Annotated in this window: 94 protein-coding genes; 45 read left to right on the top strand and 49 right to left on the bottom strand. The window is 70.0% G+C overall.

All coding sequences use genetic code 11. From position 1 onward, the window contains the following. The 4 genes from ACIQTP_RS34880 to ACIQTP_RS34865 all read left to right on the top strand — a co-directional run. The coding region (locus ACIQTP_RS34880) for an alpha/beta fold hydrolase (RefSeq protein ID WP_403407527.1) at positions 1-1,563 on the top strand (1,563 nt) is incomplete at its 5' end. A 213-nt stretch (positions 1,564-1,776) separates the two neighbouring features. Further along, the gene (gene hppD / locus ACIQTP_RS34875; RefSeq protein WP_403407525.1) at positions 1,777-2,898 is read left to right on the top strand and encodes a 4-hydroxyphenylpyruvate dioxygenase; all 1,122 of its coding nucleotides are present in this window, start codon (positions 1,777-1,779) and stop codon (positions 2,896-2,898) included. A gap of 86 nt (positions 2,899-2,984) precedes the next feature. Next, positions 2,985-4,043, top strand: a complete 1,059-nt coding sequence (locus ACIQTP_RS34870) for an alpha-hydroxy acid oxidase (RefSeq protein WP_403407546.1) — start codon at positions 2,985-2,987, stop codon at positions 4,041-4,043. Positions 4,044-4,215: 172 nt separating this feature from the next. Beyond that, a complete protein-coding gene (locus ACIQTP_RS34865; protein ID WP_403407523.1) occupies positions 4,216-5,517 on the top strand; it encodes a cysteate synthase in 1,302 nt (433 codons plus the stop codon). A 36-nt stretch (positions 5,518-5,553) separates the two neighbouring features. Here the strand turns inward: ACIQTP_RS34865 and ACIQTP_RS34860 are convergent, their stop codons facing one another. The 9 genes from ACIQTP_RS34860 to map all read right to left on the bottom strand — a co-directional run bounded on the left by ACIQTP_RS34860 (position 5,554) and on the right by map (position 14,915). Then, entirely contained in the window at positions 5,554-6,201 is a 648-nt protein-coding gene (locus ACIQTP_RS34860) for a histidine phosphatase family protein (RefSeq protein WP_403407521.1), read from the bottom strand. Between the two features lie 176 nt (positions 6,202-6,377). Beyond that, the gene (gene dpgD / locus ACIQTP_RS34855; protein WP_403407519.1) at positions 6,378-7,094 is read right to left on the bottom strand and encodes an enoyl-CoA-hydratase DpgD; all 717 of its coding nucleotides are present in this window, start codon (positions 7,092-7,094) and stop codon (positions 6,378-6,380) included. Between the two features lie 86 nt (positions 7,095-7,180). After that, complete coding sequence (dpgC, locus tag ACIQTP_RS34850) at positions 7,181-8,539, bottom strand: (3,5-dihydroxyphenyl)acetyl-CoA 1,2-dioxygenase DpgC (protein ID WP_403407517.1); 1,359 nt, start codon at positions 8,537-8,539, stop codon at positions 7,181-7,183. After that, complete coding sequence (gene dpgB / locus ACIQTP_RS34845) at positions 8,536-9,261, bottom strand: enoyl-CoA-hydratase DpgB (RefSeq protein ID WP_403407515.1); 726 nt, start codon at positions 9,259-9,261, stop codon at positions 8,536-8,538. The genes dpgC and dpgB overlap by 4 nt, the downstream gene beginning before the upstream one ends. Continuing rightward, entirely contained in the window at positions 9,255-10,403 is a 1,149-nt protein-coding gene (gene dpgA / locus ACIQTP_RS34840) for a 3,5-dihydroxyphenylacetyl-CoA synthase DpgA (protein WP_403407513.1), read from the bottom strand. The genes dpgB and dpgA overlap by 7 nt, the downstream gene beginning before the upstream one ends. Positions 10,404-10,455: 52 nt before the next feature. Further along, positions 10,456-11,796, bottom strand: a complete 1,341-nt coding sequence (locus tag ACIQTP_RS34835) for a PLP-dependent aminotransferase family protein (RefSeq protein ID WP_403407511.1) — start codon at positions 11,794-11,796, stop codon at positions 10,456-10,458. A gap of 285 nt (positions 11,797-12,081) precedes the next feature. Beyond that, complete coding sequence (gene rfbC / locus ACIQTP_RS34830; RefSeq protein ID WP_403407545.1) at positions 12,082-12,693, bottom strand: dTDP-4-dehydrorhamnose 3,5-epimerase; 612 nt, start codon at positions 12,691-12,693, stop codon at positions 12,082-12,084. Between the two features lie 2 nt (positions 12,694-12,695). Beyond that, complete coding sequence (gene rfbA / locus ACIQTP_RS34825) at positions 12,696-13,619, bottom strand: glucose-1-phosphate thymidylyltransferase RfbA (protein WP_403407509.1); 924 nt, start codon at positions 13,617-13,619, stop codon at positions 12,696-12,698. Positions 13,620-14,147: 528 nt separating this feature from the next. Then, positions 14,148-14,915 carry a type I methionyl aminopeptidase gene (gene map / locus ACIQTP_RS34820; protein ID WP_403407507.1) on the bottom strand — a complete coding sequence of 256 codons (768 nt, stop codon included), beginning with the start codon at positions 14,913-14,915 and terminating at the stop codon, positions 14,148-14,150. Between the two features lie 62 nt (positions 14,916-14,977). Between map and ACIQTP_RS34815 the strand changes: the two genes are divergently transcribed. From ACIQTP_RS34815 to rfbD, 3 genes are all read left to right on the top strand, one after another. Then, entirely contained in the window at positions 14,978-15,253 is a 276-nt protein-coding gene (locus ACIQTP_RS34815) for a helix-turn-helix domain-containing protein (protein ID WP_403407505.1), read from the top strand. Between the two features lie 113 nt (positions 15,254-15,366). Next, positions 15,367-16,353, top strand: coding sequence for a dTDP-glucose 4,6-dehydratase (gene rfbB / locus ACIQTP_RS34810; protein WP_403407502.1), 987 nt, complete (start codon positions 15,367-15,369; stop codon positions 16,351-16,353). Between the two features lie 11 nt (positions 16,354-16,364). Beyond that, positions 16,365-17,279, top strand: coding sequence for a dTDP-4-dehydrorhamnose reductase (rfbD, locus tag ACIQTP_RS34805; RefSeq protein WP_403407499.1), 915 nt, complete (start codon positions 16,365-16,367; stop codon positions 17,277-17,279). 498 nt (positions 17,280-17,777) lie between these two features. Here the strand turns inward: rfbD and ACIQTP_RS34800 are convergent, their stop codons facing one another. The 9 genes from ACIQTP_RS34800 to xylB form a co-directional block, all read right to left on the bottom strand. Beyond that, positions 17,778-18,182 (bottom strand): FKBP-type peptidyl-prolyl cis-trans isomerase, encoded by a 405-nt coding sequence (locus ACIQTP_RS34800; protein ID WP_387687316.1) that lies wholly within the window; start codon positions 18,180-18,182, stop codon positions 17,778-17,780. A 417-nt stretch (positions 18,183-18,599) separates the two neighbouring features. Further along, positions 18,600-19,547: a phosphotransferase family protein gene (locus ACIQTP_RS34795; RefSeq protein WP_403407497.1), complete on the bottom strand. Its 948-nt coding sequence runs from the start codon at positions 19,545-19,547 to the stop codon at positions 18,600-18,602. Positions 19,548-20,472: 925 nt separating this feature from the next. After that, on the bottom strand, positions 20,473-21,996 hold the full coding sequence (locus tag ACIQTP_RS34790) for an aldehyde dehydrogenase family protein (RefSeq protein WP_403407495.1): 1,524 nt from the start codon (positions 21,994-21,996) through the stop codon (positions 20,473-20,475). Between the two features lie 56 nt (positions 21,997-22,052). Continuing rightward, on the bottom strand, positions 22,053-23,405 hold the full coding sequence (locus ACIQTP_RS34785; RefSeq protein WP_403407543.1) for a GAF domain-containing protein: 1,353 nt from the start codon (positions 23,403-23,405) through the stop codon (positions 22,053-22,055). 134 nt (positions 23,406-23,539) lie between these two features. Beyond that, a complete protein-coding gene (locus tag ACIQTP_RS34780) occupies positions 23,540-24,142 on the bottom strand; it encodes an N-acetylmuramoyl-L-alanine amidase (protein ID WP_403407493.1) in 603 nt (200 codons plus the stop codon). 46 nt (positions 24,143-24,188) lie between these two features. Beyond that, positions 24,189-25,202, bottom strand: a complete 1,014-nt coding sequence (locus tag ACIQTP_RS34775) for an acetamidase/formamidase family protein (RefSeq protein WP_403407491.1) — start codon at positions 25,200-25,202, stop codon at positions 24,189-24,191. Continuing rightward, positions 25,199-26,683 carry an APC family permease gene (locus ACIQTP_RS34770; RefSeq protein ID WP_403407490.1) on the bottom strand — a complete coding sequence of 495 codons (1,485 nt, stop codon included), beginning with the start codon at positions 26,681-26,683 and terminating at the stop codon, positions 25,199-25,201. The genes ACIQTP_RS34775 and ACIQTP_RS34770 overlap by 4 nt, the downstream gene beginning before the upstream one ends. Before the next feature lie 204 nt (positions 26,684-26,887). After that, positions 26,888-28,096: an ROK family protein gene (locus ACIQTP_RS34765; protein WP_403407488.1), complete on the bottom strand. Its 1,209-nt coding sequence runs from the start codon at positions 28,094-28,096 to the stop codon at positions 26,888-26,890. 58 nt (positions 28,097-28,154) lie between these two features. Then, positions 28,155-29,600, bottom strand: coding sequence for a xylulokinase (gene xylB, locus ACIQTP_RS34760; RefSeq protein ID WP_403407486.1), 1,446 nt, complete (start codon positions 29,598-29,600; stop codon positions 28,155-28,157). Positions 29,601-29,763: 163 nt separating this feature from the next. Here xylB and xylA point away from each other — a divergent pair, with 163 nt between their 5' ends. Next, positions 29,764-30,930: a xylose isomerase gene (xylA, locus tag ACIQTP_RS34755; RefSeq protein WP_389597617.1), complete on the top strand. Its 1,167-nt coding sequence runs from the start codon at positions 29,764-29,766 to the stop codon at positions 30,928-30,930. A 424-nt stretch (positions 30,931-31,354) separates the two neighbouring features. After that, positions 31,355-31,618, top strand: a complete 264-nt coding sequence (locus tag ACIQTP_RS34750) for a hypothetical protein (protein WP_403407484.1) — start codon at positions 31,355-31,357, stop codon at positions 31,616-31,618. A gap of 78 nt (positions 31,619-31,696) precedes the next feature. Here the strand turns inward: ACIQTP_RS34750 and ACIQTP_RS34745 are convergent, their stop codons facing one another. The 3 genes from ACIQTP_RS34745 to ACIQTP_RS34735 all read right to left on the bottom strand — a co-directional run bounded on the left by ACIQTP_RS34745 (position 31,697) and on the right by ACIQTP_RS34735 (position 37,258). Then, positions 31,697-33,040 carry an esterase-like activity of phytase family protein gene (locus ACIQTP_RS34745; RefSeq protein ID WP_403407482.1) on the bottom strand — a complete coding sequence of 448 codons (1,344 nt, stop codon included), beginning with the start codon at positions 33,038-33,040 and terminating at the stop codon, positions 31,697-31,699. Between the two features lie 88 nt (positions 33,041-33,128). After that, a complete protein-coding gene (locus tag ACIQTP_RS34740; RefSeq protein WP_403407480.1) occupies positions 33,129-34,412 on the bottom strand; it encodes an SWF or SNF family helicase in 1,284 nt (427 codons plus the stop codon). After that, entirely contained in the window at positions 34,409-37,258 is a 2,850-nt protein-coding gene (locus ACIQTP_RS34735) for a DEAD/DEAH box helicase (protein WP_403407479.1), read from the bottom strand. The genes ACIQTP_RS34740 and ACIQTP_RS34735 overlap by 4 nt, the downstream gene beginning before the upstream one ends. A 245-nt stretch (positions 37,259-37,503) precedes the next feature. Between ACIQTP_RS34735 and ACIQTP_RS34730 the strand changes: the two genes are divergently transcribed. Further along, a complete protein-coding gene (locus ACIQTP_RS34730) occupies positions 37,504-38,586 on the top strand; it encodes a fatty acid desaturase family protein (protein ID WP_403407477.1) in 1,083 nt (360 codons plus the stop codon). Positions 38,587-38,715: 129 nt separating this feature from the next. Beyond that, a complete protein-coding gene (locus ACIQTP_RS34725; protein ID WP_148008078.1) occupies positions 38,716-38,898 on the top strand; it encodes a hypothetical protein in 183 nt (60 codons plus the stop codon). Positions 38,899-39,140: 242 nt separating this feature from the next. Here ACIQTP_RS34725 and ACIQTP_RS34720 read toward each other — a convergent pair whose 3' ends face one another. The 3 genes from ACIQTP_RS34720 to ACIQTP_RS34710 all read right to left on the bottom strand — a co-directional run bounded on the left by ACIQTP_RS34720 (position 39,141) and on the right by ACIQTP_RS34710 (position 41,079). After that, entirely contained in the window at positions 39,141-39,989 is an 849-nt protein-coding gene (locus tag ACIQTP_RS34720) for a hypothetical protein (protein ID WP_403407475.1), read from the bottom strand. A 136-nt stretch (positions 39,990-40,125) separates the two neighbouring features. Next, on the bottom strand, positions 40,126-40,440 hold the full coding sequence (locus tag ACIQTP_RS34715; RefSeq protein WP_403407473.1) for a hypothetical protein: 315 nt from the start codon (positions 40,438-40,440) through the stop codon (positions 40,126-40,128). A 54-nt stretch (positions 40,441-40,494) separates the two neighbouring features. Beyond that, on the bottom strand, positions 40,495-41,079 hold the full coding sequence (locus ACIQTP_RS34710; protein WP_403407471.1) for a PadR family transcriptional regulator: 585 nt from the start codon (positions 41,077-41,079) through the stop codon (positions 40,495-40,497). 123 nt (positions 41,080-41,202) lie between these two features. Here ACIQTP_RS34710 and ACIQTP_RS34705 point away from each other — a divergent pair, with 123 nt between their 5' ends. Then, complete coding sequence (locus ACIQTP_RS34705) at positions 41,203-41,961, top strand: alpha/beta fold hydrolase (RefSeq protein ID WP_403407469.1); 759 nt, start codon at positions 41,203-41,205, stop codon at positions 41,959-41,961. 4 nt (positions 41,962-41,965) lie between these two features. Here the strand turns inward: ACIQTP_RS34705 and ACIQTP_RS34700 are convergent, their stop codons facing one another. Further along, on the bottom strand, positions 41,966-42,565 hold the full coding sequence (locus ACIQTP_RS34700; RefSeq protein WP_403407467.1) for a class I SAM-dependent methyltransferase: 600 nt from the start codon (positions 42,563-42,565) through the stop codon (positions 41,966-41,968). A gap of 152 nt (positions 42,566-42,717) precedes the next feature. Between ACIQTP_RS34700 and ACIQTP_RS34695 the strand changes: the two genes are divergently transcribed. From ACIQTP_RS34695 to ACIQTP_RS34675, 5 genes are all read left to right on the top strand, one after another. Further along, on the top strand, positions 42,718-43,491 hold the full coding sequence (locus ACIQTP_RS34695) for an MHYT domain-containing protein (RefSeq protein ID WP_403407465.1): 774 nt from the start codon (positions 42,718-42,720) through the stop codon (positions 43,489-43,491). Between the two features lie 62 nt (positions 43,492-43,553). Then, positions 43,554-46,136 carry a nitrate- and nitrite sensing domain-containing protein gene (locus ACIQTP_RS34690; RefSeq protein WP_403407463.1) on the top strand — a complete coding sequence of 861 codons (2,583 nt, stop codon included), beginning with the start codon at positions 43,554-43,556 and terminating at the stop codon, positions 46,134-46,136. Beyond that, positions 46,133-46,570 carry a roadblock/LC7 domain-containing protein gene (locus tag ACIQTP_RS34685; RefSeq protein WP_403407461.1) on the top strand — a complete coding sequence of 146 codons (438 nt, stop codon included), beginning with the start codon at positions 46,133-46,135 and terminating at the stop codon, positions 46,568-46,570. Before ACIQTP_RS34690 ends, ACIQTP_RS34685 begins: the two co-directional genes overlap by 4 nt. 19 nt (positions 46,571-46,589) lie before the next feature. After that, positions 46,590-46,985 (top strand): DUF742 domain-containing protein, encoded by a 396-nt coding sequence (locus ACIQTP_RS34680; protein ID WP_403407459.1) that lies wholly within the window; start codon positions 46,590-46,592, stop codon positions 46,983-46,985. Between the two features lie 100 nt (positions 46,986-47,085). Next, positions 47,086-47,691 carry a GTP-binding protein gene (locus tag ACIQTP_RS34675; protein ID WP_402039449.1) on the top strand — a complete coding sequence of 202 codons (606 nt, stop codon included), beginning with the start codon at positions 47,086-47,088 and terminating at the stop codon, positions 47,689-47,691. Positions 47,692-47,731: 40 nt separating this feature from the next. On the opposite strand, the gene ACIQTP_RS34670 is transcribed toward ACIQTP_RS34675, so the two are convergent. Continuing rightward, on the bottom strand, positions 47,732-48,160 hold the full coding sequence (locus ACIQTP_RS34670) for a PPOX class F420-dependent oxidoreductase (RefSeq protein ID WP_403407457.1): 429 nt from the start codon (positions 48,158-48,160) through the stop codon (positions 47,732-47,734). Between the two features lie 93 nt (positions 48,161-48,253). Here ACIQTP_RS34670 and ACIQTP_RS34665 point away from each other — a divergent pair, with 93 nt between their 5' ends. Together ACIQTP_RS34665 and ACIQTP_RS34660 are read left to right on the top strand one after the other, a co-directional pair. Continuing rightward, on the top strand, positions 48,254-48,667 hold the full coding sequence (locus ACIQTP_RS34665; RefSeq protein WP_403407455.1) for a roadblock/LC7 domain-containing protein: 414 nt from the start codon (positions 48,254-48,256) through the stop codon (positions 48,665-48,667). A 128-nt stretch (positions 48,668-48,795) separates the two neighbouring features. Next, entirely contained in the window at positions 48,796-49,788 is a 993-nt protein-coding gene (locus ACIQTP_RS34660; protein WP_403407453.1) for a DUF6397 family protein, read from the top strand. 77 nt (positions 49,789-49,865) lie between these two features. Here the strand turns inward: ACIQTP_RS34660 and ACIQTP_RS34655 are convergent, their stop codons facing one another. Next, on the bottom strand, positions 49,866-50,732 hold the full coding sequence (locus ACIQTP_RS34655; protein ID WP_403407451.1) for an acyl-CoA thioesterase: 867 nt from the start codon (positions 50,730-50,732) through the stop codon (positions 49,866-49,868). A gap of 19 nt (positions 50,733-50,751) precedes the next feature. Continuing rightward, positions 50,752-53,265 (bottom strand): DEAD/DEAH box helicase, encoded by a 2,514-nt coding sequence (locus tag ACIQTP_RS34650; protein WP_403407450.1) that lies wholly within the window; start codon positions 53,263-53,265, stop codon positions 50,752-50,754. A gap of 145 nt (positions 53,266-53,410) precedes the next feature. Between ACIQTP_RS34650 and ACIQTP_RS34645 the strand changes: the two genes are divergently transcribed. Continuing rightward, complete coding sequence (locus ACIQTP_RS34645) at positions 53,411-54,205, top strand: metal-dependent hydrolase (protein WP_403407448.1); 795 nt, start codon at positions 53,411-53,413, stop codon at positions 54,203-54,205. Between the two features lie 72 nt (positions 54,206-54,277). Here the strand turns inward: ACIQTP_RS34645 and ACIQTP_RS34640 are convergent, their stop codons facing one another. The 4 genes from ACIQTP_RS34640 to ACIQTP_RS34625 form a co-directional block, all read right to left on the bottom strand. Continuing rightward, positions 54,278-54,553 carry a type B 50S ribosomal protein L31 gene (locus ACIQTP_RS34640; RefSeq protein WP_402039456.1) on the bottom strand — a complete coding sequence of 92 codons (276 nt, stop codon included), beginning with the start codon at positions 54,551-54,553 and terminating at the stop codon, positions 54,278-54,280. Between the two features lie 33 nt (positions 54,554-54,586). Next, positions 54,587-55,057 carry a DUF5709 domain-containing protein gene (locus ACIQTP_RS34635; RefSeq protein WP_403407446.1) on the bottom strand — a complete coding sequence of 157 codons (471 nt, stop codon included), beginning with the start codon at positions 55,055-55,057 and terminating at the stop codon, positions 54,587-54,589. A 267-nt stretch (positions 55,058-55,324) separates the two neighbouring features. Then, complete coding sequence (locus tag ACIQTP_RS34630; protein WP_403407444.1) at positions 55,325-57,106, bottom strand: ABC transporter ATP-binding protein; 1,782 nt, start codon at positions 57,104-57,106, stop codon at positions 55,325-55,327. Further along, positions 57,103-58,956 (bottom strand): ABC transporter transmembrane domain-containing protein, encoded by a 1,854-nt coding sequence (locus tag ACIQTP_RS34625; RefSeq protein WP_403407442.1) that lies wholly within the window; start codon positions 58,954-58,956, stop codon positions 57,103-57,105. The genes ACIQTP_RS34630 and ACIQTP_RS34625 overlap by 4 nt, the downstream gene beginning before the upstream one ends. Before the next feature lie 338 nt (positions 58,957-59,294). On the opposite strand from ACIQTP_RS34625, the gene ACIQTP_RS34620 reads away from it, so the two are divergent. The 3 genes from ACIQTP_RS34620 to ACIQTP_RS34610 all read left to right on the top strand — a co-directional run bounded on the left by ACIQTP_RS34620 (position 59,295) and on the right by ACIQTP_RS34610 (position 63,510). Further along, complete coding sequence (locus tag ACIQTP_RS34620; protein WP_403407440.1) at positions 59,295-60,041, top strand: hypothetical protein; 747 nt, start codon at positions 59,295-59,297, stop codon at positions 60,039-60,041. 86 nt (positions 60,042-60,127) lie between these two features. Beyond that, positions 60,128-61,867: a peptide-N4-asparagine amidase gene (locus ACIQTP_RS34615; RefSeq protein WP_403407438.1), complete on the top strand. Its 1,740-nt coding sequence runs from the start codon at positions 60,128-60,130 to the stop codon at positions 61,865-61,867. Positions 61,868-62,019: 152 nt separating this feature from the next. Next, positions 62,020-63,510 (top strand): cation:dicarboxylate symporter family transporter, encoded by a 1,491-nt coding sequence (locus ACIQTP_RS34610; RefSeq protein WP_403407436.1) that lies wholly within the window; start codon positions 62,020-62,022, stop codon positions 63,508-63,510. Positions 63,511-63,638: 128 nt separating this feature from the next. Here the strand turns inward: ACIQTP_RS34610 and ACIQTP_RS34605 are convergent, their stop codons facing one another. Further along, positions 63,639-64,094 (bottom strand): MarR family winged helix-turn-helix transcriptional regulator, encoded by a 456-nt coding sequence (locus ACIQTP_RS34605; RefSeq protein WP_067372629.1) that lies wholly within the window; start codon positions 64,092-64,094, stop codon positions 63,639-63,641. 115 nt (positions 64,095-64,209) lie between these two features. Between ACIQTP_RS34605 and ACIQTP_RS34600 the strand changes: the two genes are divergently transcribed. Next, on the top strand, positions 64,210-66,009 hold the full coding sequence (locus ACIQTP_RS34600) for an ABC transporter ATP-binding protein (RefSeq protein ID WP_403407433.1): 1,800 nt from the start codon (positions 64,210-64,212) through the stop codon (positions 66,007-66,009). 43 nt (positions 66,010-66,052) lie between these two features. Beyond that, the gene (mltG, locus tag ACIQTP_RS34595) at positions 66,053-66,955 is read left to right on the top strand and encodes an endolytic transglycosylase MltG (RefSeq protein WP_403407431.1); all 903 of its coding nucleotides are present in this window, start codon (positions 66,053-66,055) and stop codon (positions 66,953-66,955) included. Positions 66,956-67,016: 61 nt separating this feature from the next. Here mltG and ACIQTP_RS34590 read toward each other — a convergent pair whose 3' ends face one another. From ACIQTP_RS34590 to ACIQTP_RS34570, 5 genes are all read right to left on the bottom strand, one after another. Next, on the bottom strand, positions 67,017-68,114 hold the full coding sequence (locus tag ACIQTP_RS34590) for an NAD(P)-binding domain-containing protein (protein WP_403407429.1): 1,098 nt from the start codon (positions 68,112-68,114) through the stop codon (positions 67,017-67,019). 105 nt (positions 68,115-68,219) lie between these two features. Beyond that, the gene (locus ACIQTP_RS34585; protein ID WP_403407427.1) at positions 68,220-69,248 is read right to left on the bottom strand and encodes an ABC transporter substrate-binding protein; all 1,029 of its coding nucleotides are present in this window, start codon (positions 69,246-69,248) and stop codon (positions 68,220-68,222) included. An 84-nt stretch (positions 69,249-69,332) separates the two neighbouring features. Then, positions 69,333-70,124, bottom strand: coding sequence for an ABC transporter ATP-binding protein (locus ACIQTP_RS34580; protein ID WP_403407425.1), 792 nt, complete (start codon positions 70,122-70,124; stop codon positions 69,333-69,335). Then, positions 70,097-70,984, bottom strand: coding sequence for an ABC transporter permease (locus ACIQTP_RS34575; RefSeq protein WP_403407423.1), 888 nt, complete (start codon positions 70,982-70,984; stop codon positions 70,097-70,099). Before ACIQTP_RS34575 ends, ACIQTP_RS34580 begins: the two co-directional genes overlap by 28 nt. Positions 70,985-71,200: 216 nt before the next feature. Next, complete coding sequence (locus ACIQTP_RS34570; RefSeq protein WP_351695690.1) at positions 71,201-71,284, bottom strand: putative leader peptide; 84 nt, start codon at positions 71,282-71,284, stop codon at positions 71,201-71,203. A gap of 121 nt (positions 71,285-71,405) precedes the next feature. Here ACIQTP_RS34570 and ACIQTP_RS34565 point away from each other — a divergent pair, with 121 nt between their 5' ends. From ACIQTP_RS34565 to ACIQTP_RS34555, 3 genes are all read left to right on the top strand, one after another. After that, on the top strand, positions 71,406-71,834 hold the full coding sequence (locus tag ACIQTP_RS34565; RefSeq protein ID WP_403407421.1) for a YjbQ family protein: 429 nt from the start codon (positions 71,406-71,408) through the stop codon (positions 71,832-71,834). Positions 71,835-72,183: 349 nt separating this feature from the next. Further along, positions 72,184-73,359 (top strand): N(5)-(carboxyethyl)ornithine synthase, encoded by a 1,176-nt coding sequence (locus tag ACIQTP_RS34560; RefSeq protein WP_403407419.1) that lies wholly within the window; start codon positions 72,184-72,186, stop codon positions 73,357-73,359. Between the two features lie 297 nt (positions 73,360-73,656). After that, complete coding sequence (locus ACIQTP_RS34555) at positions 73,657-75,147, top strand: DEAD/DEAH box helicase (protein WP_403407418.1); 1,491 nt, start codon at positions 73,657-73,659, stop codon at positions 75,145-75,147. 81 nt (positions 75,148-75,228) lie between these two features. On the opposite strand, the gene ACIQTP_RS34550 is transcribed toward ACIQTP_RS34555, so the two are convergent. Next, on the bottom strand, positions 75,229-75,546 hold the full coding sequence (locus ACIQTP_RS34550; RefSeq protein ID WP_403407416.1) for a hypothetical protein: 318 nt from the start codon (positions 75,544-75,546) through the stop codon (positions 75,229-75,231). Positions 75,547-75,732: 186 nt separating this feature from the next. Between ACIQTP_RS34550 and ACIQTP_RS34545 the strand changes: the two genes are divergently transcribed. The 3 genes from ACIQTP_RS34545 to ACIQTP_RS34535 all read left to right on the top strand — a co-directional run bounded on the left by ACIQTP_RS34545 (position 75,733) and on the right by ACIQTP_RS34535 (position 77,042). Continuing rightward, a complete protein-coding gene (locus ACIQTP_RS34545) occupies positions 75,733-75,915 on the top strand; it encodes a hypothetical protein (RefSeq protein ID WP_403407414.1) in 183 nt (60 codons plus the stop codon). Then, the gene (locus tag ACIQTP_RS34540; RefSeq protein ID WP_403407412.1) at positions 75,912-76,088 is read left to right on the top strand and encodes a hypothetical protein; all 177 of its coding nucleotides are present in this window, start codon (positions 75,912-75,914) and stop codon (positions 76,086-76,088) included. Before ACIQTP_RS34545 ends, ACIQTP_RS34540 begins: the two co-directional genes overlap by 4 nt. 324 nt (positions 76,089-76,412) lie before the next feature. Beyond that, positions 76,413-77,042 (top strand): BlaI/MecI/CopY family transcriptional regulator, encoded by a 630-nt coding sequence (locus tag ACIQTP_RS34535; RefSeq protein ID WP_403407411.1) that lies wholly within the window; start codon positions 76,413-76,415, stop codon positions 77,040-77,042. A gap of 76 nt (positions 77,043-77,118) precedes the next feature. On the opposite strand, the gene ACIQTP_RS34530 is transcribed toward ACIQTP_RS34535, so the two are convergent. Beyond that, positions 77,119-77,280: a hypothetical protein gene (locus ACIQTP_RS34530; RefSeq protein WP_403407410.1), complete on the bottom strand. Its 162-nt coding sequence runs from the start codon at positions 77,278-77,280 to the stop codon at positions 77,119-77,121. Positions 77,281-77,864: 584 nt separating this feature from the next. Between ACIQTP_RS34530 and ACIQTP_RS34525 the strand changes: the two genes are divergently transcribed. Further along, entirely contained in the window at positions 77,865-78,659 is a 795-nt protein-coding gene (locus ACIQTP_RS34525; RefSeq protein ID WP_403407409.1) for a hypothetical protein, read from the top strand. 49 nt (positions 78,660-78,708) lie between these two features. Here the strand turns inward: ACIQTP_RS34525 and ACIQTP_RS34520 are convergent, their stop codons facing one another. Then, positions 78,709-79,473 (bottom strand): dienelactone hydrolase family protein, encoded by a 765-nt coding sequence (locus tag ACIQTP_RS34520; protein ID WP_403407407.1) that lies wholly within the window; start codon positions 79,471-79,473, stop codon positions 78,709-78,711. Between the two features lie 285 nt (positions 79,474-79,758). Here ACIQTP_RS34520 and ACIQTP_RS34515 point away from each other — a divergent pair, with 285 nt between their 5' ends. The 6 genes from ACIQTP_RS34515 (at position 79,759) to ACIQTP_RS34490 (ending at position 86,559) form a co-directional block, all read left to right on the top strand. Beyond that, the gene (locus tag ACIQTP_RS34515) at positions 79,759-80,466 is read left to right on the top strand and encodes an SDR family NAD(P)-dependent oxidoreductase (protein ID WP_403407405.1); all 708 of its coding nucleotides are present in this window, start codon (positions 79,759-79,761) and stop codon (positions 80,464-80,466) included. A gap of 97 nt (positions 80,467-80,563) precedes the next feature. Continuing rightward, the gene (locus tag ACIQTP_RS34510; RefSeq protein WP_403407403.1) at positions 80,564-81,433 is read left to right on the top strand and encodes an aldo/keto reductase family oxidoreductase; all 870 of its coding nucleotides are present in this window, start codon (positions 80,564-80,566) and stop codon (positions 81,431-81,433) included. A 127-nt stretch (positions 81,434-81,560) separates the two neighbouring features. Beyond that, on the top strand, positions 81,561-82,268 hold the full coding sequence (locus ACIQTP_RS34505) for a TetR/AcrR family transcriptional regulator (RefSeq protein ID WP_403407401.1): 708 nt from the start codon (positions 81,561-81,563) through the stop codon (positions 82,266-82,268). Positions 82,269-82,713: 445 nt separating this feature from the next. Further along, a complete protein-coding gene (locus tag ACIQTP_RS34500; RefSeq protein WP_403407400.1) occupies positions 82,714-83,850 on the top strand; it encodes a hypothetical protein in 1,137 nt (378 codons plus the stop codon). Between the two features lie 207 nt (positions 83,851-84,057). After that, a complete protein-coding gene (locus ACIQTP_RS34495; RefSeq protein WP_403407541.1) occupies positions 84,058-84,954 on the top strand; it encodes a serine hydrolase in 897 nt (298 codons plus the stop codon). 240 nt (positions 84,955-85,194) lie between these two features. Then, on the top strand, positions 85,195-86,559 hold the full coding sequence (locus ACIQTP_RS34490) for an MFS transporter (RefSeq protein WP_403407398.1): 1,365 nt from the start codon (positions 85,195-85,197) through the stop codon (positions 86,557-86,559). A 36-nt stretch (positions 86,560-86,595) separates the two neighbouring features. Here ACIQTP_RS34490 and ACIQTP_RS34485 read toward each other — a convergent pair whose 3' ends face one another. Next, positions 86,596-87,105, bottom strand: a complete 510-nt coding sequence (locus ACIQTP_RS34485; protein WP_402039484.1) for a winged helix-turn-helix transcriptional regulator — start codon at positions 87,103-87,105, stop codon at positions 86,596-86,598. A 98-nt stretch (positions 87,106-87,203) separates the two neighbouring features. On the opposite strand from ACIQTP_RS34485, the gene ACIQTP_RS34480 reads away from it, so the two are divergent. Both ACIQTP_RS34480 and ACIQTP_RS34475 read left to right on the top strand, forming a co-directional pair. After that, positions 87,204-87,989: an SDR family oxidoreductase gene (locus ACIQTP_RS34480; protein ID WP_402039485.1), complete on the top strand. Its 786-nt coding sequence runs from the start codon at positions 87,204-87,206 to the stop codon at positions 87,987-87,989. Positions 87,990-88,039: 50 nt separating this feature from the next. Beyond that, positions 88,040-88,399 (top strand): nuclear transport factor 2 family protein, encoded by a 360-nt coding sequence (locus ACIQTP_RS34475; RefSeq protein ID WP_403407396.1) that lies wholly within the window; start codon positions 88,040-88,042, stop codon positions 88,397-88,399. A gap of 11 nt (positions 88,400-88,410) precedes the next feature. On the opposite strand, the gene ACIQTP_RS34470 is transcribed toward ACIQTP_RS34475, so the two are convergent. From ACIQTP_RS34470 to ACIQTP_RS34455, 4 genes are all read right to left on the bottom strand, one after another. Beyond that, entirely contained in the window at positions 88,411-89,184 is a 774-nt protein-coding gene (locus ACIQTP_RS34470; protein ID WP_403407394.1) for an SDR family NAD(P)-dependent oxidoreductase, read from the bottom strand. Between the two features lie 28 nt (positions 89,185-89,212). Continuing rightward, entirely contained in the window at positions 89,213-90,445 is a 1,233-nt protein-coding gene (locus ACIQTP_RS34465) for an amino acid deaminase/aldolase (RefSeq protein ID WP_403407392.1), read from the bottom strand. Beyond that, entirely contained in the window at positions 90,442-91,263 is an 822-nt protein-coding gene (locus ACIQTP_RS34460) for an SDR family NAD(P)-dependent oxidoreductase (protein ID WP_403407390.1), read from the bottom strand. Before ACIQTP_RS34460 ends, ACIQTP_RS34465 begins: the two co-directional genes overlap by 4 nt. Before the next feature lie 186 nt (positions 91,264-91,449). Further along, positions 91,450-92,424 (bottom strand): SMP-30/gluconolactonase/LRE family protein, encoded by a 975-nt coding sequence (locus ACIQTP_RS34455; RefSeq protein ID WP_403407388.1) that lies wholly within the window; start codon positions 92,422-92,424, stop codon positions 91,450-91,452. A 280-nt stretch (positions 92,425-92,704) separates the two neighbouring features. On the opposite strand from ACIQTP_RS34455, the gene ACIQTP_RS34450 reads away from it, so the two are divergent. Further along, the gene (locus ACIQTP_RS34450; protein WP_403407539.1) at positions 92,705-93,298 is read left to right on the top strand and encodes a TetR/AcrR family transcriptional regulator; all 594 of its coding nucleotides are present in this window, start codon (positions 92,705-92,707) and stop codon (positions 93,296-93,298) included. A 439-nt stretch (positions 93,299-93,737) separates the two neighbouring features. Here the strand turns inward: ACIQTP_RS34450 and ACIQTP_RS34445 are convergent, their stop codons facing one another. Beyond that, a complete protein-coding gene (locus tag ACIQTP_RS34445) occupies positions 93,738-94,124 on the bottom strand; it encodes an ArsR/SmtB family transcription factor (protein WP_403407387.1) in 387 nt (128 codons plus the stop codon). 180 nt (positions 94,125-94,304) lie between these two features. Between ACIQTP_RS34445 and ACIQTP_RS34440 the strand changes: the two genes are divergently transcribed. The 4 genes from ACIQTP_RS34440 to ACIQTP_RS34425 all read left to right on the top strand — a co-directional run bounded on the left by ACIQTP_RS34440 (position 94,305) and on the right by ACIQTP_RS34425 (position 97,950). Continuing rightward, on the top strand, positions 94,305-95,801 hold the full coding sequence (locus ACIQTP_RS34440; RefSeq protein ID WP_403407386.1) for an MFS transporter: 1,497 nt from the start codon (positions 94,305-94,307) through the stop codon (positions 95,799-95,801). A 138-nt stretch (positions 95,802-95,939) separates the two neighbouring features. Then, complete coding sequence (locus ACIQTP_RS34435) at positions 95,940-96,842, top strand: SGNH/GDSL hydrolase family protein (protein WP_403407537.1); 903 nt, start codon at positions 95,940-95,942, stop codon at positions 96,840-96,842. A 154-nt stretch (positions 96,843-96,996) separates the two neighbouring features. Then, positions 96,997-97,170, top strand: coding sequence for a CsbD family protein (locus ACIQTP_RS34430; RefSeq protein WP_381938701.1), 174 nt, complete (start codon positions 96,997-96,999; stop codon positions 97,168-97,170). A gap of 174 nt (positions 97,171-97,344) precedes the next feature. Then, positions 97,345-97,950: a GPP34 family phosphoprotein gene (locus ACIQTP_RS34425; RefSeq protein ID WP_403407384.1), complete on the top strand. Its 606-nt coding sequence runs from the start codon at positions 97,345-97,347 to the stop codon at positions 97,948-97,950. A 74-nt stretch (positions 97,951-98,024) separates the two neighbouring features. Here ACIQTP_RS34425 and ACIQTP_RS34420 read toward each other — a convergent pair whose 3' ends face one another. Both ACIQTP_RS34420 and ACIQTP_RS34415 read right to left on the bottom strand, forming a co-directional pair. After that, entirely contained in the window at positions 98,025-99,203 is a 1,179-nt protein-coding gene (locus ACIQTP_RS34420) for a hypothetical protein (protein ID WP_403407382.1), read from the bottom strand. A gap of 235 nt (positions 99,204-99,438) precedes the next feature. Beyond that, a partial coding sequence (locus tag ACIQTP_RS34415) for a C40 family peptidase (RefSeq protein ID WP_403407381.1) occupies positions 99,439-100,063 on the bottom strand: 625 nt, incomplete at its 5' end.

Genomic DNA, 100,063 nt, shown 5'->3' with positions numbered 1-100,063 from the left:
GCCGGTGAGTTGTATGTCGCCGGTGCGCAGTTGGCGCGTGGTTATCTGGGGCGTGCTGGTCTGACGGCTGAGCGGTTCGTGGCGGATCCGTTCGCGGGGGTGTCCGGTTCGCGGATGTATCGGACCGGGGATGTGGTGCGCTGGTCCGCGGATGGTGTGCTGGAGTTCGTGGGGCGTGCGGACGCGCAGGTGAAGGTGCGTGGTTTCCGTATCGAGCCGGGTGAGATCGAAGCGGTCCTGGCGGGCCACGGGCAGGTGGCTCAGACGGCAGTGGTGGTGCGGGAGGACCAGCCGGGCGACAAACGGCTCGTGGCCTACCTCGTAGCCGCGTGCGAGGAGGGTGTCGTCGACACCGCCGCACTGCGCGATTTCGCGGCGGAACGGCTGCCGGACTACATGGTTCCGTCGGCGTACGTCACGCTCGACTCCCTGCCGTTGACGCCGAACGGCAAGCTGGACCGGCGCGCCCTCCCGGCGCCGGAGTACACGTCGAACGCGTCCGGGCGGGCTCCCCGGACACCGCGGGAAGAGATCCTCTGCGGTCTCTTCGCCGAAATCCTCGGCGCCGGCGCCGTCTCCATCGACGACAGTTTCTTCGACCTGGGCGGTCATTCGCTGCTGGCGACCCGTCTCGTCAGCCGCATCCGGTCGGTGCTCGGCGCGGAGGTGAGCATCCGGTCGCTCTTCGAGGCGCCGACCGTCGCCGGACTCGCCGACCGCCTCGACGAAGCCGACGTCACGGATCCCTTCGACGCCCTGTTCCCGCTGCGCCGCCAGGGCACGGATAGCCCCCTCTTCTGCGTGCACCCCGTGGCGGGCCTGAGCTGGTGCTATTCGGGCCTGATCAAGGAACTGCCGGCCGAAGTGCCCATCTACGGACTTCAGTCCAGGGGAGCGGGCGGCGGAGAGCCCGCCGCCAGCGTCGAGGAGATGGCCGCCGAGTACGCGCAGCTCATCCGCTCCGTCCAGCCCGCGGGGCCGTACCGCCTCCTGGGATGGTCCTTCGGCGGACTCGTCGCGCACGCGGTGGCCGAGGAACTCCAGAGGCAGCAGCAGGAGGTCGGCCTCCTCGCGGTCGTCGATGCCTACCCGTCATCGCAGGCGCCCGACATGGAGGACGACCGGCAGGGCCTCATCCGGGCCCTCGCCGAGGCCGCCGGCCTGATCCTGCCCGACGACGCTGCCGGAGGCGACGACACCGAAGGAGTCTCCAGCCTGCTGGAGGCCTATGCCGCGGACCAGATCGGTGAAGTGGCCCGGAGTCTCGACGTCGATGCCGATCAGGCCGCGGGCCTGATCGCGGTGATCGAGAACAACCGCAAGCTCGCCCGTTCCGTCACCCCGGGAGCGGTGGAGGGGGACCTCCTCTTCTTCCGTGCGGGCGTTGACAACCCGATGCCGATGTCGGGTAGCGAGGCGTGGACTCCCCATGTCTCAGGCGGAGTTGACGAACACGTGATTGAATGTGATCACGTCGCCATGATGCGGCCCGAGCCGCTCGCGCACATCGGCCGGGTACTCCGGGACCGCCTGCAGCCCGGCAGAGAACCCGACGCCTTCTGATCAGCCGGAAGGGACAGGGCGGCCACACGTCCCTCGCGTGACGCCGCCCTGTCCCTCGCAGGGCCTTTCCGGCGTGGGCCGCACCACGCACCCCAGCGCCCTTTCCCCGACCCTGCCTGTCCTCGTGCGGGAGTCGACCTGAAATCGAGAGTGCTTTTGTCCTTTCTGCTTCTTTTCAATGCTGTCTCGCCACGCAAGAGAACTGGAGTGTCCGTGACTTCTTCCAAGGTGAACACGGTTGTCGACGACTTCGAGCTGGACTACGTGGAGATGTACGTCCGCGACCTGGACGCGCAGATCGCCCTGTGGCGTGACTCCTACGGGTTCGTGGAGGTCGCGGCGGGCGGTTCCCCGGAGCAGGGATTCCGGGCCGCGGTGATGGGCCAGGGTGCGATGAGGCTCGTACTGACGCAGGCGACGGCCGAGCAGCATCCAGCCTCCGACTACGTGCTCGCCCACGGTGACGGCATCGCGAACATCGCCCTGCGCACCGGGGACGTGCGCACGGCGTTCGGCCAGGCCGTGGAGAACGGCGCCCGGGCACTCGCGGAACCCGTCGAACACGCGGGGGACGACGTCGCGGTCAGCGCGACGGTCTCCGGATTCGGTGATGTGGTGCACACCCTGGTGCAGCGGCGTACGGGCAAGGGCGCCGGGCTGCCCGCCGAGTTCCGGCCGATTCCCGGGGCCGGCCGGCCCACGGAGTCGGAAGCGGTTGCCGCGGACGGGCTCCGCCTCCTGGAGATCGACCACTTCGCCGTGTGCGTGAACGTCGGCGAGCTGGAACCGATGGTGGAGCTGTACCGGAAGTCGTTCGGGTTCAGCGAGATCTTCGCGGAGCGGATCGTCGTGGGTACCCAGGCGATGCTGTCCAAGGTGGTCCAGAGCCGGTCGGGTGAGGTGACCTTCACGATCCTTCAGCCCGACCCCGCGGCCGACCCCGGTCAGATCGACGAGTTCCTCAAGAACCACGTCGGATCCGGGGTGCAGCACGTGGCGTTCGCTGCGGACGACGTGGTCCGCTCCGTCGGTGCGCTCGCCGGCCGCGGAGTGGAGTTCCTGACCACCCCGGACGCGTACTACACCCTCCTGAAGCAGCGCATCACCCTGAGCAAGCACTCCCTGGAGAGCTTGCACGCACTGAACGTCCTCGTCGACGAGGACCATGCCGGACAGCTGTTCCAGATATTCGCGCGCTCCACCCATCCGCGGCGCACCCTCTTCTTCGAGGTGATCGAGCGGTGCGGGGCGCAGACCTTCGGAAGCTCCAACATCAAGGCTCTCTACGAGGCAGTGGAGATGGAGCGCATCGCGAAACAGGGTCAGCCGCTGTGAACCGTACCGGGGAGGCCGCCGCAGGTCCGCGGGCATCGGCCGGTGCGCCGTGGGACGTCGAGCGGGACGTGCACTGCATCGAGGACATGGAGCGGGCGGCACGGCACGCCCTGCCCGCCGACGTGTGGGACTTCGTCTCCGGCGGCAGCGGCGCCGAGGAGACGCTGGCCGCCAATCGCGCGGCAGTGCGGCGGATCGCCCTCGTCCCGCGCGTCCTGCGGGACGTGGCGCACTGCGCCCTGGAGACCACGCTGTTCGGAGCGCCGCAGGCCATGCCGGTGGCCACCGCCCCCATCGCGTACCACAGCCTGGTCCACCCCGAGGGAGAGCTGGCCGGTGCGCGAGCGGCCAAGGCGGCGGGAGTCCCCTTCACCGCGAGCACCCTGAGCAGCTGCCCGATCGAAGACATCGCCGCGATCGGCGGCACCGTCTGGTTCCAGCTGTACTGGCTGCGCGACCGGAAGGCGACCTTCGAGCTGGTCGAGAGGGCGGAGGCCGCCGGATGCGCGGCGCTGGTGCTCACCGTCGACGTGCCGTGGATGGGACGCCGGCTGCGGGACGTCCGGAACCGGTTCGTCCTGCCCCCCGGGGTCGAGGCCGCCAACCTGGCATGGGGATCGGCCTCCGAGGCGCACCGGGTGCAGACGTCCGGATCCGCGGTGGCAACCCACACCCAGGCCGCCTTCACCCCCTCGCTGACCTGGGCGGACGTGGAGGAACTGCGGAGGCGCACCAGGCTGCCGCTCATCCTGAAGGGCGTACTCGACCCACAGGACGCGCGGCGCGCCGCCGACACCGGAGTGGACGGAGTCGTGGTGTCCAACCACGGCGGCCGTCAGCTGGACGGCGCCGTCGCCGCCATCGACGCGCTCGGGGCGGTCGCCGAGGAGGCGGGCGGCGACTGCCGGGTCCTCCTCGACAGCGGGATCCGGAGCGGAACCGACGTACTGCGCGCCCTCGCGCTGGGAGCCGACGCCGTACTCGTGGGGCGCCCGGTGCTGTGGGGGCTCGCCGCGGCGGGGGAGCCGGGCGTGGCACATGTCCTGCACCTCTTGGCGGCGGAACTCCGCGACGCCCTCGGCCTCGCGGGCTGCGACGGGGTGGCGGCCGCCAGGGAGATCCGCACGGTCAGGGGGGCCGGCTGACCCCCGGCCGCCACGGCGGACAGGCGCCGGTGGCCGGCACGGGCACAAGCGTGCCGGCCACCAGGCGTCCGCCGCGCCACCGCGCTCGGCGGCAACCGGGGGCGGATCCCGGGACGGACCTACACGTCTCCGGATGACATGTCAGCGCGGACCCTGAGAAAGGAATGCGGAAATGGAGAAAAGGGTGAGCCGCCACTACGCGGTGTTCTGTCCGATATGCGGACGGCGCAGTCAGGATGACGGACTGACACTGTCGTGCAGCCGTGATCACGGGCCGGCGCTGCTCCGGTCCGACTACTTGGTGAAGGAGTTCGCGCCGAAGGCCGATTCCGAGGGTCTCTTCCGCTACCGGGACTGGCTTCCGGTCACCCGGACGTTCCCGACGCGGGCCCGGACGGTCGTGTTCCAGAGCGAGGAACTCTCCGCCCAGCTCGGTCTGCCGAACCTCTGGATTGCCTTCAACGGCTACTGGCCCGAGCGCGGGGCCTCCATCGAAACCGCGACGTTCAAGGAACTGGAGGCGTACGCGGTCCTGGGGCGCCTGCCGAGCGACCCCCCGGTGCTGGTGGTGGCCTCCGCGGGCAACACCGCCGCGGCCTTCGCCGCTGTCTGCTCGCGGTACCGCCGGCCGTGTCTCCTCATCGTGCCGAGGCGCGGACTGGCGAAGATGAGATTCCGGATGCCACTGGACCCGGCAGTGAAGCTCGTCGTGCTGGACGGCGCCGACTACTCCGATGCCATCGCCCTCGCCGAGTCGGTGGCCGCCCTCCCCGGCTTTCAGGCCGAAGGCGGTGTGCGCAACATCGGCAGGCGCGACGGCCTTGCCACGGTCCTGTACGCGAGCGTGGAAGCCATGGGACAGATGCCTGACCACTACGTCCAGGCCGTCGGCAGCGGAGCCGGCGCCATCGCCGTCCACGAGGCGGCGACCAGGCTCCTCGGCACGGGTGCCTACGGCCGTGACCTGCCGCGGCTGATGCTCTGTCAGAACGCGGCCTTCGCGCCGCTCGCCGACTCCTGGAAGTCCGGGACGCGAGAGCTCGCCACGTTCAGTGCCGATGCTTCGCGGGCCGTGACGCAGCAGGTCTTCGCCGATGAGCTGACCAATCGCTTCCCTCCGTACGCCGTTCATTCCGGCGTGTTCGACGTGCTCACCGAAAGCTCGGGCGACATGCTGACCGTTGAACAAGCTGCGGCGGAGTACGAGAGGGACGTCTTCAGCAAGGTCGAGTCCGTCGACATCGAGCCGGCCTCCGCCGTGGCCCTCGCAGGCCTCCGGAACGCGGTGCTCGACGAGCGGATACCCAAGGAGGCATGCGTCCTCCTGAATATCACGGGCGGGGGCCGGGCCCGGCTGGCGCAAGACCACCAGCTGTACGACGCGGAGGCCGCCCTGGTCGTCGACCTGCGGGAGGAGAGCGCACAAAGCCTTGTGCCGCGGATCGCCGGACTGTTCCCGGACCGTGCCCGATAGGTTGGCCGCACAATGCGTCGCCGGGAGACGGCAGCGTCACCCCTCGCCGAACTCCGCCTCCTGCGGCGCCCCCGCGTTGCGCACCGAGAGCCGCCAACCCGAGGACTCCTGGCTGAGCACGTGCCAACGGCAGTTGGACAGACCGCCCAGCGAAAGCCACTTGCTCGGACGCAGCCCCAGCAAACGGCCAACCGTCGCCCGAATGGTCCCGCCGTGGCTGACCACGACCAACGTCCCGTGCTCGGGAAGCCGTTCGGCGTACCGCTCCACGATGGGCACCGCGCGCTCGGCCACCTCGGTGTCCAGCTCGCCACCCCCTCGCCGGACGGGCTCGCCCCGTTTCCAGGCGGCGTACTCCTCGCCGTACCTGTTCACGATCTCCTGGTGAGTGAGCCCCTGCCACCGGCCGGTGTACGCCTCGCGTAGACCGGTCTTGGGCACGGCGGGAAGTCGCATCAGCGCGGAAAGCCTTTCCGCCGTGGCGGCAGCGCGCCTCAGGTCCGATGTGATGATGGCATCCGGGGTGAGGGCTGCCAGTGCCGTCGCCGCACGGCGGGCCTCCTCGACTCCCGCGGCGTTGAGCCCGATGTCGGTGGTTCCCTGGAAGCGCTGCTCCCGGTTCCAGGCAGTCTGACCGTGACGCCACAGCACGATCCTGCGGCCTCGCGAGCTTTCCCCATGCATGTTTCGTTGAGTTCCTTACCCATGGGCCCGGATCGGGGCCTGTGACGGCGGAAGCGACCGACTGCTCGAGTCATGTGGCGACGACCGCACCGTGACCACGCGGATGGCGCCCGGTGGTGAGGACAACCATCCGCGCGGGGTTCATCCGGTGATGCGCCGCGCCTCGAGTGGACCCGTCAGCGCCCCTGCCAGACAGGTGGGCGTTTCTCTGCGAAGGCCCGTGGCCCTTCCACCGCGTCCACACTGTGCCGGCGACGTTGCTCCCACGGGAAGGACGTACTGAACGCGTCCTCCAGAGGCATGTCCACAGAACGCATGACTGCTTCCTTGACGGCGCGCACGGCCAATGGGGCACTGCGCAACACCGCTTTCGTCCATGCGGCGACCGTCTCGTCGAGCTTTTCGCTCGTGACGACTTCGTTGACCAGTCCGAAGCGCAGCGCCTCCTGCGCCGTCATACGGGCGCCGGTCAGGAGGTAGCCCATGGCGACCTTCAAGGGAAGCTGGCGCGCCAGTCTGAAGGCTCCTCCAGCGCCGGGCACCAGCCCGAGGGTCGCCTCGGGCAGGGCGAAGACCGCCCGGTCCGAGGCGATGATGAGGTCACAGGCCAGCGCCAGCTCGAACCCGCCGCCCAACGCGTATCCGTCGACCCGCGCCATGACCGGTTTGGAGAGGGTGAAGCGTTCGGTCAGCCGGGGCCAGCCGGGCTGACCCCGGCTGCCGAACGTCGAAGGGGGTACCCCCTCCCGGTCGAGAAGGGCCCGCTCGCGCAGGTCCTGCCCCACTGAGAAAGCACGGTCTCCCGCGCCGGTCAGTATCGCGAGCCGCACGTCGTCGTCAGCCTCGACGTCGTCCCAGACCGCCGCCAGTTCCTGGTGCATGCGCAGGTCCATCGCGTTGAGTACGTCGGGTCGGTCGAGGGTCACGTACGCGACGTGCTCCTTCTTCTCGTACCGAACCCCGCTCCGGTCGGTGCCGGTCATCGGGCCGTTCCGGCCTTTGTGGCCGCAGCCACCGAGAAGCGGCTGACTTTGTCGAGCACGTCCGCGTCGTACAACCGCAGGGCCTGATTCAACGCGAACTCGGCCATGTAGGAGCGAAACTGGTCGATCGGTTCCTCGGCGAAGTTCAACATGCGCCGGTTCGCGAGAACGGCCGATCCGCGGAGGCGTTCGGCACTCTTCTCGACGGCCGCGTCGAGCACGGCCGGTTCGTGAACCTCGTCGATGAGCAGCCGGGCCGACGGCTCGCTCGCGTGGATGCGCCGGCCCTCCAGAATGATCTGCCGAGCCAGCCGCGGACCTACCGAGCGAGTCAGCCGGAAGTTGGCCACTCCCGGGATGATGCCCTCCTGCGCCGCGGGCAGACTCACATAGGCGTCCGATGCGGCGAGGACATGGTCGAAGAGCAGGAGCAGCTGTGCGCCACCGCCGATCGCGAAGCTGTCCACGGCGGCCACCCAGGGCTTGTCGACGGTGGACCGGCGCCAGTCGGCGGCTCCTTTCCACACGACACCGCGGACGAGCTTGTGGAGGTACCCCAGCTCGCGCCTGAGCAGGAAGTCGACGAGCGAGATCTCGCCGCCGTGCAGGGACTTGAGGTTAATTCCAGCGCTGAAGACCCGTCGGCCGCGGTACCGGGGATGCGACATGACACCGCCCCGCAGCACGCCGACCTCGGTGGCCGTGTCGAGGAGGACCAGGTCAACCGCTGTCTCCATGTCACTGACCTGCTGGTTGTCCTCGGCGTTCAGTGAGTCGTCGCGACACATGGTCAGGTGGGTGACGGCGCCGATGCGCTCCAGCGTCACCGACCGCAGCTCCGCTTTGCCGGTCTCGGTGAATTCCGGCAGCAGATCGAGAGCATCCGGAGTGGGGCGCAGCATCGCGTCGAGCAGATGGGATCCTGCTGACGGGGAACGCAGCACGCGGCTGAAGAAGACGCCCTGGTCGATCTCATGGCCTTCTTTGTGCGCCTGGGGTCTGTCGCGCTCGCTCGCCAGCTGCTTCTCGGTGGGCACAAGCCCGGGGAAGTGAGAGGCAGCGGCCCGAGCGAGCTCGTCCAGCCGCAGCAGCCGGGTTCTGTTGTCCGTGAGTTCTGCGTAGACCGCTTCGGCGTGCGTGTCCATGAACGCGACGCGTAGTGCCCTGGTGGCGTCGATCGCCGCCGCGGCTTCGGCTCGCTGCCGAGGTGACCGAGCCGACGGCTCGCCCAGCCGGGTCAGCAAGTCGTCGGTGGCCGCTGCCGCCGCCGTCAGTGAATGGCGTGCGCTCTCCAGGTTGGCGGTCACCGCGTGCACATCGCCGGACGCTCCGGGCCGGTTCTCGTGGATGGTCATGCCACCGCCTCGGCAGAGGCCTTCAGCAGCGCCCGGTCGCATGCGGCGAGGTGCGCACCGAGCGCCTCCTCGAAACTGGTGTTGGCGGCATCGAAGAACAGTTGGCGGCGGATGGCCAGCTCGGTTCTCCGTACGGAGGAGGTGGACGCCACGGCTGTTGCGAGGGCGCTCTCGACGTCGTCCGTCAGCACGTCGATCAGCTGAAGTTCCAGTGCCTGCTGCGCGTTGACGGGGGTGCCGAAGAGCACGGCACGGCGGACCGCGGCGGCGCCGGCGTGGGACCTGCCAAGCCGGTAAAGAGCCATTCCGGGCCAGGTCGCTCCGTTGTCGACCGATACGGAAAGACTCGCGGTCTCGTTGCCGATGCGGTAGTCGGCGCTCAGCAGGACGTCCAGGGCGAGACCGCTGCAAGGCCCCTCGACAACGGCGATGGTGGGCACAGGCAGACGTTCCAGCCGGCGCAGGGCGCGCTCCCACTTGCTGACCAGAGAGATGGTCACGCCGTGGGCCCGGGATGCGTCGGACAGGCCCGATGCCCGGATGATCAGCTGGGGTATGCGGCTGTCCTCGGCCTTGTCGCAGGCAGTGTTGACTGCGTCGACCATCGTGGCGGTCAGCGGCAGTCGCCCGTCGATCCTCAAGGTTCGCGATTCCTGATCGAACTCCGCGGCGGTCTGCCTCGCTGCGGTAGTGGTTTCCTTCACCTGGTCCTCTTTCACCATTGGATCAGCGCGGTTTCGATGGTGGAGCCTGGGCCCATGGTCATCAGGACGCCGTACTCGCCTGTCGTGGCAACTTCCTCCTGGAGCAGCCGCTCGTAGGAGAACAGGAACGAACCGCTGGAGAGGTTTCCGTAGTCGCGCAGCACGCCGGTGGTGTGCCGCACATCGTGGCGAGTGAGGCCGAGGTTGATGCGTACGGCGTCGATGACCTTCTTGCCGCCGGAATGCACAAGCCAGTGACTGATGTCGGAGCGGCGAAGGCCCGCTCCGGAGAGCAGACGGTCGACGACCTGTTCCGCGTGAGCGCCCACCACGTAGGGAACGTGTGGGTCGAGGTAGAAGCTGAACTTGTTCTGCGCGTCATCCCACTCGTATCGCATCGCGTCGATTGCGTCGGTGATGAGATGACTTGTGAATCCAAGGATCCGCGGACCGTCGAAACGGGTCGGCGTACCGCGAGGGGCGGAGGATCCGGACGGGTCGGCGACCAGTGCGACAGCTGCGGCGCCGTCACCGAAAAGGCTGTTGACGACCGCGGTCCGCAGAGTGGAGTCGATGACGTAGGCGGCGGAGCAGGCTTCGACGCACAGCATGACGGCGACCTGACCCGGATGCGCGGTGGCCCAGCCAGCAGCCGCCTGAAGGGCGTTGAGCCCGGCGTTGCAGCCCATGCCTACGACATCCACCCGGCTCGTTTGGGGGAGAAGCCCCATGGAGCGGATCAACAAGGCGCTCAACCCGGGAGTGAGGAAGCCCGTGGTGGTCGTCACGCACAGGTAGGCAATGTCGTCCACGTCGATGCCCGCGTTGGCCAGGCACGTGCGGATCGCCCGGGCTCCCATGTCGAGGGCGAGCTCTTTGTGCTTGTCGAGCAGCTCTCCCTGTGCCTCGGGGAGAATGGTGCCTTCCTCGTCGCGGGGAGGAAGGGAGAGGTAGCGCCTTTCGATCGCACTGTTGAGGAACACGGATCGGACTTTCGGGTCCGATATCTCGAATATGTCGAGCAGTTCCCGCTGTGTGTACGAACTTCCGGTCACGGCTGTAGCGACACCCATGATGCGGGCTGAGGTCAGCAACTGGCCGGGGGATATTTTCGACGGTTCGATCACGTCGGTACTCGGAGGGTTCGCCACGGTGGTCATCGGAAGGTCCACCCCCACATCCGCGGTTTACTGCGAATGAGCGTGTGCGCGGTCAGCAACTTGTCGACTTCCTTGTGGGTCGTAACGGGGTCTGGGCCGCGATCTCACTCCTGATGAAACCTGCCAGACGCTTGACTCCGTCCGAGATCTCGGAACGTGTGAGATAGCTGATGGACAGTCGGATGCTGTTGGCTCCGCCGCCCTGAGGATAGAAGTAGGACATGGGCGTCCATATGACGCCGTGTTCTTCCGCCGAGCGTTCCAGCGCGGAATCGTCCGCGCGGAACGGAACGTCCATGGTGAGGAAAAAGCCGCCGCTGGGCTGATTCCATCGCAGGCCGAGTTCCGTTCGCTCCGGTTCGGGGAAGGCCCCGTCGAGCTCTTGGAGGATGGCCCGCATCGCATCTCCGTAGTACCGGGAGGTGTCGACGTTGATGTCGGCGGTGCGCCCGTCGGCTGCCAGGAGCATGCCGCCCACTACTGCTTGGCCGAGCGCGGACGTGTTCACCGTCACCATGCTCTTCAGCTTGGTGATCTCGTCCACCAACAGGCCTTCGTTGCCGTCTCGGTCGACGACGACCTGATCGGCGACGGCGAAGCCCACTCGCGCGCCGGGGAAGAGGGTCTTCGAGTACGAGCCGAGATGGACGACACGGCGCTCGCGATCGAGGGACTTGAGAGTGGGCACCTGGGGACCGGGGCTGACAATCCGGTAGGGGCTGTCCTCCAGCAGGAGAATGTCCTCACGGCTGGCGAGCTCGAGCAGTTCCCTGCGAGCGTCCAAGGTCAATGTGACACCGGACGGATTGGAATGATCCGGAACCACGTAAAGCGCTCGGGGGCGGCGACCGCGCGCCCGCTCGGACCGGATCGCGGCCTCGACGTCGGCGCACTGAAGACCGTCGGCCCGTTCTTCGACGGCGGTGAGCTCGATGTCGAGCAGCCGAGCGGCGCCTGTGATGCCCACGTAACAGGGGCTGGCCACCAGCAGCACATCGTCGCGGTTCGCGATGAGTGCGCGCAGCGTCAGGAGCATGGCCTCCTGGCAGCCGACCGTGACGACGATGGCTTCAGGAGCTACATCGATGTCCTCGTCCTTGCGAAGCGAGTCGGCGATCAACTCTCGGATCTGGCCGCTGGTCGGCCCGTACTGGAACATCGCGTCACGTATCTCGCCGGGCGTGTGCCCGCTCTCCGCGAGGTGGTCGAGATAGCGGCGAATATGGCTGAATATCTCTTGTACGTCGAAGAATCCGTCGTACGGGCGGCCCGGAGCGAACGAGATGGCCTCCGGGTAGCGGTGCGTGATCCCGTTGAGGAAGTTCATCGTGTCGAGCACTGGATCGGAGACGCTGGCGTGCAGCTCCTCCTTTAACAGGTGGTTGGCTGCCACCGAGGCACCTCCCGTAAGGCGGCAACCGCCGCCTGCCTCTGAACTTATGGGAACAAGATCTTTTGTGCAGGCTACCAGGACCCTCGTGTGGCGGTATAGAGATTTCTGATCTTGTTTGCGTCGCGCCGAATCACCCGAGAGGTGTCTCGACGTTCATGATCTTCACTGGCTGCGCCGGTCATCCGATCCCCGGCGCATCAGGTCGCGAGGACGCGAGCATGGCATGGGCCCGGCCGGTATCCTGGGGGGAATGCGTGGTTCCCTTTCGGGTTTTGCGAGCCGTCGTCACCTGGCGCGGCGGGCGTATGCACTGGTGTTGTCGGCAGTGAACTCACGGCAGGCTCGATGATCCGGGAGCAGACCGGCCGCGTGAGCCTCGGCGAGTGAGGGGGCGGTCTCGTCCCGGCTGGAGAGGATCGGCGTCTCGACTGGCCATTCGATCGCCAGATCCGGGTCGAAAGGCTGGATCGAGTGTTCGCGCAGGGGTGCGTACGCTTCCGAACACAGATATGCGACGGTGGCTCCATCGGTGAGGGCGCAGAACCCGTGCCCCAGTCCTTCGGAGATGTAGACCGACTTGCGATCGATGTCGTCGAGACGAACAGCGTCCCACGTGCCGAAGGTCGGGGAGCCGACGCGCAGATCGACGACGACATCCAACACGGCCCCACGCACGCAGCTCACGTACTTGCCCTGACCCGGAGGAACATCCGCGAAGTGGATGCCCCGCACCACTCCCTGGGCCGATGTCGAGAAGTTCGCCTGGGCCAACCGCAGTGGATGGCCGACCGTCTCCGCCAGCCGGTCGAACCGGTACCACTCCATGAACACGCCACGCTCATCACCACGTTGTAGCGGCGTCACTTCCCAAGCGCCCTCAATGGACAGGGCCGTGATCTTCACTTCAGGTCTCCTCGTTCCTCAACGTTCTCGACAGTCCGTAATGGCGAGGGCCTCTCATCGGCGTCGAGCAACGTCAACAGGTAGCGGCCGTAGCCGCTGTGCATGAGAGGTGCGGCGAGGCGGTGAAGCTGTTCCGCGTCGAGGAATCCGGCCCGCCACGCGGCCTCTTCCACGCAGCCGACCTTCAGGCCCTGCCGCTGTTCCAGCACGCGGACGAACTCGGCGGCCTGAACCAGTGAGTCGAACGTACCCGTGTCCAGCCACGCTGTGCCGCGTTCCAACGGCGTCACCTGGAGCCGGCCCAGCTCCAGATAGGCGTTGTTCACTTCGGTGATCTCCAACTCACCACGGGCGCTGGGCCTGAGAGTCTTCGCAAGCTCCACGACCTCGTTGTCGTAGAAGTACAGGCCGGGCACCGCATACCGTGACTTCGGACGTGCAGGCTTCTCTTCGATGGACAGGGCCACACCGTCCGGGTCGAACTCCACGACGCCGTAGGCGCTCGGGTCGGCGACCTGGTACGCGAAGATGCGACCGCCCTTGGGGTCGGTGTGACTGCGCAGTTGTCGGCCCAGGCCCACGCCGTGGAAGATGTTGTCACCCAACGCCAACGCCACCGCATCGTCGCCTATGAATTCCTCACCGAGCAGCAAGGCTTGCGCGATGCCCTCGGGCCGGGGCTGGACTGCGTACCTCAGCTCGATCCCCCACTGGCTGCCGTCTCCCAGGAGACGGTGGAACTGGGGCTGGTCCTGAGGGGTGGTGATGATCAGGATTTCTCGTATCCCCGCCATGATCAGCGTGGAGAGCGGGTAGTAGATCATCGGCTTGTCGAACACGGGTAACAGCTGTTTGGAGATCGCTTTGGTGACCGGCCAGAGCCGGGAGCCGGTTCCACCGGCGAGAACGATGCCACGCATGGGGCACCACTGTATGGTTCTAGATCGTCTTTTAGAAGACCCTCCTCGGCGGGCTCCGCGAGTGCCAGGCTCACGGCACGGTGCGCCCGAGGTCTGCCTGGAGGCGGGCGCGGCGGACGATCGACGCGCCAGGATTCGAAGATCTCGGCTCAGTGACCCTTCCTGCCGATCGAGTGTGTGTCGGTCGAGCCGGACCGGCGGTTCGACCAGGTCGGATGCGGTGAACCTCCACTGGAACGGCTGTGCCGCGGCGTTGTGGCGGTCTTCGATCCGAGAAGAAGATCCAGCCGTCGTCGACGATCCGGAAGGCCCGTCCGGCACCGGCGTAGGGCTCGGTGGTCATGACCTGGGTGACCAGGTTCATGAAGGGCACGATGCCGCGCGACAGCGAGGTGCCGGTCTCGGTGGGTAACTGGCAGGCCGGCGCCTTGACTTCGGTGACCTGGAACGCGGTGGACGAGGCCGGCCGACCTGACCGCTCGCGGTCGGCGAGGGCGGCCAGGCCGCCAGGTGTGGGCGGATCCGGGGTCAGGAAAGGGTGAGGATGCGGGGGCCGTCCTTGGTGATGGCGATGGTGTGTTCGATGTGGGCGGCTCGGCTGCCGTCGATCGTGCGGAGGGTCCATCCGTCGGGGTCGGTGTGGTAGTGGTCGCGTCCTCCTGCCATGAGCATGGGTTCGATGGCGAGGGTGAGGCCGTGGCGCAGGGGGAAGCCGCGGCCAGGTCGTCCGTGGTTGGGGACGTGGGGGTCTTCGTGCATCTGGCGGCCGATGCCGTGGCCGCCGAAGTCGGCCGGCATGCCGCAGTCCGCCTTGCGGGCGACCGTGCTGATGGCATGGGAGATGTCTCCGATGCGATGGCCGACGGTGGCGGCGGCGATGCCGGCGTCCAGGGCCTGCTGGGTGGCGGCGATGAGTTCGAGGTCGGCGGGGCGAGGGGTGCCGACAGTGAAGCTGATCGCGGCGTCGCCGGTCCAGCCGTTGAGTTCGGCTCCGCAGTCGACGCTGACCAGGTCGCCGTCGAGCAGGCGGTAGTCGTCGGGGATGCCGTGCGCGACGGCGTCGTTCACGGAGGCGCAGATCACGGCGGGGAAGGGGATGGGGGCGAAGGAGGGCTGGTAGCCCAGGAACGGAGAGCGTGCTCCGGCCTTGGCGAGAACGGCGCGGGCGGCTTCGTCGAGCTCCCGCAGCCGAACTCCCACGGCTGCCGCAGCACGGGCGGCCGCGAGTGCGTGCGCCACGACGCGCCCGGCTTCTCGCATCGTCTCCAGTGCCGTGTCGGTCTTGATCTCCACCATGTGTCGTGACTCCCTGCGATGCGACGCTGTCCAATACTTATACCGGTATTAGTATCACGGGCATGGTGAGAGTTCCTTTGAGTCCGCAAGAGCGGCAACGTGGAGAGCGCTTCGGGATCCTGCTTCGCCAGGCCCGCGGTGACCGCAGCATGGTCGACGTGGCGGCAGCCGCCGGGGTGTCCGCTGAAACCCTCCGCAAGATCGAGACCGGCCGGGCCCCGACCCCGGCCTTCTTCACCGTGGCAGCCCTGGCCCACACGCTGCGCCTGTCCTTGGACGACCTGGCCGCGGCCTGTGCGGAAGGCGCCGAAGACGGCGAGCAGGCCATGTCGGCGTGACCGTCAGGCGCGCGCCATCCGGCGGAGAATCGGATCTTGCTGACGTGGCGTGATTCGGACACTAACGTCAACCCCCGAAGGGCTTCGAGCGCCGACCACTTAGGCTTCGAGCCATGAGGATCTTGGTTACTGGCGGAGCCGGCTTCATCGGTTCCCACTTCGTCCGGACCCTGCTCTCCGACGATCCGACAGGGGCCGACGCCACCTCGGTCACGGTACTGGACAAGCTCACGTACTGCGGTAATCCGGCCAACGTCGCGCCGGTGGAGGACGATCCGCGCTACCGGTTCGTGCACGGCGACATAGCCGACGCCGAACTGGTGGATCAGCTCCTGGCCGAGCACGACGTGGTCGTGCACTTTGCGGCCGAGTCGCACGTCGACCGGTCCATCGCGAATGCGACTCCCTTCGTCACCACCAATGTCCTCGGCACCCATACGCTGCTGGGCGCCGCGCTGAAGCACGGCATCGACCGATTCCTGCACGTCTCCACGGACGAGGTCTACGGATCGATCGCCCAAGGCGCCTGGCCCGAGGACTGGCCGTTGGCTCCCAACTCGCCCTATGCCGCTTCCAAGGCGTCAGCCGACCTGTTGGCTCTTTCGTACCACCGCACCTACGGCTTGGATGTGGTGGTCACTCGCTGCTCGAACAACTACGGCCCCTACCACTTCCCGGAGAAGATGATCCCTCTGTTCATCACCAACCTGTTGGACGGCCGGAAGGTCCCGCTGTACGGAGACGGCGGCAACATCCGGGAATGGCTGCATGTCTCCGATCACTGCCGGGGCATTGGCTTGGTCCTGGCTCAGGGCCGGGCCGGCGGCGTCTACAACATCGGGGGCGGAGAGGAACTGACCAACAAGGAACTGGCTTCCCGGCTGCTGGAGCTCTGCGGTGTGGGGTGGGACATGGTCGAGTACGTCGAGGACCGCCAAGGCCACGACCTGCGGTACGCGCTGGACACGAGCAAGATCTCCAAGGAACTGGGTTATGCCGCCCGAATACCGTTCGACGAGGGCTTGGCCAGTACTGTGCAGTGGTATCGGGACAATCGCGCATGGTGGGAGCCGCTGACGCGCAAGGCGGCCCTGTCCTGATGTGCCGCTGGATGATCACAGGCGCCGCGGGCATGTTGGGCAGGGAGTTGGCCCACGTTCTTGCCATGGACCCGTCGGCCGAGGTGACCACGCTGGCCCGCGCCGATCTCGACATCACCGACGCTGAGGCATGCGTCCGGACCGTCGCTGGGCACGACATCGTGGTCAACGCCGCCGGCTACACGCAGGTCGATCGCGCGGAACAGGAGGAGGCGGCGGCAACCGCGGTGAACGGGAACGGGCCACGGAACCTTGCCGACGCGTGCGCCGTTCATGGCGCTGTCATGGTTCATGTCTCCACCGACTACGTGTTCTCCGGTGAAGCCTCGCAGCCATACGCCGAGGACGATCCCACGGCACCGGCAAACGCGTACGGGCGCAGCAAACTGGTCGGCGAGGAGGCGGTACTGCGTCGGTTGCCCCGCAGCGGTTATGTGGTGCGCACGGCATGGCTCTACGGTGAGCACGGCCCCAATTTCGTCGCGACCATGCTGCGCCTGGCCGCCGAGACGGAGACCGTGGACGTCGTCGACGACGAGTACGGGCAACCCACCTGGGCGTACACGCTGGCCCAGCAGGTGACGACGCTTGGACGAGCCGCACTGGCCGGGCAAGCTCCCCCCGGCCGGTATCACTGCACCGCCTCGGGGCAGGCCACGTGGTACGAACTGGCCTCAGCCGTCTTCGAGTTGTCCGGGCTCGATGCCGGGCGCGTCAGACCGACCACCACGGAGAAGTTCCCACGGCCGGCCAGGCGTCCGTCCTACAGTGTGCTCGGACACGAGCGCTGGATCGCTGCGGGACTGCCCGCATCCGACCATTGGCGCGTACAGCTTGCCGATGCCCTGGCGAGACCTGGTTTCCGGGCCTTGCAGCCGCTGTCATCCGGGGGTGATCCCTTCGTGCGTCGAGGGGCCACGGGATGATGAGGGGCCACGGGATGATCATGAGGGCCTGAGGGGCCCGTTCTCCAAACAGGGCTTCCCGGCGAAATACAGAAGTCCGGCCGGCGTACCAACCCGGCTCGGACACCCCGGCTGTTTGCCGCTGTCAAGCAGCCAAGGCAACGCGGCCGGTGCCCATCCCTTCGGCAGTAGGGGTCCGGATCTTGGTCCGTATCGGCTTGCGCGATGTGTGGGCGGGGCCTCCTCGGACCGGCGCTGTGATCGGCAGTGCGACGAGCTGGATTCCGCCGGGGACCTCCCCCGTTTGCCGAGCACGGCCGGCGGGTTCAGACGTCCGGGCGGCGGTGCCGGGTAGGCCATTGAGGAAGTCGGTCGCCTCGTGGCTTTCGGCGGTCAACGAGTCGCGGCGGAACCGTTCGGACGCTGCGGAGGCGGAAGCAGGAGCGACAGCGAGGAGCACGGCGGTGCCCACCCCGGCGGACGACGCAGCACGCCGCAGGGGAGGAGCGGCCAGGGTCACTAGGCGTTGCTCCACCCGGTTGTGCTGGAATACGAGTCCAGCAGGTCCACCACGAAGACCAGGGTCGAGCCCGCCGGGATCAACGGCGAAGGCGACTGATTGCCGTAGCCGAGACGCGGGGGAACGATGATCTCGCGCCGACCGCCGACCTTCATCCCCCTCACCCCCCGGTCCCAGCCCTTGATGACCTTGCCACTGCCCAGGGCGAACTTGAACGGCTGACCGCGGTCCCAGGAGGCATCGAACTCCTTCCCGGACTCGAAGGTCACCCCGACATAGTGGACCCTGACCACCATGCCCGGCTTCACCTCGGCCCCGTCCCCGACGACCAGTTCCCGGATGGTCAGCTCGGTAGGAGCGTCACCCTCCGGAACGTCGACCTCGGGCTTCGTCAGTTCACTCATTGCAGCCTCATCACTATCAGCCGGAAGCCGTCGCACGGACCAGTCGGACACATGGATACTCCGTGCAGCAGATGGTCACGCTACCGAGAACGCCCGTCCCCGGAGCACACCAGATCCGGTGGCCACACTTGATGATCTCTCGCACGAAGCTCAGGTTCGCCGTTTTGGCCGTCGCCCCGGGTTCTGGCGATCACCGTGTGACCTGTGGACCCTGCCGAGGCCGGCGAGACTGACTGTGCGCCGTGACCGATGGGGGTCGAAGGTGTCGATGCTGGTCATGGCGGGGTCCGACACGCCGGCAGCCACCACGACGCGGTCCTGCCGCTCGATCCCCAGGGCCATGCGCCCCCGGATCCGCTCGGGATCGTAGGGCACCGCGCACACCGTCACCGGAACTTCCCGGCTGCCCACGGTGCGTCACCGGTGCAGGGACTCGGCGACGGCCGGGTCCTCGAGCACGGTGACGCACCAGGCGAAGTGCTCGTCACCGCCGCCCGGCGCGAAGGCGTCGCTCGTGGCCATCGCATAGGCGGCCCGGTACAGCAGGAGGTCGTCGACCGCGTAGCCGAACTCGTCGGCGAACCGCGTGGTGAGCTGCCGGGTGATCTCCGGGGCGTGCTCGGTGCCCGCCGGGAAGATGGCCGCGGCCACGGCGGCGTCGAACCGGGGGTCCCCGCCCGTGGACAGGAAGCCGTAGTCCACGAGGGCGAGCGGCCGCAGGTCGTCGTCCACCAGCACGGTCTCCGGGAAGACGTCACCGTGGACGACCGCCTCGTCGGTACGGGGCAGCGAGCGCAGCTTCCGAAGCAGCCGGGCGCGCGTGTCGTCGAAGTCGCGGACATGCGTGGAGAGCCGGTCCGCGCACCGGCTGACCCGCCGGTCCACCAGGTCCGCCAGGGCGGATCCGAAAGTGGCGTGGCCTTCCCACAGCGGGCGTTCCTCGTCCAGCACAGGAAGGTGCTTGACCTCGTCGACGTCACGGGCGTCCGCGAGGGCGCGCAGCACGCCGACCAGGCAGTCGACCGCTTCGGGTAGCACCTCGTCCGGGTCGTCGGTGCGGATCCTGCCCGCCAAGGGCGCGCCGGTCAGCTCCCGCTCCACGGTCATCGGGACACCGTCGATATCCTCGACGGCGAGGATCTCCGGGGCGCCGAACGGCAGGTGCGCCGCGGCATCGGCGTAGAAACGCTGCATCCGCCGCAGTTCGGATCCCCGCCGGCGCTCCCACACCTTGGCCACCGTTCCGTCCCCGAGTCGGTAGACGGCTCCCTCCACCGCCGCCTCGACGGGCCCGGCGTCGGGATATCCGGCGTCGACGAAATGTCGTACGCGCCGGGCCGTGGTGTCCCGTATCGCATCGGACATCTCGTGCCTCCTTCCGCCCCCGGCGTGAACGACCGGCCGGTCGGCGGGGCCGACGCCGGGACCATCTCCCACGGTAGGCCCCTCGCCCGCGCGACACCCGGTGACGGAGCGCTGCCGGGCGCCGTGCGGTCCGCCACGCGTATACGGCGCAACAGTGCCGGCGGATCCTGCGTATCCGGAGCCGACAGTGGCTGTTCCTTCGTACACTGGCGGCCGTCGCCCGCCGACGGCCGCGTCCGGCCACTGCGCGGGGACCCGCCGACGGGCACCATGCACTGCGGCGTCCGTCGACCGCAGCCCCCTACCGCTAATCCGGCCGTGCCCCGCCCGGGACGCAGGCCGAACTCGACCTTGCAGGATCGTGGGCGGAGCGGGAGGCGGCCCTTGACCAGGGCGCACGGCGAAGGGCCGCCCGGAGCCCGCAGTCCTGTCGTAGCAGGGCGTTCCCACCTCGGAGTCGAAGCTGCGATTCAGCGCTACCGACTAGTACTCCAGCCGGACTTCTGTATTTTGTCTGGTCAACGGCCTGGCGGTGGGGAGTGTAGCGGGGGTGCGGTATGGGTGGGACGGTCTTGGGTTGGTCGTCCACCCAACGTGTGCCCGCGCCGCATGTAATGACAGCGTCGGGCGCGTGCTTGGTGGCGGCGTCGCCATCGGGACCAGTTCACCGCGTGGTCGCAGTGTGCAGGAGGGTGGCGGGGCTCGGTTGCCAGCAGTTGACAGGCCGAAGAGACAGACTTTAGCGGTGCCAGTGGCGGGGGCCGGCTAGATCTTGGAGCGTCGAACTTCTGGTCCGCGGCCGGACCGGGATGAAGTCACCTGGAGGTCATACGGTGGCGCTAAGTGTTGAATTGGGTTGCTGGGCGTGTTTGTCGTACTGGGTTGCCTGGAGGCAACAGTGCCTCCAGGCAACCCACTTGAGGCTCTAGAAGAAGCCCAGCTTCCTCGGCGAGTAAGACACCAGCAGGTTCTTCGTCTGCTGGTAGTGCTCCAGCATCATCTTGTGCGTCTCGCGGCCGATGCCGGACTGCTTGTAGCCGCCGAACGCCGCGTGCGCGGGGTAGGCGTGGTAGCAGTTCGTCCACACCCGGCCCGCCTGGATCGCACGGCCCGCGCGGTACGCGGTGTTGATGTCGCGGGTCCATACGCCGGCCCCGAGGCCGTACAGCGTGTCGTTGGCGGTCTTGATGGCGTCGTCGAAGTCGTCGAACGACGTGACCGAGACGACCGGGCCGAAGATCTCCTCCTGGAAGATCCGCATCCGGTTGTCACCCTCGAAGATCGTCGGCTGGACGTAGTAGCCGCCCTTCAACTCCCCGTCGTGCTCGACACGTTCGCCACCGGTGAGGATCCTGGCGCCCTCCTGACGGCCGATGTCCAGGTAGGAGAGGATCTTCTCCAACTGGTCGTTGGACGCCTGCGCGCCGATCATCGTGTCGGTGTCGAGCGGGTGGCCCGGCTTGATCAGCTCGGTGCGGGCGACCGCGGCCTCCATGAACTCGCCGTAGTGACCGCGCTGGACGAGCGCCCGTGACGGACAGGTGCAGACCTCGCCCTGGTTGAGGGCGAACATCGTGAAGCCCTCGAGCGCCTTGTCCCGGAAGTCGTCGTTCTGCGCCCAGACGTCGTCGAAGAAGATGTTCGGGGACTTGCCGCCGAGCTCCAGCGTGACCGGCTTGATGTTCTCCGAGGCGTACTGCATGATCAGCCGCCCGGTCGTGGTCTCACCCGTGAACGCCACCTTCGCCACCCGCGGGCTGGACGCGAGCGGCTTGCCCGCCTCCACGCCGAAGCCGTTGACGATGTTGACGACGCCCGGCGGCAGCAGGTCCGCGATCAGGCTCATCCAGTAGTGAATGGACGCCGGAGTCTGCTCGGCGGGCTTGATGACGACCGCGTTGCCCGCCGCCAGCGCGGGGGCGAGCTTCCAGACCGCCATCAGGATCGGGAAGTTCCAGGGAATGATCTGCGCGACGACCCCGAGCGGCTCGTGGAAGTGGTACGCGACGGTGTCGTCGTCGACCTCGCCGAGCGAACCCTCCTGGGCGCGGATCGCCCCCGCGAAGTAGCGGAAGTGGTCGATGGCCAGCGGGATGTCGGCGGCCAGGGTCTCGCGCACCGGCTTGCCGTTCTCCCAGCTCTCGGCGACCGCCAGCTTCTCCAGGTTCGCCTCCATCCGGTCGGCGATCTTGAGCAGGATGTCGCCGCGCGCGGTGACGGAGGTGCGGCCCCAGCCGGGCGCGGCCGCGTGCGCCGCGTCCAGCGCGCGCTCCACGTCCTCGGCGGTGCCCCGCGCGACCTCCGTGAACGGCTGCCCGTTCACCGGGCTCGGGTTCTCGAAATACTGCCCACGAGCCGGCGCCACGTACTCGCCGCCGATGAAGTGGTCGTAACGCGCCTGGTAGGAGACGATCGCGCCCTCGGTGCCGGGCGCCGCGTAACGGGTCATGCTGGTCTGCCTCCCGGAGAAGCGCTGCCCGCCGTTGGACAGCTCTCACCGCGAGGCTAGGAGCGCGGACGTTGCAACGACGTTGCGGACGCGGCAGGGCGGCCCTGCCCGACAACCGACCGATGCCGCGCCGCGAGCGCTGCGGGGTGCGGTCGGCCCGGTGGCGCGGCCTGTTCGCGCTCCAGCTCCTCCAGCCGGGCCCGCACCGTCGCCGTCGGGCGTACGGCGGCCAGCGCCCGCCATACGTCGAGGTCGTCCTCGCCCCACGGGGCGCGCGCCCAGTCCGCCAACAGGTCGGGGTCACGACGGGCGATCAGCGCCGTACGCAGCCCGTCGGCCAGGCGGCGCCGCAACCGCACCACGGCCGGGGCCCCCGAACCCGGCAGCAGCGGGCCCGCGTACGCCGCCGCGGCCGCCGTGACCGCGCCCGTACCGAGCCGCCGTTCGACGACCGCCACGTCGGACTCGACCGGCGCCATGAGCCGGTAGGGCCGCGAGCCCAGCAGGCCGGGGCCGAGCAGGCGGCGCAGCCGGGTCAGCTCGGCGCGCAGAGTCACCGGCGTCACCGACTCGTCCTCGTACAGCGCGCACAGCAACTCGTCGCCCGACAGCCCCTCCGGGTGTCTTGCCAGCAGCACCAGGATCTCGCTGTGCCTGCGGCTGAGCCTGACCTTCCGGCCGCCCGCGACCAGTTGGGCCTCGTCGCGGCCGAGCGCGGTCAGCTCGAGCGTGTCCGCCGCCGATTCCGCCGGTGCGAGCAGCGCCAACTGGGACTCGGCGGCCCGCGCCACCGCCTGCACGAAACCGAGACTGTGCGGATGCGCGAGCCCGTCCCCGCCCGTGATGTCCACCGCGCCGAGCACCCGCCCCGTGCGCGGATCGTGCACCGGCGCCGCGGCGCACGTCCAGGGCTGGACCCGGCGGATGAAGTGCTCGGCCGCGAACACCTGCACCGGTCGGTCCACGGCGACCGCCGTTCCCGGCGCGTTGGTGCCGACCGAGGTCTCCGACCACCGTGCGCCCGGTACGAAGTTCATCCGCCCCGCCTGCCGCCGCGTCGCCGGATGTCCCTCCACCCACAACAGCCGGCCCTGCGCGTCGCACACCGCGAGAAGGTGCTCGCCGTCCGCCGCGAACGTCCCCAGGAGCTCCCGGAAGAGCGGCATCACCCGGGCCAGCGGATGCTCCGCCCGGTAGGAGCCCAGGTCGCCGTCCGTCAGCTCCACCCGCGCCGTGCCGTCCGGTGCGACACCGGCCCGTGCCGATCGCCGCCATGAATCGGCCACCACGGAGCGCACCGGTCGCGGCACCGTGCCCGCCTCGGTGAACGCCTGGTGCGCGCGGCGCAGTATCCGCACCCGCTCGACGGGATCGGTTCCTGGTTCGAGGGCCACCCACGGTTCGGTCAACTCGGCCTCCCGGTAGGCGATGCGGCTGGAACCATCGTCACTCCCGGTGCGGGCGCGGACAAGCACCGTGACGAAGCTCCTCATGTGGCGCTCGCATCGGCGTGGGCCGCCGGGAAGCCGCGGCGGGGGCTCCGTCAAGCGAAGTTGACGAGCCTTATGTACCGCGTCCAGTCCCAGTTCGGCCCAGGATCCGTGTGGGTGGTGCCCGGTACCTCGTAGTGGCCGATGATGTGGGCCCGGTCCTTGGGGATGCCGTACTTCGCGCAGATCGCGGCGGTCAGTTTTGCCGATTCCTCGTAGAGCGCGTTGGTGAAATAGGCGGGCAGGTCCACCCAGCCCTCGTGTTCGATGCCGATACTGCGGGTGTTGTAGTCCCAGTTCCCCGCGTGCCAGGCGATGTCGCGCTCCCTGACGCACTGGGCGACATGCCCGTCGGCCGATCGCACGAGGTAGTGCGCGGACACCTTCTTCTCGGGGTTCTGGAAGATGGCCACGGTCCTGGGATAGGTCTCCTGCGTGACGTGAATGACCACGTAGTCGAGCGGATAGGCCGTCGGCCGACTGGACGCCGTGTAGTTGGAGGTGCTCGCCGGTGCCCATTCGGCGAGCGGATAGTCGACGGCCGCCGTCTCCGCAGTCGCCTGTGGGCCGGGCAGTAACGCGTAGGGGAGGGCGGCGAGGGCGGCGCCGCCCTTGAGCAGGCGTCGCCGGCTCGGGAACGATCTGGCCCGTTCCATGGGGGAGTTGCCTTTCCGGGATGGGGGGGACGAGGGCCAGCCGCGTTCAGCGGCGCAGCGTCGCGGCGGTGTCGCGCAGTTGCGCGTGCAGGCCGCGATGTGTCTCGCGCGCGGGCAGCCACTCCTTGCGGATCTTGGCCACGCATGTGTAGTTGGTGTCGCAGACGTTGGCGAGCGGCGATTCGACCGCCTGGGTCGCGAACTGGTAGGCGTCCAGCTCGCTGAACCCGTAGTCGCGCACCAACCACTGCACCAGGTCGAGCTGTGATATGCGGAACGCGTCCTCCAGCGGGCGTGCCGAGCCGGTCGAGATGATGTGCGTGTCGGACTCGATGCGCGGCCAAGGGGTGGCGACTCCCTTGAGCAACTCGACGATCACCACCGTGTTCATCGCGCACTCGACGGCCACCCCACACGTCTCGCCCTCGCCCTGCCGCGCGTGCCCGTCACCGAGGCTCAACAGGGCGCCCTCGACGTTCACCCCGAGGTAGCAGGTGACGCCGGCCCGCATCTCCGGAGTGTCCATGTTTCCGCCGTGCGCGTCGGGCACCAGCGCGGAGCGCACCTCGAGGTTCGCGGGCGCCACTCCGACGGTGCCGTGCATCGGGTCCATGGGCAACTCGATCCGGATGTCGCTGTCCCGGGCGCTGAAAAGGGCGGTACGCCGCTCCCGGTCGAGCTGCCAGATCCACACGGTCTCCGGCAGCGGAGGCTGCAGCGTGGCCGTGGTGTGCGTGGAGGTGAGAGCGCCGAACAGCGGGACCGTCGTCGAGGCCGCCCAGTCTCGAGCAGGCTCGATCGACACGAAGTGCACCGCCACGGTGTCGCCCGGCTCCGCGCCCTCCACATGGAAGGGGCCGGTCTGCGGATTGAGGAACGGGAACTCGCACACCTCGGACACCAGGTCCTTCTCCGAGCGCACCCGCCCGGCGAAGCAGTCCTCCGTGTACAGATCGAGGACGGTGCCGGGCGCGATGCGTGCCACGGGCGGCGCGCCGCCGAACGTCCAGGCGTACTCGCCGGGTTCGGGGCGCACGGTCAGGATGCGGGGGTCACTCATGGCTGCACGGCTCCGCTCTGCCGAAGGTCGGGGGACGAGGTCTCGTCGAGGTGGACACGGGCGGTCTCGGCTATGCGCCCGGGGTGGCGGCGCGACAGGACGATCAATACCACGGCCCCAGCCGCCATCCAGACTCCGACAACCGGTCCCGCGTACGAAACGGGTGTGGTGAGTTCGGAAACGAAGTCGAAGACGGGCAGGCCCGCGGCCGTCAGCAGCGCGGGGACGAAGGCGACGATGCCCAGCAGGGGGAAGAGCAGATGCCGCACCGGTTTGAGCAGCTCGCGTCTGCGGCGCAGGAAATAGCCCGCACAGGCGAGGTTCACCACGATGTACACGCCGATGACGACCGTGACGATCACCGTCGCGAGCAGCAGGAACGCCGTGACGGGGTCGTAGTACAGACCGAGGCCCAGCACAGCCGCGACCGCCACGGCGCACTGCGCGGCGACGCCGGCGACGGGGGAGCGGTGCCGCGGATGTACGTGCGCGAAGAGATGCGGGAACACCTTGATCCGGGCCAGGGCGAAGGCCGTGCGGGTGGAGACCGTGGCGCAGGCGTTGGCGTTGGCGATCGTGGAGTTGACCACCGCCAGGAACACCAGCACCCAGAACACTCCGAAGGAAGCGCGGGCCACGCCTTCCCAGGACGCCGCGCCGGAGGCTCCGAAGCCCCCGAAGCGGTCGGGGCCGAAGTACACCGACATGGCGTACGTGGTGAGGACGTAGAAGAGACCGATCCCCAGTGCCGCGCCGAGGACCGCGCGGTGCATCGTCCGGCGGGGGTCCTTCGTCTCCTCGGCGAGCGGTGCCGCCGCCTCGAAGCCGGCGAAGGCCAGCACCGTGTAGACCGATCCCGCGAACACGCCGCTGACGCCTTCGTATCCCTTGGCCGTGTGAGAGGTCCCGAACACCGACAGCGTGTTGTCGCCCCCGGCCTTGGCGATCAGCCATACCGCGAAGACGAGGAAGACCAGTACCTCGAAGACGCCGAGGATGGTGCCGAAGCGAGCCGAGGCGCGGACCCCGAAGTATCCGGCGACGGCGATGATCGCCGCGCCCGCGAGCGACCAGGGCCACCACAGGTCGTCCGGGTAGGAGGACCACTCCTGGTGCAGTGTGCCCGCCGTGGTGAACCCGAGTTGCAGGAGCAGGAGCGGTGGCACCAGCGCCTCGACGAACACATAGCCCCAGCCGACGAGAAACCCCACGGCCGGGTGCAGCCCCTGAGCCGCGTACGTGGCCACCGAGCCCGCGCTGGGCAACTGTCGTGCCAGCTCGGCCACGCAGGACGCGGTGAAGAGGCAGGCGACGAGGGCTATCAGTACGGCAAGGGGCAGACTGCCGCCCGCGAAGGCCGCGCCCGCCGGAATGGACGCGGCGACCGCCGCGGCCGGCGCCATGGCCGTGATGCTCTGGAACAGGACCTCCCGCAGCCCAACAGCCTCACGCCGCAGTCCTGGAACCGTCTCCCCCGGCATCCGAACCCCCCGATCCCCCGATTCGCCCTGACAGCGGCCATCGGTTCGACGGCTGCGCCTTGCGTGAATTACGGTACGGCGCTTGCCGGTTGGGCGGGAGGGCATGGCGTTCGTCGGTGGACAACTTCGGGACTGTGGACAACTCGGTCGCCCGTGAGGGGGAAAGGGACCCTGAGTACCGCGCTGTCGACCGCGATGACCGCGCTAGGCCCGCCGCGCGTACCCGGCCGGATCGTCGAGCACCGCCCGCACCACCGAGTGGGCGGCCCCCAGCAGCGGCCCCTCGGACCCCAGCGGTGACACGGAGACGGCACAGGCGGGGCCCGCCGTGCGCCGCGACAACTCGCCCTCCAGCGAAGGCAGCAGCCACGGTGCGAGACCGGACAGCGCTCCACCCAGCACGACCGTCTCAGGATCGAGGAGGTTCACCGCGCCCGTGAGCGCGATACCGAGCGCGGTCCCGGCGTCGCGCAGGGCACGCCGTACCTCCGTATCGCCCTGGGCGGCACGCTCGGCCAGCAGCCCGACACGGTCCTCACGCGGCTCCAGACCGGCCGCGCGCAGCACGGCCTCCTCACCCGCGTACTGCTCGAGGCAGCCCCGTCCGCCGCACGGGCAAGGAGGGCCGTCCGGCCACACCGGTACATGCCCCAGCTCGCCCGCGAAACCGCGGGTTCCGCGCAGCAACCGTCCGTCCACGACCACGGCCGCACCGATACCGATCTCCGCGGACACATGCAGGAAGTCACGTGGGGTGGCATCGCCGAGCCAGAGTTCCGCAAGACCGCCGAAGTTGGCCTCGTTGTCCACGGTCAGCGGGAGGTCCCGGGGCAGCAGCGCGCCTAGATCCGTGTCGTGCCAGTCGAGGTTGGGGGCACGAACCACGGTCCGGGCGTCGCGGGCCACCAGGCCGGGCACCGCGACCGCGAGGCCCGCGGGCCACAACCCCTCCCGTTCGGCCTCGGCGACGACCTGCCGCACCAGCGCGGTCAGCTCCTGGAGCACCGGCTCGGGCGGCCGGCCGCGGTTCGTGCCGTGCCGCACCGCCCGCGCCCGTATGTCACCGCGTAGATCGACGGCGCACACCGCCAAATGGTCGACGCCCACCTCCGCGCCCATCCCGGCGGGGCCTCGCCCGCTGGCGGCGAGTGCCGAGCCCGGTCGCCCCACTCGTCCGGGCCGCTCGGGGCCCAGCTCTTCGAGGAGTCCCGAGCGGATCAGCTCGTCCACCAGTGTCGAGACCGCCGCCCGCGTCAGACCGATGCGCGAGGCGACGGCGGCCCGCGACAGCGGCCCCTCAGCGCTCACGGCGTGCATGACACGGGAGAGGTTTCGGCGGCGCATGCCCTGTTGGGTGTCGGGCAGTCGACGGCCGGAACCGGGCGGGTGGGCCTCGTGCAGTGGTGTGGTCATGCCTCCGTCAGTCCTCGTCCGGCGGGTCCCCCCAGGGGCCGTCCTCGTCCGTGCTCCCTCAGTCCTTGTTCGGTTCCCGTTCCAGGAGCGGGGCCGCGTCGGAGAGTACCCCGGCGATCCTGGCGAGCGTCTCCTCGTCCCGGTCCACGGCGTCGAGCACCGGTCCGTGGGCCGTTCCCCAGCGGCGGGCCACCGCGGCCGGGTCCTCGCCGGTCAGCAGGCCGGCGGCCTGCGCGGCGGCGCCCAGCGCGACCAGTTCCCTGGCCTCGGGCACCTGAACCGGACGTCCCGACAGCCGGCGTACGGTCTCCTGCCAGGCCGTTCCCCGGGCGCCCCCGCCGATGAGCAGCAGCGGCGCGGAGCGGTCCGCGTCCGGGTCGAGCACCAGGTCGAGGGCGCCGAGGAGCGAGTGGACCGCGCCGTCGTACGCCGCCTGCAGCAACTGCCCGCCCGTCGTGTCGTGCCTGAGGCCGTGCAGCAGCCCCGAGGCATGGGGCAGGTTCGGGGTGCGCTCGCCGTCCAGGTAGGGGAGCAGCGTCACGCCGGCACCCGGTTCGACGGCCTCGCGGTCTAGGCCCAGCAGCGTGGCGACACGATCGACGGCGAGCGTGCAGTTCAGGGTGCAGGCCAGCGGAAGCCAGTCGCCGCGTGCGTCGGCGAAGCCGGCGACGGTGCCGGTCGGGTCGGCGGGGCGCCGTGTGGAGACGGCGTACACGGTGCCGGAAGTGCCGAGGCTCAGTACGGCGGTGCCGGGGCGCAGGCCGAGGCCGAGCGCGGCGGCGGCGTTGTCGCCGGTGCCGACGGCGACCAGCGTGCCCTTGGAGAAGGGCAGCTCATCGCGGGCGTGCACGGTTCCGGCCACCTCGCCGGGCCGGGCGATGCGGGGGAGCAGCGCCGGGTCGAGTCCGACGTGCGCGAGGACTTCTTCGTCGTACCTCTCCGTAACGGACGCCCACCAGCCCGTACCGGAGGCATCGCCGCGGTCGGTCGTGCCCTCTCCCGTGAGGCGTTCGGTGAGGTAGTCGTGGGGCAGCCGTACGGCCGCGGTCGCGCGGACGGCGTCGGGTTCGTGCTCGGCCAGCCAGGCCCACTTCGTGACCGTGAAGGAGGGGCCGGGCACGCTGCCGGTGCGTTCGGCCCAGGCCTTCGGGCCGCCCAGTTCGTCGACCAGCCGCCGGGCCTGCGGCGCCGAGCGCACGTCGTTCCACAGCAGGGCCGGGCGTACGGGATCGCCCTGGGCGTCGAGGGTGACGAGTCCGTGCTGCTGGCCGCCGATCGACACCGCGGCGGCCTCGTGGGCCGCCGCGCCGCACTGGTGCAGCGCCTCGCGGAGCGCGTCCCACCACTGCCGCGGGTCGCTCTCGCGGGCCGCCCCGGTGGAGACGGTGTGCGGCGCCTGCCCGCTCGCCACCACCTGTCCGGTCGACGCGTCGACGACCAGGGCCTTGGTGGACTGGGTGGATGTGTCCACCCCGACGACGAGCGGACCCTCGGCTGCTGACATCGGGCTCTCCCTCTTCCGCGGCTTTGCGGGATCTGTCCTGGTGGTGGGGCTTGCGGACCGGTGTGGCCCAGGTTTCGCACTTCGTCTCTTCCCAGAGATGCCTTCGCATACTAATTTGTTAACCGCCATGACGAAATAGTCGGAGCTAGCAAGGAGCCGCGGCATGAACTACCAGCCCACCCCCGAGGACAGGTTCACCTTCGGCCTGTGGACCGTCGGCTGGCAGGGAAGGGACCCGTTCGGCGACGCCACCCGGCGAGCCCTCGACCCGGTCGAGTCGGTGCAGCGCCTGGCCGAGCTCGGCGCCTACGGTGTGACCTTCCACGACGACGACCTGATTCCCTTCGGGTCCTCGGACAGCGAGCGCGAGTCGCACGTCAAGCGCTTCCGCCAGGCCCTGGACGCCACCGGCATGCGGGTGCCGATGGCCACCACCAACCTGTTCACGCATCCCGTCTTCAAGGACGGCGCGTTCACCGCGAACGACAGGGACGTGCGTCGCTACGCGCTGCGCAAGACGATCCGCAACATCGACCTCGCGGTCGAACTCGGCGCGCAGACGTATGTCGCCTGGGGCGGCCGTGAGGGCGCCGAGTCCGGCGCCGCCAAGGACGTGCGCGTGGCCCTCGACCGCATGAAGGAGGCCTTCGACCTCCTCGGCGAGTACGTGACCTCCCAGGGCTACGACCTGAAGTTCGCGATCGAGCCCAAGCCGAACGAGCCGCGCGGCGACATCCTGCTCCCGACCGTCGGCCACGCTCTCGCCTTCATCGAGCGTCTGGAGCGCCCGGAACTGTACGGCGTCAATCCCGAGGTGGGCCACGAGCAGATGGCCGGGCTGAACTTCCCGCACGGCATCGCGCAGGCCCTGTGGGCGGGCAAGCTCTTCCACATCGACCTCAACGGCCAGTCCGGCATCAAGTACGACCAGGACCTGCGCTTCGGTGCCGGTGACCTGCGCTCCGCGTTCTGGCTGGTCGACCTCCTGGAGAGCGCCGGGTACGCGGGGCCGAAGCACTTCGACTTCAAGCCCCCGAGGACCGAGGACTTCGACGGGGTGTGGGCGTCGGCGGCGGGCTGCATGCGCAACTACCTGATCCTGCGGGAGCGCACGGCCGCCTTCCGTGCCGACCCCGAGGTCCAGGAGGCGCTGCGCGCGTCGCGCCTCGACGAGCTGGCGCAGCCCACCGCGGCGGACGGACTGACGGGGCTGCTCGCGGACCGTGCGGCCTTCGAGGAGTTCGACGTGGAGGCGGCCGCCGCGCGCGGGATGGCCTTCGAGCAGCTGGACCAGCTCGCCATGGACCACCTGCTGGGCGCGCGGGGCTGATCGTGTCCCGGTGAGGCCTGGCCCGTCTTGCGGGCCAGGCCTCACATCTCGCTGCGTGGGGCCGCCGTGGAATGCTCCGGAATCATGCGATCCACGGCATGAGTCCGTATCAACTTCGGCACAGGGGTCGCCCCATGACCGGTTCGAGGCGAGTCTTGACGGTATGGCCACCCCGCCCTTACCGCCTCAGCCTCCCCGGCCGCCGGGAGACACGCCCCCTTCGGGAAACGGTGGCTTCGGACCGCCGCCCGGAGGCTACGGGCCTCCTTCGGGAGGCCAAGGTCCCCCTTTCGAGGGCTACGGTCCCCCTCCCGGGGGTGATGGTCCCGAGCCTCCCGCTGGATTTCCCGGCGGTCCGGGAGGCCATGGTGGAGGGCGGCGCCGCACGCCGCTGTTCCTCGCGCTCGCCGCGCTCGTGGCCGTCGTGGCTGTCGTCGCCGTGGTGTTGTTGGTCCGCGGCGGCAGCAACACGCCCGACAAGAAGGGGCCCACCGCGAGTGGCGGCACTCAGGGGTCGTCTTCCCCGTCGCTGAGCATTCCGTCCGGGCTGCCCAGCGAGCTGCCTTCGTCGCTGCCCTCGTCCCTGCCTTCGTCTTTGCCCTCGGAGCTGCCGAGCGATCTGCGCAGCGTCCTGCCGAGTGACCTGCAGTCGCTCCTTCCGAGCTTGGGGAACGGCGCGCTGCCGTAAGCCACTGAGGTGACGGGCACGCGCGGGTGGACGCCGTTTCGCGACTCACGCACGCGTGCCCGACGAAAAGTCCTGCGGTCAGATCCCGTGCGGCAGTCGTACGTACGTGACCGTCGTCTCGATACCGCTGTCCACCAGGCGGCCCTGCGCGTCGAACGCGCCTGCCCCGTCGGTCATCCCGAAGTCGTTGTCGTTGATCAGCGCGAGTGTGTCGTGGTCCACGCGCGCGATGCCCTCGATCTTTCCGGGTACCCCCGCGACCGTTCCCAGGTCCACGACCAGACGCTTGGCGAGCACCGGGACGCCGGAGGCGGCCGGATCATTGAGCTGTTCCAGAGACGGGGATGTCGTGTCGCTGTCCCAGGGACCACCGAGGATGTTCGCGCCACGCGTGAGGTCCACCACCTGCAACCGCGCCGCCTTGTCCGTGCGTTCCTCCACCAGCAGCCGCTCGCGACCGACGGCCACCACGGAGGAGATCTTCAGCTCCGACGTGTCGTCCTCGCTGGGGTCGACCACGTTCACCGGGTCGAAGCGGTAGGCGTACTCGGCGGTGACGGCCCGCTTCTTCGGGGAGAAGCGCAGCAGCCGCGTCGTGCGCGAGGCGTCCCCCGCGTCGCCGTCCGGCAGGGAGAGCGGGCTCTGCACCGCCATCACCAGGTCGCCGCCGGGGAGCTGGGCGAGCCCTTCGAAGCCGCGATTGATCTTCCGGTGCAGCAGGACGGCGGGCAGCGCCTCGACCACCGGGTAGTCGGTGCCGGTCAGGTTCAGTCCCTTGGGCACATACCGCGTGAGGACCTTCCCGCGCGCGGAGACATGGATCAACGAGGGACCGTACTCGTCCACGAGCCAGAAACCGCCGTCCGCGGAACGGACGATGCCTTCGGTGTCCAAGCCGTTGGGGTTGTACGTGAGGGGGGTCTGCGCGTCATAGGAGTACGGCGCCTCGTCGCGCCCCGCCTGGTTGGACAGCCCCGTCACGGGCTTCCCGGAGGACGTGGTGATCGGGAGCGCGTCCAGCACCTTCACGGTGTCACCGGACACCCTGATCTTCACGATCGCCGGGTCGAAGCCGGGAACCGGGAACGTGCGGCGCTTCTTGCCGTCCGCCTTGATCTGCCCGTTGGGGCCGCGGTCGGTGACCGTCCAGAACTCGCCCCGGCGCCCGGCCGGGTAGATGTCGCTGCCGATCCCACCGAGGTCCACGCCCCGGTCGTCGCCCACCGTGCCGGGCAGCAGCGCGTTGCTGAACGAGCCCAGGGGAAGGTCGCCGAGGGTCGCGGTGCGCGTGACCCTCGGCTGCGACGGGTAGCCCTGAGCGCTCGCGGTGCCGACCGCCACGAGGGCGGCCAGCATCGCGAGCGGTACACCCGCGGCGACGGTTCGCTGGACATGGCGCCGGCCGACGGCGTGCGGGGACATCGGGCCTCCTGAGGCACAAGTTCGTTGACAGCGGCCAGAGTTGGCCGCCGCGCCGAACTTCGTACGACTTCGAGGTGAACGTGGGGCGTCAACCACTCATCGGGTCGTCGCCCGGGTCCCCCTGAGCCATCGCGAAGGCGGTGGCCGGATCCCCTGTCGCCGGCCCCGCGGGCGTCCAACGGCCCCGCTCCTTGCGGTACGGCCACCATCGACCGTCACGCCCCAGACGCAGCTGGGCAGGTGCGCCGACGGCGGTCCAGCGGTTGCGGGTGGCACGCAGTCGAGGCCGCTCGTCCTCGTCCCAGGCCGCGTCCAGGGCGGCACGCGCGCGTGCGAGTGCCTCCGCCTCCACGGCCCACTCGTCCTCCAGCACGGCCAGCGCCACCACACCCCCGTGGTGCCAGGCGCGTACGGCGAGCGCCAGTTCCTGCCGGTCGCGCCCCGATCCGGCGGCCAGCCGCCCGACGATCGCACCTTCAGCGGCGGACGCCGCAAGCCGTACCGCGTCCTGCCCGACCGTCAACTCCGCCGCCGGTGCTTCCTGCGCGTGAGTCGGCCTGAGCGCCTCGGCGAGCAGCCGGTGCGCCTCGGCAGCGGTCGCGGCGGCGAGGAACTCTAGGGCGGGCGGGTCGACGCCGGGTGCGGGCGCGGCCTCGGTGTCCAGGGAGGGCGGCCGGCCGGGCACCTCGGGCAGATCCGGCGGAGCGGGCAGGGACGGCAGGATGTCCCCGGCCGCATACGCCTCGCCGGCGTCCACGCCCTGCTGAGCGGGCTCCGGGGAGCCCGGCCGATTCTTCGCGCTCGCGCTGTCGCGCGACTGAAGCTCGTCCAGCAAGGTGCGTTCGGCGCGGCCTCGCATCAGCAGCAGGGCGAACGGATCCTGGTCGAGCAGCCGCGCCATCTGATAACAGAGCGCCGCGGTGTGGCCACAGTGGTCCCAGGCCCCGCAGTCGCACTCGGCCTCCAAGTCACCCAACCCCGGAAGAAGTTCGACTCCCGAGGCCGCCGCGTCCTCCACCAGATGTGGGGGCATCTCACGGTCGAGCAGCGCCGCGACATGCCCGGCCCGTTCGACGGCCATGTCCAGGAAACGGTCCCACCGCTCCGCGGACAGTTCCTGAAGCAGCACGTCCGAGCGGTGCGCGGTGCCGTCCCGGTCCCGAACGACGGCGGTGATGCGCCCAGGCCGCACCGACACGGCTCCCACGGCCCCCGCACGCGCGAGTCTGCGGCCGGTCTTCACGCCCTCCGAGTCCAGCGCCGCGTCCTCCAGCGCCCTCAGCCAGGCCCGGCCCCACCACGTCTGCGCGAAGCCCCGCCCCTGTGCGGGCGGCAGCGCCGCGAACGTACGCTCCTCGTTCCGATCCGTCATCGTGCGTCTCCTCGCAGCTCCACCAGGTCGGCAAGTTCGGCGTCGGTGAGCTCCGTGAGCGCTGCCTCTCCGGCGCCGAGGACCGCGTCGGCCAACTGCTGCTTGCGCCGGAGCATCTCGGCGATGCGGTCCTCGATGGTCCCCTCGGCGATCAGTCGGTGCACCTGCACGGGCCGCGTCTGGCCGATGCGGTACGCGCGGTCCGTGGCCTGCGCCTCCACGGCCGGGTTCCACCAGCGGTCGTAGTGCACGACGTGCTCGGCCCGCGTCAGGTTCAGGCCCGTGCCCGCGGCCTTCAACGACAACAAGAAGACAGGGATTTCGCCCTCCTGGAAGCGTTCCACCATCGCCTCGCGCTCATGAATGGGTGTCCCGCCGTGCAGGAACTGCGTCGCGACGCCGCGCACCGCGAGATGGCGCTCGATGAGGCGCGCCATCCGCACGTACTGCGTGAAGACCAGAACGCTCGCTCCCTCGGAGAGGATGGTGTCGAGCAGTTCGTCCAGCAGCTCCAGCTTCCCGGACCTGCCCGGGATCTTCGGCCGGTCCTCCTTGAGGAACTGCGCCGGGTGGTTGCAGATCTGCTTCAGCCCGGTGAGCAGCTTCACGATCAGACCGCGCCGCGCCATGCTGTCCGCGCCCGAGATCTCCGCGAGGGTCTCACGCACCACCGCCTCGTACAGACCCGCCTGCTCCTTGGTGAGCGAGACGGCACGGTCGGTCTCGGTCTTCGGCGGCAGCTCTGGCGCGATACCGGGGTCCGACTTGCGCCGCCGCAGCAGGAACGGCCGGACCAACTGGGTGAGCCGCTCGGCAGCCGCGGGATCCTGAGCGCCTTCGACGGCCTGCGCGTAACGCGTCCGGAAGGAGCCGAGACTCCCGAGCAGGCCCGGTGTCGTCCAGTCGAGGATCGCCCACAGCTCCGACAGGTTGTTCTCCACCGGCGTGCCGGTGAGCGCCACGCGCGCGCGGGCGCCGATGGAGCGCAGCGCCCGCGCCGTCGCCGAGTAGGGGTTCTTCACGTGCTGCGCCTCGTCCGCGACGACCATGTCCCATGGCACCTCGGCCAGTCGCGGCGCGTCGAGCCGCATCGTGCCGTACGTGGTGAGCACGAACTCGCCGTCCGCCAGGCCTTCCAGACTGCGCCGCGAGCCGTGGAAACGGCGCACCGGCGTGCCGGGCGCGAACTTCTCGATCTCGCGCTGCCAGTTGCCCATCAAGGAGGCCGGACAGACCACGAGGGTGGGGCCCGCCGATGTGTCGGTCTGCCGGTGCAGATGCAGGGCGATCAGCGTGATCGTCTTGCCCAGGCCCATGTCGTCGGCCAGACAACCGCCCAGTCCCAAGGAGGTCATCCGGGCGAGCCAGTTGAGGCCCCGCATCTGGTAGTCCCGCAGCGTCGCGGTGAGCGCGGCGGGCTGCCCGACCGGTTCCTGCCCCTCCGGGTCCGAGAGCCGCTCCCGCAGCGTCGCCAGCCACCCCGTGGATCGTACGTCGACCCTGCGGCCGTCGACCTCCGTGGAGCCCGTCAGAGCGGCGCTCAGCGCTTCGACGGGCGTGAGCTTGCGGTCCTGTTGCGCCCGGGCGCGGCGCACCTCCTGCGGGTCGACGAGGACCCACTGGTCGCGCAGCCGCACCATGGGGCGGTTCGCCTCGGCGAGGTGGTCCAGCTCCTGTCGTGTGAGTTGCTGATCGCCCAGCGCGAACCACCAGTTGAAGGCCAGCAGCGCGTCCGCGGACAGGAAGGAGGGGGTGGCCGACGCGATCTTGTCCGGACTCCGCTCGTCGTCCGGCGGGCCGATGACGGCGCGGGCGGTCAGCTTGCGAGCCAACTCCTTGGGCCAGTGCACGTCGACGCCGGCGGACGCCAGCATGCGGGCGCCCTCGCCGAGGAGTTCGGTGACCTCCTCGTCGGCGAGTTCGACGGCGTCCGGCACCGTCGCCGAGAGCAACGGGGTGAGCGGGGGCCAGGCACGGGCCGCACGGCGCAGGGCGAGCAGGACGTCCATCCGCGCGCGTGGGCCGAAGGCCGCCGATCCGGCCCAGACGGCGAGGGCGTCCGCGACGAGACCCGGGTCGTTCACGCTGTGCACCTGCAGCACCCCGCGGAAGGGGAGTCGCGACTCGTCCGCCCCGGCCGACGCCAGCCCAGGGACCTCGACACGCAGCGAGACGCGTACGCCCGCGTCGTGCCCAGCGGCCACGTCGGCGGCCCAGGCGCGCTGCTCCGGCACATGCTGCGGCTCCGGCGCCGCGAAGGCCGCTCCTCCCGCGGCCGGCGACGCGGCGGGAGAGCGGGGCAGCGCGTCCGCCACCGCGTCGAGGAAGGCTCGCAGCAGCCGCTCCGGGTCGGGCAGCCGCACCGGCTCACGGCCGTCCACCGGTACGGCGTGCGCGTCGGGCGGCATCGCCGCGGCGAGTTCGCGGACGCGCTCCAGGTCGTCGGCCCGCAGTGGACCGGCACGCCACGCGTCGTGGTCGCTCGCCGTCAGCCCCGGCAGCAGCAGACCCCGTGCGGCGAGTTGGAGGGCGAGCACGGCGGCCGCGCCCCAGAACGTGGTCGCCCGGTGTGCGTGTGCGGTGGCACGCGCGCGCGTGAGAACCGGGAGCGCGGCGCGCACCGGGAGCAGGACGGCGGGCACGGTCACGAGCTCGACACCGTCGTCTCCGGGCAGTGCGACGGTCAGGTCCTCGAAGGCGCCGGAGGTCACCACTGGTGGGACGCCACCCTCGGGCCGCCAGAAAGCGACGCTTCCGGTACGGGACGGATCGGCGGGCATGAACACGGCACAGCATTGGGCCAGTTCGGAGATCTCAGCGGGCGTTGCCGCAGGAATTCTCTGCACAGCGATGGCGCATTCCTCAAATTTGACTACTGGGTCGGAGTCGCCGAGGGTACAGCACCGCGTACACAGGGCGGGGATGCCGGACCGTGAGGTGGCTCTCCCTGGGCCGGGGGTGTACGTAACCCCCCTCGATGGACGGGGAAAGCCTCAGTACGTACACGGGTGGTGGCGTCATGGTCGCCGAGGGTCACTGATTCGTACGTTTCATCAGGTCAGCCCCTTCCCTCAGAAACCGGAGACCCGCCATGCCTCAGACCGCCACAGCCGTCATGGAAGACCTTCCAGGGGGTGGCGTCGGGCAGAGCCCCGGAAGTGACTTCGCGCCCCTCCTGCGCACCGTCAGGGCTCGGGGTCTCCTGGACCGGCGCCACGGCTGGTACGCACGCGCGATAACGGCGAACGCGCTGGCCCTGGCCGCGGTGGTGACGGGTGTCGCCCTGATCGGCAACTCCTGGTGGGCGCTTGTCCTCGCCCCGCTGCTCGCCGTGTTCTCGGCCCGCACGGCCTTCATAGGCCACGACGCGGGCCACACGCAGATCACCGCCAACAAGGGGGTCGGCCGTGCGATCGGCCTGGTCCACGGCAACCTGCTCCTCGGACTGAGCTATTCCTGGTGGAACCACAAGCACAACCGCCACCACGCCAACCCGAACCACGTCGACAAGGATCCCGACGTCGTCGCAGACGTCCTTGTCTTCACCGGTGTGCAGGCCGAGGTCCGGGTCGGCTTCCGGCGCTGGCTCACCCGCAACCAGGCCTGGCTCTTCTTCCCGCTCACCCTCCTGGAAGGCGTCGCCCTGAAGGTCCACGGTTTCCAGGACCTGCGCCGGCAGCCGCCGCGCGAGCGGGTGGTGGAGGCACTGTTGCTGGTGACCCACGTCGTGGCGTACGCGACCTTGTTGCTCACCTCCATGTCCCTCGGCAAGGCCCTGGCCTTCGCAGCGCTGCACCAGGCACTGTTCGGCCTGCACCTGGGCATGGCCTTCGCGCCCAACCACAAGGGCATGGAGATGCCCGACCCGGACGGCGAGCGCTGGGGCCATCTGCGCCGCCAGGTGCTCACCTCCCGCAATGTCCGCGGCGCCGCCCTGACCGACTGGTTCCTCGGCGGCCTCAACTACCAGATCGAGCACCACTTGTTCCCCAGCATGCCCCGACCCCACTTGCGGCTCGCCCAGCCGTTGGTGCGCGCACACTGTCGGGAATTGGGTATCCCCTACGCGGAAACCGGGCTCGTCGACTCCTACCGGCAGGCCCTGCGTCACATGCACGAGGTCGGCGAACCCCTCAGGACCGAGCAGCCGCGGAAGGCCTCGGCGGGTGAGTGAGCGCGGAGGGTCTCAGGGCTGAGTCAGGGGAGCGCCTCAGGGATGTCTCAGGGTCGCGCACTGGAACCGTGAGAGGCGTGGACCCGTTTTCAGGACAGAGAGCGGCAGCAGCCGCGAAGGAGGCGACACATGTCGAAGAACGCGAAGATCGCCGCAGGAGGTGTGGCGGTCGGCCTCATCCTGCTGATCTGGTTGCCCTGGTGGGCCGCCTTCTTGATCGTGGTGGGAGTTCCGGCGGCCGCGTACCTGACGCTGGATCCCTCGCAGCGGCGCAGGCTGCGCCGCATCACCCGCAAGGAACTCGGCCGCTGAGGCGCTGCCGATCGAGTGCGTCTCCCGGCAGGTGGGGGGCGGCTCCGTCGCCGCTCGCGGACCGTGCCGCCGGCAGGGTCCGCGAGCGGACGCGTTGTCCCGCCAAGTCCGCGGCGACGGGCGATCCACGGCCCGCGGCCGTCGGCCGCGGGCCGCTCGGTCAGGGATCTTCAGCCAGGGATCGGGAGTGTTCCCGGGGGTGTGCGACGTTGCTCGCCCCGACGCGGACACCGCGCGACCGCTCAGCTGGGGCGTACGGCCATCTTGTCGAGGGCCTCCAGGAGACCGGGCAGTTCCGGGCCCCGGCCGACGGGCAGGACCTCTCCGGGCTCCTCGTCGAGGAGGACGAAGGCGATGTCGTCGGTCCGGGCGACCATGGACCAGCCGGGGCCGTCCGCGCGCAGGGTCCGGGCGTCGCCGGTGGCGAAGGACGAGCGGACGCGGCCCAGGGGCGGCGGGGTGTCCACATAGGAGCGCGCCTCCGCGAGCACCCGGCGGACACCGTTGCGGCTCTCGCCGCTGCCGCTGTCGCCGTCGGCGCTCTCGGTCTCGTCCTCGGGCTGGGCGGTGTCCTCCGACGTGACGAAGTCGCCGTCGTCGATCTGCTCCCGCCAGATCGCCCACTGGAGGGCGATCTCGTCCGCTCCTAGGCGCCGTTGGGCCGGTCCCCAGACGGCGGTGTCCGGTGGAGTGAGCGCGGGCCGCTCCGTGAGCTCGGGCGCGGGGTCGTGCGGGGCCGGCACCCCGGGGGCCGCGACCGCGACCTCCAGGGGCCAGCCGGGCAGCGCGGAGACGACCGTGCGCTCGTCGGGCGACAGCTCGTGCTCCATCCCGCAGTCCCAGGACGCGATGGCGACGGCGACCAGCGAGACGTCGTCGATGACGACCGTCCACCGTGCACCCTCGCCATCCTGGCCGAGCACGAGACCGTACCCGTCGGCCAGCGGTGCCAGGTCGAGCGCCGCGCAGGCCTCCGGGTAGTCGTCCCCCAGCACGCTGGGGAACTTCGCGGGCGTCAACAGCACCGCCGTCAGTACATACAGCGCGTCGTCGTCCGCGGTGGCGACGGCGCCATCGTCCGTCCCGGCCATCCCAGCCTCCCGATCGCTACGTTCGTCGGCGCACCATAATGCGATTCGAAGGCGCTTGTCACGAGCCCGAAACAGACGCGGAGCTGCAGTTATCCGGCTGGACGGGGGCGAAACGCCCGGCCCGCGCCCACCGCGGTCAGGCGGCGGGGAGTCCCAGCAGTGTCCGCGCCACCGTCCGAGGCGACTCGTCGCGCTCCCGCGCCAGAGCGATGACGGCGCGGCAGGCCAGCTCGTTCACCCCGAACGACAGCGCCTCGGGCGACACCCAGGCCGCGGCCTCGTCGATCTGCTCCTGGTCGTCCTCCGCACAGGCCGACACATAGGCAGCGGCTGCCTCGAAAAGATTGTGTGTACGTTTCTCCGGTCGCCGCTTGGCGGCCCGTTGCGCCTCGGCCTCGTCGGCCGCTTTCCGGCGCCATATCTCGCGGAGTCTGCCGAACATTCCGGTCATCGGGCCACCTTCCCCCTGCGCGGTTGCCATCGCTGATCGTTCATCTGCTGCTACTCAACGTAGAGTTGAAGGCCCGGCGGCAGAAGAGGGACGGTCCGGTGAAGCGTCGCGAACCTTCCCTTCGAGTGAGTCGATCGTGGCCCGCAGCCAGGTGAGTTCGGCACGGCTCGTGGCCCGGGCGATGGTGAGAATGCCCTGCCGGAAGGGATCGTCGAGCTCTTCGGCGCGCAACGGCCGGTCGCCTTCGTAGAAGAAGCTCGCGGGCTCCTCCAGGAAGGTGAGCCTGCGGCGCAGTACCGCGGCCTGCGCCGCGGGGTGGGCCAGGTGTCTGAGGAAGGCGAGCACCGTGAACCAGCGGTTCTCGTCGGTGATGTCGCGCTGTGCGGGCTCCGCGAGCCGGCGGCGCAACTCGCTTCTCCCCTCCTCGGTGAGCGTCAGGACATGGCGCGGGGCAGCCACGGAGCCGGGCTGCGTAGCCCGCGCCAGCAACCCCGCCTTCTCCAGCCGCTTGATCGCGGGATACAGCGTGCTCTCCGCGACGGGCTTCACATGGCCGGTCAGCGCGGTGATGCGCTTGCGCAGCTCGTAGCCGTGCAGTGGGGCGTCGTACAGAAAACCGAGGATGGCCAGCTCAAGCATGCCCTGCATTCTGCCGCACCAGCGGTGTACATCCTCTCCTTCATACATCGCTTCCTATATACATCGGCTCCGATGTATTCTCCTGGAGCGCGAGAAACGATGAGGCAGACGCGAGGGAGAGCAATGAGGCAGGCCGAGTTCGACGGCAAGGGAAGCCGCATCCGCTGGACGGAGGCGACGGGTGCTGAACCGGCCCGGGTGTACGTGCACGGACTGGGGTCGGCCTCGACGGTCTACCACGCCCACATCGCGGCCCGGCCCGAACTGGCAGGGCGCCGGACCCTGTTCGTCGACCTGCCCGGCCACGGCATCAGTGATCGGCCCGCGGACTTCGGCTACAGCCTGGAGGACCACGCGGACGCGCTGGCGGCCGCCCTGGACGAGGCCGGTGTCACGGCGGCGGAACTGGTCGCGCACAGCATGGGCGGCGCGGTGGCCATCGTGCTCGCCCATCGGCGTCCCGAGCTCGTGTCCAGGCTGGTTCTCACGGAGGCGAACCTCGACCCGCACCCCCCGGTCAAGGCGGGCAGCAGTGGCATCGCCTCGTACACGGAGGAGGAGTACGTCGAAAACGGCGGCCACGCGCGCGTGCTCGACCGGGTCGGCCCGTCCTGGGCGGCGACCATGCGGCTCGCCGATCCGCGCGCGCTGCACCGCACCGCGATCGGCCTCGTGCGTGGCACGGTCCCCACGATGCGCCACCTGCTCGTAGAGCTGACGGCGGACCGTGTCTACCTCCAGGGGGCGCTGAGCGGTGAACTGGAGGACAGGGAGGGGCTGGAGGCCGCCGGAGTCCGGGTGGTGACCGTTCCCGGTGCGGGGCACAACGTCATGTTCGACAACCCCGACGCCTTCGTGGCCGAGGTCGCCGGACAGGTCTGAGGCCTCAGCCCCGCCGTGTGGCCAGCGCCAGGAAGCGGGCGTCCTCGTCGGCGTACGAGGTCATGTCCCAGCCGGAAGCGGCCAGCAGGGGGCGGAGATTGGCCTCCGCCCTCAGGTCGCCCGGTGTGATCCGGCGCCCCTGGCGCGCCGCGAGCGCAGCCCGGCCGATCGGATGGAACAGCGCCAGCGTGCCACCGGGCCGCACCACCCGCGCCAACTCCCTCAGATTCTCGTCAGGGTTGGGCAGATGCGCGATCAGACCCGCACCGAAGACGGCGTCCAGTGACTCGGTGCGCAACGGCAGCGCGGTGACGTCGGTGAGCAGCAACTGCCCGTCGCGGTGCCGTCCGGCCCGTACCGCCGCCGCGAGCATGGCCGGGGTCAGATCGGCCGCGACGACCACGCCGGAGGGCCCCACGGCCGCGCGCAGCGGCGGCAGCGCCCGTCCGGTGCCGCAGCCCGCGTCGAGCACGCGGTCTCCCTCGCGCAGGCCGAGTTCGCCGACCGCCGCCGCATAGGCCGGCCCGTCGTCGGGGAACCGCGCGTCCCAGTCGGCCGCGCGCGCCGTGAAGAACTCCTGGACATGTGTGTGGTCCTCGCTCATGTCCCGCATGATCTCTCACTGACACGAAGTACGACTCTGCGCACACGTTCGAGCGTCACGCGATCGGTCACGTACCTGTCTGTGTCATATTTCAACACCTTTCGAAATGCGCCCCCTTTGTACGCCCCTGCGGGGACTAGCGTCCCTGAGCCATGGGACACCTGGACCACGCCGCCTTCGGCTGGCTGACCCCCGTGCTGTCGTACGCGATGGCCTCTATAGGCGCCGCCCTGGGGCTGCGCTGCACGGTCCGCGCGCTCGGCGCCACCGGGCGCTCGCGCCGCAACTGGCTCCTCACCGCGGCCTCCGCGATCGGCACCGGCATCTGGACGATGCACTTCGTGGCGATGCTCGGCTTCAGTGTGAGCGGTACGGAAATTCGCTACAACGTGCCGCTGACCATCCTCAGTCTGCTCGTCGCGATGGTCGTCGTCGGCGCGGGCGTCTTCGCCGTCGGCTACGGCCGCGACCGGGGCCGTGCGCTCGTCCTCGGCGGACTCACCACCGGACTCGGCGTCGCGAGCATGCACTACCTGGGCATGGCGGCGCTTCGGCTGCACGGCGTCGTGCGCTACGACCCGGTGCTCGTCGGGCTCTCCGTGGTGATCGCCGTGGTCGCGGCCACCGCGGCCCTGTGGGCGGCACTCAACATCAGGTCGCCCGTCGCGGTCGCCGTCGCCTCCCTCGTCATGGGTGGGGCGGTGAGCAGCATGCACTACACCGGAATGATGGCGGTGAGCGTGCGTGTCAGCCCCTCAGGGGAGGCCCTTCCCGGGGCCACGGCGATGCAGTTCATCTTCCCCCTCGCCGTCGGCCTCGGGTCCTATCTCTTCCTGACCTCTGCATTCGTCGCGCTGTCCCCGACGGCCCGCGAGCGCGAGGCATCCGCGTCGGCCCAGCGGCCGGTCGAGAGCGTCGCCCGCTAGTGGCGGGCCCGAGTCACGACGGCTCGGACGACACGCCCCGAACCACTCCGAGCGAGGAGGCCATGCGTCCACCCCGTAGGACCCCTGCAGCCGGCGCCGAGCCGTCGGCCCCACCCCCGCAGCGCGGCCGCCGCGCCCACGCGGGACCGCCCGCCGACGAGTACACCGACCCCGACGAGGACGCCACAGGGACGCAGCCAGAGGCATCCGCGCGCGCCGGACGATGGCGCATGCGTCCTCGCACCGTGCGGGCCAAGATCGTCTGTCTGCTCATGGTGCCGGTGGTCTCGTTGCTCGCCCTGTGGGCGTACGCCACGGTGAGTACCGCCCAGGATGTCGCGCGGCTGCGGCAGTTGCAGCGTGTGGACTCCACCGTCCGAGCGCCGGTCGACGACGCCGTCGCCGCGCTCCAGGCCGAGCGCGCGGCCGCCGTCCGCCATGCGACCGACCCGTCCTCCGAGCCACAGAGCGATCTCAAGACGCTGGCGGAGCGCACCGACCGCGCGGTGGCGAAGCTGCGACTGGGCGACCACAACACCGTCGCCGACGGCGCCGACCTGCCCGCCGGAGTGGCCGGACGGCTCGACACCTTCGTCAACGGGGCCGAGAGCCTGGGGCCCCTGCGCACCGCCGTACTGGAGCGACGTACCGGATGGGACGAGGCGTACGGGCAGTACACCAGGACCATTTCGGCCGCCTTCGCGGTCGGGGGCGCCCTCACCGGCATCCAGGACGCCGACCTGGGCTCCGACGCGCGCGTACTCCTAGAATTCTCCCGGGCCGGCGAGGCGCTGGCCCAGGAGGACACCGTGCTGTCCGGTGCCCGGCTCGCCCACACCCTGGACGGTGAACGACTGCGGCTGTTCACCGGGGCGGTCGCCACCCGCCGCACCCTGACCGACGCCGCCGTCGCGGATCTGCGCGGACCCGAACAGGCCTCCTGGCGCGACCTCGTGACGGGGAACGCGTACACCGAGGTACGCGCAGTCGAGGACAAGGTGCTTGCGTCAAGGCCCGGCGGAAACGCCGTCGACGCCGCGCCGGAAGCCGACTGGAACACCGCCCACGCGCGTGTGCAGAACGCCATGCGCGCCATCGAGGCGAAGGCGGGCCGGGGTGTCGCGGACCGGGCCGACCCCTTGACCCGCGGTCTGCTGACACCCGCCGGCGCCGCTGTCGTATTCGGCCTCGCCGCCGTCGCCGCGTCGCTCGTGATCTCCGTACGCATCGGACGCGGCCTCGTCGTCGAGCTGGTGCTCCTGCGCAACAGCGCCCTCGAGATCGCTCGACGCAAACTGCCCGAGGCGATGCGCAAGCTGCGCGCGGGGGAGGAGATCGACGTCCGCGCAGAGGCTCCGCCAGGACCACCCTCGGAGGACGAGACCGGACAGGTCGCGGAGGCCCTGGGCACCGTGCACCGGGCCGCCCTGCGCGCCGCCGTCGAACGCGCGGAACTGGCCAGCGGGATCTCGGGGGTCTTCGTCAATCTCGCCCGGCGCAGCCAGGTCCTCGTGCACCGCCAGCTGAGCCTGCTGGACAGCATGGAGCGCAGGTCCGAGGACCCGAACGAACTGAGTGACCTCTTCCGGCTCGACCACCTCACCACCCGGATGCGGCGCCACGCGGAGAGCCTGATCATCCTTTCCGGCGCCGCACCCGGCCGGGCCTGGCGCATGCCGGTCTCGCTGACGAACGTGGTCCGCGCGGCCGTGTCCGAAGTCGAGGACTACGCGCGCGTGGAGGTACGACAGCTGCCCGAGGCATCGGTCGGCGGCGCCGCCGTGGCCGACCTCACCCACCTCCTGGCGGAAATCGTCGAGAACGCCGCCCAGTTCTCCCCGCCGCACACCCGCGTCCGCATCACCGGCGAACCGGTCGGCAACGGCTACGCCGTGGAGGTCGAGGACCGAGGACTCGGCATGGGCAAGGAGACGCTCGACGAAGCCAATCGGCGCATCGAACAGTCCGAGGCGCTGGACCTGTTCGACAGCGACCGGCTCGGTCTCTTCGTGGTCAGCAGGCTCGCGGCCCGGCACGGCATCAAGGTGCATCTGCGCACCTCGCCCTACGGGGGCACCACCGCCGTCGTCCTGCTACCGACCGCGCTGGTGCACGCAGGCGCGGCGGAACGTTCCCCCCGCAAGGCGGACGACGGAAGGCCCGACGAACGCGAGTACGCGCGTGTGGCGGCCGCCCCGGAGCACGGCTCCGTCGAGGCGCCCATCGAGCGGCCCGCACTCGTGCCCCTCGTGCAGACCGCTGCCGAACCCCCTGCGCACGGCTCGCCGGAAGCCCCCGTGAACGTGTCGTCCGAAACCCCTGTGAACGGCTCGCCGGAAACCCCACCACCTGGAGTCACCACTTTGCGGCTGCACCGCCCTCCGGACGACTCCGAAGGGTCCGAAGACCTCCCACGGCGCGTACGGCAGGCGAGCCTCGCGCCCCAACTACGCGCACAGCGAACCGAGGAGCCGACTCAAGTGGCGGCCCACCAGCACGACGACACACGCACCCCCGAACTCGTACGGGACCGTATGGCGGCCTACCGCGACGGCTGGGCGCGTGGCGGTGGCAGAACACCCGGTCGCGACGCCACTCCAGACCCCGATGCGGGCAGCGACAGCAGTGAAGGAGACCCCGCGTGATCCAGGACTCGAGCATGAGGGCCGCCCAGCGATCCGGCGAACTCGACTGGCTGCTGGACGACTTGGTGCTGCGTGTCGCCGAAGTGCGGCATGCGGTGGTGCTGTCGAACGACGGACTGGCGGTGGGTTCTTCCACCGGTCTCAGGCGCGAGGACGCCGAACACCTGGCCGCCGTCGCCTCGGGCTTTCACAGTCTGGCCAAGGGCGCGGGACGCCACTTCGGCGCCGGGGGCGTACGCCAGACGATGGTGGAGATGGACGACGGCTTTCTGTTCGTCGCGGCAGCGGGCGACGGTTCGTGCCTCGCCGTCCTCACCTCGGTCACGGCCGACATCGGTCTGGTGGCCTATGAGATGGCGCGGCTGGTCAAGCGCGTCGGCGAGCACCTCTACACGCCGCCGCGGGTCGCCGCGCAGCCGCCCGCCGCCGGATGACCGAGGACGGGCGGCGCAGATGACCGAGGACCTCGCGGGCAGCCAGTGGTACGACAGCGAAGCGGGACCGCTCGTCCGTCCCTACGCGATGACGGGCGGCCGCACCAAACCGGGCCCCACCGGAGTGCGCTTCGATCTGATCGCCCTGGTCACCCTCGACAAGGGCGCGTCCGGAGTCGACGAGGACTCCCTGCTCGGGCCGGAACACCGGGCCCTCATCGACCTGTGCCGCACGGAGACACAATCCGTGGCCGAACTCGCCGCGGGCGCGGACCTGCCGGTGGGCGTGGTCAGAGTGCTGCTCGGCGACCTGATGGAACTGGGCTGCGTCACTATCAGCCGCCCGGTGCCGCCCGCACAACTGCCCGACGAGCGGATCCTCCGCGAGGTGATCGAGGGGCTGAGGGCGCTCTAGATGAACGACACGACTCCACACACGCACATACGCACCGATGCATACCCGGCATCGTTCGGCCGGCGCCGACCGCTGCCGCCACTCCCGAGAGAAGTGATCGATGGTCTCCGAGAACTCCGACGCCTCGGCCGACGAAACGACCGCCCTGGCGTTGAAGATACTGGTAGCCGGCGGGTTCGGCGTGGGCAAGACCACCCTGGTGGGGGCGGTCAGCGAGATCAGGCCGCTGCGCACCGAGGAACTGCTCAGCGAGGCGGGTCAGTCGGTGGACGACACCGGCGGCGTGGACCAGAAGGTCACGACGACCGTCGCCATGGACTTCGGACGCATCACCATCCGGTCCGGCCTCTCCCTCTACCTCTTCGGCACACCGGGCCAGGACCGGTTCTGGTTCCTGTGGGACGAGCTGTCGCAGGGCGCGCTGGGGGCCGTCGTCCTCGCGGACACCCGCCGGCTCGAGGACTGCTTTCCAGCGGTGGACTACTTCGAGCACCGGCACATCCCGTTCGTGGTGGCCGTCAACTGCTTCGTGGGCGCCCGCGCCTACGGCGCCCAGGACGTGTCCCGCGCCCTCGACCTCGACCGGGGTACGCCCGTGGTGCTCTGCGACGCCAGGGACCGCGACTCCGGTAAGGAGGTACTCATCCGGCTCGTGGAGTACGCCGGGCGGGTGCACACCGCCCGGCTGCTCGACTCCGTCGGTTGAGGCCACGGAAAAAAACGGCCTGGGCCTCCGAAGGGGAGACCTAGGCCGCGATCGAGGTCCAAGCCACGACCTTCTCGATCCTCACGCGGACGAGGAGTTCACCCGGGACGCCGTTGCGCTTCCCGAGCTCCTCGGCCCGATCCTCACCCATGTAGCGTGCGCCGATCCGAGCTGCCCAGTGACGCAGCTCGTCCAGCTCCTCCGACAACTCGGCACGACCCTCCAGAACCACGAAATCGAACGGCGGCCGGTCGTCGTCCACGCAGAGGGCGGCTCGCCCGTCGCGGGCCAGATTCCGTCCCTTCACACTGTCCTTCGCGGTGTTGAAGAGCACGTGGTCGCCGTCCAGGAGAAACCAGATCGGCGCCACGTGCGGACTTCCGTCGGCGCGGACGGTCGACAGCTTTCCGGTGCGGGTGCCCTGGGAGACGAAGGCCCGCCATTGCTCATCGGTCATCTTCTGTGCCATGCGCCCATCCTCCTTGCCCGGAGGGCGGCCGTGGGGAAGGCTGGCTGGTCGGATCCTCCAGCCAGGGGGAAAAGCATCACGGGGAGATGGAGCATGGCGCAGAACACGGGGCTCGGCTGGCTGCTCGACGACCTGACCGAGCGCGTCGAACACGTACGGCACGCGTTGGTGCTGTCCAACGACGGGCTGGTGACCGGCGCGAGCACAGGGCTTCGACGTGAGGACGCCGAGCACCTCGCGGCGGTCTCGTCGGGCCTGCACAGCCTGGCGAAGGGCTCAGGTCGGTACTTCGGCGCCGGTCAGGTGCGCCAGACGATGATCGAGTTCGACGACGCGGTCCTTTTCGTCACCGCGGCGGGCGCGGGCAGCTGTCTGTGTGTACTCAGCGCCGCGGAAGCCGACATCGGCCAGGTCGCCTACGAGATGACACTGCTTGTCAACCGTGTCGGCGAACACCTCGGCGTGGATGAACGCCAACCGGAACGTCCGTCTTCCGTAGACCTCTGACCTGCGGATACGTCATCGCGGGGAGAGTTATCCACAGGCTCGCCGCGAGATCCGCCGAACCGGCTACGGTTTTTCTCGAAGCAAGCGCCCGACGGCGCGAGCACCTCACTCCACGGGGGAGAACCGTCATGTCCGGAAACACCATCACGCAGTCCACCACCTTGCCGTCCACCACCTCGCAGTCCGCCACCTTGCCGTCCACCGCATCGAGGTCCGCCACATCGTCGCTCGGACGCGCCGCGCGAGAACTGGAGCTCAAGCGCGGCGAGTTCGACCTCGCCCTGCATCTCGGACGCGTCCGCACCATTCCCGACGAGGGAGGAGGCGGACGCCGCGTCACCCGGGCGGAGATCGAGCGGGTGCGCTCCGAGGACGGCTTCCCCGAGGCATTGCGGGAACGCGTCAAGGCTGTCGGCACCACGGAGGGCGCGGCGCTCATGGGCGTGACGGCCGCCAGGTTCACGCGCTTCGCGCGCCTGGGCCTGGTGGTGCCCGTGAAGTTCTACCTGAACCGGTACAGGGCTGTGGTCTGGCTGTACCTGGCCGAAGAACTGCGCCACTTCGGGGCGGACGAGCGTAACGCCCCGCTGCTCAAGGGCCGTACCCCCGAGGGACTCCGCGATCAGCTGGAAGCCGGCCTGGACCTCCGCCCCCGCAACTGGCGGGGACGGCACATGGGATTCCTGCTGCGGCAGACCGAGGACCCCTGGGCGCGGGCCGCGATCGTGGCCTCGCTGCTCGACCCCGTTCAGGTGGCCGAGATCGTCAGGGACCCGTACGAGCGCGCGTATCTGAACCGCTTCCGGCCCGAGCGGGCCGCCCACGCCGCCGCGCCGGACACTCCCGCCGCGCACCTCGTCTCGCGCATCATGACGGCAGAGGATCCCGACGAGGTCAGCTGGCTCCGTGCCGACCTGGGCCAGGCACTCGTCGAGGCCCGAGAGCTCCGCCCCGCACCCCGCCCGACCCCGAAGGCCTCGCCGGCGCCGGTCTCCCCCTTGGTCGCGGCGGCTCCGGCGGCCTCGCGACCGCGGGAGGCCGCCCTCGAGGGCAGGGCCCCGAGCGTGGAGCCCGAGCGGCCACGGAGGCTCCTCGGCTGGCTGCGCCGCAGAAACCCCTGACGGGGCGCTCCTGTCCGCGACGCACGGACCAGCCCTCCCCGGACGGCTCCTTCCCGGGCCCTGTCCGTCCTGCATCCTTACAGCGTCCGAAAAAGCCCCTCCTGGACGACCGAGACGAGCAGGCGTCCCTCCAGGTCGTAGATGCGCCCGCGGGCCAACCCGCGACCGCCCGTCGCGATCGGCGACTCCTGGTCGTACAGGAACCACTCGTCCGCGCGGAACGGCCGGTGGAACCACATCGCGTGGTCGAGCGAGGCCATGTCGAAGCCGCGCGGACCCCACAGCGGCTCCACCGGGATGCGGACGGCGTCCAGGAGGGTCATGTCGCTCGCGTAGGTGAGGGCGCAGGTGTGCACGAGCGGGTCGTCGCCCAGCGGCCCGACGGCACGCATCCACACCGCGCTGCGGGGCTCCGCGTCCTTGATCTCCTCAGGGGTCCAGCGCAGTCCGTCCACATACCGGATGTCGAACGGCTGACGGCGCGCCATGCGCTCCAGCGACTCGGGAAGCGCGCCCAGATGCTCGGTTATCTCCTGCGTGACCGTCGGCAGCGACTCCGGGTGCGGGATCTCACGGGCCGGCGGCAGCTGGTGCTCGAAGCTCCCTTCCTCAGGCTTGTGAAAGGAGGCGGTCAGATTGAAGATCGTGCGGCCCTGCTGCACGGCGGTGACGCGACGGGTGGTGAACGACCGCCCGTCCCTGACCCGTTCGACCTGGTACACGATCGGTACGCCCGGCCGGCCGGGGCGCAGGAAGTACGCGTGCAGTGAGTGCACCGGCCGGTCGGCCTCGGCGGTGCGCCCGGCCGCCACCAGGGCCTGGCCCGCCACCTGGCCGCCGAAGACCCGCTGCAGTGATTCGTCCGGGCTGCGGCCACGGAAGATGTTGACCTCGATCTGCTCCAGGTCGAGCAGGTCGACGAGCCTCTCGGCCGGGTTCGTCATGTGTGGGATTCTCCTGTGCTCACAACTGGCCGACGTCGGTGACCTTGACGACCGCGCGACCCTCCGCGTCGGAGGCCACGAGGTCGACCTCCGCGCTGATGCCCCAGTCGTGGTCACCATTCGGGTCGGCGAAGGTCTGACGGACGCGCCACAGGCCGTTCTGCGGTTCCTCCACGATCGACAGCAGCTTGGGGCCACGGGCGTCGGGCCCTGTGCCGAGGTCCTCGTACTCGTCCCAGTACTTGTCCATCGCCTCGCCCCAGGCATCGGCGTCCCAGCCGGCTTCGCCGTCCATCTCGCCGAGCTCGTCGACGTTGTCGAGTGCGGCGAGTTCGACACGGCGGAACATCGCGTTGCGGACGAGGACACGGAAGGCGCGCGCGTTCGACGTGACCGGCTTGACCTGGTCGGCCCTCTCCTGGGCCTCCTCGGCCGTCATCTCCTCGGGGTTGGCGAGCTGCTCCCACTCGTCGAGGAGGCTCGAGTCGACCTGGCGCACCAGCTCGCCCAGCCAGGCGATCAGATCCTCCAGGTCGTCGGACTTGAGGTCGTCCGGGACGGTGTGTTCAAGCGCCTTGTAGGCACTCGCGAGGTAGCGCAGGACAATGCCCTCAGTACGGGCGAGCTCGTAGTGGGAGACGAACTCCGTGAAGGACATGGCCCGTTCGTACATGTCACGGATGACGGACTTCGGCGACAACGGATGGTCACCGACCCACGGGTGGCTCTTGCGGTAGGTGTTGTAGGCGTGGAAGAGCAGCTCCTCCATCGGCTTGGGGTACGACACGTCCTGGAGCCGCTCCATGCGCTCCTCGTACTCGACGCCGTCCGCCTTCATCGCCGCCACGGCCTCGCCGCGCGCCTTGTTCTGCTGGGCCGCGAGGATCTGCCGCGGGTCGTCCAGGGTGGACTCCACGACGGACACCATGTCCAGGGCGTAGGAGGGGGACTCGGGGTCCAGCAGCTCGAACGCGGCGAGCGCGAAGGTCGACAGCGGCTGGTTGAGCGCGAAGTCCTGTTGCAGATCCACGGTGAGGCGCACGATGCGGCCCGTGGCGTCAGGCTCGTCGAGCTTCTCGACGATGCCGCCGTCGAGGAGCGAGCGGTAGATCGCGATCGCCCGCCGGATGTGCCGCAGCTGCTGCTTGCGCGGCTCGTGGTTGTCCTCCAGCAGATGCCGCATCGCCTCGAAGGCGTTCCCGGGCCGGGCGATCACCGACAGGAGCATGGTGTGGGTGACCCGGAAGCGGGAGGTGAGCGGTTCGGGCTCGGAAGCGATGAGCTTCTCGAAGGTGTTGTCCGTCCAGCCGACGAAGCCCTCGGGAGCCTTCTTGCGGACCACCTTGCGGCGCTTCTTCGGGTCGTCGCCCGCCTTGGCGAGCGCCTTCTCGTTCTCGATGACGTGCTCGGGCGCCTGCGCCACCACGAAGCCCGCCGTGTCGAATCCGGCGCGCCCGGCACGGCCGGCGATCTGGTGGAACTCGCGGGCACGGAGCGTGCGCACACGGTTGCCGTCGTACTTCGTCAGCGCCGTGAACAGCACGGTGCGGATCGGGACGTTGACGCCGACACCGAGGGTGTCCGTGCCGCAGATGACCTTCAGCAGACCGGCCTGGGCCAGCTTCTCCACCAGCCGCCGGTACTTGGGCAGCATGCCCGCGTGGTGCACGCCGATGCCGTGGCGTACGTACCGGGAGAGGTTGCGGCCGAACTTGGTGGTGAAGCGGAAGTTGCCGATCAGCTCGGCGATCTGGTCCTTCTCCTCGCGTGTGCACATGTTGATGCTCATCAGTGCCTGCGCCCGCTCCACGGCCTGCGCCTGGGTGAAGTGGACGATGTAGACCGGGGCCTGCTTGGTCGCGAGCAGCTCGGTGAGCGTCTCCGTCAGCGGAGTCAGCACGTATTCGTAGGAGAGCGGCACGGGCCGGGTCGCCGAGCGGACCACCGACGTGGGCCGTCCGGTGCGCCGGGTGAGGTCCTTCTCGAACATCGAGACGTCGCCGAGCGTCGCCGACATCAGGATGAACTGCGCCTGTGGCAGTTCCAGGATCGGGATCTGCCATGCCCAGCCGCGGTCGGCCTCCGCGTAGAAGTGGAACTCGTCCATGACGACCTGGCCGACGTCGGCGTGCTTGCCGTCCCGCAGCGCGATGGACGCCAGCACCTCGGCGGTGCAGCAGATGATGGGGGCGTCGGAGTTCACGGAGGCGTCGCCGGTCAGCATGCCGACGTTCTCGGTGCCGAAGATCTTGCACAGCTCGAAGAACTTCTCCGAGACCAGTGCCTTGATCGGCGCCGTGTAGAAGGTGACCTCGTCGCGGGCGAGCGCGGCGAAGTGGGCGCCCGCGGCGATCATGCTCTTGCCCGAGCCGGTGGGCGTCGAGACGATCACGTTCGCACCCGAGACCACCTCGATCAGCGCCTCCTCCTGATGGGGGTAGAGCGTGAGACCGCGTTCTCCGGCCCACGACTCGAAGGCTTCGTAGAGGGCGTCGGGATCTGCGGTCTGCGGCAGCTGATCGATAAGGGTCACGCCCCCATCTTGCCTGTCAACCCGCTCGATGGGGGAATCGGATGCTGGTCCGAAGATCACGACCGTTACGCTGTGGCGCCGACGAAGCGTCAGCGTATGCGGGCAACTGGACAGCGGCGAAAGAAGAATGGGGCGGGGAACGGCCATGATGGGACCAGCACACTCACTCTCGGGAGCCGCGGCCTGGCTCGGCGTCGGAGCGGCGGCGGCCGCCGCCGGTCACTCGATGCCCTGGCCGGTCCTCCTCGTCGGCGCCCTGATCTGCGCGGGTGCCGCGCTCGCCCCCGACCTGGACCACAAGGCGGCGACGATCTCGCGAGCCTTCGGGCCCCTCTCACGGACCCTGTGCGAGATCGTCGACAAGCTCTCGTACGCCGTCTACAAATCGACCCGCAAGCCGGGCGACCCGCGGCGCAACGGCGGCCACCGCACGCTGACGCACACCTGGCTGTGGGCGGTGCTGATCGGCGCGGGCAGCGCGGTCCTTGCGATCACAGGTGGCCGCTGGGCGGTCCTGGCCATCCTCTTCGTGCACATGGTGCTCGCGATCGAGGGACTGCTGTGGCGGGCCGCCCGCGGCTCCAGCAGCGACGTCCTGGTCTGGCTGCTGGCGGCCACCAGCGCCTGGATCCTCGCCGGAGTCCTGGACAAGCCTGGCAACGGCTCGGACTGGCTGTTCACCGCACCGGGCCAGCAGTACCTGTGGCTCGGACTGCCGATCGTCCTGGGAGCCCTGGTGCACGACATCGGGGACGCGCTGACCGTGTCCGGCTGTCCGATCCTGTGGCCCATCCCGCTCGGCCGCAAGCGCTGGTACCCCATCGGCCCGCCCAAGGTCATGCGCTTCCGGGCCGGCAGCTGGGTCGAGCTCAAGGTGCTCATGCCGGTCTTCATGCTGCTCGGCGGAGTGGGCTGCGCGGCGGCGCTCAACGTCATCTGAGCGAGAGCGTCAGCCCCGCACGCCCGAGGAGGAGTGCCGGCATTACGCGCCCGAGCGCGGGGGGGCGACCTCTCACGCCGTCCCGTCCTTGCCCGCTCCCTGCCCCGCACCGCCGTACCGCCGCTCGAACTGTGCGATCCGGCCCTCCGAGTCCACGGTCCGGGCCTTGCCCGTGTAGAACGGGTGGCTCTCCGAGGAGATCTCGACGTCGACGACCGGGTAGGTCTCGCCGTCGTCCCACTCGATGGTCTGGTCGCTCGTCGCGGTGGACCGGGTGAGGAACGCGTACCCGGCGGCGCGGTCGCGGAAGACGACGGCGTGGTAGTCGGGCTGCTTGTCCTGCTGCATGGGTGCTCCTTGGGGGAGAGGGACGGGGGCCGGTCAGCCGGACGGGGTTTCCTCGTCGACGATGTGCATCGCGGCCTCCTCGGCCGAGGCCGCGGCGCCGTCGATGCCGACGTCGGTGGCGATCAGCCCGCTCTCGTCGTCCTCGTGCGCTCCTTCGTTGGGGGCGACGAGACGACCGGAGCGGCTGTCGCCCACTTCGTTGTCCCAGGGTTCGCCGTCGGTGCCCTGGCAGTCGCCGATGCCGTCCCCGTCCGGTTCGGCGACGTCGGGCATCTCCTCCGCGAGGCGCTGGTCCAGAGTCTCGCCCTGTCGGCGCTCCGCGGCGGTCACCCCGGAGTGCTCCACCGCCCACGGCCGCTCCGGCGGGGACCAGCCCCGGTCGAGCGGGTCCCCGACACCGTCGGAGAGCAGGGTGTCCTCGGAGTCGAGCAGCCCCGCGTCGTCCTGTACCTCGGATCCGTCGGGCTGGTAGACGTCGTCTCCCCATCCGTCGACGCTGTTCACGGGTACCTCCAGGTGATGCGGGCGAGCCCGATCCCACCGCGCTCGACGGCGGGCGCGCGGGCCACTCGACACAGGCTTCGCCCTTCGCGAACCGGGTGGTTCCCGGGCGTTCCCCGAGCCGGTGCCGTTATCCAGCCTTCCACTCCGGTTCGGCACTGCGCAACGCCACACGGTCCTAGGCGGTACGGGCCCGCCCGCGGAGGCAGGTCCCGGGCGCCGGTGCGACCGCTGCCGCACACGAGCGCGGACCGCACCGGCAGGGCACCCTCACCCGTGCCAGGACCGCCACAGCGCCGCGTAGGCGCCGTCCGCCGCGACCAGCTCGTCGTGACTGCCCAGCTCACTGATCCGGCCGTTCTCCACGACGGCGATGACGTCCGCGTCGTGGGCGGTGTGCAGCCGGTGGGCGATGGCGACCACGGTGCGTCCGTCGAGGACGCGGGCCAGCGAGCGTTCCAGGTGACGGGCCGCGCGCGGGTCGAGCAGCGAGGTCGCTTCGTCCAGGACCAGGGTGTGCGGATCGGCGAGGACCAGCCGGGCCAGGGCGATCTGCTGGGCCTGGGCCGGGGTGAGCGCGAGCCCGCCCGAGCCGACCTCGGTGTCCAGACCGTCGTCCAGCGCCCGCGCCCAGCCGTCCGCGTCGACCGCCCCGAGCGCCGCCCACAGCTCGGCGTCGATCGCTCCCGTCCTGGCGAGCAGCAGGTTGTCGCGCAGGGAGCCCACGAAGACGTGGTGCTCCTGGTTGACCAGGGCCACATGGGAGCGGACCGCCTCGGCGGGCATCCGGGACAGTTCGGCGCCGCCGAGCGTGACGCGGCCGTCCCGGGGTGCGTAGATCCCGGCGAGCAGCCTGCCCAGCGTGGACTTGCCCGCGCCGGACGGTCCGACCAGCGCGAGCCGGGTGCCCGGGGCGACCTCCAGGGAGACCTCACGCAGCACGTCCACCCCGGCTCGGTAGCCGAAGCGCACCTCGTCCGCGCGTACGTCCCGCCCGTCCGGGATCGTCTCCGGGTCGCCCGCGTCCGGCTCGATGTCCCGGACGCCGACCAGCCGGCCCAGCGACACCTGGGCGACCTGCAGCTCGTCGTACCAGCGCAGGATCAGGCCCACCGGATCGACGAGCATCTGCGCGATGAGCGCGCCCGTCGTCAGCTGACCCACTCCGATCCAGCCCTGAAGGACGAAGACCCCGCCGATCATCAGGACCGAGCAGAGGATCACCACGTGTGTGACACCGATGACCGGGAAGAGCACCGTGCGCAGCCAGAGCGTGTAGCGCTCCCAGGCCGTCCACTCCTTGATCCGGCGCTCCGACAGCTCGATGCGGCGCTCGCCCAGGCGGTGCGCCTCGACGGTGCGACCCGCGTCCACGGTCTCGGCGAGGGCGGCGGCGACGGCGGCGTAACCGGCGGCCTCGGAGCGGTAGGCGGACGGTGCGCGTCTGAAGTACCAGCGGCAGCCGATCAACAGGATGGGCACGGCGACCAGTACGGCGGGGGCGAGCGGCGGCGCGGTCACGGCGAGCCCGCCGAGCAGCAGGGCCACCCAGACCACGCCGATCGCGAGCTGCGGAACGGCTTCGCGCATCGCGTTGGCGAGCCGGTCGATGTCCGTGGTGATACGGGACAGCAGGTCACCCGTGCCGGCCCGCTCGAGGACGCCGGGCGGCAGCCCGACCGACCGTACGAGGAAGTCCTCGCGCAGATCGGCCAGCATCCGCTCGCCGAGCACGGCCCCGCGCAGCCGAACCTCACGTACGAACACGGCCTGTACGACGAGTGCGACGGCGAACAGCGCGGCGGTGCGCTCCAGATGGAGTTCACGTGCGTGGTCCGAGACCCGCTCGACGATCGAGCCCAACAGGTAGGGCCCGGCCATCGAGGCCACCACGGCCACCGTGTTGGCTGCGATGAGCGACAAGAAGGCCCGGCGGTGCCGCCGGAAGAGTTCGGTCACGTAGGCGCGTACGGTCGCGGGGGCACCGACGGGCAGGGTGTGCGCCGTCGTCGGGGCCGCCGGGTCGTAGGCCGGTGGCGCCAGGCCGATCATGCGGTCTCCTCGATTTCTTCCAGTTCCTTCAGTACGCGGCCCAGGTCGGCCTTGTCGTCTTCCCTCACGTGGCCGCGAGCGGTCCTGTCTTCTTCCCGCACACTGCTCCGCGCGGCCTCGTCATCGGTCTCCCGGGTCACCACAGCCCGGTACCGCGGCTCACCGCGTACCAGCTCGCGGTGTACGCCGACCGCGACGACCTCGCCCTCGTGCACCAGAACGACGCGGTCCGCGTGGTCCAGGAGCAGCGGCGAGGAGGTGAGGACGACCGTCGTGCGCCCGGTGCGCAGGGCGCGCACGCCGTCGGCGATCCGGGCCTCGGTGTGCGAGTCGACGGCGGAGGTCGGCTCGTCGAGGACCAGCACCTCGGGGTCCGTGATCAGCGACCGGGCCAGGGCCAGGCGCTGGCGCTGCCCGCCGGAGAGGGAGCGTCCGCGTTCGGTGATGCGGGCCTCCATCGGGTCCCCGGCGTCCAACGACCCCTGGGTGAGCGCGTCCAGGACGTCGTCGCACTGCGCGGCGGTCAGTGCGGCCTCGGCGCTGACGAGACCCGAGGAAGGCACGTCGAGCAGCTCGCGCAGCGAGCCGGACAGCAGCACCGGGTCCTTGTCCTGGACGAGGACGGCCGTACGGGCGGAATCGAGCGGCAAGTCGTCGAGGGGTACGCCTCCGAGGAGCACCGAGGTGCCACCCTCCGTGGGGTGGCCCCCCAGCCGCGCGGCGAGCACGCCCGCCGCGTCCGGGTCGCCGCACACCACGGCGGTGAGCCGTCCGGCGGGTGCGAGCAGCCCGGTCGCGGGGTCGTACAGATCGCCGGCCGGCACCTCGGGCGAGCGCGATCCACCGCTGTCCATGGCCCGTTCCAGGGACAGCACCCGGGCCGCGCGCTTGGCGGACGGGCGGGAGAACGAGTAGGCCATCGCGATCTCCTCGAAGTGTCGCAATGGGTACGTGAGCAGCATGACCGCGCTGTACACGGTGACGAGTTCGCCGACCGTGATCCGGCCGTCGCGGGCCAGGTGAACGCCGCGCCAGATGACGGCGATCATCAGCAGGCCGGGCAGCAGCACCTGGATGGCCGAGATCAGCGACCACATCCGGGCGCTGCGCACGGCCGCGTGGCGGACCTCCTGGGAGGCGCGGCGGTAGCGGTCGAGGAACAGTTCCTCGCCGCCGATGCCGCGCAGCACCCGCAGGCCCGCGACGGTGTCCGAGGCCAGCTCGGTGGCGCGTCCGGCCTTCTCGCGCTGGAAGTCCGCGCGCCGGGTGGCACGGGGCAGCAACGGCAGTACGGCGAGCGCGAGGACGGGCACACCCACCGCGACGAGTACGCCGAGCGCGGGCTGGTAGACGACCAGGCCGAGACAGACCAGCACGACGGTCAGGGCGGCCGCCGCGAACCGGGACAGGGCCTCCACGAACCAGCCGATCTTCTCGACGTCGCCCGTCGAGACCGCGACGACCTCGCCGGCCGCGACACGTCGTGTCAGAGCGGAGCCCAACTGGGCGGTCTTGTGGGCCAGCAGCTGCTGGACGCGCGCGGCGGCGGTGATCCAGTTGGTGACCGCGGCCCGGTGCAGCATGGTGTCGCCCAGCGCGATGCAGGCGCCGCACAGCCCCAGCAGCCCACCGGTCAGGGCGAGTCGGGTGCCGGAGCGGTCGACGACGGCCTGGACGGCGAGGCCGACGCAGAACGGCAGCCCGGAGACCGCCACGAAGTGCAGCAGTCCCCAGGCAAGGGCCTTGAACTGCCCGCCCAGCTGATTCCGGCCGAGCCACCACAGGAATCGGGGACCCGAGCGCGCGTCCGGCACACCCGGGTCGGGATAGGGAAGGCCTTGAATCTGCATGACGTCCCAGTGGCTCGTGTAAGGGGTGGGGTCAGGAAATGGGGCCGGGCCCAAGCCGTGGAGTTCCGGCGACCGACCGACCGTGGGGGTCGGCAGCAAACCGTGAAAGGTTCGCGTCATGGCGCGACCGGAGGCAAACGATTTTTCATCCCAGGACATGGATTCAGGACAGGGAATCGGGACACGCGTTCGGGAGACAGGGGTTGGCGGCAGGGACTCCGAGACAAGGCTGGGACCACCTCCGGCCCATCGAAAGCGTGCCCGGAAAGACAACACCTCACCGAGGAGTCTGGGGGGTAGGGATTATTCGTCCGATACGTGATGCAACGATGGGTCGCATGCGAAAAGACAGTGCGAGGCGTACGGGGTTCACCGCTGTGACGTGCGGTGTCCTCGCTGTGTTCCTGTCGGCCTGCGGTGGTTCGGAAGGGGGGAGCGGTGCGGTGAAGGGGCGCGGCGGAGCCGGTGCCAAGGGCGAACACGCACCCGCGCGCACCGTCGATCCGACCCGGATACCGGAGGTCGGCAATCGCCTGCAGGCCCGGATCCCGTCCGACTCCCACCAGGTGGTGGCGGTCTACGGCGAGGGCAGGGACTCCGCCGACTCCACGGTCGTGCTGTACACGAAGTCCGGTTCCACCTGGGAGGTGCGGCGTTCCTGGCACGCGCACAACGGGACGAAGGGCTGGACCACCGACCATCACGAGGGCGACAAGCGCAGCCCCGTCGGGGTGTTCTCGCTCACCGACGCGGGCGGAGTGCTCGACGATCCGGGCGCCCTGCTCCCGTACGACCACTCGGCGGCTTATCAGGCTCCCCGCGACTGGGCCAGGTCGCACTGGCACGACTTCGACTACGTCGTCGCCATCAACTACAACCGCCGCGTGGGTACCCCGCCCAACGACCCGGACCGCCCCCTGGGTCAGACGAAGGGCGGCAGCATCTGGCTGCACATGGACCACGGCAGCGGTACGTCCGCGTGTGTCAGCGTGCCCAAGCCGGCCATGGAATATCTGCTGCGGACGCTCGACCCGCATCAGCACCCTGTCATCGTGATGGGGGACAAGGCCGATCTGAAGGTGTAGCGGCCGTGGCCGACCGGGCTGCCCCCGTGGTGCGGTCACCGAGTGCCCATTGCGGGGCGGGCCGACTCCCCCGTAGAACACCGCACATGAGAAGACGGATCGTCATGTCCATGCTCGTCGGAGTGATCCTCTCGGCGAGTGCCTTCCTGGGAGCGGGCCCGGCCTCGGCGGCACCGCAGGCGGACGCTGCCCGGCCGGCCGCCTCCGTCGCCCGGTCGGCGGACCAGGTCGCCGATACGCCCCACGACGCGCCCTCCGGGACCGCCGCTTCCGGGACTGCCGCTTCCGGGACGCCCACCGGGACTGTCGCCGATACGCCCGCCGAGTTCGGCACCGACTGGCACGACCCCCTGACCGCCGCCCCGCCGGTGGCGACACCCGCCACCAAGTCCTGCGCGGTGACGGTCGCCGAGGCGCAGTTCCGTGACTTCACGCCGTATCGGGGCACGTACACACCGCCGAGCGGCTGCGGCGACCGCTGGAGCAAGGTCGTCCTGCGGCTCGACGGCAAGGTCAAGGGACGCCAGTTCGACCGGCTCGGCTATCTGCACATCGGCGGCGTGGAGATCCTCCGCACCTCCACCCCGGAGCCTTCACCCGACGGCATCGAGTGGTCCGTCGAGAAGGACGTGACCAGGTACGGCGACACGTTCCGGCACGGCGGCGACGTCGAGATGCTCATCGGGAACGTCGTCGACGACACGTACACCGGAGTCCTCGACGTGAAGGTGACCCTGACCTTCTACGCGGAGGGCGGCGCCGTGAAGTCCGCCGCGACCCCCGACCGTGTCCTCATCCTCCAGGACGGCACCCTCACCACCCCGCGCAACAGCGAGCGCATCGTCGCCGAGGTGTACGCGACCGGCTCCGGCGGCGGCTGCGAGGAGTACTGGTACCTGACGGTGCCCGACCCCGCCCCGTACTCCTGCAAGGCGGACAAGGGCCCCTACCGCGAGGTGCAGATCAAGGTGGACGGCCAACTCGCGGGCATCGCCGAGCCGTTCCCGACCGTGTGGACCGGCGGCTGGTCCAACCCCTTCCTCTGGTACGTGATCCCGGGGCCGCGCGCCTTCGACATCAAGCCGATCGAATACGACCTCACGCCCTACGCCGGTCTCCTCGACGACGGGCGTCCGCACCGGATCGACGTCTCCGTCGTGGGCGTCCCCGCGGGCCAGACCGGCTGGAGCGCCCCGGTCAATGTCCTCGTCTGGCAGGACGCGAAGCGCGCGTACGTGAGTGGCGCGCTCACCGACGTCAGGGCCGGCGACCTCGCCAACTCCTCGACGTACACGCCCGGTTCGGAAGAACGGCTCGACACCGTGGGCGGACACCGGCTGACGACCGCCGGATACGTCGACACCTCGCACGGCCGGGTGTGGACCACCGTGCGCCGCACGCTCGCCAACACTTCCACGCACCGCTGGACCGACGGCGAGAACACGGACGCGCTCAAGGCCACCTGGATTGACGACGAGACGGTCACCGTCGACGGGCGCGGACCGGTCGGCGTGACGCGCACCCACCGCACGTACACCATGGACGGCACCACGACGCTCGCCGCGGACGACCGGTTGCGGACCGTCCTGACGCTCGGCGAGCGGGCCGCGGTCGACGGGACGCGCGGCGGCCGGCGCACCACGTGGTCCCGGCTCGACGACACGTACGCGGGAGACGCGACGTATACCGCGAACGTGCCCCGCGACCAACGGCATGCGGTCGGTACGACGAGTGAGCGCTACCGGCTGTACGGCTCGGACGGCTGCTACGACCGCGTACTGGTCACCGCGCAGGGAGTGTTGACGCGGGACCGCAGCGACTGCTGACACCGGTGAGGCCCCGGGTGGGGGACGGCACGTCCGTTCCAGGATTTACCTGGACGTGACACAGAGGTATCCGGCGGCACCGGCAACTCCTCAATAGTGATCACTGCGGAAGGAAGTTTCCGCATGCCAGAAGTCCCCTCGGGGGAGTGCCCGTGCCGCCGTCTGTACCGTCCCCGCGACGCGTCGCACGCATACTGCGTACCTCACTGTTCGCGCAGGTCGCCTGCGCGCTCGTACTCGGCATCGTCGTCGGAAGGTTGTGGCCGGACACGGCCACGACCTTCCAGCCGCTCGGCGACGGTTTCGTACGCCTCATCAAGGCGGTCATCTCACCGCTCGTGTTCTGTGTGGTGGTCGTCGGCATCACCAAGGCCGGTGATCTGAAGGCCTTCGGCCGGATCGGGCTCAAGGCCCTGATCTGGTTCGAGGTCGCGTCCACCGCCGCGCTGTTCCTCGGGCTGATCGCGGCGAACGTCTTCGGCCCGGGCTCGGGCATGCACGCCGACCCCTCGAAGCTCGACGCCTCGGCCGTCGACGGCAAGACCGGTGGCGGCTCGCTCCCGTCGACCGGCGAGTTCATCCTGGACGCGCTGCCGCAGAGCGCCGTCGGGGCCTTCGCCGAGAACTCCCTGCTCCAAGTCCTCGTCCTCGCCTGCCTGGTGGGCGCGGCACTGCTCCACCTCGGCAACGCCAAGGTACCCAAGGTGCTGCCCGCCATCGAGCAGGTCCAGGACGTCGTCTTCGCGATCGTCGGCTTCATCATGAAGCTGGCCCCGCTCGCGGTGTTCGGCGCGATGGTCCACCTGGTGGGGGAGTACGGGCTCGGCGTCATCAAGACGTACGGCAAGCTGATCGTCCTGTGCTACGCGGTCGCGTTGCTGTTCCTCGCGCTGCTCGCCGTCGCCCTGAAGGCGGTCACCGGGCTCAGCCTCTGGAAGTTCGTCCGTTACACCCGCGAGGAGATGCTGCTCGCGCTCGGTACCGCCTCCAGTGAGACGGTCATGCCGCGCATGATGCAGAAGCTGCGGCAGGTGGGCTGCCGTGACGACGCCGTGGGCCTGGTCCTGCCCACCGGCTACTCCTTCAACCTCGACGGCGCCTCGATCTACCTGTCCATCGGTACGTTGTTCATCGCGCAGGCGGTGGGTGTGGAGCTGAGCCTGGGTCAGCAGATCACCGTCGTCCTGGTCCTCATGCTGACCAGCAAGGGCATGGCGGGCGTACCCGGGTCCGCCTTCCTCGCCCTGTCGGCGACGGCCTCCTCGCTCGGGGTCGTCCCCGCCGGAGCCGTCGCCCTCCTCCTCGGCGTGGACCGCGTCATGGACTCGATGCGCGTCGCCACGAACCTGCTCGGCAACTGCGTCGCCGTCTTCGCGGTGTCCCGCTGGGATGGCGCGCTCGACACGGAGCGGGCGAAGAAGGTACTGGAGGGCGAGATCGCGTTCGTGGAGGAGGACGACGCGCCACCGCGGGAGTCGCCGACGGAAGTACTGGAGCCCGAGTCGACCAAGGCGGAAGTCCCCGTCCATTCGACCAAGGCGGAAGTCCCCGTCCATTCGACCAAGGTGGAAGTCCCCGCCCACTCGGGCAAGGCGGAAGTCCCCGCCCAGTCGACCAAGGAACCTGCCCCCGAGGTCGGTTGACCGACCCGGGACGGGTCACCGCCCCGATGCCCCGGAACAGGCCGTGTGTTCCCACTCCAGTCGTACGGAGTGGGGGCCGCGGCCCGGCGCGTCGTACGTCGCGCCACGGGCCCGCCGATGGCACACCCTCAGCAGCGGTGCTCAAGCCTGGGCATGCCGTCCACCAGCGTGTCCAGCAGCCCCCCGAGTACCTCGCGTTGCTCGTCCGTCAACGGCGCCAGGATCTCCTCCGCGGCCGACCGGCGCGCGCCACGCAGCTCCCGCAGTGCCTCGCGCCCCTCGTCCGTGACCTCGATCCGGATCACCCTCCGATTGGTGGGATCGGGGACCCGGCGCACCTTCCCGCTCGCCTCCAGGCCGTCGACCAGCGTGGTCACGGCCCGGGGCACCACCTCCAGGCGCTCGGCGAGATCGGCCATGCGCGGTGGCGAGCTGTAGTGCGCGAGCGTGCGCAGCAGCCGGGACTGGGCCGGGGTGATGCCCAGCTCGCGCTGCTCCAGATGCCGCTTCTGGATGCGGTGCACACGTCGGGTCAGCCGCAGCAACTGCTCGGCGAGCAGGCCGTCGGCATCGGGGGTGGTCATACGGGAACAATATCAGGATGCGGTTCATTGTGAGTATAGGTAACAATGAGCTAAGCTCCGCCAGTCATTGTTTTCCTGGCCCGCGTAATCGTCGTCTCACCTCCCGTAGGAGCCCATGCGTCCCGAACAATCCACCTGGACCCCGTCACCCGCCGAGGGCGAACAGCCACGGCAGGTGCGCCGCATCCTGAAGCTGTTCCGGCCCTACCGCGGCCGCCTCGCGATCGTCGGCCTGCTGGTCGGCGCGTCGTCCCTCGTCACCGTCGCGACCCCCTTCCTGCTGAAGGAGACCCTGGACGTCGCGATTCCCCAGGGCCGCACCGGTCTGCTGAGCCTGCTCGCGCTCGGCATGATTCTCAGCGCGGTCGTCACCGGCATCTTCGGCGTCCTGCAGACCCTGATCTCCACGACCGTCGGCCAGCGCGTCATGCACGACCTGCGCACCGCCGTCTACGGCCGGCTGCAGCGCATGTCGCTCGCCTTCTTCACCCGGACCCGCACCGGCGAGGTCCAGTCCCGCATCGCCAACGACATCGGCGGCATGCAGGCGACCGTGACCTCCACCGCCACCTCGCTGGTCTCCAACCTCACCAGCGTGGTCGCCACGATCGTCGCGATGGTCGCCCTGGACTGGCGGCTCACCGTGGTCTCGCTGCTCCTGCTGCCGGTCTTCGTGTGGATCAGCCGGCGCGTCGGCAACGAACGCAAGAGGATAGCGACCCAGCGTCAGAAGCAGATGGCCGCGATGGCCGCCACCGTGACCGAGTCGCTCTCCGTTAGCGGCATCCTGCTCGGCCGCACCATGGGCCGCGGCGATTCGCTCACCAAGGCGTTCGAGGACGAGTCCGACAGCCTGGTCGACCTCGAGGTGAAGTCGAACATGGCGGGTCGCTGGCGCATGTCCGTCATCGGCATCGTCATGGCCGCCATGCCGGCCGTCATCTACTGGGCCGCGGGCATGGCCCTCCAGTTCGGCGGCCCGTCCGTGTCGATCGGCACGCTCGTCGCCTTCGTCTCGCTCCAGCAGGGCCTGTTCCGGCCGACGGTCAGCCTGCTGTCCACCGGCGTCCAGATCCAGACCTCGCTCGCGCTCTTCCAGCGCATCTTCGAGTACCTCGACCTGCCCATCGACATCACCGAGCCGGAGCACCCGGTCCACCTCGACCAGGTCAAGGGCGAGATCCGCTTCGAGGGCGTCGAGTTCCGCTACGACGACAAGAGCGGCCCGATCCTCGAGGGCATCGACATCACCGTCCCCGCGGGCGGCAGTCTCGCCGTCGTCGGCCCGACCGGCTCCGGCAAGTCCACGCTCAGCTATCTGGTGCCACGGCTGTACGACGTCACGGGCGGCCGCGTCACGCTGGACGGCGTCGACGTACGGGACCTCGACTTCGACACGCTCGCCCGCGGAATCGGCGTCGTCTCCCAGGAGACCTACCTTTTCCACGCCTCGGTCGCGGACAACCTGCGCTTCGCCAGGCCCGACGCCACCGACGAGGAGCTGCAGGCGGCGGCCAGGGCGGCCCAGATCCACGATCACATCGCGTCACTGCCCGACGGGTACGACACGGTCGTGGGTGAACGCGGCCACCGGTTCTCGGGCGGTGAGAAGCAGCGCCTCGCCATCGCCCGCACGATCCTGCGGGACCCGCCGGTCCTCATTCTCGACGAGGCGACCAGCGCCCTGGACACCCGCACGGAGTACGCCGTGCAGGAGGCCATCGACGCCCTGTCGGCCAACCGGACCACGCTCACCATCGCGCACCGGCTCTCCACCATCCGTGGCGCCGACCAGATCGTCGTCCTGGACTCCGGCCGCGCGGTCGAACGCGGCACGCACGAGGAGCTGTTGGAGCGGGAGGGGCGCTATGCGGCGCTGGTCCACCGGGACGCCCAACTGGAGCCGACAAGATGACGATATGCCGGGTTTGTAGGCTTTAGCGGGTTACCGTGCCCGCATGCAGATGAACACTCCGCCACGGAGCACGATTCGACTGACGCGCCGGGGCCGGGTCGCCCTCATCGCGACCGGAGCCGTCGTGGCGGCCACCGCCGTGGCGGTGCCGCTGCTCACCCTGAACACGGAGAACGAGGAGACGCGGCCCACGTCCCTCGTCATCCCGGCGGGCTGGCGCACCGGCCAGGTCTACGAGGCTGTCGACAAGGCCCTCGCGCTGCCCCTGGGATCCACCAAGAAGGCCCTGGCCAAGGCCAACCTCAAGTTGCCCAACGACGCGGAGGGCAACCCCGAGGGCTACCTCTACCCGGCGACGTACCCCCTCGACAAGACGGCGACCCCCGAGTCCCTGCTGGCGCTCATGGTCAACACCGCGAACAAGAAGTTCAGTGGCAGCCCCATCACCGCGGGCGCCCAGCGCAACGCGATGAACCTCTATCAGGCGATCACCATCGCGAGCATCGTCCAGGCCGAGTCCGCCACCAAGGCCGACATGGCCAAGGTGGCCCGGGTCATCTTCAACCGCCTGGAACGCGGCATGCCGCTGCAGATGGACGCGACCCTCAACTACGCGCTGAACCGCTTCACGCCGACCACGACCACGAACGACACGAAGCTCGAGAGTCCCTACAACTCGTACCAGCGCATGGGGCTGCCGCCCACACCGATCTCCAACCCCGGCGAAGCCGCGATGCGTGCCGCGATCAACCCCGCCCCGGGCGACTGGCTGTACTTCGTCACGGTCAAGCCGGGCGACACCCGGTTCACGGCCAGCTACGAGGAACAGCAGAGGAACGTCGCCGAATTCAACCAGCTCCGGAGGAGAGCCTCCCCCTCGCCCTCGCACTCACCGTCGAACTCGAACTCGACCCCGGGCTCGCCATCCGCCTCGGCCCCGCGCTGAAGCTCGCTGCCCGGTGCCCGGTCCACCCTGCCCACGAGGTCTCCGAGCCGGCCACGGGGCATCAGGCGCCGACGGTCACTCCCGCCAGCAGCCGCCTGATGTCCCGTACCGCCGCGCGCCCGGCCCGGTTGGCGCCGATCGTGCTGGCGGAAGGCCCGTACCCGACCAGATGGATCCGGGGATCGGCGAGCGCGCGCGTCCCCTCGACGCGGATGCCGCCGCCCGGCTCACGCAGCCGCAGCGGCGTCAGATGGTCGAGGGCGGCACGAAAACCGGTCGCCCACAGGATGACGTCCGCGTCGACGTGACGGCCGTCGGCCCAGTCGACGCCGGATGGCGTGATCCGGTCGAACATCGGCTGCCGGTCCAGCACGCCGTCGGCCAGCGCCTGCCGGATCGCGTCGTTCAGCGGCAGCCCCGTCACCGAGACGACACTCTTGGGAGGCAGCCCCTGCCGGACCCGTTCCTCCACGAGTGCGACGGCCGCGCGCCCCACGTCCTCGGTGAAGGGCCCCTCACGGAAGACGGGCGGCCGCCGTGTCACCCAGGTCGTCGCGGCGGCGTACGGGGCGATCTCCATCAGATGCTGGGTGCCGGACGCGCCGCCGCCCACGACGACCACCCGCTGCCCGGCGAACTCCTCGGGCCCCGGGTACTGGGCCGTGTGCAACTGCCGCCCCCGGAACGTCTCCTGGCCGGGATAGCGCGGCCAGAACGGCCGATCCCAGGTCCCCGTGGCATTGATCAGCGCCCGCGTCGACCACGTACCGTCGGAGGACTCGACCAGCAGCCGTCCGCCGGCGCCCTCCCGCACGGCCCGCACGTCCACCGGCCGCCGTACCCGCAGGTCGAAGGTGCGCTCGTAGGTGTCGAAGTACTCCGCGATCACCTCGGAGGACGGCCGCGCCGGGTCCGCGCCCTCCAGCTCCATACCGGGCAGGGAGTGCATGCCGTGCACCTTGCCGTACGTCAGCGACGGCCACCGGAACTGCCAGGCACCACCCGGACGCGGTGCGTGATCCAGCACCGCGAAGTCCCGCTCCGGCTCGAAACCGCCCCGCCGCAGGTGATAGGCGCTGGACAGTCCCGCCTGCCCAGCGCCTATGACGACGACATCGACCTCGCGGACTTCGCGCGCCTGCACCCCGGTGTTGTTCACGCTTCCACTAACTCGACCGGGGTGCGGGATCTTCCCGAACGGCGACGCCTGTGAGCCACCCGACGCGCGACCCGGCGGGCGGGAAGCAGCGCGGACGGACGGTCTTCAGGAGTCCTTGTAGACGCGGGGCGTGGTGGTGGAGGGCGGCAGGCCGCCGTTGAATCGCGTGTCGACGAAGGCGGCGAAGTCGACCTTGCCCGGGATCAGCTTCAGCTCGGTGAAGGTGTCCGCGATCTGCTGCTCCGACGCGATGAGCGGCTTGTCGACGGCGACCGCGATCCGGCTGGCGTTGGTGCGCTTCACCGAGGCGAGCGCCACCTCGTACGGCAGGCCGGTGTCCTTCGCCCACACCTTGGCCCAGGCGTCCGGATGCCGGTACACCCAGTCCTGGGCACGCCGCAGCCGCTCCAGATAGTCCTTGATGGCAGCGGCCTTCTTGGTGTCCTTCAGCGCGCTCGGCGCCGCCACCTGGAAGCTGAGCCCGTTGACGACACCGTCCCCGTCGGCCAGGATCCGACCCTGCTTGGTCTCGAGGACCTGCGAGGTGTACGGGTCCCACACCGCCCACGCGTCCACCTTGCCGCCGGTGAACGCGGCGAGCGCGTCGGCGGGCTGCAGATACTTGACCTTCACATCGCTCAGCTTCAGACCGGCCTCCTTGAGCGAGGCGATCAGCTGGAAGTGCGCGGACGAACCTTGCGCCACGGCGATGGAACTGCCCTTGAGCTCCTCGGGCCTGCGCAGCGACGAGTCCTTCGGCACGAGAATGGCCTCGCCCTTGGACGTGCCGTGCCAGGCGGCCACCACCGAGACCTTCGAGCCCGCGCCGGCCGCGAAGACGGGCGGGGTGTTGCCGACGCCGCCGATGTCGACGGCCTTGGCGTTGACGGCCTCCAGGAGGGGCGGCCCGGATGTGAACGTCGACCACTTGATCTTGTAGTTGAGGTTCTTGAGTTCTCCCGCGGCCCGCAGCACCGCCTCGGAACCACCCTTCTGGTCACCGACGTTGAGCGTGAGGGAACCCTTGCCATCGGTTCCGGCACCGGCGGTGTCGGCGGCCGAGTTCCCGCCGCAGGCGGCGAGGAGCAGGGTCAGGGGGAGGAGCAGGGCGGCGGGGACGAGGTGTCGGCGCATGGCGATTCCGTTCGATTGGTTCAGGTGAGGTGAGGTGATGTTGAGGTGACGGCGAAGGGCGGCTGATGGGCGGGGAGAGGGAGCTCAGGCGACGGTGTCCACGCCCAGGCGCTCCAGGAGGCCGGCACGCAGTTCGGCGAAGCGGGGGTCGGCGATGTCGCGCGGCCGGTCCAGGTCGACCCGGGTCTCGTACGCGATGACACCGCCGTCCATGACGAGGACCCGGTCGGCGAGCAGCACGGCCTCCTCGACGTCGTGCGTGACCAGCAGCACGGCACAGCCGCGCCGTCGCCACAGTTCGCCGACGAGCCGCTGTGCCTTGATGCGGGTGAGGGCGTCCAGCGCGCCGAACGGCTCGTCGAGCAGCAGCAGATCGGGTTCGCGGACCAACGCACGGGCCAGCGAGGCACGTTGGGCCTCACCGCCGGAGAGTGTCTTGGGCCAGGCGTTCGCGCGGTGGGTGAGTCCGACCTCGGTCAACGCCTGCTCGGCGACGGCGCGTTCGGGCTTTCCGGGCAGACCCAGCAGGACGTTGCGCCACACCTTCTTCCACGGCATGAGCCGGGGCGCCTGGAACGCGACGGCCTTGCGCCGCGGGACGAGCACAGTGCCCTCGATGTCACGGTCGAGCCCGGCGAGGATGCGCAGCAGAGTGGACTTGCCGCAGCCGCTGCGGCCGAGGAGGGCCACGAACTCGCCTGTACGCACGTCGAGTTGGAGGTCGTCGATGACGGCGCGCCCGTCGAAGGAGCGGGTCAGTCCCTGCACGCGTACGGCGGAGGCCTGAGTGGTCGGGTCCTGCCGACCGGTCGCGGTCTTCTGCTGGGCGATGGCGCCCTTCTGGAGGGTCACCGGCCCGTGAACGTCGGTCGCCATTGCAGCAGCAGCCTTTCGAGGGAGCGGACGATGAAGTCGGCGAGCAGGCCGAGGAAGGCGTAGACGATCAGGCAGACCACGATCACATCGGTCCGCAGGAAGTCACGTGCCTGCACCATGAGGAAACCGATCCCGGCGTCCGCGTTGATCTGCTCGGCGAAGACGAGCGCGAGCCAGGCGATACCGAGGGAGTAGCGAAGCCCGGTCATCGCCCCGGGCAGCGCGCCCGGCAGTACGACATGCCGGACGAGCCCCCACCGGGAGAGGCCGAGGGACTCCCCGGCCTCGATGAGCTGGGAATCGACGCCGCGGATACCGGCGTACACGTTCAGATAGAGGGGGAAGGACACCCCCAGCGTGATGATCGCGATCTTCGGGGCCTCGCCGATGCCGAACCAGATGATGAACAGCGGGATCAGTCCCACGAAGGGCACCGTCCGCAGCATCTGGACGCTGGCGTCCACGAGGTCTTCGCCGATCCGGAAGAGTCCGGAGACGAGGGCGAGTCCGGTGCCGACGAGGGTTCCGAGCAACAGCCCCACCGCGACGCGCTGCAAGGAGACGCCCATCGCGTTCGGCAGCGAACCGTCGGCGATCAGATTGCCGCCGACCCGCGCGATGGTGCCCGGCGAGGCGAGGATGTCGGGGGTCAACACCCCTGTACTGCTGAGAACTTGCCACAGCGCGAGCAGCAGGAGCGGGCCGGAGGTGCGGCGCAGCCAGCGGGGCACGCGGGTGCGGCGGGTGGAGAGGGGGACGATCGGAACGAGTTCGGGTGGCGCCGGCTGGGCCGCACCGTTCTTGGCTATGTCCGATATATCGGGCTCGGAGGGGGTGGGCGGGGCGTGGCTGATGCTCATGAGTGCTCCACGGGGAGGAGAGCGGCCGGAGAGGAATACGCCATGGCTCCGCCGCGTCAGCGGCTCAGGTCTGAGGCCTGTCGTTCGGATCAGGTCCGGGCCGCGGGACTGATCAGGCGCCGCACCGTGAGGCGACCTGTCCGAAAGGCAGGCCCCAGCCGCGACGTGCGGGTGGAGCGGAGCGAGGGCGCGGTGGAACGAGGGAGTGAGGGGGCGTCAGAGGCCGCGGCGACACGCGGCGGAGGCCACCCGCAGCAGGTCGATGTGACCGCGCGTGGTGAGCAAGGCTGAACGCAACATGCGGGTGAAAGTAGCCAGGTGGTCCATGCCCGGTCAATGGTGTCTCGCGGATTGGAACGCGTGTATCAGAGAGCGGCTGTCGGTCGTGTGCGGAACGCCGAGGACGGGTGAGAATCGGGTCATGCCCGATGCCTTCACCACCCGAGTCCTGAACGTCGCCACCGGTTCGGCGGAGACGGTCATCGACCTCACCCGCGACTGCGAGGCCTTCCTTCGTGAGGTGGCGGCGGGCCGCGACGGCCTGCTGAATGTCTTCGTGCCCCATGCCACCGCCGGTGTCGCGATCATCGAAACCGGCGCCGGAAGCGACGACGATCTCCTCGCCGCGCTGCACTCCCTGCTCCCCGCGGACGACCGCTGGCAGCACCGCCACGGCAGCCCCGGGCACGGCCGTGACCACGTACTCCCCGCCGTCGTCCCGCCGCACGCGACGCTTCCGGTGCTGGGCGGGCGGCTGGAACTGGGGACGTGGCAGTCGGTGTGTCTGGTGGACACGAACAGGGACAATCCCGTGCGAAAGGTGCGTTTGAGTTTTCTTGGGGGTTCGTGAGCCGGCGGTGGCCGCGCTCGTGGGGGGCGGGAGTACGGTGGTGCTACCGAGCGCACCTCGCATGCCGTCATCCATTTCGGCGTCGTTCTCGGGGAACGGCAAGGCCTGAGCCCATGTGGCCCGGCCGGAAATGAGCCGCCCCATGCCTCCTGGCCAGCGCAATCGCGCCGCCTTCCGCATCCCGTCCCGCCACCCGCGGTAGCGGATTTCCTGGTTCTCACGGTGTTTCGGAGGCCTTCCGGCACCTCGCGCGCACCTGGACCGATTCTCACCCCCGGCGTATGCCGCCGGGACGCAGTCGGCGCTTCACGCACCCGCGATGAACAAGAGCGAAATGACAAGGAAGCGCATGAGTCTGATGAGCCTCGGAGTGCTCGCGTCCTCCCGCAAGGAGAACGAGTTCCGGTTGCCGCTGCACCCTGGCCACCTCGACCGGATCGCCCCGGACGTACGCGAAAGGATCTTCCTCGAAGAAGGCTACGGCCACCGGTTCGGCGTCGGTGACGACGCTCTGCGACCACTCGTGGGAGGCCTGCGTTCCCGAGAGCGGCTCCTCGCCGAGTGCGATGTGCTGCTGCTGCCCAAACCGATGCACGACGACATCGCCGAGCTGCACGAGGGTCAAGTGCTGTGGGGATGGCCGCATTGTGTGCAGGACCAGAAGATGACCCAGATCGGCATCGACCGAAAACTGACCCTCGTCGCCTGGGAGGCCATGAACCACTGGACGTCCACTGGTGCCTTCAGCGTCCATGTGTTCCACAAGAACAACGAACTCGCGGGCTACTGCTCGGTGCTGCACGCCCTGCAACTCGGTGGGCTGACAGGTAGTTATGGCCGCCGCCTGCGTGCCGTGGTCATCAGCTTCGGCGCCACGGCGCGCGGAGCGGTCACCGGCCTCGGTGCCATGGGAGTCTCCGACGTCACGGTGCTCACCCAACGCGCCGCGGCGGCCGTGGCCTCGCCGATGCCGTCGGTCGTGATGGGCCACTTCGAGGAGCAGGAGGACGACCCGTCACGCCTGCGGGCATTCACCGCCGGCGGTTCCGTGCCGCTCGCGGAGTATCTGGCCGGGTTCGACATCATCGTCAACTGCGTCCTGCAGGACACCGACGCGCCGCTGACGTTCGTCACCGAAGAGGAACTCGCCCTGTTCCGGCCGGGCACCTTCTTCATCGACGTCGCCTGTGACGCGGGCATGGGCTTCGAATGGGCCCGTCCGACCACCTTCGGCGAGCCCATGCCCTCGGTGGGGCCGGGCTGCCACTACTACGCGGTGGATCACAGTCCGTCCCACCTGTGGAACTCGGCCACGTGGGAGATCAGCGAGGCGCTCCTTCCCTATCTCCGCAAGGTCATGAGCGGCCCCGCGGCCTGGGAGGCCGACGCCACGGTCAGAAACGCCATCGAGATGCGCGACGGCGTGGTCCAGAACCCGAAGATCCTCTCCTTCCAGCACCGGTCGGCCGAGTATCCCCACGCCCCCGAGGTCCCGGCGCTGCGCTCCGCCGCACAGGTGGCCTGACGACGCCTGGGGGAGTCCGCGCAGCAGCTCTGCGTGGGCTCGCCCGGCCGGTCCGCCGGTCGACAAGGGTACTTTTCGTCCCCGGAATGTGCGTGCCGTGCTAAAGTTGACGTCAGTTGTGGTTCGCGTAAAATCCAAGTGCCTTTGATGACTTTATGTCGTCGGGCATTTTTGCATTTCGCAGAACGTGGACCCCTGGGTACCGCCCGGAAGTCGGATTCGGTTCGTTCTTGCAATTCATTCGGTTCATCGCTGCCGAGAATTCCTCGATACGTGCCATATCGAGGAAGGTTCTCCATGAACCGCTCAGCTCGTACGAGCGACCGTTTTGCCAAGACCCGTCGGCAGGGTGGCCAGGGGCGCCCCGGCGCCCGTCCAGGCGGCGACGGACGCCGTCCCTCCGCACCGCAGGGCGAGTTCGCGCTGCCGGAGACCATCACCCCCGCCCTCCCTCCGGTCGCGGCCTTCGATGAGCTGGACCTCCCCGGCGAGTTGCTGAAGAAGCTCACCAGCCTCGGCGTGAACGAGCCGTTCCCGATCCAGGCCGCCACGCTGCCCAACTCCCTCGCGGGACGCGACGTCCTGGGCCGCGGGCGCACCGGATCCGGCAAGACGCTCGCCTTCGGCCTCGCGCTCCTCGTGCGCACGGCAGGGCAGCGGGCCGAGGCCCGGAAACCGCGCGCCCTGATCCTCGTTCCCACCCGCGAGCTGGCCCAGCAGGTCTCCGATGCGCTCACCCCGTACGCCCAGCTGCTTAAGGTGCGGCTGGCCACGGTGGTCGGTGGTATGTCGATCGGGCGTCAGGCCGCCGCGCTGCGGGCCGGGGCCGAGGTCGTCGTCGCGACCCCGGGCCGCCTCACCGATCTCGTCGAGCGCAATGACTGCCGCCTCGACCGGGTGAGCATCACCGTCCTGGACGAGGCCGACCAGATGGCCGACATGGGTTTCATGCCCCAGGTCACCGAGCTGCTGGACCAGGTGCGCCCCGACGGTCAGCGCCTGTTGTTCTCCGCCACGCTGGACCGCAACATCGACCTCCTCGTCCGTCGATACCTCCATGACCCGGTGGTCCACTCGGTCGACCCCTCGGCGGGCGCGGTGACCACGATGGAGCATCACGTACTGCAGGTGCACGGCGCCGACAAGTACGCCGCCGCCACCGAGATCGCCGCCCGCGACGGGCGCGTGCTCATGTTCCTGGACACCAAGCACGCCGTCGACCAGTTCACCAGGCACCTGCTGGGCAGTGGTGTGAAGGCCGCGGCGCTGCACAGCGGCAAGTCGCAGCCCCAGCGCACGCGTACGCTCGCGCAGTTCAAGACCGGTCATGTCACGGTCCTGGTGGCGACCAACGTCGCGGCCCGCGGTATCCATGTCGACGATCTCGACCTCGTCGTCAACGTCGACCCGCCCAGTGACCACAAGGACTACCTGCACCGAGGCGGCCGTACCGCCCGCGCCGGTGAGTCAGGCAGTGTCGTCACGCTCGTTCTGCCCGGCCAGCGCCGCGACATGATCCGTCTCATGTCCGACGCGGGCATCCGTCCTCACGTCACCCAGGTCCGTTCCGGTGAGGCGGAGTTGAGCCGGATCACCGGCGCACAGGCTCCCTCCGGTGTTCCCATCGGCGGCAGTCGGCCGGTCGCGGAGCGACCCGAACGTGGCGGTGCCCCCTTCCGGGGCCTGGGCACCCGCCCGGGACGCGCCGGTGGCGAGTCCCGCCGGGCCGCCGAGGCCCGTCAGACGGCCGAGGCCCGCAAGGCCGCTCGGGTTCGTCGTGGCGCGTAGTCCGAGCGCCTGACACCGAACGATCCACGACCCCGCCCGTGCGACCCGCTCCGACTCACCCACCCCACACCCCCGACATGATCACGGCTGTCTGCCGCGGTCCGTCCATGCCTCCGGAGGGCCGTCGGCGGGACCTTCTCCTGACCCGTCGATCAGGAGGTCGTGGCGGGCGGAGCCGTGGGAACGGAGCCTGTCCCTGACGACCCGTCGGGCACGCCGTCCGGCACCAGGTCGCGGCCCGGCCAGGCTGCCGTCCAGCCGGCCCGCGGCCAGCTCCACGACGCTCCGCCGCCGCGCCATGTGGCCGAGTGTCGTAAGGGTGGCGCGCCCGATCCCCAGCGCCTGCGCGATGCGCGAGGTCTCCGCCAGCCGCCGTTCGGAGTCGTCGCCGATCTCCACCGGACACAGGCGGCAGAGCAGGCCCAGGTACGTGTCCCTCCGTTGGCATATCAACGGAGTGCGGCAACGGCGCTGTCCACGTCACCGTGCACCAGGCCATGGCCCCCGAGCAACGCCTCGCGTGTCATGGGGGAACCCACTTCCTCCGCCGAGGTTCACACGGAAGGGGGACACACGGGTGACGCGGTGACCTGCCTGGAACGCCTCGAACGCATCTCCGACCGGATGGGCGGCGGAAGGGCTCGGCCGAGGTATCTGCTCGCTTCGGCCCGAGTCCTGCGGCAGGACGCTTCCGGCACCGCCCAGGAGAACCTGCGCGAAGCGGTGGGCCTGACGCGCTCGCGCAGTCGGCCCTTCGAGACGGGGTGACGGACACCGGCGCCGCACTGTCGCGCTTCCGCACCAGGGCCGCCATGTGCGAGGCGGGGATCACCGTCCCCGGACGCAAGCAGGCCGCCACCGAGAACGAGGAGCAGCTCGCGATACTGATCGCCGACGCGCTGACCTGCCGTCAGATCGCCACGGGTGCCGCGGCTCAGTGAGGATGTGGTCGCCAACCGGCTGTCCCGGCTGTTCGCACGCACCGGGCCCCGGTCCCGCACCGAAGTGGTCACGGCCGTGCTCACCGGTCACCGCACCCGGAGCCAAGGCTCATGAGGACGGCGGCCGCAGGCGACGAGAGCGGCCAACTTCCCAGGATCGAAGGCAACATGGCGGTTCGGCCGGCAGTAGCACATGAGTCGGCCCGGGAAGCACATGTGTCGCACATACCGGCGCGACAGGACCATCCGGTTCCATTCGTGCGTACTATCTCTACACTGCTGCAGGCCGTGGCAGTTGTGTCCTGCGAGTGATTGGCCCATGTCATGTCTGAAGTCAGCTCCAACTCCCATTCCACAGAACTCACGTCGCAGTACATCGCCCAGGTGACGGGTGACCTTGAGCGCAATGCCAAGGAGCAGGAGCGTATCGGGGCGGAGATCGAAGCCTTGCAGGAGCAGTTGCGTGGCCTGCAGCACGACCACACCGTGCTGGTGAACATGCAGGACGCGCTCGGTGGTCCCAGCCCGGCCCCCGGGGTGGAGGCCGCGGCTGTGGCGTCGGTGCCTCACCAGGCCACCGCCGAACCCAAGCAGAGCAAGGGGAAGAAGGCGGCCGCCACGGGCGCGAAGAAGTCGGCGTCCAAGAAGCCCGCCGCCAAGGCCTCATCCGAGAAGGCGTCCACGGCAGCGGCCAAGCCGACCCTCGTCGAGCTGATCCGAGGGCACCTGGAGAAGCAGAACGAGCCGCGTTCCGCCGCCGAGATCACCACCGCGCTCACGCAGGCCCACCCCGACCGGAGCGTGAAGACCACGGTCGTGCGCACCACCCTCGAAGGACTGGTCGCCAAGAGCCACGCTCACCGCACCAAGCAGGGTTCGTCGGTCTTCTACACCGCGGCAGTCACCTCGGAGCCCGCGCCGGCCGAGCCGCAGCAGGAGGCGGTGTCCGACTGAGCATCCGCAGGAGCCCCTGGCACCGGCATCGACGTGGGGTCGCGGTCCGGACCGGTCCACGAGCAGGGCGGTGCCGTCAGGAGAATTCGTGCTGTACGACCCAGTAGTAGTCGTCCTCCTCGGCTGAGGCGGCGCGCAGGTGGTGGCCGGCCATCGAAACGGCGAGGAACTCGGGGGAGCCCGTCACCGCGGCGATGCGTGACGGCAGGTGCTCGCCGACCGGGTCCGTGACTCCCACCCAGCCGATCTCACTTCCGCCCGACAGGGGCGTAAGGATGAGGAACTGGCCCTTGCACCAGCACCGAAGTGCGGCGGAACTCCCCGAGCAGTGCGGCGCATTCGCGTCGGCGAGGCGCCACCTCGTCCGGCGCGGACACTGGTGCCCACTCCTGTTCGGGCAGGTGCCGTGTCGGCTCCGGACGCTCCCGCGAAGATGTCACGTGCTCCGGCACGGCCGGGCGGCCCGCCATTTCCGCGTAGTCCGAAAGCCGTGACCTGGGAATTCGCGGCTCTCCTGCCCCGCCCCCCTGCTCAGGCCTGCGTCCCCTCATCACGACTGCACACAACACGTCGCAACGGCGCCCGCGTCAGACCCCTGTCACAGCGGAACACGGATCGGAGAGACAGGGAGCAGGCACTGGCCGGGGGCTCCGTGATGCGGACTTTGTCGCTCTATACGATGAGGCGTCCTATGGGGGATTGGGGGAGAGACCATTGGGTTGGGCGGTCGACGAGCGTCGCGGTGATGACGGGAACGGTCATGCGCACTGCGACGGGTTCGGCGACGACCGGTTACCGTCCGCCGCGAGTGACGATGCGGGCGTGCGGCCGCGCGGCCCGCTGCGCCGGTTCGCGTTGTTCGTCGGGCGCACCCTGTACGGCGAGTGGCACGGCATCGTCGTGGATCCGGTACGGCAACTCGTGCGCCGTGGGCTGTCCGGACTCCTGTTGGCGTTCGTGGCCGTCTTCGGGGTCATCTTCTTCCACGCGCTCGCCCAACATCCCACCGGTGCGGTGATCGTGCGGCTGGCCGGCGGAGTGAAGGCCTGCCTGCCGCTGCCCCTGGCCCTGCTGCGTACTCCGGTGTCGCTGTACGTGCCCGCCCTCGACCTTCCCGTGTGGGCGGGCATCACCCAGCTGTTCTTCGCCTTCGCTCTCGCGGAACTCGCCCTCGGCCGGGCCCGGACACTGGGCATCGCCTACGCCACCACCTTGGCCGGCACCCTCACGGTCCGTGTGATGATCGCGCTCGGCCCGGGCTGGTGGGGGCTCGGCCTGCCGCCCGAGATCGGCCAGGTGCTCGACACCGGACCCTCCGCCGCGGTGGTGGGACTGTTCACCTACCTCTCGGTCCTCCGGCGCGCTCCCGTCGTGTTCGCGCTCACCGGCGGCTCGATGGTGTGGGAGTCGGTCGTCAAACCCAATCTGGCAGGCCGTGAGCACCTGATCGCCGTGGGCGCCGCGATTGTCCTGGCGGTGCTGCACGGGCGCTGCCGAAGACTGTGGGACTCCCTCGGCGCCCTGCTTTTCTCGGCATGGTCACGAAGCGGCCTGGAGCGGCTGTTCCCGTCGCGTGGTGAGGGGCGTACGCAGGGCACCAATAGTCAACCGCGCTGAGGGTCCCCGACCGGAGACGGCTGTACCCGTGACCGGTGGAGCGGCGTGTTCAGAGGGCGCGGTCGAGGAGGTCGAGCAGGGCTGCCCAGTGGCGTTCGGTGGCCTTGGCGTCGTACGCGGCGGTGTCGGCCATGGTGTAGCCGTGGTGCGCGCCGGCGTAGACCTCGCTGTGGTGGCGGACACCCGCCTCGGTGAACGCCTTGTCGAGGCGCTCGATCTGCTCGGGAGGCAGGGAGGCGTCCTGGTCGGCGTGGCCGAAGTACAGCTCCGCGGTGACCCGGCCGGCGAGCAGGTGCGGGCTGTCGGGGGCGTCGGTCGCCAGCCGGCCGCCGTGGAAGCCCGCCGCGGCCGCGACCCGCTCGGGGTAGGTGCCGGCGGTGCGCAGGGCCAGTCCGGCGCCCATGCAGTAGCCGGTGATGCCGACCGGTCCGTCGGCGGCCTGCGGGCAGGCGGCCAGCCAGGACAGATAGGCGTCGGCGTCGCGCATGGCCAGGTCTGGGGTCAACTCCCGGATGATCGGGATGAGTTGCTCGAACAGCGCCGGACGGTGGGCCGCGTCGATGACGTCGGGCAGCTCCAGTACCGGTGCCGGCCCGTGGCGATAGAGGAGGTTGGGAACCAGCACGGTGTAGCCGGCACCGGCGAGCCGGTCGGCCATCTCCTTCAGCCGGGGGCGCAGTCCGAAGGCGTCCATGTAGAACAGCACCGCGGGGTGGGCGGCGTTGTCGTCGGGGTGGGCCAGATAGGCGTCGGCCGAGCCGTCCTGGGTGGGGATGTTCACGGAGGTTCCCCGTACTTCACGTACCTCGGTCATGGGCGTCCCTCTTCTTCTCTCGCGTGTGCCTAGGGCGTCTTTCGGGCGTTTCGGGGTGCCGCGGGGATCGCCGACAGCCACCTGATCGCGGAGGTCCCGACGTGCAGTCTGGCACTCGTGGTGCGGTCGGTTCGGCAGGGCCTCGCTGTCGCCCGTGCGGCCGGAGCCGCCATCATGCGCGGACGGCTTCCCGGCGCGTCGCCGGACGCGTACGAGCCTGGTACCGACAGTCCCAGGAAGGCCGGGCTACTGGCTGCGCGCATCGTCCGGTCGCAGGGTGGAGTCATGACGACAACACTCATCACCGGAGCGAACAAGGGACTCGGCTACGAGACCGCCCGCCGGCTCGTCGCCGCGGGCCACACGGTCTACGTCGGCAGCCGGGACGCCGAACGCGGACGCCGGGCCGCCGAGCGGCTGGGCGCCCGGTCCGTCCAGCTCGATGTCACCGACGACGCGTCGGTGCGGGCCGCCGTGAAGGCCATCGAGGCCGAGGGCGGCCTTGACGTACTGATCAACAACGCGGGCATCGAGTCGAGGGGCGAGGGCAACTCCGTGATCGGCGCCGCGGACGTGACCGCCGACGTGATGCGGGAGACGTTCGAGACGAACGTCTTCGGCATCGTGCGCGTCACCCACGCCTTCCTTCCGCTGCTCCAGGCCTCGGCCGCCCCGGTGGTGGTCAACGTCAGCAGCGGGCTGGCCTCGCTGGCCCGGGTGAGCGATGCGGGCACCCCGGCGTACGCCTACCCGGGCGTCGCCTACCCGGCTTCGAAGACCACCGTCAACATGATCACCGTGCAGTACGCGAAGGCGTTCCCGAACATGCGGATCAACGCGGTGGAGCCCGGCTTCACCAAGACCGACCTGAACGGGAACACCGGCATCCAGACCGTCGAGCAGGGCGCCGAGATCATCGTACGGACGGCGCAGATCGGCCCCGACGGTCCCACCGGGGGCTTCTTCGACGCCGAAGGCACCCTTCCCTGGTAGTCCGAGCCGGCACGTCACCACGTACGCGCGCCAGACCCAGCGACCGACCTTCCGCCCCACCGCCTCACCGCCTCACCGATCCAACAGGAGCATCGTCATGACCGCGCAGTCACTTCCCGGCGGAACGTTCACCATGGCCAAGGACCTGACGGTCACCCGCATGGGCTACGGCGCCATGCAGCTCGCCGGTCCGCACGTGTTCGGGCCGCCGGCCGACCGGGACGCCGCCGTGGCCGTTCTGCGCGAGGCGGTCGAGCGGGGGATCACCCACATCGACACCTCCGACTTCTACGGCCCGTACGTCACCAACCAGATCATCAAGGAAGCGCTGCACCCCTACCCGGCCGGCCTGCACATCGTGACCAAGGTCGGAGCACGGCGGGACGCCGAGGGAGGCTGGCCGAAGGCGCTGTCGCGCGACGAGCTGCGTCAGGCCGTGCACAGCAACCTCGACAACCTCGGCCTGGACGCGCTCGACGTCGTCAACCTGCGGGTCGGAGGGTTCGACGCCCCCGAGCCGGGTTCGCTCGCCGAGCCGTTCACCGTGCTCGCGGAGCTCCAGCAGGAGGGGCTGATCAGGCATCTCGGTGTCAGTACCGTCTCCGCCGAGCAGATCAAGGAAGCCCAGTCCATCGCGCCCGTCGTGTGTGTGCAGAACCTCTACAACCTCGCGAACCGCGCCGACGACGCGCTGATCGACTCCCTGTCCGAGCAGGGCATCGCCTACGTGCCCTACTTCCCCATCGGCGGTTTCTCCCCGCTGCAGTCGGACACCCTGCACGCGGTCGCCAACCGGCTGGGGACCACTCCGGTCGCCGTCGCCCTGGCCTGGCTGTCGCAGCGTTCCCCGAACATCCTGCTCATCCCCGGCACCTCCTCGGTGGCACACCTGCGCGACAACATCGCCGCCGCCGCCCTGGTCCTTCCCGAGAAGGAGCTGGCCGAGCTGAACGGGGTCGCGGTGTGAGGAATGTGGGGTCGTTGCGCCGTGAGGAAGGGGCGTAGCGGCCCCGCGGGGTGTCGGGCGCGCCGTGCGCCCGCATCGTACGGTACGAACTTGTTTTTCACGAACGCGTTCGTTAAGATGGTGCGGTATGACGCCTGAGAAGTCCGCTCCGATCAGCCGACGGGAACGCCCGGCGAAGCCCGCCCTGACCAGGCAGGGAATCATCGACGCCGCGCTGGCGATCCTTCGTGACGAGGGGCTGGGCAAGGTGACGATGCGCCGCATCGCCGCGGCCCTCGACACCGGGCCCGCGTCGCTCTACGTCTACGTCCGCAACACGGGGGACCTGCACGCGCAGATCCTCGACTCCCTGTTGGGGCCGGTGAAGGTGCCCGCGCCGGGGGCCGGGACCTGGCGGGACCGGTTGAAGGCGCTGCTGGCCAGCTATGGAGAGGTGCTCTTCCGGCACCCGGAGATCGCCGGGATGGCGATGTCCACGCAGCCGAGCGGCCCGAACTACCTGGCGCTGGCCGACGCGATCCTCGGCCTCCTCGACGAGGGCGGGGTGTCGGGGCGGGAAGCGGCCTGGGCCATGGACCTGCTGCTGCTGTATCCCACCGCCGTGGCCGTCGAACACAGCTCCCCGAAGTCCGCCACGCAGGAGTCCGAAGAGTTCTCCGCCCTGGCCGCGAAGATCGCCACGGCGGACCCGGCGCGCTACCCCCACATCGCCCGGCTCGGCGACACGCTCGTGTCGGGAGACGGCCCGAGCCGCTCCGACTGGGCTCTGGACGTCATCCTGGACGGAGTCCTCGCCGCGGCCTCTCGTGCGTCGGCCGAACAGCGCGCCTGGTGAGAGTGGGGTGTGTGTTTCCCCTGCGTTGCGAGTCGCGCCCGAATGTATGTCTAGGGTTGATCCGTAAGCGCGGGAAAGCGGCGAGGGCCATGACCAGGCCCTCGGAACATATCTCCGGCGGTACGGGCAACGCGAGTTGAGTGCCTCGTACCTGAGCGTGGTTGTCGTGGCGGCAGGCGCTTGAGTGCCGGAGCCCGCGGGGAACCGCCCGCGGTCTGTGCCGCGGGTGAGGGAACGACAAGGGGTGTTGATGGAAGGCGCGGATCTTCCAGTGGGGGACCGGTGCGCGCCGGTCGGTGACGTCGCAGATCAGTTGGCGCGGTAGGCGCCTGTGCGGTGGGACGAGGGCCGGAAGGACGCGGGGGGATCGACACAGGCGCAGGACCCGGAGCGAGGTCACCGCGAAACGGGTGGCCGCGCCGCGGGACGGGCCGTCCCCTGGGTCATGCGACAGAAGAGCAAGGGCATACGACCCCATATCGTCGTCCTGGCGGCGTGGACGTTGCTCTGGTTCCTGTTGGTGCAGAGACACGGGGGGATCTCCTGGCACTACCTGCGAACCGGAGGCCAGCTGCTTTTCGCCGCCGTTCCCGGTGGCGGCCTGGCCATCTACGCCAACCATCCGGAGTTGCAGATCGGCCCCGTGAGCTTTCTGGCGGCCGCGCTGTTCGCCCCGTTGCCGCCCCACATGGCGGAGGTGCTGGCGGAGGCGGTGATGTCCGCGCTCGGCCTCTACATGCTGGTTCTGGTCGGCCGCAGCGCCGCCGACCACAACCGCGGCACGGGACTCAACCACCGCCGGCTCCAGCGGCGGGTGCTCGTGGCAGGGGTGGCCTTCATACCGATGTGGGTCGAAGTAGCGGTCCGTTTCGCCCACTTGGACGACGTACTGGCGCTGTTCTTCACCACTCTGGCCGTACGTGCCCTGGTGCGGGGCCAAGGGCGCACGGTGGGCATCATGCTCGCGCTGGCGGTGGACTCGAAACCCTGGGCGCTGGCGTTCGCGGCTCTGCTGCTCGCCCTGCCGGCCGCGCAACGACGCAACTCCGCGCTGTGGACGGTCGGCCTGGTGGCCGCCGCGTGGCTGCCGTTCTATGTCACCCATCTCAACTCGGCTGCCGCCGCCAGATTCACCATCGCCAACCAGCCCGCCTCGGCGCTGCGTTGGCTGGGTGTCCTGGCCCCGGCCACGCCCTGGTGGGACCGTCCGGCCCAAGTACTCCTGGGACTCGGTCTCGGCGCGCTGGCGGTACTCAGGGGCCGCTGGCCCGCGGTCGTGCTGCTCGGCGCCGACGCCCGCATCGCACTCGACCCGAGCGTCTACACGTACTACAGCGCCTCGATCCTGCTCGGCACCCTGCTGTGGGACGCGGTCGGGCAGCGTCGTTTGGTGCCGTGGTGGAGCTGGATCGCCCTGCTCTCCCTGTACGGCAGCACCCTGTTGGTGCCCTCGGACCGTGTCTGCGGCCTGATCCGGCTGGCCTTCGCCGCAGGTTCGGCGGCCTACGTCCTGCTGGGGCCCGTGCCACGCCGCCGGCGAACCATGACGAAGGCTCCTTCGCCGGCGTCCCCCCAGGCGTGAACGCTGCCGCTGTGACCATCCGCAGGGACGAATGGGTTGATGAATGTCACACGACTAAAGACCTCCCAAATCGGACATATTGCTATTTACCGCGCACCGAGGTCTCTTCCGTCCCTGTAGCGTCGCCGTCATTCGGGAATCGGGATGTGCCTTTGAATGGCCCCCGATGTGACCGCAGACACAGAGCGGGGAATCCTCATGCCGGACATGCACGCACTGCGCCGCGCCCGGCGTGGACTGGCCGCGACCGCGGCCGCCGGGACGGTGCTCGCGGCGCTCTTCGCCGCCACTCCGGCCCAGGCGAGCACCGCCGACGCCACCTCCGACGCGACCGCCACCGTCGGCGGCTCCCAGGTGAAGTGCGCCTCGCAGCGGCCAGGGCTCGCGGCCCGGCTGTCGAAGGACATCGCGGGTGCCCTGCGGGGGCGGGACCGCTCCGCGGCGCTCGCGCTGTACGACCGCACCACGGGGACCTCGTGCAGCTTCCGGGCCGACACCGCCTTCGACTCGGCGAGCGTGGTCAAGGTCACGATATTGGGGGCGCTGCTGCGCCAGACCATGGAGCAGCACCGGGAGCTGACCGCTCGCGAGGTGCAACTGACCACCGCCATGATCACCAAGTCGGACAACGACGCGACGAACGCCCTGTGGGACCAGATCGGCCACGCCGGCATCCAGCATTTCCTGACCCTGGCCGGGATGGGGGACACCGTCCCCGGCCCCAAGGGTTACTGGGGGCACACCCAGGTCACGGCCGGAGACCAGCTGAAGCTGCTCCGACTGCTCACCTCGGACAACTCCGTCCTCGACCGGGACGCGCGTACCTACGCCCTGCGGCTCATGAACCGGGTCGTCCCCGACCAGCGTTGGGGGACGCCCGCCGGGGCACCCGCGACGGCGACCGTTCAGGTCAAGAACGGCTGGCTGCCGCGCGACACCCACGGCTGGCGGGTGCACAGCGTCGGTGTGTTCACCGGCGGCGGTCACGACTACGCAATGGCCGTGCTCTCCCAGGACAACCGCACGATGTCCGACGGCGTCGCGACCGTCGAGGGCGCCGCCCGCGCCGTCAACCGGGACCTGAACACATCAACTGCCGCGTAGGTATTCCCCTTTCGCGCCGATCGGTCGAAGACTAATGTGCGGGCAGCGAGTGGGATTCCCGAGGAGTCGAGACATGGTCGGTCGTCCGAGCGCGCGTTGACGTCGTAGGCCCTGAGCGGCCCGTCATCGCGTGCTGCCCTTGAAGCGCGGCACAGCGAGCCCTCCCCCCACCTGAACCGTCGGCGTCCTCGTCGTGCGTCGGGTGGCGGGCCCTGTCTTGCGCGACCCAAGGGGTTTGCTGTGCCGGACGCTTCCTCCTGTCCGTCCTCCTCGTCCTCCTCGCCATCCTCGTCCGCCTCGTCCTCCTCCGCGTCCGCCGCGGGGCGTCCTGGTCCGCCGCCCCTCCGGCGCGACGCCGACTTCCGCCGGCTGTGGGTCGGGCAGACGGCCTCCCAACTCGGCGAGCACGCGAGCCTGGTGGTCCTTCCGCTGATCGCGGTTCTCACCCTGGACGCCGATGCCGGCCGCTTGGGCGTCCTGCGCGCGGTGGGGCAGGCGCCGACCCTGCTGCTCGCGCTTCTGGTCGGAGCGTGGGTGGACCGATGGCGGACCCGCACGGTGATGGTGCTGGCGGACCTCGGCCGGGCCCTGGCGCTGGGCGGTGCCGCCCTGGCCGGACTCCTCGGCTGGCTCGGCCTGCCGGAGCTGCTCGTGGTCGCCTTCACGGTCGGGGCCCTGTCGGTGTTCTTCGACGTGGCGTACCAGGCCTCTCTCGTACGACTGGTGGAACGCGACCGGTTGGCGTGGGCCACCAGCGCGATCGAGGGCAGCCGCTCGGCGGCGCAGATCGTGGGCCCCGCCCTGGGCGGCGCGCTGGTGTCCCTTCTGTCGGCGCCGATCGCCGCCGCGTCCTGCGCCCAGTCCTTCGCGGGGTCGTTCCTTTCGATCCGGCGGATCCGGCGCCGCGAATCGGTCCCCGAGCGCTCCGGACGGGCCCCTCGGGTCTGGTGCCGGATCCACGAGGGCCTGCGCTTCGTCGCCGGGGACACTTTGCTACGGACCGTGGGTCTGGCCTCGGCCGCCTTCCAGTTCTCCTTCGCGGCGATGATGACCGGCTATCTGCTGTTCCTGCCACGGGACTTGCACCTGTCGGGGAGCGTCGTGGGGCTGACACTCGCCGCCACGGGGCCGGGCGCGCTCCTGGGTTCCGTGCTGGCCGCCCGGCTCCCGGGCCGGTTCGGGCACGGCGTGGTGCTCGTGTCGGCGGCGGCGCTCGGCGACGGCGTGATGCTCTGGGTGCCCGTGCTGAGCGGCCCCTCCGTGGTGACGATCCCCTCGCTCGTCGCGGTCAACTTCGTGTTCGGGACCTTCGGCCAACTGGTGAACGTCACGGTCATGGCCGTGCGGCAGGCCGTCACCCCGGACGGGATGCAAGGCCGCGTGGCCGCGACGATCACGTTCCTCGGCATGGGGGCCGCCCCGCTCGGCTCTCTGCTCGGCGGCTTTCTCGCGGGGGAGTGGGGCCCGCGCACCAGCCTCCTGGTGACGGCCGCCGGCATGATGCTGTCCCCCGCGCTCATGGCACTGTCCCCGCTCGCCCGCCTGGGACGCGAGCTTCCCCCGCGGAACACACCGCCCGGCCATCACCCCCTTCCGCCCGGCTGAGCGGTCGTGGGGGCGGTGCTCAGCCGTCGGGGCCGCTCACCTCGCCGTCGTCGACCCGTTCGTGTAGCGGTCGCGCATGGCGGGGCTCGCCGCCGGGCCCGCCGTGAAGACGAAGGCGCCGCTGTCGTCGAGCCGGCGGCCGGTCCTGGCGTCGACGACGACGGGCTCGACCTCCTCGCCGCTGTCCGCGTCGACGAGGATCATGCTGCGGTCCTGCGGCGCCAGCCGGGAGTTGCCCCAGGCGGCCAGGGCGACTATGACCGGGCGCAGTGAGCGACCGAGCTCCGTCAGGACGTACTCGTGGCGTACGGGGTTGGTCTGATACGGCCGGCGCTCCAGCAGTCCGTCCGCGACGAGGCTCTTGAGCCGGGCCGTGAGCATGCTGGAGGAGATTCCCAGGTTCTCCTGGAACTGGTCGAAGCGGGTGTAGCCGTCGAAGGCGTCGTGGAGGATCAGCAGCGTCCACCACTCGCCCACGTGTTCCACCGTCGTGGACAGCGGGCACTCCCGGTCCTCCAGCCTGATCCGGCTCGCCACGGCGACCATCCCCTCAGTTACTGCTAAAGTCGAAGTTAGTAGCTTCTATTTTAGCAGCAACGGGGCGGCGGTGTTCGGCATGCCCGTACCCGGGAACGGAGCCCACCATGACCACCCACCCCGGCGAATCCCTCGAGGGTCGTCGTGCCCTGGTCACCGGCGGCACCAAAGGCTGCGGCGCCGCCATCGCCCGACGCCTCGCCCAGGCCGGCGCGACCGTACTCGTCACCGCCCGCAGCCGTCCCGACGAGGTCGAGGAGAAGACGTTCATCGCCGCCGACCTGTCCACGGCCGACGGCGCCGCACAGGTGGTCGGTGAGGTGGAGGCCCGGCTCGGAGGTGCCGACATCCTGGTCCACACCCTCGGCGGCTCCGAGGCGCCCGCCGGGGGCTTCGCGGCACTCGGCGAGGACGACTGGGCCAGGGAACTGAACGTCAACCTGCTGGCCGCCGTCCGCCTGGACCGCGGACTGCTGCCCGGCATGATCGCGGCCGGAAAGGGCGCCATCGTGCACGTCACGTCGATCCAGCGCCGCATGCCGCTGTGGAACGGAACCCTCGCCTACGCCGCCGCCAAGGCCGCCCTGACCACCTACAGCAAGGGCCTCGCCAACGAGGTCGCCCCGCACGGCATCCGCGTCAACACCGTCTCGCCCGGCTTCGTCCGGACCACCGCGGCCGACAACCTGGTCGCCAGGATCGCCCACGACGCCGGTATCACCCAGGACGCGGCGCTGGCCCGGCTCATGGACTCCCTCGGCGGCATCCCCCTCGGCCGCCCCAACCATCCCGAGGAGGTGGCCGAACTCGTCGCCTTCCTCGTCTCCGACCGCGCCTCGGCCATCGTCGGCGCCGAGCACGTCATCGACGGCGGCACCACCCCCACGGTGTGAACCGTCCTCACCGACAGCACCCGAAAGACGCCACCACCGAGAGGCCAGCCATGCAGTACGACCAGCCCCAGGACATCGCTCCGGACACCCTGCCCGAGGTGATCACCCGCTACCTCACGGCGCACCGCGCCCACGACACCGCCGCGGCCGTCGCCACGTTCACCCAGGACGCCACGGTGATCGACGACGGCAACACCCACCAGGGCACCGCCGCCATCGAGCGGTGGCTGAACCGGTCGGCGACCGAGTTCACGTACACCATCGATCTCACCGGGGCCGAGCGCACCGACGCGAACAACTACACCGCCACGCACCACCTCGAAGGCGACTTCCCCGGCGGAACCGTCGACCTGCGCTACCGGTTCACGCTCCGCGGTGACCTCGTGGAACGCCTCGTCATCGAACCCTGAGGCCATTGCGGCTACTGGAGCGAGGCCAGTCTCCGGAGTAGCAGGGCGGAGAGCGGCGTGGGGAGGGCGTGCAGGGTGCGGACCAGGGTTGTCGTGGTCCAGGGGAAGTACGCCTGCGCCGGTTCTCTTTCCAGGGCGCGTACGACGTGCCGTGCCGCGCGGTTCTGGCTGACTTGGAAGGGCTTGGGGAGACCGTCGGCGCCGACGCGGTCGGTTGCGACGAAGCCCGGGTGGATGCTGGTGAACCGGATCCCGCGGGGCGCGAGTTCGACGCGCGCGGTGTCGAAGAGGGTGCGTGCGGCGGCCTTCGCGGCCGAGTACGGGCCCTGGCGGGGGATGCCCATCAGGCCTGCCAGCGAGTTGGTGTGGGCGATCAGGCCTCCGTTGCGCTGGGTTTTCATCTGTGCGATCAGCGGGACGAGGTAGTGGACGACGACGTCGTAGTTCAAGGCGGTGATCCGTGCGATGTCGGACACGGTGACCTGGTCCATGCACATGTCCGGTCCCTGGCCGGCGTTGAGGAGCGCGATGTCGACGGATCCGTACTCCGCGACGCACGTGTCCACCACCGCGGAGGCCGCCTCCGGGTCCAGGGCGTCGGCGGCGATGTCCAGGCAGGCGCTGCCCGCGGCTCGGATCTCCCTGGCCACGGAGGCGAGTTCGGGGGCGCGCCGTGCCGTGATGACCAGCCGGTTGCCGCTGTGCGCGAGTTGGCGTGCCACCTCCGCGCCGATGCCCGAGGAGGCGCCGACGATCAGGACGGTTCGGCCGGTGACGCGGGTCATGGTGTCACCCTGCCCGGAGGGCGGTCCGTCACAGGAAGTGCCGGCCCTCACCCCGGTACGTCGGTACGGTGTCGACCACCTCGCCGCCGCTGACCAAGTGGAGTTCGCCGACCCGCTCGCACAGTTCACCGGCCTTGGCGTGCCGCAGCCACACCCGGTCGCCGATGCGCAGGACCTGAGCGGGCTTGCCGAGCAGCGGCGTCTGCACCTCGCCCGCCGCTTCGGTGGCGGTGACGCGCAGGCCGGGGGGCCAGGCCAGCGTGGGCAGCCGGTCCTTGCCGGGCGGGCCGGACGCGACCCATCCGCCGCCCAGGAGCGTCGCGATCTTCGGGGAGGGGCGGCGTACGACAGGCAGCACGAAGTACGCGGCGTGGACCGGCCGGAAGGACCGGTAGAAGTCGAAGAGCCCGGGACCGTACAGGCCGGAGCCCGCCGCGAGTTCGGTGACGGCGTCCTCCCGTGTCGTGGTCTCCAGGCTGCCGGTGCCGCCGCCGTTGACGAACCGCAGCGGAGCGACGGCACGTACGGCGGCGACCGCGGCCTCCCGTCGGTGGCGCAGTTCCTCGACGGAGGAGCGCTGCATCGCGCGCACGACGGCCCGCTTGAGCAGGGAACCGGGCTGGTTGTCGCCGAGGCCGGCGACCTGGCCCTCGTACCCCATGATCCCGGCCAGTTCGAAGCCAGGACGGGCCGCGACCTCGCGGGCGAACGCGGCCGCCTCCCGCGGCGTGTGCACCGGCGACCTGCGCGGCCCGAGATGAAGTCGGCCGCCCGCCAGTCGCAGGGCGGCGTCCAGCTCCAGGCAGACGCGAACACGGGTCTGCCTGGGGCCGGTCGCGGCGTCCACGAGGTCGAGATGCTCGACGGAGTCCACCATCAGGGTGATCCGGGAGGCGAGCCGTTCGTCGGCGGCCAGCCGGCGCAGCGCGGTGGCGTCGGTGGTGGGGTAGCCGACGACGACGTCCTCGAACTCCTCGGCCAGCCAAAGGGCTTCGGGCAGCGTGAAGCCGAGGATGCCCTGGAACCCGGGACGGGCGAGAGCCCGGCGGATGAGGGCGCGCGACCGCAGCGACTTGCTCGCGAGCCGTATCGGTTTGCCGCCCGCGCGGCGTTCGAGGTCGACGGCGTTGGCGTCGAAGGCGTCCAGATCGATGACGCCGAAGGGCGGCTCCAGGCCCGCGGTCGCCGCCCGCAACCGGTCGAAGCGACCCGGTTCCGCGGGGGCGGACCGGGCCGGGGTGGTGGCGGTGTCGGTGGTCATCGGCTGTCTCCTCGCTCGCGCACCGCGGCCGTGGCGATGCTCCTACTGCGGCGTTCCGCCATGGCCGCCACCTTGGGGATCACGAAGCGCATCAGCCGTGGGAACACCCCGGCGACCCGCTGAACCCTTCCGCCGACGGCGGGGTGGACGACTTCGACCGGCTTCTTCACGATCGCGTCGACGACGACCGAGGCGACCTTCTCGGGGGTGAGCGGCTTCTCGGCGAAGGTGATCACCGCGCTGGGGTCGGCCATCTCCTGCTCCAGCATCGGCGTCCGGGTGCCGGGCGGGTGGATGATGCTGAACGTCACCGGACCGCCCCGTTCCTCGATCGCCACGCTGTGGTGGAAGGCACGCAGCCCGTGCTTGGTCGCGCCGTAGGTGGTGTAACCGGACAGCGGCAGGAACGAGCTCATGCTGCAGACGGTGATGATGTGCCCGTGCCCCTGGGCGCGCATCCGGGGCAGCGCGGTCAGCGTCCCGGCCATCGGGCCGAGGAGGTTGACCTCGACCATGTGGCGGTGCTGCTCCAGTGACAACTGGCGTGCGTATCCCGTGTGGATGATCCCGGCGTTGTTGACGAGAACCTCGACGGGACCGAGCCGGGCCGCGACGGCGTCGAAGGCCTCCTCCCAGGCGTCCGCGTCACGGATGTCGAGGGGGATCGCGCAGGCGGCGGTGCCGAGTCGGTCGGCGAGGCGGGTGGCCCCGGCCAGGTCGATGTCGGCGAGGGCGACCCGGTGGCCGCGTCGCACCGCCTCCCGCGCGGTGGCGGCGCCGATCCCACTGGCCGCGCCGGTCACCAGGACCACGCTCATCGCGGCCTCCCCTCGCAGGTGCCGCCGCTGCCGAACGAGGTGTCGTGGGCGCCGTCACCCGTTCGATGTCCGTGCATGTGAACTCCCGGGAGGCGGGCGGGGGATGGCCCCGTGGACGGAGTGCTCGTGTCCGCGAGCGGAGGGGGCGGGCCGGCCGGCTGTCGGGGAAGGCCCGTGCGTGCGCGGTCATGACGGCAGGACGTACGCCTCCAGCCGTGCCCCGTTGAGCTGTGCCGCGCGCTCCGGGTCGTCGGTGGGGACGGTGGCGGCGTACAGGGTGTCGCCGCGCGGGCCCGCGACCAGGCAGCTGAGCGTACGTTGGCTGGTGACGACGCGGTCCAGGATCGTGCCGCCGGGGCCGACCCGGACGCACTCGCCGCGCAGCGCGTTGGCGACCCAGGCCGTGCCGTCCTTGCCCGGTGCGATGCCGTCCGGGGCGATGGGGGTGTCGGAGCGGTCGGCGATCGCCTGGTGGTCCAGCAGCGACGAGACACGCCGGGTGATCCGGCCGCGCAGCCCGGGACGGTTGAGGGACTTCCACAGCCAGGCCGGGACCAGCGGAGCCCAGGGGCGTGGCGGGCCGAGCCGTCCGTCCGGCAGCACGGGCAGTGCGGTGAGCCGCATCGCCAGTGTCTCGGCGACCAGCAGGGTCCGCCCCCCGTCGATGAGGATGCAGCCGTTGGGGAACACCAACGGCTCGCTCAGGCCCAGCAGTTCGCCCTCCGGTGACAGGCAGGCGAGCGGGGCCCTGGGCGGTCCCGGCGGTGCGTAGAGCATGGCGTTGGGCCGCTGTCGGACGAAGCCGTGGTAGTCGAAGCCGAAATTGCCCACGTAGGCGCGGCCCTGCCCGTCGACGAGCATGTCGTTGACCGGGCCGCCGGCGATGTCCCCGAGGTCCGCGTGCACGACCAGGGAGCCGTCCGGCTCCTGGCGGTGGACGCGGTGTCCGTCCATCGAGACGACCAGCATCCGCCCGTCGGGCAGCCAGCCGAGGCCGCCGGCCCGGCCGGGGACCTCCACCACGGTCTCCGGCTTCCCGAAGGTGTCCCAGCGGTGCACCGTCCCGTGGGCGAAGTCGCAGAACCACAGCGCGCCGTCGTGCCAGCGCAGGGACTCCAGCGTGCCGAATCCGTCCAGAACGACAGTGGCTTGCGGTCGCACTTCCGCCTCCTGAGGGGGCTGGGGCCTGTCGTTCGGATCAGGCCTGGGCCACGCGGGGTGAGCAAGCGCCCTCTCCTGAAACGACCTGACCCGAACGGCAGGCCCTCGCGCCAGGCGCCGGGTTCCGCTACGGTCGCCCACCGCGCGGAAGTAAGTCAAGAGTCTTGGACGCTTGACTTACTTCTTGGCGGATCCGCGCTCCGAGCCGACGCGCGGCCCGTGGGTCTGGCTATCCTGGCGGACGAACCCGCAGGTGAAGAGGGGAGATCGTGTGTCCCGTATGGCGGCGAGCGACCGGAGGGCCGAGCTCCTCGAGGCCGCGATCCGGGTCATGACGCGTGACGGCGTGGCCAAGGCCACCACCCGTGCGATCGTCAACGAGGCCGGTATGACCCTCGGGGCCTTCCACTACTGCTTCGACTCCAGGGCGCAGCTCCTCGAACGCGTCACCGAGACCCTCACCGAGCGGTACGTCGCCGAGGTGCGGGGCCTGTTCGCGCCGCACAAGGACATCCGCGACAGCGTCCTCGACAGCCTGCACGCGTTCTGGAAGGGGTTCGAGGCCAACCCCGGCGAGCACCAGATCAGTTACGAGCTCACCCAGTACGCGCTGCGCAATCCCGGCTTCGAGAACATCGCCAGGAGACAGTACGAGATCTTCCTGGCCGCCTTCGCCTCCCTGCTCGAACTCGCCGCCGACAACGCCGGGATCGAGTGGACGCAGCCGGTGCCGATCCTCGCGCGGTACGTGCACTCGGTGATCGACGGCCTGAACATGACCTGGCTCGTCGACCGCAACAGCGACCACAGCCTGGCGGTCCTGCACCTGCTCGCCGACCACCTTCTCCAGTACGCCCGGCCGTCAGCCGCCTGACGCCTGCGCCGTCGGCGGCTTGTCATACGCTATGATCGATCTTGAGCAGGCCGCCGGAAGTCTCGGCGACAGGCCTCGCGTTGGTGGTCCAAGGAAAGACGCCCCGCTTCCTGCGGGGAGATGCAGGTGCAAGGCCTGCCCGGCGCTCCACAGAACCCCGTCCCCGGTGCTCCGGAGGCGGGGTTCACTCGTTGCGGCCGGTGCCGTCAGCGGTCCCGAAGGGGCGCGTTCGAGGCGCGGGTCCAGAAGTTCGTGCTGCGGGTCCAGAAGTTCGTGGTGCGGGTCCAGTTCGAGGTGCGGGTCCGGGACAGGATTTTGCCGGATGTCGCGGGCGATGTTCCCGCGGGTCCACCCCCTCGCGATGACCGGGTGAAGACGTGCCCCGCGTAGTCGGGCTCGTGGAAGTCGGCCGTCCGCGGCATGATCGGCCGGACAGGCCCTACCTGCGCAGGACCAGGTCGAGGAGGCCGGGGAAGCGCTCGTCGAACTCGGCGCGGCGCAGCCGGTTGAGCCTCTTGGGTCCGGCGTCGCGCTGCTCCAGGAGACCGGCCTCGCGCAGTACGGCGAAGTGGCGGCTGAGGGTCGCCTTGGTGACCGGCACGTCGAAGCTGCCGCACGCCCGTTCCCAGTCGGCGGCCCCGGCCAACTCCCGCACCAGGGTCTGGCGGACGGGGTCGGCGAGGGCGAGCAGCGCCGTCTCCAGCGGTACGTCGCCCGGAGGGGTGTGGACCGGTGGTGTCCGGTGACTCGTGGCCGCGGTCGGCCGTCCGCTCCGCACGGTCGCCCGCCCGCCCCGTGCGGTCGACTCTCGGCTCTGTGCCGTCATGGCTGGTCGCTCCGTCCCGACTCGCTTGGTCCGTGACGCGTGCCGTACACGGATTGCAGAGTGTTCGATGATCTGCGTACACTCGGACTGTTCGCTCGTAGACGAACAGTCTACCGGAGCCCGCCGCGTATCGCCCGGCTCCGGCCCCCCACCGCCCTCCGGCATGTCGGAAGGAAATCCGTGCCTCAGCCCCAACCCCACAAGACCCGGCCGGGTCTGACGCTGTTCGCGGCCAGTCTCGGTTTCGTGGTCGTCATCCTGGACGTCAGCGTCGTGAACGTCGCCACCAAGGCGCTCGGCGCGGACTTCGGTGGCAGTCTGTCCGGTCTGGAATGGGTGATCAACGGCTACACGCTCACCTTCGCCGCCTTCCTCCTGACCGCCGGCGCCTTGGGCGACCGGTACGACCCCAAGCGGATCTTCATGGCGGGCTTCGCGCTGTTCGCCGTGACATCCCTGGCCTGCGGCGCCGCCCCCTCGCTGGTCGCCCTCGTCACCGCCCGCGTGGTCCAGGGCGTCGGCGCCGCGATGATCGTGCCGTCCTCCCTGTCGATCGTGAACACCAACTTCCCCGACCCGGCGGAACGCACCCGTGCCGTGAGCCTCTGGGCCGCGGCCGGCGGACTCGCCCTCGCGCTCGGCCCGGTCGTCGGCGGCCTGCTGGTGGACTCGCTCGGCTGGCGCTCGATCTTCCACGTCAACGTCCCCATCGCCGCCGTCGGCATCGTGCTCGTGCGGGCCCACGCCCGGCCCGCCCCCGCCCGCGACGCCTCGGTCCGTCGCTCGCTGGACCTGCCCGGCCAACTGCTCGCCGTCGTCGGCCTGGCCGCGTTCACGGGAGCGATCGTGGAGGCCAACGCGCAGGGCTGGTCCTCGGCCACCGTGCTGGCCTGCCTGGCCGTCTTCCTGGTCGCGCTGATCGGCTTCCTCGCGGTGGAGCACCGCAGCGGCGATCCGATGCTGCCCCTCCACCTGTTCGGCAGGCGGGTGTTCAGCTCCACGTCCCTCATCGGCGCACTGCTGAACTTCGCCTTCTACGGCCTGATCTTCGTCTTCAGCCTCTTCTTCCAGCAGGTCTGGGACTACTCGCCCATCGGGGCCGGACTCGCGTTCCTCCCGATGACGGCCGCCATCATGATCGCGAACCTGTCGTGCGGTCCACTGGTCAAGCACTACGGCGCCCGGACCGTGCTGATCACCGGAAACACCCTGGCCGTCGTCGGCTACCTGGCCGCGGTCCCGGTCGTCGACTCGGGGGCGTACGCACAGCTGATCGCGCAGTTCGTCGTCGCCGGATTCGGCCTCGGTCTGGTCGTCCCCTCCATGACGAACGCCATGCTCGCCTCCGTGGACCCGGCCAACGCCGGTATCGCCTCCGGCGTCCTCAACGCCTCGCGTCAGCTGGGCGGCCTCATCGGGGTCGCGGTGATGGGCCTCCTCGTCGGCCACGCCGCCTCCGACCACTTCCTGTCCGGGCTGCGCGCGGCCCTGCTCTGCGCCGTGGTGGCCCTCGCGATCAGCGCGGTGCTCAGCGCGGTCGGCCTGCGCAGGCGGCCGGAGCCCACCGCGACGGCACCGGCGACCGCTGCGACGGTACCGGCGACCGCCGCAGCCAAGGCCAAGGCCAAGGCCGAGCCCAATTGCGAGCCCGCTCTGAAGACCACCGACGCGCGCTGACGGCCGCCGCCCGGTTGCCCTGCCCGAACGGGTTTCCCGCATATGTGACAGATCTCTTCTCCAGCGACCTACCGGCCGGTATACAAGCGATGTTGAGCCTGCAAGGAACGCCGCGTCAGTGTCGACGGAGGAGAGATGATGAACCATCACGTGGTCCGGGGCGATGCCACCCGAAGACGAGGACACGCCTCCGCGCTGGGAGCCGCCCTCGGTTGCGGTGTCCTTCTCCTCGGCGTCGCCTCGGCGTCACCCGCCGTCGCGAGCGGACCGCACTCCCACCGGGGAGTCAACTACGTGGCGCTCGGGGACTCGTACACCTCCGGACCTCTGATCCCTCGTCAGGTGGACGCCAACTGCGCCCGCTCCGACCAGAACTACCCCTCGCTCGTCGCGACGCGGCGGTCGACCGGAACGTTCACGGACGTGAGCTGCGCCGGCGCGACGACCGACAACATGTGGAAGGCGCAGGGAACCAACGGACCCCAACTGAACGCCGTCGAGCGCTCCACGGATCTGGTGACCGTGCAGATAGGCGGCAACGACATCGGCTTCGGCTCCATCATCGGCACCTGTGCCACGCTGAGTTCCAAGGACCCGTCGGGCAACCCCTGCCAGCAGTACTACAACTCCTCGGGCTTCGACCAGCTGACACTGAACATCATCGAGACGGCTCCCAAGATCGCGCGGGTGCTGCGCGCCGTGCACGACAGGGCCCCGCACGCCCGCGTGCTCGTGGTCGGCTACCCGGACCTCCTGCCCGACGACGGCAGCGGCTGCTATCCGTCCGTCCCGTTCGCCGCCAAGGACTTCGCCTACCTGCGTGACGTCGGGAAGCGGCTCAACCTGATGATGCGCACGGTGGCCCTGTTCAGCCGGGCCGAATACGTCGACACGTACAAACCCACCGTCGGACACGACATGTGCAAGGCACCCGCCGACCGATGGATCGAGCCGCTGCAGCCCGCTTCACCCGCCGCCCCCGCACACCCCAACGCCAAGGGCGAGGCGGCCATGGCCGGGGCGGTTCTCCGGCGGCTGTAGCTCCTGCGCGGTGCGCGATCTCCATGGACTACCCAAAGTCCACGGACTCCACGGGACTCCGTGGACTTTATGGACCGGACATGTTTACAGGATCTGTCCAGGATCACACGGGTCAGTGAGCACCTGATGCCGAGAGCACCGAGAGGTGAGTTCCATGGCTGGCGAGCAGAAAGCCAAGGCCAAGGCCGAGCAGGCCAAGGGCAAGATCAAGGAGACCACGGGTCGTGCCGTGGGCAACGAGCGGATGACGGCCGAGGGGCGCATGGAGAAGGCCAAGGGTGACGCGCGTCAGGCGAAGGAGAAGACCAAGGACGTCTTCCGCGGCTGATGCCCGGCCGCTTGTGGGGCGGACGGTTCACACGGAGCAGGGGGCCCGTCGCATGGAGCGACGGGCCCCCTGCTCCGCTCCGCGCGCACCCGCGCCGAGCGGTGGAGGATCGTAGGCTTTCCCCGCCGAAGATCGTAGGCTTTCCCCTCCGGAGACTGTGTGGGGGAGCCATCTATGACCACGGCCAGGGACCTCTTGATCACCGCCTTGGACGTGGACCCGGACCGCCCCGTTGGGCAGGGCGACCTGTCCCTCGCACTCGCCGGCGCCGAGGTGATCGACCTCCTCGCCGCTGACGCCGTCCACCTGGACGGTGATCGCCTCGTGCCGGCACCGGAGCCGACGACGGAAGACCGCCTCCTGGCCGAGGCGGCGTCCTCACTCGTACGCCAGGTGCCGTACGAGCCCGTCGAGGACTGGCTGTGGCGCAGGGGGCGCGGCCTGGCCGCGGTCCATCTGGCCGCACTGGAGGCGGACGGTCAGCTGACCCGCCAACGCCAACGACGACTGCTTTTCGGAGCCGTCCGGATGGTCGTGGTCGATTCGCCCGCCCGGCGCCGGGCCCTGCACCGCTGGGCCGCCGACGAGCCCGTCCTCGTCTCCCTCGCGGCGGCCGTCGGGATTCCGGCCGAGCAGGGCGCGGACGGTCCGGTCGTGACCGACGACGCGGTGACGACCGTGCTGGCCGCAGTCAACGACGCGGTCATGGAACTGGAAGCGGTACGCCAGCGCCGGTCCATCGAGAACGCGGCGTTCGCCAACCTCTGGCGGGGCGCGTGACACGAGCGGGCGCGCCGCGACACGCCGGTTTCAGAGGATGGCCTCGGGCCGGCGCGGGTTTCCGGTAGCGATCACTAGCCCTTTCCGGGCTCGTTCTCGGGCGTGTCGGCACCGGTTCCGGTGTCAGTGCCCCTGGCAGCGCTCCGGTCCGGCGCGTCGTCGCGGGCCGCGCGCCGCGCCCGCACGGTGCCCGCGACCCGCTGGAACGTCCGCGTCAGCTGGTGCAGCGGGTTCCCGTCCTGGCCGGCGGACGTCTCGTGCGCACCGGACGTCGTAGTGCGGAGGTCTCGGAGCTCGGCCAGCGCCGCATGGGCGAGTTCGGTCGCCTCGCGGTACTGGTCGCGTGACTTCGTCATGGCGTCGAGTGCCTCGGCGTAGACGGCCACCAGCGCCCGCGCCTCCTCGAGCGTCAGCAGCTTCCAGTCCTCCCGGAGGCCGGTGAGGGCGACCTCCGCCGCTACCGGCAGCGGCCGGGGCAGTGCCGCGTACCGTACGACCTTCTCCAGGAGCTCCGTCGGCTCCGAGCCGTCGAGGAACACACTGCGTACGGTGCAGTCCTGCTCGTCGTACCCGAGCCGGGCGGGGGAACCGGGAAGAATCACGGCGCCACCGCGCGGCACCCGTACGCCCAGGTCGTACAGCGCCCAGTTGACCGCCTGGAACTGCTCGGGCGCGGCGCGGTGTTCCACGACGCGGTGACGCAGAGCGGGCGGGAGCAGCCGGGCCAGCGGGAGGCGACCGCGTTCGTCGGTGGTCATCGCCTCGTGGATGACGACGTTGATGCTCCAGCTGTGCTGCGCGGCCTCCTTGAGCAGGCGGCGCAGTGCCTTGTCCTCCTGCGGCAGCGGGTTGATGTCCCGCAGACGGAGCCCGGCCACGATGTCGTGGTCCCAGGCGACCTCGTGGCCCTCGGGCCAGAACATGGTCGCGGGAGAGGGCCACGCGAGGTCCCAGGGCCGTTCCGCCTCGGCCACCAGTGTCCAGCGGCTTGCCTCGGCGGCGAGATCGCGTCCGTCCGTCGTGAGCCGAGCGCGAACCGTGACGGCGTCGTCGACCAGCCAGCGCGCCTCGAAGACATGTCCCTCGGAGTCCGAGGGGTTCTCCGCCTCCAGGAAGTCGTGGATCGTCTCGTCGGCCTTCAGCCTCCGCAGGTTCTCCCTGAGGATCTCCTGCGGGGCGGGCCCGACATGGCGCCCGCCGGCCAGCCAGACGGTTTCCGGAGCGGTGGCGCGGGCGGTGGAGGGCTTGGGCATGAGTCACTTTGCGGTGGGAGGCGGCGTGCCCGCCCAGTATGGTCAGCGCGGGTGGCGAGCCGAGCGGCGAGGTCCGTGCGGATCACGTACATACCCTATTGCGAACCTTTGACCGTTGCGGTGCCTTATGTGCGTTTTTGAGGCCTTGATCGATGTGGCGCGGATCCCTTTCCCGCCTGGCGGCTCCGCAACTCGCTTGCATACGTGGCCGTCAGGGGAGACGTAGCGCCGTCCGTCACGCCGGGCGCAGCGCGCTGTGGATCGCCTTCTGTCCGGCGAAGAAGATGGACTCTTCGCGTATCGAGGCACCCGGGCTGGGGGCGTGGATCATCATGCCGTTGCTGGTGTAGAAGCCGACGTGGCTGACGTCGTCGTAGAAGAAGATCAGGTCGCCGAACTGGATGTCGGTCAGGGGAATCGCCGCACCGGCGGTCGCCTGCCCGTGCACGGTGCGCGGGAGCGCGACCCCGGCGGCCCTCCAGGCGGCCTGGACGAGGCTGGCGGAGTCGTATGAGTCCGGTCCGGTCGCGCCCCAGACACACGGCTTGCCGATCTGCGCACGGGCGAAGGCGAGGGCCTTGGCGGCCTTGCCGCCGTACGCCGACTCCGCGGCGCCCATCGCGCCGACGGGGTTGACCGTGTTGACCGCGCCGACGGACGCTCCGGTGCCCACGGGCATACCCGCGGTCAGGGGCCTGCCGGTGCCGAGGGACATGTCCGCGCTGAGCGGCATTCCCGCACCGAGGGACATGTCCGCGCCGGGAGGCATACCCGCGGTCAGGGGCCTGCCGGTGCCGAGGGACATGTCCGCGCTGAGCGGCATTCCCGCACCGAGGGACATGTCCGCGCCGGGAGGCATA

This window comes from Streptomyces sp. NPDC090798, assembly GCF_044768965.1.
Lineage (GTDB): Bacteria > Actinomycetota > Actinomycetes > Streptomycetales > Streptomycetaceae > Streptomyces.
The sequence above is the reverse complement of the archived record's forward strand: the minus strand, read 5'-3'. Positions and strand labels throughout refer to the sequence as shown.

Bases quoted from the DNA above. Each gene is read 5' to 3' on its own strand.
- ACIQTP_RS34870 (WP_403407546.1), top strand. From the start codon at position 2,985: ATGGAGCGGGCGGCACGGCACGCCCTGCCCGCCGACGTGTGGGACTTC.
- ACIQTP_RS34865 (WP_403407523.1), top strand. From the start codon at position 4,216: ATGGAGAAAAGGGTGAGCCGCCACTACGCGGTGTTCTGTCCGATATGC.
- ACIQTP_RS34860 (WP_403407521.1), bottom strand. From the start codon at position 6,201: ATGCATGGGGAAAGCTCGCGAGGCCGCAGGATCGTGCTGTGGCGTCAC.
- dpgD (WP_403407519.1), bottom strand. From the start codon at position 7,094: ATGGACCTGCGCATGCACCAGGAACTGGCGGCGGTCTGGGACGACGTC.
- dpgC (WP_403407517.1), bottom strand. From the start codon at position 8,539: ATGACCATCCACGAGAACCGGCCCGGAGCGTCCGGCGATGTGCACGCG.
- dpgB (WP_403407515.1), bottom strand. From the start codon at position 9,261: ATGGTGAAAGAGGACCAGGTGAAGGAAACCACTACCGCAGCGAGGCAG.
- dpgA (WP_403407513.1), bottom strand. From the start codon at position 10,403: ATGACCACCGTGGCGAACCCTCCGAGTACCGACGTGATCGAACCGTCG.
- rfbA (WP_403407509.1), bottom strand. From the start codon at position 13,619: ATGCGTGGCATCGTTCTCGCCGGTGGAACCGGCTCCCGGCTCTGGCCG.
- map (WP_403407507.1), bottom strand. From the start codon at position 14,915: ATGGTGGAGATCAAGACCGACACGGCACTGGAGACGATGCGAGAAGCC.
- ACIQTP_RS34815 (WP_403407505.1), top strand. From the start codon at position 14,978: ATGGTGAGAGTTCCTTTGAGTCCGCAAGAGCGGCAACGTGGAGAGCGC.
- rfbB (WP_403407502.1), top strand. From the start codon at position 15,367: ATGAGGATCTTGGTTACTGGCGGAGCCGGCTTCATCGGTTCCCACTTC.
- rfbD (WP_403407499.1), top strand. From the start codon at position 16,365: ATGATCACAGGCGCCGCGGGCATGTTGGGCAGGGAGTTGGCCCACGTT.
- ACIQTP_RS34800 (WP_387687316.1), bottom strand. From the start codon at position 18,182: ATGAGTGAACTGACGAAGCCCGAGGTCGACGTTCCGGAGGGTGACGCT.
- ACIQTP_RS34795 (WP_403407497.1), bottom strand. From the start codon at position 19,547: ATGTCCGATGCGATACGGGACACCACGGCCCGGCGCGTACGACATTTC.
- ACIQTP_RS34790 (WP_403407495.1), bottom strand. From the start codon at position 21,996: ATGACCCGTTACGCGGCGCCCGGCACCGAGGGCGCGATCGTCTCCTAC.
- ACIQTP_RS34780 (WP_403407493.1), bottom strand. From the start codon at position 24,142: ATGGAACGGGCCAGATCGTTCCCGAGCCGGCGACGCCTGCTCAAGGGC.
- ACIQTP_RS34775 (WP_403407491.1), bottom strand. From the start codon at position 25,202: ATGAGTGACCCCCGCATCCTGACCGTGCGCCCCGAACCCGGCGAGTAC.
- ACIQTP_RS34770 (WP_403407490.1), bottom strand. From the start codon at position 26,683: ATGCCGGGGGAGACGGTTCCAGGACTGCGGCGTGAGGCTGTTGGGCTG.
- ACIQTP_RS34765 (WP_403407488.1), bottom strand. From the start codon at position 28,096: ATGACCACACCACTGCACGAGGCCCACCCGCCCGGTTCCGGCCGTCGA.
- xylB (WP_403407486.1), bottom strand. From the start codon at position 29,600: ATGTCAGCAGCCGAGGGTCCGCTCGTCGTCGGGGTGGACACATCCACC.
- xylA (WP_389597617.1), top strand. From the start codon at position 29,764: ATGAACTACCAGCCCACCCCCGAGGACAGGTTCACCTTCGGCCTGTGG.
- ACIQTP_RS34745 (WP_403407482.1), bottom strand. From the start codon at position 33,040: ATGTCCCCGCACGCCGTCGGCCGGCGCCATGTCCAGCGAACCGTCGCC.
- ACIQTP_RS34740 (WP_403407480.1), bottom strand. From the start codon at position 34,412: ATGACGGATCGGAACGAGGAGCGTACGTTCGCGGCGCTGCCGCCCGCA.
- ACIQTP_RS34730 (WP_403407477.1), top strand. From the start codon at position 37,504: ATGCCTCAGACCGCCACAGCCGTCATGGAAGACCTTCCAGGGGGTGGC.
- ACIQTP_RS34725 (WP_148008078.1), top strand. From the start codon at position 38,716: ATGTCGAAGAACGCGAAGATCGCCGCAGGAGGTGTGGCGGTCGGCCTC.
- ACIQTP_RS34720 (WP_403407475.1), bottom strand. From the start codon at position 39,989: ATGGCCGGGACGGACGATGGCGCCGTCGCCACCGCGGACGACGACGCG.
- ACIQTP_RS34715 (WP_403407473.1), bottom strand. From the start codon at position 40,440: ATGACCGGAATGTTCGGCAGACTCCGCGAGATATGGCGCCGGAAAGCG.
- ACIQTP_RS34710 (WP_403407471.1), bottom strand. From the start codon at position 41,079: ATGCTTGAGCTGGCCATCCTCGGTTTTCTGTACGACGCCCCACTGCAC.
- ACIQTP_RS34705 (WP_403407469.1), top strand. From the start codon at position 41,203: ATGAGGCAGGCCGAGTTCGACGGCAAGGGAAGCCGCATCCGCTGGACG.
- ACIQTP_RS34700 (WP_403407467.1), bottom strand. From the start codon at position 42,565: ATGAGCGAGGACCACACACATGTCCAGGAGTTCTTCACGGCGCGCGCG.
- ACIQTP_RS34695 (WP_403407465.1), top strand. From the start codon at position 42,718: ATGGGACACCTGGACCACGCCGCCTTCGGCTGGCTGACCCCCGTGCTG.
- ACIQTP_RS34690 (WP_403407463.1), top strand. From the start codon at position 43,554: ATGCGTCCACCCCGTAGGACCCCTGCAGCCGGCGCCGAGCCGTCGGCC.
- ACIQTP_RS34680 (WP_403407459.1), top strand. From the start codon at position 46,590: ATGACCGAGGACCTCGCGGGCAGCCAGTGGTACGACAGCGAAGCGGGA.
- ACIQTP_RS34675 (WP_402039449.1), top strand. From the start codon at position 47,086: ATGGTCTCCGAGAACTCCGACGCCTCGGCCGACGAAACGACCGCCCTG.
- ACIQTP_RS34670 (WP_403407457.1), bottom strand. From the start codon at position 48,160: ATGGCACAGAAGATGACCGATGAGCAATGGCGGGCCTTCGTCTCCCAG.
- ACIQTP_RS34665 (WP_403407455.1), top strand. From the start codon at position 48,254: ATGGCGCAGAACACGGGGCTCGGCTGGCTGCTCGACGACCTGACCGAG.
- ACIQTP_RS34660 (WP_403407453.1), top strand. From the start codon at position 48,796: ATGTCCGGAAACACCATCACGCAGTCCACCACCTTGCCGTCCACCACC.
- ACIQTP_RS34655 (WP_403407451.1), bottom strand. From the start codon at position 50,732: ATGACGAACCCGGCCGAGAGGCTCGTCGACCTGCTCGACCTGGAGCAG.
- ACIQTP_RS34645 (WP_403407448.1), top strand. From the start codon at position 53,411: ATGATGGGACCAGCACACTCACTCTCGGGAGCCGCGGCCTGGCTCGGC.
- ACIQTP_RS34640 (WP_402039456.1), bottom strand. From the start codon at position 54,553: ATGCAGCAGGACAAGCAGCCCGACTACCACGCCGTCGTCTTCCGCGAC.
- ACIQTP_RS34630 (WP_403407444.1), bottom strand. From the start codon at position 57,106: ATGATCGGCCTGGCGCCACCGGCCTACGACCCGGCGGCCCCGACGACG.
- ACIQTP_RS34625 (WP_403407442.1), bottom strand. From the start codon at position 58,956: ATGCAGATTCAAGGCCTTCCCTATCCCGACCCGGGTGTGCCGGACGCG.
- ACIQTP_RS34620 (WP_403407440.1), top strand. From the start codon at position 59,295: ATGCGAAAAGACAGTGCGAGGCGTACGGGGTTCACCGCTGTGACGTGC.
- ACIQTP_RS34615 (WP_403407438.1), top strand. From the start codon at position 60,128: ATGAGAAGACGGATCGTCATGTCCATGCTCGTCGGAGTGATCCTCTCG.
- ACIQTP_RS34605 (WP_067372629.1), bottom strand. From the start codon at position 64,094: ATGACCACCCCCGATGCCGACGGCCTGCTCGCCGAGCAGTTGCTGCGG.
- ACIQTP_RS34600 (WP_403407433.1), top strand. From the start codon at position 64,210: ATGCGTCCCGAACAATCCACCTGGACCCCGTCACCCGCCGAGGGCGAA.
- mltG (WP_403407431.1), top strand. From the start codon at position 66,053: ATGCAGATGAACACTCCGCCACGGAGCACGATTCGACTGACGCGCCGG.
- ACIQTP_RS34585 (WP_403407427.1), bottom strand. From the start codon at position 69,248: ATGCGCCGACACCTCGTCCCCGCCGCCCTGCTCCTCCCCCTGACCCTG.
- ACIQTP_RS34580 (WP_403407425.1), bottom strand. From the start codon at position 70,124: ATGGCGACCGACGTTCACGGGCCGGTGACCCTCCAGAAGGGCGCCATC.
- ACIQTP_RS34575 (WP_403407423.1), bottom strand. From the start codon at position 70,984: ATGAGCATCAGCCACGCCCCGCCCACCCCCTCCGAGCCCGATATATCG.
- ACIQTP_RS34570 (WP_351695690.1), bottom strand. From the start codon at position 71,284: ATGTTGCGTTCAGCCTTGCTCACCACGCGCGGTCACATCGACCTGCTG.
- ACIQTP_RS34565 (WP_403407421.1), top strand. From the start codon at position 71,406: ATGCCCGATGCCTTCACCACCCGAGTCCTGAACGTCGCCACCGGTTCG.
- ACIQTP_RS34560 (WP_403407419.1), top strand. From the start codon at position 72,184: ATGAGTCTGATGAGCCTCGGAGTGCTCGCGTCCTCCCGCAAGGAGAAC.
- ACIQTP_RS34555 (WP_403407418.1), top strand. From the start codon at position 73,657: ATGAACCGCTCAGCTCGTACGAGCGACCGTTTTGCCAAGACCCGTCGG.
- ACIQTP_RS34535 (WP_403407411.1), top strand. From the start codon at position 76,413: ATGTCTGAAGTCAGCTCCAACTCCCATTCCACAGAACTCACGTCGCAG.
- ACIQTP_RS34520 (WP_403407407.1), bottom strand. From the start codon at position 79,473: ATGACCGAGGTACGTGAAGTACGGGGAACCTCCGTGAACATCCCCACC.
- ACIQTP_RS34515 (WP_403407405.1), top strand. From the start codon at position 79,759: ATGACGACAACACTCATCACCGGAGCGAACAAGGGACTCGGCTACGAG.
- ACIQTP_RS34510 (WP_403407403.1), top strand. From the start codon at position 80,564: ATGACCGCGCAGTCACTTCCCGGCGGAACGTTCACCATGGCCAAGGAC.
- ACIQTP_RS34505 (WP_403407401.1), top strand. From the start codon at position 81,561: ATGACGCCTGAGAAGTCCGCTCCGATCAGCCGACGGGAACGCCCGGCG.
- ACIQTP_RS34500 (WP_403407400.1), top strand. From the start codon at position 82,714: ATGCGACAGAAGAGCAAGGGCATACGACCCCATATCGTCGTCCTGGCG.
- ACIQTP_RS34495 (WP_403407541.1), top strand. From the start codon at position 84,058: ATGCACGCACTGCGCCGCGCCCGGCGTGGACTGGCCGCGACCGCGGCC.
- ACIQTP_RS34485 (WP_402039484.1), bottom strand. From the start codon at position 87,105: ATGGTCGCCGTGGCGAGCCGGATCAGGCTGGAGGACCGGGAGTGCCCG.
- ACIQTP_RS34480 (WP_402039485.1), top strand. From the start codon at position 87,204: ATGACCACCCACCCCGGCGAATCCCTCGAGGGTCGTCGTGCCCTGGTC.
- ACIQTP_RS34475 (WP_403407396.1), top strand. From the start codon at position 88,040: ATGCAGTACGACCAGCCCCAGGACATCGCTCCGGACACCCTGCCCGAG.
- ACIQTP_RS34470 (WP_403407394.1), bottom strand. From the start codon at position 89,184: ATGACCCGCGTCACCGGCCGAACCGTCCTGATCGTCGGCGCCTCCTCG.
- ACIQTP_RS34465 (WP_403407392.1), bottom strand. From the start codon at position 90,445: ATGACCACCGACACCGCCACCACCCCGGCCCGGTCCGCCCCCGCGGAA.
- ACIQTP_RS34460 (WP_403407390.1), bottom strand. From the start codon at position 91,263: ATGAGCGTGGTCCTGGTGACCGGCGCGGCCAGTGGGATCGGCGCCGCC.
- ACIQTP_RS34450 (WP_403407539.1), top strand. From the start codon at position 92,705: ATGGCGGCGAGCGACCGGAGGGCCGAGCTCCTCGAGGCCGCGATCCGG.
- ACIQTP_RS34445 (WP_403407387.1), bottom strand. From the start codon at position 94,124: ATGACGGCACAGAGCCGAGAGTCGACCGCACGGGGCGGGCGGGCGACC.
- ACIQTP_RS34435 (WP_403407537.1), top strand. From the start codon at position 95,940: ATGAACCATCACGTGGTCCGGGGCGATGCCACCCGAAGACGAGGACAC.
- ACIQTP_RS34430 (WP_381938701.1), top strand. From the start codon at position 96,997: ATGGCTGGCGAGCAGAAAGCCAAGGCCAAGGCCGAGCAGGCCAAGGGC.
- ACIQTP_RS34425 (WP_403407384.1), top strand. From the start codon at position 97,345: ATGACCACGGCCAGGGACCTCTTGATCACCGCCTTGGACGTGGACCCG.
- ACIQTP_RS34420 (WP_403407382.1), bottom strand. From the start codon at position 99,203: ATGCCCAAGCCCTCCACCGCCCGCGCCACCGCTCCGGAAACCGTCTGG.